This is a genomic window from Rhodococcus sp. YL-1 (assembly GCF_001942025.1).
Classification (GTDB): domain Bacteria; phylum Actinomycetota; class Actinomycetes; order Mycobacteriales; family Mycobacteriaceae; genus Rhodococcus_F; species Rhodococcus_F qingshengii.
Map to the genome: position 1 here is coordinate 57,672 of NZ_CP017304.1, position 114,500 is coordinate 172,171.

A 114,500-nucleotide genomic window follows, 5' to 3' on the forward strand; every position below is an offset into this window, starting at 1 on the left:
GTCTCGAGCTACCGACTCTCGGCACCGAGGCAACCGTCCGCCGATTAGGGCGAGCAGGGCAGGACGCGATCTTCGCGCTCGAATTCACTGATCCGAGCGATGCAGAGTCTGCGTCCGAGGATGCAGTGATGGGTCTGGATTGGCGACGACGCGACGATGCACCCTCGGCGTCGCCTGATCCGTTACCCGACCGCGACCACGGATCAACGGGCAATTTCACGGCGACGTCCACTCATGCCCGCGGATCGTCAACGCCGTCCCTGAGCCGCTACGAAGAAGCGGAGCGTGATGCAATCAACCGGGCATTGTCGGAAACGAATGGGAACAAGTCGTTGGCGGCGGGACTGTTAGGGATCGGCCGTACCACCCTGTACAGGAAGATGCGGGCGTTGAAGATTCGTAGCTGACCCCTCGGAACGTCATTGTTCGGTATCGACGATCCGCAGAATGCGCGATTTCCGCGCGACGATACCTCTATCAGCGAGGAACCTGGCGGCAAGAGCTCTGGAACAGTGGCCAGCTGACCGTGTCCGGAAGCGATGGCGCTCGCCGCGCTCCTGAGACTGAAAACTCGGCATCTAGTCTCAGTGCTGCCGGAGACCGATGACGTATTGCAGGACCACTCGCAGCGCTGGGTTAGTACTGTCTCTCCGCCACGCTGCCCGCATGTCCACGTCTGCCGTCGAATCACATAGCGGCACGAAAACCACATGAGGGTCGGTGACGTTGTCCGCCACCGACGACAACGTCAGGTGACAGCCGACCTCGGCCGCCACCAGAGCCAGAGCGGTCTGGGTGTCCGGTGCGATCTGAACGACATCGGCGACGAACCCGCGGGCGACGGCGAGTCGGCGCAGCCGATCAGGAAGGACAGATCCTTCGTGGAACGGCAGTGAGATGAACTGCTCGTTCGCGAGTCGGTCGATATCGACCCGAGTCGCACCGGCCAACGTGTGTGTGTCGGCCACTGCCACGACCAGATGGTCGACTAGTACCACCTCGGACTCCACGCTCGCAGGAATGACATCCCACCTACCCAACGCTATGTCGGTGTCCCCGCTGAGCAGCCTCTTCATGGCTGGCTGAGCGAAGTTCTGGCTGGAAAGTTCCAACTCGATACCTGGATGCTCAGAGCGCACGATGCGGGCAAGCCGCGCGACCATGCGATGCGTCGAGACGCCGGCGAACGCGATTCGCACCAAACCACTCTCGCCGCCGGCGGCCGACTTGACTGCGTCTTCCGCGCTACGCAAACCTTCGAGGACTGCGCGTGCAGGTTCGATCAATGCCTGACCGCTGGCCGTCAATTTCACGGAACGGGTATTTCGATCGAACAGTCTTGCACCCAGATGCTTTTCGAGTTGTTTGATGGTGCGACTGAGGGGCGGCTGCGCCACATGCAGTCGGGCCGCGGCGCGACCGAAGTGAAGCTCCTCGGCGACGGCGAGGAACGCGCGAAGTTGTTCGACATCCATCCAGGGACTCCTTTATTGCATCTACGGTAATACACAAGTATCAATTAAGTATTGGACTGACAGTAATGGTGGGGTTGATAGTTCTCGTATGGAAACGCTGAACCCCGAAGTACCCGACGATGTCTTCTCCGACGTGCTGAAGCAGATTTCACACTTCGTGCGGTCGTGGGTGGTTCCGCGGGAACTCGAGATCATGAACACCGACGCAATACCTGCCGATATACGGACACAGTCTGCAGAGATGGGCTTGTTCGGTTTTTCGATACCCCAGAAGTGGGGCGGCTTGGGCCTCAACCTCATTCAGGATGTCGAGCTTGCCATGGAACTCGGCTACACCTCGCTGGCACTCCGCTCGATGTTCGGAACCAACAACGGTATCGCCGGGCAGGTCCTCGTCGGGTTCGGAACCGAGGATCAGAAAGCGCAGTGGCTACCGGGCATGGCCGCCGGTGACATCGTCGCCTCGTTTGCGCTGACCGAGGACGGGGCAGGATCGAACCCCGCAGGGCTCAGGACGACCGCCAAGGCAGACGGCTCGGGCTGGATGATCAACGGCAACAAGCGATACATCACCAATGCGCCCATCGCCGACATGTTTGTCGTCTTCGCCAAGCTGGATCCGAAGCCGGAGAGCGGAAACGGTATCGCAGTCTTCCTTGTCCCGGCAGATACTGCCGGGATCGAGATCGGGGTCAAGGACGCCAAGATGGGCCAGCAAGGGTCGGGCACTGCGGACGTGACGTTCACCGACGTGAAGGTCGACGCCGAGTCACTGGTCGGCGGAAAGGGAGACATCGGATACAAGGCGGCGATGACCTCGCTGGCACGCGGACGTGTGCACATCGCGGCACTCGCTGTCGGCCAGGCGCAACGTGCGCTCGACGAGTCCGTCGCGCACGCAGCAGCATCGACTCAGGGTGGCGAACCAATCGGAAACTTCCAGCTAGTTCAGGCGATGATCGCCGACCAACGGATTGGGGTCATGGCGGGCCGGGCCATGGTCCGTGAGGCAGCGAGGGCCTGGGTCGAGGACACCGATCGGTGGATAGCTCCATCGGCCGTGAAACTGTTCTGCACCGAAATGGTCGGCAAGGTCGCTGATCTGGCTGTCCAAATCCATGGCGGGGCAGGGTATATGCGGGAGGTTCCGGTCGAGCGGATCTATCGTGACGTTCGGCTACTTCGCTTGTACGAGGGCACGAGCGAAATTCAGCGCCTGATCGTCGGAGGCGGATTGATTCGCGCGCAGCAGAAGCGCAGCAAGTGAACGCACCACTCGAGGGGTTCACCGTCGTGGCGATCGAACAGGCCGTCGCAGCACCCCTTGCAACCAGAAACCTCGCCGATCTTGGTGCCCGAGTGATCAAGATCGAACGGACCGACGGAGGTGATCTGGCACGTGGCTACGACCATGCAGTGCATGGAACGGGTGCGCACTTCGTGTGGCTCAACCGAGGCAAGGAATCCCTCGCCATTGATCTCAAATCAAACCGAGGTCGCAGTATCGTCCACCGGCTGATCGAGAACGCGGACGTTTTCGTACAAAATCTTGCCCCTGGTGCTTCAGAGCGACTCGGATTCGGCGCGAACGAATTACGCGCGACGAAGCCGAGTCTGGTCGTCGTCAACATGTCTGGATTCGGTAAGGGTGGGCCGATGCAGGATCGCAAGTCCTACGACATGCTGATCCAGGCCGAAGCGGGCTTGATTTCCATTACCGGAACACCGGACGAACCCGCCAAGACGGGAGTACCTACGGCCGACATCGCTACTGGCATGTATTGCGCTCAAGCAGTGCTTGCGGCATTGCTCAGGCGTGGGCGCACGGGTGCTGGTGCGACGATCGACATCTCGATGCTCGACTCGACGGTGGAGTGGTTGGGGCACGCGATGTACACACAGATGTACACCGGCGCGCAGCCTCCGCGGATGGGTGTCAGTCACAGCTCCATCGCCCCGTACGATGCATATCCGACCCAGGACGGACAGATACTGATCGGCGTCCAGAACGATCGCGGTTGGCAGACCCTCGTCACTGACGTACTAGGAATTCCGGAGATGGCCGAAGACCTGCGCTTCGCCACTAATGTTTTACGCGTCCAGAACCGCGCTGAATGCGATGCCGTCGTCGCCGCACGCACATCGTTGTTCACGACAACAGATCTCGACACGAAGTTGGCTGCCGCCGGCATCCCTGCGGCCCAGGTGAAACAGATGAGGCAAGTCATCGAGCATCCGCAGATCGTCGAACGCGACCGTTGGCGGACCGTCGGCACCGAACACTCGACCGCACGGGCTTTGCTGCCACCGGCGACGTTCGCTGACTTCGAGGCACGCATGGGCGACGTTCCCGCACTGGGGCAGCACACACGCTCGTTGTTGATCGAATCCGGGCAGGATCCGGACACGGTGGACACCATGCTGCGTGAAGGCGTCGCCGTGCAGGACCCTGCTTTCGACACCGACCTCGTTCGGTGATACGACTATCCCAATCACACTTCAGAACAGGACAATTCATGATTTCAGGGCGTACAGCGGTCATCACCGGCGGTGCCCAGGGCATCGGTCTCGCGATCGCGACACTGTTCGCCGAAAACGGGGCGAACATCGTGATCGGCGATCTCGACGAAACGAAAGCGAAAGAAGCCGCCGCCGCTCTACCTACGGACGCCGTCGGGGTGCGTTGCAACGTGACCTCCGCCGAAGACGTGCAAGCCTTGGTGGACAGTGCCGCTTCTTCGTTCGGGTCGATTGACATCATGGTCAACAATGCGGGGATCACCCGTGATGCAACCATGCGGAAGATGACCGAGGATCAGTTCGATCAGGTCATCGACGTGCACCTGAAAGGGTGTTGGAACGGCACGCGGATCGCGGCCGGCGTCATGCGCGAAAACGGCGGGGGATCGATCATCAATCTGTCCTCGATTTCAGCGAAGGTGGGCTTTATCGGCCAGAGCAACTACTCGGCCGCGAAAGCCGGAATCGTCGGCCTGTCCAAGGCAGCAGCGAAAGAAGTTGCGCACCTCGGTGTCCGAGTGAATGTGATTCAGCCGGGTTTGATCAAGACGGCGATGACCGAAGCGATGCCGCAGAAGGCATGGGATCAAAAGATGTCGGAAATCCCGATGCAGCGTGCCGGTGACCCCCGTGAGGTGGCGTCGGTCGCCCTGTTCTATGCCTCTGACCTGTCCTCGTACATGACCGGAACGGTCTCCGAGGTCACCGGCGGACGCTACATGTAGCGACCGCCGCCGGTCTCAATTGCTCGATCCACGCATCCAAGAAGGAAATTCATGCCAAACGCCGTCATCTGCGAACCGCTGCGCACACCAGTCGGACGCTTCGGGGGAGTATTCCGCGACGTCGCACCGCAGGAACTCGCTGCCATCGTGATCAAGGAACTGTGCGCCCGCACCGGACTGGACGGGACCGTGATCGACGACGTCATTCTCGGACAAGCGTCACCGAACGGAGAGTCACCGGCCATCGGACGCGTCGCAGCACTCGACACCGGCCTCGGGATCGAGGTACCCGGTCAGCAGGTCGACCGACGATGCGGCTCCGGCCTACAGGCTGTTCTGCAAGCGTGCATGCAAGTGCAGTCGGGTGGCAGCGATCTGGTCCTCGCCGGGGGAGTCGAAAGCATGAGTCAGGCCGAGTTCTATGCCACCGGCATGCGGTGGGGCGTTAAGGCCGAATCGGTAGTGTTGAGCGATCGATTGGCACGGGCCCGTGTCACCGCAGGCGGGACGAACTTCCCGGTGCTCGGCGGGATGATCGAAACCGCCGAGCACCTACGTGCAGAGTTCTCCATCAGCCGTGCAGATCAGGACGCACTCGCGGTGCAATCGCACCAGCGTGCGGTTACAGCACAGAAGAACGGCGTGTTCGCCGAAGAGATCGCGGTAGTGCCGATTCCGCAGCGGCGCGGCGAGCCACTTCTGGTCGACACCGACGAGCACCCGCGTGCCGACACCTCTGTCGAGGGTCTGGCCAAGCTCCGTCCGATAAGGTCGAAGATCGATCCGGACTCGACTGTCACCGCGGGCAACGCAAGTGGACAGAACGACGGAGCCGCCCTTGCCATCGTGACCACTCCGGGTCGGGCAGCCGAACTCGGTCTCCGGCCCCTGGCACGGTTGGTGAGTTGGGGACTGGCCGGTGTGCCTCCCCGGACCATGGGCATCGGACCCGTGCCGGCATCCGAGAAAGCGCTTAGTCGTGCGGGCTTGACGTTGGCCGACATGGATGTGATCGAGTTGAACGAAGCGTTCGCAGCGCAGACGCTGGCGGTGCTGCGTACCTGGGGAGTTGAACCCGACGATCAGCGACTGAACCCGCATGGTTCGGGTATTTCGCTGGGACACCCGGTGGGGGCAACGGGCGGCCGGATACTCGCGACGTTGCTTCGTGAGATGCGGCGGCGAGATGTGAGGTACGGCTTGGAGACTATGTGTATCGGCGGTGGACAGGGACTTGCTGCGGTGTTTGAAAACATCCACTGACACTGATAGAGGAACTCGATAAGCATGCGAACATTTAGGACACCCGAGGAACTACACGCCGCCGTCCGTGACGATCTGGGTACGAGCGACTGGAAGGCCATCACCCAGAACATGGTCGACCAATTCGCAGAAGCTACAGGCGACCACCAGTGGATTCACATCGATGTCGAACGCGCCACCGCGGAAAGTCCTTTCGGCGGTCCGATAGCGCACGGATACCTGAGTTTGGCCCTGTTGCCTACACTTGCAGCACAGATTTACACGATCGAAGGTGCCAAGCTGATCGTCAACTATGGATCGAACAAAGTAAGATTCGTCAACCCTGTACTAGTCGGTGCGCAGGTTCGTCTACGTTCAACATTGGCTTCTGTCGAGGAAGTACACGGCGGGGCACTTCAGATCCAGCTGGAGCATACCCTCGAAATCGAAGGTGCCAAGCGGCCAGCGCTGATCGCCGCAACGATTTCACGCATCGTGTTTCAATAGTGTTGACGACGGTTGAAAAGTGGTTCTGGCCCACTTTCCGTGATCGATTTTGAAAGTTTCAGCCGCTGAGGAGTATTCGTTTGCGAAGCAAGTCGAATCCAGCGCGCCCATACATTTGTCGTTTGAGCATCTTGATAGTTACGTGGAATCTGAATTGTCAAGGACATTCTCGTCTGCTCTGGTTGACGGAAACGATCGGAAGCAGGGTCGCGGTCGCCGGAACCTCGATTTCGCGTGGCGTCGTGCCGGTCGGCGTCGGGACGTCGAGCAGCCGGTCGAGGAGGTTGTCGAGGCCGCGCTGGCCGTCCTCGATGGCTGCGCGTTCGTCGTCGTTGAGTGGGATCGCGATGAGCATGCGTTGGAGGTTGTCCTTGGCTTCGAGCAGTTGCGCTTTGCTGGATGCCTTGGGGGCGTAGAAGTCACAGCGAGCGCACGCCATCCTGTGTGGGCATTGCTCGAAGAAGGTGTAGGTGCAATACCCGTGCCCGAGATCGTAGTACTGCCATGGTGTTTCATCTCCGACCGCGTTGGAGGTGACGGCGTCGCGGTCGATGAGGACCTCGATGGTGCGGACGTTGCGGGCGAAGTACCCGGCGTCGGTGTAGGCCCGAGTAAGCGTGCTGGGGCTGATTCTGGCGTAGTACTGGGTGGATTGGGGTGAGCGGTGGCCGAGCCAGGCTTGCAGCTCGAACAGAGTCATCGGTTCCTTGGCGTTGTAGAGCTGGCTAGCGATCGTGGACCGGGCTCGGTGGCTGGTGATGCTGCCTCGGACGTCGACGGCCGGGACACCTGCCTTGTGGCAGAGCATCGGGATGACCGTGTTATTGATGTAGGATAAGGAGACTCGGCGAGCGCGGAAGGCGAACAACAGGTCGACTCGCTCGCCTGTGCGGCGGTCGAGAAACTGCGGTTGGGTGGGGCGCATCGCCTGCCAGATGTCGAGGGCTTGGCCGAGAATCGGGTCGACCGGCTTGGTGAACGCGGTGCCGGTCTTGTGCGGCGGAACATCGAGCAGGCAGACCGCATCACGCACCAGGACTTGATCGGAGTCACCGGCGAGGGATTTGTCGTCGTGCTGCCAGCGAATGCAGCCGATCCGCAGGCGGGCGATCTCGTCACTGCGCTGTCCAGAGAACAACCAGGACAACGTGATTGCGCGGACCAGTTCGAGTGGATAGAAGTGGCCGGACCGCGTCTCAGGGAGATCGACCTGCGACAGATTCAGCCCTGCCCAAAGCAGTTTGGCCCAGATCTCGTCGGCGATCACGCGAGGGTTCGGGCCGAGCAGCGCGGTGATGCTGCGCGGAGTGGCCAGCGCCCGCCCAGGGTCGAAACGCCTTGGCAGCCATTCCCATTCCTGACAGTCGGCGAAGAACCTTCGGATCGCCGATAGGTGACCATCTTTGGTCGAGGCCTGCAGAGGCTTACCCACGCGCCCTTCGAGTCCGGTGGTGCGGTGCACGTAGTCCCCGACGTTCATCCGGTCGACCGCGGCGACCCAGGCCGCACACGTCTGCCGCGTCCAGGCAGCCGGATCGGCGGCATCGGGATGCTCGGCGGCGATCCAGCGGCCCACCTTGAGCAGACGTAACCGAACATTTCCGCGTGCTCGTGGCGTCAATGTCGAAGTCGCGTACCAGCGTTCGACCCACTGCTGCCAGGCCTGCGCACCACCAATCGCCCGAGCAGTGCCACGACCGGTGGTCGCGGGCGGCGGGTCACAGAACCCCAGAGCATTCACCGCCCGTTGCACGGCATGCACAGTGTTCAGCCGGGCCCCGCCGAGCAATTCGTCATGGCGGACACGATCGAACAGTTCGGTGCCGAGATCTTCCACGTGTGGGCTGCGGTTGAGCAGGAACAGCTGGCAGGTCACCATCGGCAGAAGTGTGTCGTCGCCGTGCCCGAGCCGATAGCCCCACTCGGCGAGCACTTTACGAACCCTGTCGATCTCACCGCTGACCCGGTCGCGACCAAAGATTCGCCACGACAGAGTGAGTCGTTGGAAGCTGCCGAGCTGGTGGAACTCGGTGAAGGAACCGAGCAGGTAGGCGTGCGCGGCGAGGTAGGGGCGGACCTCGTCGCCGGCCCAACTGGGCGCGTTCCGGCGGAACTCTGCCTGATCGCGGCCGAGTAGATGTATCCATTCTTCGGTGCTCCAACCCCAAAAGGTCTGCCCCACTTCGGCGCAACGCGTCAGCAGCACTGCGATTGCATCGGCCATAGCACGCCGCCGATGCGCAGTGGGCGGCGAATCCAGCCCTGCGTTGACCGCCTCCACCGGTCGCAGCAGTCGTCCGATCACACGCCAGCCCGGCGCGGTCGGATCGTGATACTGCAACCGTCGCAGATTGCGGATTCCGAGTTCACCGATGGCCCGCGACTCTTCCGCGCGGACCGCAATAGTGGTGTCGAACTTATGTCCGATAATCGATGAGCACCAACGAGATTCAGGATCCGTATCCACGTCGACCTTCAATATCGCGGTCACCGTTGTGTTCCTGCCGCCGCGAGCATCGCGATGCGTTGGGCGTGGATATGGTCCATGCTGCGGCCGTACTTGTCGGCAAGATCCCGGCCGGACAGGTGGATATATCGCAACGTCGAGTCAGTATGGCGATGCCCGGCGAATGTCGCGATCGTATGCAGCTCCCAACCCATCCGGGCCAGATCCGTCAGACACAGATGCCGAGTTGTGTGGGTGGAAAACCGCGGAACATCGGCGGCCAACGCAATCCTGCGCACCACCTTCGACCACGTCCACAAGCTCAATGGTTGCGCGTGATTACGGCGGGACTCAGACAGGAACAGCGGTCCACGTGCCCTGCTCAGACTCGCCCGGTGCACGAGATAGCCCGACAGCAGCACACCGGTCGCAGCCGAGTACGGCACAATCCGCTCGAGCCGGTTCTTCGTCGTCTCCGCCCGGATCCTCAGGGTGCGGTGGGCGGGGTCGAGATCGTCGGTGCGCAGCGAGCACAGCTCCTCACGGCGCAGCGCTGCGTCGTAGGCCAGGGCGAGCATCACCCTGTTTCGGACCGGTTCCGCGGCGGCGACTTCGAGGATGTCCGCCCACTGCTGTTCGGTGGGAATCCACGGCAGTTTCGTCAAGCGGGGCACGAGCCCACGCTGGTGGCCACTGCTGCGTCGGCCGGGCGTATATCGGCCCCGACCAACAGGATTGGACTCGCGCAGCCCTTCCTCCATGAGGTAGTCGTAGAACAGTCGGACCGACACCAGTCGTTGCTGGATCGTGGCATTCGCCAGCCCGGATCCGGAGTCGATGGACACGACGTTCGGGCCTCGGAGGCTGGGACGTTCGGTCAGCTCCCGCACATAAATACCGATATGGGCGCGGGTGGCGGTGAGCGGATCGACACCCTCCCGCTCGCACACCTGCAGATACTCGGCAAGCCCCCGCGCGTAGGCGTCGATCGTTCGGGGTGCCCGCCCGAGATCGGTCCATAGCCGAAGCCAGTCGGTCGCCTGCGCATGCCGGCCCAGTACCGGCCACTTGTTCTCCAGTGTCACCGTGCCGCTCATATCGTCTCCTCAGTTCCGTGGTCAACCCCGAGGAGAACATGATCGTCCGCGTGGTCAGATTCCACAGAATGATTCGGTTCACGTGGCCTTCGACGGCGCCGGAACTATGCGGCAGGGTCAGCCCGTTTCGGACGGCTGCATGGTCGGTGTCGAGACCTCGGACGAAGCGATGCAAGTGCGGCAGATCATCTGCCGAGACGGCAGACGTCCACGAGTTCAATTGTTTGCCAAGGCGTTCGATGAGCATCTCCGCAAACGACTTGACATGGCCTGCAGTTGCTTCGAGATGTGGACAGCTGGCGAGAACCTGCTTGAGCCTGATCTGCTCGTCGTCGGTGAGGTTGTCGGGGTGACGCAGCATCCACGACGTGATCCGCCGCACCTTCGGCACTTTCGGTGTGGACGGTGGTGCTGCCCCTATTCTGCGAAACGGACGAAGGTAATCCCGGACGGAGCTGTAGCTGCCGCGATATCCCAATGCTCGAAGTTCTTCGTAAAGTACAGCAGCGGAGGCATGGCCGTCATTGAAACGCTCGTGAAGGTATTCGGCGAACTCGTCCAACATAGTTGGCCGGCCGGCCCGCGGCGCCCCCAACAATTCATCGACACTGCTTGCGTAGTAGAAACGGCGGACGGTCTCCCGTGCCAGTCCGAGTTGCCGTGCGATCGCATCGATTCCTATGCCTTCGTTCTTGAGAGTTGTGACCGCCTCGAATCGCTGTTTCGTGCGGGCGGCGAGTATCGAACTCTCCTGACGAGTCGGGTGTACCTGTTCGGCGGCCATACTCCGTTGCTCCGATGCGGTGCGTTCGATCGAAGGTTTAGCCTCAATACCGTTCAGTTAGTGACTCATGAGGTATGGTGAGGTGTGCCTCGTAGTGGATGGGTGAAACCGGCCTCGGACCGCCGGCTGTCGGATGTGGTGTCGGTCGGCTTGTTGACCAGGGTGTTTCCTGCCGACCTGGTCGACGAGGTAATCGCCGACTGCGGTCGCACCGAGCAGCGCAGTCGAACATTGACGGCGCGGGTGACGGCATACTTTTCGATTGGGATGGCATTGAATGCGGAAGGCTCCTACGAGGAGGTCTTCGCGCAGCTCACCGACGGATTGTCGTGGTCGTCGGGATGGTCGAAGACCTGGACTCCGCCGACGAAATCGGCTATCTTCCAAGCCCGTTCACGCCTGGGTCACGAACCGGTCCGGGAGTTGTTCCGCCGGGTCGCCCGACCGCTCGCTGGGGCGGACACCCCAGGATCATGGTTCGCGGGACGCAGATTGGTGGCTATCGACGGCACCTGCCTCGACCTGCCGGACACGCCGGCGAACGACGAGCATTTCGGGCGGCCGCCGTCGAGCCGGGGTGAGCAGTCCGCGTTCCCGCAAGCGAAGCTGGTCGCCGTCGCCGAATGCGGCACCCATGCCGTCGTCGACGCCGAAATCGGGTCGTACCGCACCTCGGAACGGGAGTTGGCCAGCGATCTGATCGACCGGCTCGAGCCGGGGATGCTGCTGCTCGCCGATCGAGGTTTCTACGGGTTCGACATGTGGACCCGCGCCGCCGCCAGCGGCGCGGACCTGTTGTGGAGAGTGAAATCTACCCTCTCACCCCGACATCTGGAGACTCTCGACGACGGGTCCTGGCTGGCACGGATCATCCCGACGTCGGGGAAGGATCGGCAACACCGAACTCCGCTACTGGTCCGGGTGATCGACTACACCCTCGATGACGGGCGGGAGAACCCCGAACAGTACCGGCTGCTGACCACGATCCTCGACCCCGAGGAAGCCGCCGCCGAAGACCTTGCTCTCGCCTACGCGCAGCGATGGGAAATCGAGAACACCTTCGACGAACTGAAAACTCATCAACGCGGCCCACGGAAGGTTCTGCGGTCGAAGTCCCCGCCGCTGGTGTTGCAGGAAATCTGGGGGGCACCTGTGCTGTCACTACGCGATTCGCACCCTGATGCTCGATGCCGCCACCGCCGGCGGGCACGACCCTGACCGGGTCTCGTTCGTTGCCGCACTTCGGGTCGCCCGAAGGTCACTGTCGCACAGCTCTTTTTCCCCCTCATGACCATTCTGGGTTCACCCGATTGTGGAATCACGCCGTCGACAAACTGGCGCGCCGGATCAACCCCGCACGCCGACTACGTGCGAACGCTCGCGTCGTCAAACGCAAGATCTTCAAGTGGGCTGCCAAACGCGCACGCCATCAACATCATCCACAACCAACATCATCACCAGAATGCACCATCGTCCGTCACTAACTGAACGGTATTGGGTTTAGCCTGAATCCACCGATGAGCTTGTGAAAGTTGATCCGAATCGACGACACGAGCAAGAACTGTTTCCAGGCAGGGCGTGACCGCTGGTCTACCCAGCTTTTCCACGATTGACGAGTGTCGGGCCGCTGTCGGCGATTCGGTCAGATTTCAAGTGATGGGTGGCGGGCTGTACCCGATAGTGTTGGCCCACAGTCGAAGCCACACAGCGGTCCACGGCCAGTGAGTGGGCAGTCGCAGGATCGGTTTTCGTTGCGGTCGAGTCAATCGAGCGGGGATGTTGACGATCTTGCGTCGGAGCGTGGCCCCGCGGGAATGTGAATGCCGGTCGCCGGCAAGAACGCCGGTTGCCCGAAGCAGATTGTGGGCGATCGCCGCGCACAACACCCAGGCGGAGTTTGCCCCGAACTTCCCCGATGGCATGTGTGCAAGTGGCCCGTCGATGAGATCAGCGAACACGGTTTCGATAATCGCGTGCCGGCGGTGTGTGACATCTGCGTCGGCGGTGAGCCGGGTGGTGTTGGTGAAAAAGGGGTGATACCGCCAGACGGGAAACAACGTATCCGGGAATCGTGCGTCTTTGACGCGGCGCACAATCAGCCGGGCGGCGACCGGGGTCTTGGTGGAAGTGAAAGCGGTGTAAGTGGTTTCGGCGACTTCGGCATCGGAAATCCAGTCACCGGTCTCGGGGTCTCGTACCGCGCCGGGATACTTCACGGGTGTCCAGGCGTCTTCGGCAATCGAATCGATTGCCCGCGCGACGGCGGTGTTCTTGGCCATCACGACCGAGAATTCGACCTTTGAGCGCAAGCAAGCGGTCACGACGGAGCGGGTGCCGTAGGCAGAATCGCCACGAACGAGGATCGTGCCGACCGCACCCGCTTTTCGGGCGGTGACGATGGCTTGGGTGACCATCCGGCCTGCGCCTTTACCCGATGCGGCTTTGCCTGCTCGTAGCCGCATCCCGGTGATGACCGGTGCGGAATCGGCGGTGCTGAGTATCGTTGCGAGCGGTGAGAGTCCTTTGCGGAGGACCTGCTTTCCGGCGATTTTTGCATGTCCGTAGGAGGCGCCTTCTTTGGCGTGGCCGTAAACGGGGCGCAGCAGCGAATCGATGTCAATGAACGCGTGATCGACGAGTCCGGGGAGAATATCGGTGCGGGAGGCGAGTGAGATGAGGTGTTCACGCAGCACTGATTCGAGTTGGCGATTGTGCCCGAAAGTGAACTCACGCAGCAGTGTTCCGATAGTGGAGGGTGCGTAGACGTTGCCGAACAGCTCCTTCATGCCGCCGGAGCGAAGGACGTCGATGTCGTCGATGCTGTCCGCGCCCGCGCACATCCCGGCGATCAGTGTCACCAATTTTGGTGCCGGATTCGCTGCCCCGGATGCGATTTTCGTGGCGGTGATCGAGATCTTCTCGGCGAGGAGGTCCGTGAGCCTGGTCTGCTCGGCCAACGTCATCACCGGGACCAGTCCCGCGCACGAGACGATGTGGTTCTCGTTGAACACTGCGGAATCTTCGACGAACTTGTGGGACACTTTCACTGGAAGTGCCTTTCCTGAGCTGGTGGATTTGTTGCGTGAGAACTCAAATCATCCCAGTTCAGGGGGCACTTTCTTCAGTTAGACACTCCGGTCAATGGAAGTTCTATCGGTGGATTCAGGTTTAGGCAGGTCCACCAACTCGGCCGCGCTGTTCACCGTGCGAGGTTTCGACCAGCCCTGCGACTTCATCACCTCCACTGCTGCGGCGGCTGCTTGTTTGCGGAAGGGCCAACCTTCGAGCGTCGCCCTGATTGCGTCGATCAGCTCCACCTCGGCTAGTTCATCGCTCTCGGGTATGGCCTGTGATTGGATCTCACTCACTTCAACTCCCCTTTGTGCGCTGGTTCATCGAGGCCCCGTTCGTACAGAAATTGCTTGCATGACTTGAGGTGCCCGATCAGTGGGTCGAGTTGGCCGAAGGGGATGGTGAGGTCGTCACCGGAGCGGTTGTCGATGGTGATGGCAGGCTGGTGGATTTCACCGATGCACTCGACAATCGGGTCGTGCCCGTTGTCGACGTCGCCCCAGTTCCACATCTTGGTGCTCATCGCTGTTTCCTCTCAGAAGGCTTGCGGTTCAGTCGGTATGCGAATGCGACGAGGACCTGGTGCGGAATGGGCTCCGGTTCGGGATTCGATCGGGCGCGCTTGATGATCCGCACTGCATTGCCGTCGATTTCCCACAGTCCGCACCCGTCCGGGATCTCCTCCGGCCTTAACAACCCGACTGGTGTGGCGTAGACGAAACGGTGGGTGATCTTCCGCCACGGCCGTCGCTTTTCCTCGCTCTCGCGGAGGAAGTCGGCGCGGCTGATCTTCACTTCGATCGCGGTTCTTGTTGCCCCGCCGTCGAACATAAGTCCGTCGATCCTGCGATAGACCGGCGTCCCGTCGTATTCGGGCATGGGATTGCCCGGCTTCCTAGCACTCCATGCATCCCGGACTGGGTTCAATGCATCGCGGTCGGTCACAGTGATTTCGCGAACCAGCGCACAACCGGAGTGCTTGCGGGCGATTGCATCGAGTACTGCAGTTGCGTTCATGAATTCCCTTCCAAAGTTGCGCCGATGGTTCGTGATGCTTTCCGGGGTGAAGGGCTTTGAGCAAGTGGACTTTTCCCTCCACGTGGCACCTCAATCAGGCGGATCGCTCGTTCGTGCGCCGCACGTCCGCGGCAGCTGTCACCTTGTGGGTATGTGGACGCGGTGACGCCGAGGAGTTCGACGCGGCCTCGTTTGGGGTGGTGTGAAGGATCGCGAGCGCGGCACGGATATCGCGGGCTGCGGCGGCGAGGTGGGTGGTGATGTCCTGGTTGTCGGCTTCGGCAGCGAGGAACAGTTCCAGCTCTTCGGGGTACGTTCTCGGTCCGGTGTAGATCCCTCGTAGTTCTTCGCGTGCGTCAGCTATCGCGGCCAGTGCATCGTCGAGGGCCGCGAGCATTGCTCGGAGCCGCCGTTCGGCCGAGTCGGGGAAAACTTGTGCGGGACGGTATGTCTGAGTCATGAGCGGGAAACTCCTGTCGTGTCATGTCGCGTTTCGAGGACCGTTCGTACGTGTCAGCCGGCGGAATCGGCCCCCGGGGTATGCCGATCGGTGGGCGGGAGGACCGCGACGATGCGGGTCTCTACGCATTTCGACGGTCGGCGGCTCACTTGGATGTCTCCGGCGATCAGCTCGCGCATCCGATCTGCGATGTCGCTGTCGTCTTCGTAACCGCTGCAGAAGATTCTGTCGTCCGGGCCGCGAACGCCTCGCTCGGTGTCGAGGATCGTGTAGTACGGGACCCTGCGGAGGTTGAACGGGCTGGTAAGGATCGCGAACCTGCCATCGCCGGATGTTGCTCGCACTCTCCACCATCGCCGGGACTCCGCGAATTGGACGCGGTGCCCCATCTCGAGCGCGGTTGCATCGACCGCGGTCCGGGCTGATCCTGTCATGACTTCTCTCATCAGCCGCGCTCCTCGAATTCGGAGAGCTCTCCGCGTAGTTCTGCCAGCGCGGACTCTCGTGCGCGCCGGAGGTCTGTGAGGTCGATCGCCAACTGATCTATCGCCGAGGCCGCCACATCATCGCCGGCCGCGTTGGCCAGAAGGTTCTCGATGGCCCGGTCTCCATCGTGAATCCTGTCGAGAGATTCGCCGGCAGTGATCGATTCCTGCAGTTCGAGCAGATGGCGACGATAGCTCCACAGCGCAGCTACACGTGTGAGCAGCGAACGCTCGACCCGCCCCAGCCACCGGCCGCTCACCAGGTGAGCTTCCCTCGCTGCGAGGGCTTGCGGGCCGCTACCCGCCGCCGGGGTTCCCAAAGTTGCTCGCACTGTGGCGAGTTCACCGGCATGCGCAAGAATTCCGGCCAGTTGCTCGTCGAGATTCAGGCGTATGTGACCTACGTCGAGATCCTCACTTTCCCACGCAGGGACCGTGCGGATCTCGTCGACAAGTGCCGATGCCGCCAACGCCAACCGCAGCTCGACATGCGCCCCGCCAGCCGAGATCAACGACTGCAGAGCAGTAACGGCGTCACCGATCTCGGTTTTGTCCTCCTCACTCAGGCGGAGCGGATCGCGGCGGGTCCACCACCACAACCCCACCGCCTCTATCCCCGCAGCCAGGCAAAAGCAGACCAGTAGTGCGACGAATGGGTTCGCCGGCGCAGTCACGCCCGCAAAAACCGGGATGAGCCCGACCAGAACCGGCGCGAGAAGAGCGAGCGGAATCTTCACCTCCTCACCGCCTGCTACTCGACCGGTATGTACTGTCGTGCGCCACACATCGCGCCGGGGGTAGTGGTCGAGCGACGAGTTTCCTTCCCACCCAGGCTCGTCAGTACTCCACGACTGCTCACGCCTAAGCTCGACGATCTCCGCCACTCGCTCGCTCAACATCTGCTCCCACAACCGGTCGATCGCGCACAAGAATTCTTCGCTCTCCGGGTCCACGTCGATGTCGAAGATCATGGACCGCACTGCGGTTGCTGCACTGTCTACGCTCATGTCACGCTCCGACCAGATCCGTTGTAGGTGAATGCTCCCGTTCACAGCAGCTGGTCGCGATTTTGCCGAACGCCGAACTCGTTGCCGCACATGATCGATACCGGGATCTGCCCCAGCGCTCTCGCTGCCGTAGACGCGTCGTAGAGACGCAGGTCCCGCAAGGGATGCCGCCACCGTTGCAATCGGTGGCGCGTGGACCACCTCGTACGACATTGAACGGGCTGGTAAGGATCGCGAACCTGCCATCGCCGGATGTTGCTCGCATCCTCCACCATCGCCGGGACTCCGCGAACTGCACGCGGTGCCCAATTTCGAGCGCAGTTGCAGCGACCGCGCGGGTGATGAGGAGGGCCCGATTGGATCGCCAACACTCGATTCGTTGCTCATGCCTGCGCCTCAGAAGGATTGCTGGGCAGGACTTCAGGAGGAAGGGCGGCGAGGGTGGCGTGGATCTGCGCGGCGCGTTGGAGGGTGCCGCGTACGCCTTCGGGGTACGCAAATCCGCGGATGTCATACGGGTCGGGTTGCAACGCAAGGATGGACACGCGCTCGGCGAGCGCGGCGTGATCGCGGCGCGTAAGGGATGTGTAGTTGCCCGGTGTGGGGACATCGCGCAGGGCGGATTCTAGGTAGTTCCAGGTGGTTGATTCCCCTGCGGGGGAGTCGGTTTCGTTGTCAGTCATGAGACGCGGTTCCTTTCGGTTGATTCTCAGGGTTGTTCATCGAGGTGAGAGGAATGCCGTCAGTCGACGACGACTCCCTTTTTGAAGGCTTGGTGTAGAGAGAATTCGCGGCCCAATGGGTGCGCGAACGACCGGTGTCCTGGGAAGTGCTCCTTGTGACGCAATGTTTCGCATTCGGGGTAGTTCCAGAATGTTGGTGTGTTCGGGCTGCCGACGTCGAATCCCGCTTCCCGCCAGAACTGGACCAGTTCCGGGCGGTCAGGGGTTGATCCGTACAGGTGTCCTTGCTTCGCGGTGGCGGCGGAAAGGTCGTCAACCAGCGTTCGGACGAGTTGTGCTCCGACAGCGGCCGATCCGGTAGTTTCCGGTTTGACCACCAGGTTTTCGAGTATCCAGACGGTTCTCGATATCCACACGCATCCGGTTTCTGACCAGCCAGCTCTGCGGGCGGCGCGTGCCAGACCGTGTGGTGGTGATGCCAGCACGTATCCGATAGGGCGATGGTTCGACGTGGCGATGATTCCGATCGAATCCACCGCGTTCAGTCCTGCGGGGGCTGCCTCACCGGAGGTCCATCTTCGGTGCAGTGACGTCATTTTCTTGCTCTCACGGGGATGAAATCGCTCAAGCTCGATGCCGTCCATGTGGTCAGTCCCTTCCCGGTTTGAGGACAGGCGATTGTGCGTCCCCTCTTACAAGAGAGGAGGTTCGACGTCGGGGTTCCTGTGACATGAATTGCGAAAAAAGTTTTGGCGGGGCGCTGTGCGGGGTTCTCGTGGTGGCGCCGAGGCGCTGCCGAAGAGTCTCGTCGGTGGGGGCATATCGCCAGTGTGACTGAGGGTCATTACATCGTGAGCAGCCCGAGTTTGAGGCTGGAGGAGCGTGGATCGGAATGTGCGTGATGTTCGTAGTGTCATGTGCCGCGGTTAGCGTCCGGATTGTCACCACGACGTTTGCGTTGGGAGTCCTACCAACGCACAAGGACCAAGGAGTTTGTCATGGCGTTCGATCCGATTTCGATTCTTGTCGCAGGTGTTGCTGCTGCGGGTGCAGCCGTTCAGGGTTCCCCTCTGCCCCCGCCCGTTGCGGATGTTGCTGCGAATGTGGTTGCAGCAGTAGAGCAGTCGGCCCCTGAGTGGGATGCTCAGCTAGCCCCGTACCTTGAGTATCTTCCTGCGGACATGCCCGCGTACGCAGAACAATTGCTTCCCCAGCAGGACACATCGACGGAGCCAGCAGTGCCTGATGCACCGGTGGAGAGTCTCGAACCGACCATCACTGTGCCGGCGCCAGTTGCTCCCGTGGTTGCTCCCGTCGTACTGGCCGGCCCGGGGTCCTCTGCCCCCTCTGCTGTCCCACCGTTGACTTCGCTGATTCCTGGGTTGTCGAGCGTTCCCGAACTTGTCTTCGATCCGAACATTCCGCGCGACGTGGAGATCGCCCGCAAAGTTATCGAAGCGGCCTTGACGGCGCTCGGGCTGCCGTACCAGTGGGGCGGCGGAGCCCTCGACGGTCCGACGATGGGCGATGGAACAGGTGGCGCGACAGCAGGTTACGACTGCTCCGGGTTGGTGCGCTTCGCGGTATTCCAGGCAACGGGAAAGGAATTGCCTCGTACTTCGCAAGTCCAGTTCACTGTCGGCACTCAAATCGCCTGGGACAGCGCACAGCCTGGAGACCTGCTCTTCGGGAATTGGCAGGCTGACGGCGCGAATCATGTTGCGATCTACCTCGGTGGAGGCCGCATGATCGAAGCACCGCAAACAGGGCAGCTCGTGCAGATCAGCGCCGTCCGCTCGGACATGGTGCCGGTCAGGCTCTTCTGAGCCGACAGCCATGTCCAGCGAGGACGAGGCACACGAGATGGTCGATGCGACGGGTACACGTCGACGACTGCAGGCCTTGCTCGCCAACGGGCACCGCGCGAAGGATCTCGTTGCAGCTCTGGGCGTGCACACCAGTTGTCAACGAATCATTCGCAGCGAGAAGGTATCTGCGGTCATCCGAGACAGTGTCACACAGTTGTACGGAGAGCTCGAAAATCGAGTCGGCCCGTCGGATCTGGCCCGCGAACGATACCGCGGTCTCGGTTACTTGTCGCCGATGTGGTGGGACCCTGACATCATCGACGATCCGGATGCCGAGCCGGCCGGCATTCGGGTGTACATGAAGATTCGAGTCGAAGACCCGCAGGGGGGCAGCCGTTACCGACGAGTGTTGGTGGATGTCGTCACCGAAACACGAGTGGAACGTGTCGCCCGTATGCACCGGCTGGGCCTCTCGGTTGATCAGATCGCTGTTCGTATCGGGACTCGGGTCCGTTACGTGAGGCGCGATTTGGCTGAACTCGGCGTTTCACATCGGTGATGGTGCTTCTTGGGAGAGCAGATCTCGATGTCGGTGGTGGAGGGGCGGGGATCGAACTTCGTTGGATTCCCGATCAGCGGGTCGAAGTTGGGCTGATGAAACGTACATCTACGTGCCTTTTTGTCGTGTGCGTGACTCGCTTTCCGAACTTGGACGTGTTCAAGATGTGCTGTACCGGATGTAGCGTCCCGTTTCGAGAGGTTGCTCGGGAACAAGCCCACAGTGGCCCGTTAACGATCGAGGAGATTCGATGACGATGAACTCACCGGAACCGTCAGCCGCGCAGGCATCGTTGCCTGGATCTGCGGTCCATGGTGGACGGGGGTCGGACGAGATCGTGTCGACCTTCCTGCGTGCCGCGGTTCTTTCCGGGCATGTAAATGGAGATGGGTTCTCTACCAACGGGAATGGCGACATTGATGCTGTAGACGAAAGGAAAGTTTCATGAACAACGTGGGGGAAAGTCGCATCGGATCCCGACTGAGCGCAATGCTCTCGGAGTTCGATACAGGCGAACAACAGGAGGGATCCGTGCGAATGGACTTCGCGCTGGGTGCACGTGCAGACGGCGGGGATCGATGAGAACTCGTGAGCTCGTTGTCGTACAGGTCAATGCGACAGGCGATGACCCGGCGAGGCACGTCGCACTGGAAGTGGCGGCCGTGAGCCTTGGCAGTGGGAAGCGCTGGGATTTGACGGTGCCGCTCACTCAGGAACAGCTTGCGGATGCGGATCCCTCCGTTCTGCGCCGAAATGGCTATTATCGGCGAGGTTTGGCGGACAGCGCCGACCTCACTCGCTCTGTTCTCTCTGCTCGAATCGCTGACCTGGCGGGGGCTTTGGCTGGCAACACCCTCGGTGGGACGTCCCCGGAAGACTCTGCCGATTTTCTCGCCCGACTATTCCGTAGCTTCGATATCGAGCCACGATGGCACCCACGCCTGGCTGACATCGGAGCATTGACGGCTGGCGCATTCGGACTGGCTGCGACGTCGATTCCGACGTTCACGGCGTGCTGTCGAATGTGGGGAATCGACTTCGACGCGGACGAGCCGTCAGCGATGACGACCGCCACAGCTGCCGCAGGGTGCTTTCGCACTCTCGATCAGTACAACGCGGTCGAAGTGCTGCAGGGGAGCGATCCGCATCCGGTCAGGCTGTCAGCGGTCCCCGACCCGATAGTCCGCTCGCAGTCATGATCGGGAAGGGGACTGTTGAGCGCTTCCTTTTTCGGGTCGCAGGTCGGCACCTCGCCGGCGCATATTTTGTCGTTGTCGTCATCGTCAACGTGGCCCAGTCGTGGCGACGAGATGGCACCCTGCCGTCGTGGACGGTCTGGCTTCTCGACGTTCCGTTGGTCGTCGTCGTTTTCGGAATGACCGGATTGTGGATTGTGCAGCGCGTCCAGCGGTCCAGGGGAGCGGACGGCCACCCAAGCAATGAAACGTCACTGTGACGAACCATAGGAAGGTCCGTACATGACCGACACCACCGCAATATGCGCGAAGATCATCCGTCGATACGCAACACTGCGCGAGGAATATCTCCACGGCAAGTCCGACGCGGATTTCAACAGCTCCTCGACAAGTGATCAAGAGCGGTGGCTGATGTGTGAAATCAGTGGCCTACGCAAAGCCGCCGATCTGCTGTCCGCAGATGCATCAGAGGTACCGATGGGGCTGCCCTCGAGGTACTGGGACGCGTGGCCAGACATGGTGGAGGAGATCCGCAGTAGTCCGGTCGAGAACGAAGCCCGCTCGCAGAGCGTGACCTCAACAGCCGTTGCGCCGGGCGTGGACATGAACCAGCGGGAAATGTTCTCACAGTGCGTACCGAGCTGCGATGCGTGTGGCACTGACGCCCCGCATCGCGAGGTTCCTTCAGATGGATGGACACAGTCGCACGGTGAAAAGTACTGCCCTTCGTGCTCCTTCGTCCGACAACAGAGCTGGGGAACCAGCACCCACCACCAAGTGAACGAGGCAGAATCATGACGCGCCGCCGCAGTGAATCTGAACGTCCACCGCACCTCGGCTCGCGGCTATCCCCGGCGCCGTTGCAGTCGACGAGTAAGTCCGAAGATCCCCGTACGGTCATGTTCGAGAGAATCGACGCGCGAATTCGCGCACGTTCGCGTTCCGTTTCAGCTACCAAGAATGCGACGCTTGCTCTCGGTGCTTGGACGGAACGCGCAGTGACGCATGGCGGACTCACAGTGTCGGAAATCGCGAGGCAGCTCGGAATGGTACGCACGACGCTCACGGAGTTCAGACGCCAAGCCAATGCTGCCCGCTACACCATCACAGACGAGCAGGATGAATGGATCCTGCAGTTGCCAGCGCACGAATTCGTCGACTGCGCTCTCTCCGCGGGTCCGCTCGCGGAGATCATTACGAGCACAGACCCCAGCGACCTCGTCTACTTGTCGGGGCAGCCGCTCCACCGATTCGACCTCTCGTCCCGCGGCTCGGTGCCTCACCTCATGGTCCGATGCGGAGACAACCCAGACAACTGGTTCATGCTGAGCCGATCCGGTTTCGACGGTGCAAGCGCGGCCGACAATATCCGTGTGGTGCTCATTGCGCTCGGGGTTGAAATGCGCATCATCGACCACATCACTCGGCACACAGTCACCCACCTCGTGCTCGACGACGACCATCTCCGAACGACGAAAGCCCGGCACCTGGGATTGCCCCTCCCGGAAGAAATCGAGGGCGGACGCCGACATCTCATCACGCTGACAGGGAAGTTCGAACCCTCGTCGCCGTCGGGGTACTTCGATGTCGACGATCTCGTTCTTCCGGGTGTCGCGGGACGTCTGTTCGGACTACTCGATCGTCACCCACGGTTCAGCGGTGTACCGCGCGGCGGCACGATCTTCTCTACTCGTAGCGTCGCCGGTGCGGCGGGGTTCGTCGACGACTACGGCACCGTCTACCCGCTGGTGATCGAGCAAGGTTCGCTGCAGATCTGGGCCACAGATTTCGAACCGACCGATTTCACCGAATGGTTGCCGCAAGAATTTCACAGTGTGCTCCACTCTGCGGGGCTGCTCCCCGCAGACTTGGCCGACGAGGATCCTGCCCAGGCCCTGCGGACACTTACCTCCACAGGACGCGGCCGCGCACCTGAGACTCATCTCAACGGCGGGATCACGTGGCTGCCGTAGTCTCCGTTCTTCATCGCTGTGGAGTGAGCGCAGACGCATTGAGGGCCACAGAACGAATTCTGTGACCCTCAATGCTCGCAAGCACTAGTTGATGCAACTAGGCGGTGACAGCTGCCCCGCCGTTGTTGATCTGAGTGCGAAGAGTGTTCGTCAGTTCCTCCGCTCCAGTTCGTCCGGAATCGTTGATCGGAGTACTGGCGTAGGAGTTGTGATCGTCGTTGGCGATGAATGTTGCGTAGTTCAGTACCTCGTCGAGAACCTTGCCTGGGGTGAGTTCGTCAGCCATCTTGTTGAGCATGGGGAAGGCATCGAGAGGAAGTGCCTTCAGCGTCTTGCGGACCGCATTGTTGAGCTGGCCGACGAGCTTTCCGAGATCGGGTGGCAGTGCAATGTAGTTCTGCATCGCCGCGTTCGCCGAGATACGTGAGACGGTAGCGCCGATCGCTGCGTACTCGTTGATCGGCAGCTTGGATACGACCTGCCCGATGACGGTGGAGAGCTGTGTAGCGAAATTGATCACCTGAGGAGCCAGCTGCGCGAGCAGTCCTGGGACCGCGAGGAAGTCGCCTCGGGCGACCGTGTCGGTGAGCTGAGTGACAGAGGCGGTGATAGGTGCGATGTCCGCGCCGGGGACCGTTTTGGCGGCGACATCTGCGCTCAGATTGCCGACCTGTGAAGCGAGATCGAGAGCGAGTTGCGGTACCGCCAGGAAGTTGCCGGTCGCGACATTTTGGTTGAGTGCATCGAGAGTTTTGGTCAGCGGAGCGCCATTGAGTCCGAGGAGTGTCGTGACGACGCCGGCGACGGACTTCACCGGATCGCGCGCATCGATCTGCGAACCGAGAGCACCGATGAATTGTGTCCCGACAGCATCGTCGGGGGTGTTGCAGTAGAGGTCTCCGGCAGCGCAGACGCTGACGACGATGTCACTCAGGTCGCCGAACCCTGCAGGACGAACGCCGGCGAATCCGACGCCTGTGATGGGAGCGCCGATGCTCTTTCCCGCGTTCTTGGATTGTCCAGGGTCGGCGAGGAGGGCGACGCCGAACATGCGATTGCGATCGACTGGTCCCGATCCGCTGCCGATATCTGCCGCCAGGTCGCCGGCTGCATCAGCGCCTTGGGAGAATCCGGTGAGACCGAACTTGGTGTTGGTGCATTCGGCTGCCTTGTCGGCGATCATCTTCGAAGCGGTGTCGATTGCCTGCTTCTTGCTTGTGCCGTAGGTGTTCGCTTTGTCGTCGACGATGAGAGCCATGTACGGCACGTACTCGACTTGAAGTTGCGCGGTAGAGAACTCGCTCACCAAAGGATCGGTGACGTTTTTGAGCATGCCCCGCGACTGGTTTGGATCGGCATCTGCAGTTGTTTCGGTCGTGCCACCGATAGCGAGAAGAAGGTTGTCTGGGCACGCAGGCTTGGGAGCGCTTTGATTGGCTGTCGCGGCGGGTACCGCAACGACAGCTGCCATAACTCCGATGGCAACAGCGGCCACCGTGACTCGTCGTGCGGTGATGAATGTACTCATCGGAGTGTCCTTGTCTTGAGGGCGTGAGTGGAGTGAAACTCAGCTTGCGAGGGGAAGGTCGTTCTTCGCTGATCGGTACATGGAGATTCGCTTGATTTTGGGTTCTGGGACGTTGAGGTGATCGCACACGGCGTCACGAACCCGGGCGATCGAGCGACTCAACCGCTTCCGTGCGGCGGCGTGGGTGATTCCCATTTCTTGCGCTAAAGCGGCGATATCGGCACCGTCTTGTTTCATGTACGAGCGGGTGATCAGTGTGCGATCGGAGTCCGAAATGGTGCCCTGATCTACTGCCCAATTCAGCACATCCATGACATCTATCTCGGTGGGATCGTCGTCCCGAAGAAACTCCTCCGCTGCCCGTTCGGCATCTGCAATCTGGAAGTGGGCGTCGTCGACAGCGACGTCGAGAACCGCAGTCGTGGCGGTGATCTTGTGGAGGGTGTTGAGCGCGAGTTGCCCTGCGATTCCGCGGTGAGTTCCGCGATACGTCGAGATGGTTTCCCAGAATGCGTGAAGCGTCGCAGCCGTCCGGTCTGCGTACGCGGCCCGGACGGAAACGCCGTTGGCGACTCGTGCGTACTTCTGCATCCCGCTCAGTTTCGGACGCATGAATTCAATGAGCGTGCTGCCCGCCAGTGACGACCCCGCTTGGTGTGCGTGAAGTAGGACCGACAGAACGGCGTCGGGTTCACAGAAGGTGAGTGCCTTCAGTTCCGCGAACGACTCGGCCTGCACAAGTTCGGGCCGGGTGTTGACCCACTGCGAGAGTTCGATACGAGCAGAAGGCGTCGCGGACTCTCGTATCCACTGCTGATGCAGGACCGCGAGGAAGTCGGTCGAGTTGACGGGAATGGCGGCGCTGGTGTGCGCGTGGATGGACGTGTCCACGGCGATCTCCTATGCAGAAGGAATTGGTCTGCATAGGAGTAGATCAACGGGTTATTGCCGTGACCTGCATGTATGTCATTGCCATTGGGGCTTCTGTTATTGCCACGGCCACCCCGATCGACTCAAATCCACCGTGAACGCGGTCACAGTGAGTTGCGCAGGTGGTCGCCCGAGCAGGCAGTTCTTCGACTGGCAATGACACCGAAAACTGCTTCCGAAAACTTTTTGAAGAAAGTTCGCCGAGACCTGTCACAGCAATCCGAAAATCGAACCTCCTCTCTTGTAGAGGCCCTCGAAATTGCCGAGAGCCAGACGAGAGGAAGGACCTGACATGGCCGAGCCGGACCCGCAGGTGAGCACCGATCCATGGAGAGGCCCGTTCACTCGTTTCAGTGGTGAATCAGACGATCTCGGTGGCCAGCTACGCGATGCAGGTCTGGTGTTCGCCGTACAGGAACAACTGCGGACCGCACTGTCGGAGCTTGCAGATCACCCCCTCAGTCCAGAGGCCGGCGCGCGGGTCCACTACCTGTTGGGCGAGCCTGCGGCTGGCGCACGTGCAGCGCTCGGTCGGATGAACACGAGCCGAAAGGCTGCGACACAGCCGCCGACTCTGTCGATCGTCGCGCCGCTCATCGAGAGCGAAGGCAGCGCCTCATGAGTCGCTTCAAGGGGATGAATCGGAAGCCCCGCACGGACAAGGTCGCCGTCGAAGACAACGAACCGCAGAGCGAACAAGCGACGTGGGCGCGCACCCAGGATCGGAAGACGCAACTGGTCCGGTTCGGACTTTTCGGAGCCATCGGAGCTGGAGTGCTGGCACTCGTTCTCGTGTTGTCCGGGTTCACCGTGTCCACGCCAACGGTGGTGAAACCGAAGTCCACGACATCCGTGAACACCGCTTCACAGACACAGGCGGAAGACCTCGCGCAACAGTTCGTTGTGACGTGGCTTCAAGCGAAACGTGGTGCCGAAAAGTCGCTCGCACCATACGTTCGCTCGGAAGGAATCAAGCTCCCTGCGGAAGCGCTCTTCGTTGCCAGCGATGCGCGAATTGCAAGTGTCGAACTGCAACCAGCACCCGCGAAGTCTGCCGCAGCATCCGGAACTGGTGCGCCAACTACCGACAAGTCCGAGGTCTACTCCGTCATCGTCTCGGCCTCCGTGCGACAGGTGTCCGAACCCTCCGAAGCCGCGCAGAGACGCTTCTATTCAGTACCCGTTGTCGTGAACGACGGCCGGGCCCGTGCGGCATCAATCCCGTCACCCGTTCCGGCGCCTGCAACCGGGCCCGACGTGAATCTTGGCTACAAGTACCGCATTGTCGCCGGGCATCCGTCGAACACCGCAGTCCAACAGTTCCTCGCAGCTTTGACCGCAGGAACGGGAGAAATTTCGCGATACATCGCGCCAGGGACCTCCCTTCGGGCGATCAGCCCAGCCCCGTACAAGAGCGTCAAGGTCGTCGATCTCGTTTCCGATCGCGACTTCTCCGGTGAGGCAGCTGACAAAGCGCCGGCCGACGGAATCAAGATCCGAGTGCTCGCCACTGCCGAACTTTCGGTGACAGCTACCGAGTCGGTAACCGGCCAGTTTCCACTCACTCTCACCTCACGCGGCGGCCGATGGGAGGTTTCCGCCATGGACCCCAGCCCGCTGCTTCCTGCCCCCGAACAGAACGCAGCAGCCAGCGGTGCGCCCTCTGCTTCCGTTTCGACGACGCCCGCGAGCGCAACTGCTCCCACTTCAGCCACCCCCGTCAACTGACATCCACGAAAGGCATCCCGATGAGTACAGCTGCACTTCTCCTCGACCCGAACACTCACCTCTTGGCGGAAGGAATCCTCGAATGGACCAACACCAAAGCCACCGAAACGCAAGACACGATCCGAATCCTCACTGCCACCGGCGCCTGTGGAGGTGTCGCCTTCACCGCAGTCAAGAGTCGCTTCTCGATGGCTCCCATCCTGCTGTCCGGACTCGTTGCGGGACTCCTCGTGTGGATCGTCTGGAACGTCACCGAAGTCAAGGACAAGGTGGGCTCCGAACTGGATTCCATGGGTCACTCGATCGTCGTCGATGCACCCGAGCCGCGTGCTGACCTTCTCGAATTTCGGAGCCTGCCAGACCCGCACGACATCTAACTCACCTCAGCCCTGAACGCAGCCAAACAGCGAGTCACCACGAAGGAGGTGCGAACGCCGTGAGCGAATCGGACCCGCAGTCAACGTCCCGAGAGGTCGTCAAGAACTACACCCGCGCACGAAAGTTCCCGCAGCTGCTCGGCATGACGCCGGATGGAAAGAAGCTCCCCGGCGGTCCGTACAGCTACACACAGTTCGTCGGTGCCGGACTGGTAGCACTCGTGCTCTGGAAGACACCAGGAATTTGGGCGACAGGCTCGCTGATTCGCAACGTATTCGTCTTCCTCGCACTCGTCGGGGTCACTGCGTGGGGACTCGGCAAGCTCCCCATCGGCGGCAGGAATCCACTCTCCATGGTCGCCGGCGTGAGCAAAGCGCTCGGCTCGCCGGCACAAGCACCGAAAGTTTCCGGACCTTCACCGCGCAGGCCCCGAGTACACGCACTCGCAGGCATGGTGACCCTCGTGCCGGTGCCCTCGCTCGCAGCGCACCCCCTCGTCGAACACATCACCGAAGCTTGCCCGGTCCGCATGGAGCCCGAACCCGCGTCCATACCTGGTCAAGACCACACCCCCGAGCGCCGCCGAGTTTCACCACCGTCGATTCCTCGGCCTCCACTGGCCACCCAACCCGCTGCATCCACCAGCGTCCAGCGTCTTGTCGCCATGGCCGCCGCATCGCACAACACTCGAGAGAAGGCCTGATGCTTCAACCAATCACCGCTGTCGGAGGAAACCTTCGGTGGACGCGCTCAGGCACTGTCTGGGCGGACTTCATCCTGACCGGAATCGAATACGGCTACAGGCCCGCTGAGGACAAGAGCACTGCGCGGTCTATGCACAAGATGCTGCTGCGTGCTCTCGACGGAGAAGCGCTTCTGCTCGGAATCTGCGCCAGCCTCAATCCCGAGGCGGTAGTGGCGCGGATGGAAGAAGGAATCGATCTCGACGCACACCCACAGTGGGCCGCAGAGTGCGACGCCACCATTGAAACACTGGAAATGTTTCAACCTGGCAAGCGCATTTACTGGCTGTCCATTCCCCTCGCCAACAAGGGATGGAAGAACCAGGCGGCCGCGGCCTGGTCCGCTGCACGCACAACCTTGACTGACTATCTCGGACTCCCGCGAACATCACTGGACCCGGAAGAAGTCGCCAGGCGGACAACGCAGGCAAACATGATCGCCGCCGACATTCCTGCCTACTTCCGTCCCACACCGGCGACGCCCGCACAGATGATCTGGTTGCATCAACACAGCCTTCAGCGTGGGCTCGGCTTGGATTCGGACGTTCCACTTTCCTATTCCTCGATCGGTACGAAGCCGATGGCCGCATTTACTGCCGCACGGTTCGACGAAGGCGCCCAGACCGATCGCCCCAGTACTGGTTGGAAATCGAAGGCGCCGACATTGACGAAGGCCCTCAAAATCGATCAGCCGTGGACTCTCGAGGAGCGGCCCGCGAACTACCAATGCCTATTGGCGTTGGCCGACACACCCTCCGGCAACACAGTCTTCCCCGGCTCCGAGTTTCTCGCCCTGGCCGATGCCATTGCCGGCGTCGACGTCGATTGGGGCATCAGACTTCACATACGCAGCTCGGCAGAGGTGTCGAAGAAGAACAAGCGTGCCCTGATCAACCTGAACGAACAGTTCAGCCAGCGCGAGGGCGAAGTGTCCCATGGGCACGGGGTTCTCCACGCCGCTGCGGAGGACCTCGCCGAGTACGCGGCAAAAATGGATGCCGACAACATGGAAGTCGAAGTCCAGTCGACGACTATCTTCGCGATCGGGGCGCACACCGAAGAGGTCGCTCTCCGGGATGCGCGTCAACTCGCGAAGCTGTTCGAGCTATCCAGTTACAAGCTGGTCAGCCCTCTCGGATTCCAAGAGGAGCTGTGGGGCGCACTCAACCCGGGAGTATCGACACCCTCCATCGTCAAAGAATTCGCTCAGATCACCACCTCCACCGATTTCTCCGCCTACGTGCCCTGCGTTCACAACGACTTGGGTGATTCGTCGGGTCCACTGCTCGCGTTGAACATCAGCTCGGCTCGGATCGGCGTGGTTCACCACGACGTCGCCAAGAAATCGGCGGCCGACATCTCGGGTTCCTTCGCAGCGGTCGGGTCGCTGGGATCGGGTAAGTCGGTTCTTCTCAAAGGGATCGGCGGAGCCTTCCACGATCGCGGAGGCAAGATCGTCGTTATCGACCACACCGAGGTGGGGGAGTACGCCCGATGGGCCGCCACCATCGCCGAGGCTGTCATCGCGGATCTGTCTCATCCTAAGTGGAGCCTGGACCCACTGCGTATCTTTGGGCCCGACAAGGGCGCCGAGGTCGCGACATCCGTTCTGCTGCCGCTCCTGCAGCTCCAGCCCGACGAGCCGCTGGGCGTCCTTCTCGGCACTGTCCTCGAACCTGCCTACCGCGGTGAGCACGGATTGCTCGGCGGCGGCCTCGGGGACATCCTCGATCACCTCCGCAGCGATGATTGCACCCTCGTTCAACGCATCGAGCTGGCCGACAAACTCGGCGTCTATGCCCGCAAGTCCTATGCAGCGGCCTTGTTCGAGAAGGGACTGCCGGCACTCGACATCACAGCGCAGGCAATCGTCTTCCGCACCCACACGGTCAAACTTCCCAGCCAGCAGGAAATCGTCCAGGAACACCTGTTCCGCCAGCTCGGGTTGGAGAAGCGCGTAGGCCGAGCCATGTATGCACTCATCGGTCTGATCGCCCGCGGGATCTGCTTCGCGAATCCGACTGAGCCCGCGATGTTCCTCGCCGACGAGTGCCACCGCATGACGCGCGCCGAGGAAGGCGTCGACATCGTCATCGACTTCCTCCGGGAGGGCCGCAAGGAGCAGGCATACATCGGGCTCGGATCGCAGGACCCGGACGAAGGTTTGGGCAATGAGACCTTGCGAGGCTTGATCCCTACGCGGTTCGCGATGCGCCAGACAGATGCCACGCTCGCTCGCCGGTCTCTTTCATTCGTCGGTCTGGATCCCAGCGATCCCGACATGTTCAAAGAACTCACCGAACAGACGTCCCCCGTTTCGGGCAAAGACCCGGCCACCGGCGCCGAATACGTCGAGCCTCATCGCCGCGGGGAGGGCTACATGCGCGACGCCTACGGCAACATCGGCCGAATCAAGGTGCTCATGCCGTCGGAGCCGAACCGTGCACACGCAACTCAGACGACGCCGGACAAGGCGCCCAAGGAGCTGATCGAGGCATGAACGCCACAGCAATGTCGCCTGCCGACACGTCCCGCACCGTCTTCTCTGTTCGCGCCGGCGTCAAGGCGGCATTGCTGTGGGTTCTCTGGTCATGGGTTCCTCAACCTGTGTGCTCAGCACTCGATCGCCGTACCAAGGGGCTGCGAGTGTGGTTGTGGGCAACGAAAATTCGGCGTGCAGTAGTCAGAACGGTCGTCGGTTGGCACTTGATCGGAACGGTCGCGGTCATTGCAGCTCTGCCCGCGCATGCTGAAGACGGATCTCGATCGCCGGAGAACCGCTACTTCAACTTCATGCCGGTGAAGGACTCACACGGCATTTCCGTATGGCGGTACTACCTCTCGATCGACGAAGGTTCCGCTCGGCACCCCACCTACATGGCGTACTCCATCATCATCCAGATCCAGTTCGAGATCTATCGAGCGATCTCAGGGGCGGCGATCTGGTTCATCACCTGGAGCATGTCGTTCGACTGGCTTCCGAAAATCGTTGCACCCGTACGAACGCTCGGCGATGCGGTCACGTCGATCACCGGACAGTTCAACCTCACCACCACGTTTCTGACAGTGACGGCGGGCGTCGTTGCGATCTGGATTATCCGCGGACGCTGGTCGACCGGCATCTACGAGCTCATGATCTCCTGCGCGATCGCAGCGTTGGCCGTGGGTGTCCTTTCGAACCCGATCGAGCGCATCGCCGGCGAAGACGGGCTGATCATGCAGGGCCGCGACGCCGGCCTGCAGATCGCCGCGGGACTTGCCAACGACGGTGACATGAACTCGAGTCCCGACGAAATGATCAATGACATCGGAGCGGGCTTGGCGGACAGCTTCATTCGGCAACCCACCCAACTGCTGAACTTCGGAACAGTCATCGACAGCGACCCCTCTGCAGGCGCCGACTGCATCGAGGCGTGGGACTCGGCGCATGAAGACAAGAAGGGCAACGACAAAGACACTCTCAAGGACAACATCGCCGACTGCGACGGATCCGGCGCGAAAGACATGAAGGACTACGCCGACAACCCTGGACCATCCCAGGTCATCGGCGGCCTGATCCTCGTACCCGGCAGCTCGATCATCATGCTCTTCGCCTTCCTGTTCGCGGGGGCGATGTTGATGGCAGCAGCGGCAGCACTCGGGTCAGCAGTCAAAGCGATCCCCGCCCTCGTGTTCGGCATCTTGCCCGGAGCAGGCCGAGGATCGCTGCTGAAAACCGCCTCCACTGTCATCATGTCCATCTTGATCATGGTGTTCGCGGTTGTCTTCGTTGCGGCATATCTGCTGGTGGTGCGTTCGTTCTTCAATACGGAGAGCGGCGGGTTGATGGAGAAATTCGTCTTCGTCGACATCGTCCTGCTCGTCGGGCTGGTCATGTTCCGCCGAGGGATCAAACGTCTACGCAAGCTCTCCGACACCCTCGCACAGAAGATGGCCACCCGGCCCGGCGCAGCGCCCACCGCGATCAGCAAGTCGACTCCGGTCGCCAGCCCGATGCAGAACGCCGCAGCTGCAGCACAAGTCGGCCGGCAGGTCTACCAGGGTGGAAAAACGCTCGCCAAGCACGGCGCCAAGGCGGCCCGCCATGGCGCAACTGCAGCGAAGGCCACAGGCAGCGCAGCGCAAGCCGCCGGTGCGGCAACGGGTACAGCCGCAACCGGCGGGGTTGCTGCGGCTTACTTCGTCGGTAAAGCAGCAGTCGCAGGTGTGAAAGCGGTCAAGAACAAGCGTGCCGCCGGCAAGGACGTCGAGCCGGCCGAGAAAGCCGAGACGAAGGGAAAGGACTCCACTGCGACTGCCGCAGCGCTCGCGGCAGGGCAGAAGGGCAAGGACGCCGCGAAATCGGCAGTGTCTTCAGCGACCGCAGCGGCGGCATCGAAGGTCGCCGGTGTCCCGGTATCCACTGGTGCACCGCGTCCGCGCCGGGACCAGGTGGCCAAGCCTGGAATCAAGAAGCCGGTCAGCAACGCACCCGTCTCCACTGCCTCTCGGCCCGCTCGCGGCGACCGAGGTGGAGCAACACCGAAGACCACCAACGTCGGGCGAGACACCTTCCGCGAGTACCGCACGAGCAATGGTTCGCCGATCTTGTTGCCGGAACCCAAGAAGAGCTCTACCCGCCGAACCTCGGAGTCACCGGCGACCAACGAGTCCTCGGCGGTGCCTCGGGTTTCGCCGTCCACAGCTCGCCCGCAACCGTCCGAGTTGGTACGGCCCTCCCGACGCTCCGCCGGGTAGGCGGCAATGAACTACAAGCACTGGATCGCGATGGCTCTCGTTCCAGTAATGGGCGCTGTCATGATCGTCGCCATCCCGATCATGATGCTGCTCCGTAGCGGGTCGGATGCCTCGACAAGTTGCGGCGGGCCTGCAGTCACGGCGCCTGCCGGCGCCGAAGTGGCACCGACCGACCCCTCCGTTCTCGCCGGAAAACAAACGGAGATCGTCCGCACGATCATTGCCGTCGGCGAACAGATGGGCTTCTCCGATCAAGGCATCATCGTCGCGCTCTCCACCGCCTCTCAAGAATCCGGATTCAAGAACTACGCGAACGACGGAACCGGCATCTTGGCAGCCGATCAAATGGATGTCGCCAAGTCGTTGAACTACCCGCACGACGCGGTCGGCAACGATCACGGCAGCGTCAATCCATTGCAACAACAGTATCCGTGGTGGGGAACGATGGACGAGCTGATGAACCCGCAGATCGCCGCGGTCAAGTTCTACGAAGCTCTCAAAAAGGTTCCCGGCTGGGAATCGTTGCCGGTCACCGTTGCCGCGCAGAAGGTGCAAGTTTCGCTGTACCCCGATGCCTACGCCGACGACGAGATCATCGCTCGCCGTCTGTACGCGGAGAACAAAGGCGCAAGCAAAGACGCACCCGCGCTGCCCCCGCAATACGACAAGCCGGTCTCCGGCGGACCGCAGGACGTGGGCGACAGCCCGGTCAACGTAGGCGACAGTTTCGAGCTCGACGTTGCCGACGTCCTGTGCGGCGGCGGCGCGGCAATGGACTGCGCACCGACCAACAACCCTGCGGAAAAGGGACTCACACCCGACGCCCTCCGAGTGATGCGGTGCATCACCGAAACCTTCGGAGAACGGCCCTGGGCGAACATCGGAGATCGCCCGTCGGGCGTCGACCGGGATCATCAAGAAGGTCGCGCCGTCGACGCGATGATGACCGAGGGCGACGACGACTACCGCACCCCCGCCGGCCGGGCCAAGGGCGACGCGATCGCGGACTTCGTCGTCAAGAACGCCGACGCCTTGGGCGTCAAGTACGTCATCTGGTACGAGAAAATCTGGACACGAAGCCAGGACGCAGTAGGGCAACCAGGAAGTTGGGGACCCTACGACTACCCGCTCGGAGGAAACAGCACCGACACCGTCGCCCACCGCGACCATGTCCACGTCAGCGTCTACGGCAATTCCGCGATCGCCGCGCCCGGTGCCGGCGCGATCGGTGATGGAAACGCGCGGCTACCCGTCGACCCAGGCAAATACACGATCACCTCCGGCTACGGCTACCGCTCCAACCCAACAGGAACGGGCGGGCAGATGCATGCCGGTCTCGACTTCGGAGCAGCCTCCGGGACCCCGATTTTCGCTGTGACAGGAGGAACCGTCACACAAGCGAGCAACGTCGGCGATGGCTACGGGAACTGTGTTGTCATCACCACCGGCAACACTGAGACCCGGTACGCACACCAAGTCGACGGCGCAATCAAAGTCAAGGTCGGAGATCAGGTGAGCGCGGGAACGGAAATCGGTGGAGTCGGCACAACCGGAGACTCCACCGGCGACCACTTGCACTTCGAGGTTCGGGTGGACGGCAAGAGCACTGATCCGATGCCGTATCTGCAAGCCATGGGCCTGACCCCCTGAAAGAGAGAAGCACGTGATGTCATTGCCACCGCTGGGGAACCCTGATGACCAGGAATTTTCCGAGGAGAATGAACCCACCGAGCAGAAGCAACCACCACGCTCACAGGTGGTCATTGCCGGACTACGCCGACATCGATTCGCGGTCGTTGCCATAGCTCTGATCAGCGGATTTCTGCTCTACACGCTGGTCATCGATCGACCAGATGACTCCTCGACGCCTTCGGAGACACCCACCACGACATACGTGGCGGAGGCTCCTCCTACCGAAGCGGAAGAAGACCACGGTGACGGCACGGACGCCGACCACAACACCCCGATGGGAGTGGCCGGCCAGTACCGGGTGGTCGCCCGCGGCTTCGCGCAAGACTTCACCACACCCGGCGCTGACTGGTTCGACCGTGTGAGCAGGTGGGTGACACCTCATCTGGCGCAGGGCTACGCGAGCACAGATGTCCGTCGGGTGCAGCCGGCGCAGCTGGTCGACCTCACCGAATACTCCACCGGAGCTTCTGTTTCGGACTTCATCGCCACCTACGACACCGGACTCGAACTGGCGATTCGAGTGGAGTACAGCTCCACAGGTTGGCAGGTCAGTACCTGCCAGCCGATGAAAACTGCGTACTGACTATTCGCTGAACATTCCAACAAGAAGGCCGAGACCGCATCCGATGGATGTGGCCTCGGCCCTTTCTCGTGTGTGCACAGACTTGCCGTTGACGGTCGATTGGAAGGCGTCTGTAAGGGGGTCATGCGGATCTGACCGTGAGAGAGATTGTGTGCTGACGCAGTTGTGGCAATAGCGCAATATAGCCCTGGGCTGGGGGGATGCGCTCCGTCCTTAGACTCGCAAGCTCGTCACGTCGGAGCGTACCTCCCCTGTCAAGGGGGTGTCCACCGGAAATGTCCTGGCTCATTGCATCTGATGCGAACTCAGTGAATCTGATCTTTTAGTACGCCAATGTGATGCGGACTCAGTGCATCTGATGCCAATGTGTCATGAGCGCTGCCCACATCAGGTTGGTTGCGGACGGACGGGAGCGCGGAATTGTCGGTCGGACTGCACGCTGTTGAGGACGCATTCGAAATCGGCTTCGTCGGCTCGGACGGGGCACAGGTTCGGTGTTCGCTGGCGGACGCGGTGGCGGTGCGGTTCGAACGGGTTCCGCCGATCCGATCGATTCCGTCATATCAGGGACAGCGGCACAATCCTGGCTTGTACTGGTCGGCGACGGTGTCGGCGCATGTGGAGTATGAGTCGTGGTTGGAGCGCGACGAGGCACTGGCGCTGGACTTCGATCCCGACGTCGTGGGGATCGCGGCGCAACCGTTCTGGCTGTTCTGGCGCGATGGGCAAAGGAGTCGATCACATGCACCGGATTTCTTCGCCCGCCGCGCCGACGGCACCGGGGTAGTGACCGATTGTCGACCTGCGGCACGGATCAAGCTACGGGATGAGGTCGCGTTCGCTGCGACCGCGCGGGCATGCGCGTCGATGGGCTGGGTTTATCGGCGAGTGAGCGAGCACGATCGGGTCTGGTTGGCGAACGTGCAGTGGCTGGCCGGGTATCGACATCCTCGTCACCGCGTGGAATCGACAGCGGCGACATTGGTGGCGGCGTTCGCAAAACCTCAGCCGCTGATCGGCGGCGCGCGTTCGGCAGGCGATCCGGTGGCCGTATTGCCGGTTCTGCATCACCTGTTGTGGTCGAAGGAGCTGATGGTGGATCTGTCACAGCGGTTGGAGTCGATGTCGATTGTATCGGTGGCGGCGGCGAGATGACGAAGCTGCTGAAGGTCGGAGACCGCATATTTTTCGACGACGACGAGCATCTGGTGGTGGCACTGTCCGGTGTACGGGTGAGGTTGGAAGCGGCAGATGGGACCGCGTCGGTGGTTCTGGTGTCGCATCTGGTGGACTCGCCGGGGTTCGCAATCCTCGGCCAGTCCGACGCCGGGTTCGGGTCGGGTGGACTGGCTGGGCAGAGCCTCGCCGACGTTCCTGCTAATGCCACCGAGCGAGCTCGTGACTGGGAACGACACGTCGTCGAGGTCCAAACCGGGTTGCCGCCCGGAGCGGATCCAGGAGCCACTCCTCGACCCGAGTACGACCCGGCGCGGACCACCATTCGCCAGCGCGAGGCAGCCAAGGCCGCCGAATTGACTGCAGCGGGGTTCCCGACCAGCGCGATCACGGTTCAGCGGATGCGCAGCCGCTATCGTTCCGGCGGCGTGCGCGGGCTGGTCGACGGCAGGGTGACACGGCCGTCGTCGACCTATCGGCGCACTGACGAGCGCGTGGTGGCAGCGGTCCTGGATGCGTTGGACGGGGAAACGAAACGGTCCACCGGAACCCGGGATCGACTGCGCCGGCAGGTAGAAATGCTTCTGGTGCAACGGCACGGTGACGGGGCGGTCGCGATGCCGTCGAAGGCGACATTCAACCGGTTGGTGACAGCGCTGTCGACGGGACAGCACACGTTCGGTTCGGCGAAGACGCGGCGATCCGCGGCGAATCGGCCGACCGGCCCCTTCACCGCGACATGGGCGTCGCGGCCGGGACAACACGTTCAGATCGACACGACACCCTTGGACGTGTTGGCAGTCTTCGACGACGGGAGCGCCCGACGAGTCGAGTTGACCGCAGCGGTCGATGTCGCAACGCGCACGATCGCGGCGGGAGTGCTCCGCCCGGTCGGTACCAAGGCTGTGGATGCATCCATGCTGCTGGCGCGGATGCTGGTACCTGAGCCGATGCGCCCGGGTTGGGCAGAGACGTTGCGGATGTCGGTGTCGCGGTTGCCGTATCGCAGTCTGGCCGACATCGACATCCGTATGGAGCAGGCTGCGGCGAAACCGGTAATCGTCCCGGAGACGATCGGCTGCGACCGCGGAAAGGTCTACCTGTCCGAAACGTTCCTGCGGTCATGTCAGACGCTGGGCATGTCGGTTCAGCCGTCCCATCCGCGCACGCCGACCGACAACAGCGTGATCGAGCGGACATTTTCCTCGATCAACACCCTGTTCTGCCAGTATGTCGCCGGTTACGTCGGCCGCGATGTCGGCCGCCGCGGCGCGCATGTCGAGGACGAAGCTGCGTGGTCGTTGGCGCAACTGCAGGATCTGTTCGACGAGTGGGTGATTCACTGGCAGCGCCGTCCACACGACGGGCTGCGCAGTCCCGACAGCGGTCAGGCGGTGTCACCGAACGAGATGTACGCGGTGCTGGTCAGCGCCGCAGGCTATCTGCCGTTGATGCTCAGCGGTGAGGACTACATCGAACTGCTGCCTTCGCAATGGCGCGCCATCAACGATTACGGGGTGCGCCTCGACCGGCGCACGTACGACGATCGCGGGTTCAATCCCTATCGCCGCCAGCATTCCGGTGTCACCGCGCACAACGGGGCTTGGGAAGTCCGCTACGACCCGTACGACCTGTCGCAGGTGTTCGTTCGTAACCACTACGAAGGTGGTTGGATCCGAGCGACCTGGACGCATCTGCCGATGGTGTCGGCTCCGTTCGCGGACTTTACCTGGCGTCACGCCCGCCAGATCGTCGCCGACGCCGGGCCGACAGCTGAACCGGTGGAGACCGCGACCGCGCGGGCGCTGGCGGATCTGCTGGATCGCGCGTCCGCGGGCCCGGATACGCAGTCGGCGGCCAGGACCAAGGCTGATCGCAAGGTGGCGGCACGTACCCGGGCTGCGGCACCTGAGCGAGCCACTGTCGTGCCGGTCGATCTGCGTGTGCTCGACGGTGGTGACGACTTCGACGAGGACAGCGGCGGTGATGAAGGCGAGCTGGGCACTGTGATCCCGTTCGGTGTCTTCGATGCCGCCGCGGAGGCCGAGAGGTGGCTGTGACCAGCATGAGTGAATTCGACCCGCCACCGGACGCCCCACTGACCACCAAGGAGGGCTGGAATCGCTGGGTTGGCCGTGACCGCTCTGCGCCTGAGCTGCGCGGAGATTGGTGCGAGCTGGCACCGTCCGAACGCGCCGACTACGACGACACCCGGCTGGACTACCACTCCGAACTGATCGTGGTGAACACCCCTGCCATCCAGGACATCACGAAAACCGTTCGGCGGCTGTTGATTCTCAATCGCCGCCAGATATCGGCTCGGCGCGGGCTGATCGTCACCGGCGGCGCGGGTACGGGCAAGACCACCGCGTTGACCCAGTTGGGGCTGGCCCATGAGCTTCGAACGCGTTTGCGCAATCCGGTTCGGGGGACACGGATTCCGGTCGTCTACATCACCTTGCCCCCGGCTGCGACTGCGCGCATGGTCGCGGTCGAATTCGCGCGGTTCCTCGGTCTCCCGGTCACGGGCCGCGCCAATCTCACCGACATCACTAATTCCGTCTGCGCGGTCCTCTGCGACGTCGGCTGCGATCTGGTCCTCGTCGATGAGATCCACAACATTTCGCTGACCACCCGAGCGGGTGCAGAGGTCTCCGATCAACTGAAATACTTCTCCGAGCGCATCCCGGCGACATTCGTCTACGCCGGAATCGACGTCGAACATGCAGGCTTGTTTTCCGGCATCCGCGGCCGCCAGATCGCCGGCCGCTTCGCCACTATTTCCACCCACCCGTTCGCCTACGGCAGCACCGCGCAGCGCGAACACTGGCGCGCTCTCATCGTCACACTCGAGCAAGCGCTCCGCCTGCATCGGCACAAACCCGGCACCCTCGCCCGTCAGGGCCAATATCTCTACCAGCGCACCAACGGCATGCTCGGGAGCCTGTCCCACCTCATCCGGGGAGCTGCCATCGACGCAATCCTCGATGGCAGCGAGAAGGTCACCAAAGCTCATCTCGACGCCCAGCGACTCGACCGCGCCGCCAACATTCAGCCGGAGTTGGCTCCCGGCAAGGGTTCGGCCAAGCGAAGTGGCGTTGCATGACCTCTCGGCGGCGCCTGAGCGGGCAAGCGCGCCCGCTGCCCATTCCCATCCCGCCCTCGATGAACGAGACGATCGAGTCCTACCTACGCAGACTCGCCGTCGTCAACCACATCAGCAACGACGCACTGAAGCGTCACCTCGGGCTCGACCCCACGCGGCTGGGATTACGCATCCGGCTCGGTAACCTCGCCAGGCTCGTCGCCATCACCGGTTATTCACGCGAGCAGCTCACACGCACGCTTCCTCAGTTGTCGAACTGGCACACCGACTCTGCCCGCTTCGCGGACTGGCCGCGACCGGCCTGCCCTGCCTGCACGAACCGTCACCGAGGTGGCCCAGTGACCCGCTACTACCCGTCGTACGTCCATGCCTGCCCGATGCACCAGATCTGGTTCAGCGGTGGGCAATTCGATCGCGGCCGCGTGCTCGATGTCAGCGACACACCAGCAGTCCTGGCCGCTCATTCCAGACATCGGCGCTTGGCGCAACGACGCGGACCGCAACCGACCCAATACGCCTTCGACGTCGCTCGCGGAGTGTGGAACAACCTCGTCTCATTTCCCGCGTGCAGCGGCGTCAAGGAAAGACTCGGCATCCTCCAGCCGAATGCGAGGCGGTTCATCGCCCTCGACGACTGCGAATATTTGGCGGCGAGCTACCCCAACGTCGTCAACACCGCCGCATTGCTGGTCTCACCGCACTGGCGGCGGGTCGCTTCCAGACAGCACACATGCAATCTGTTCCTCACCGAACTCGGATGGCGGACAAGCGGCGAACGGCATCCCTACTGGCCACAGGGCAAAAGCGACCCCATCGTGAAATGGATCGAGGGTCTCACCCGGGCCAGCATCGACTGGAACATGCTCTGACCACTGTCGACTTGACTTGTTGCACTAGAGAGCAGCTTGCCGGCGTGTCTGATGCCGCCATCGCCTGAAAATGAGACAGAAATCGGACATTGTGGGGTTGCGAAAGTCGAATGCAAACAAATTGATATCAATTCTGGCACCATTCATTGATGCTGCGGGCGGGCCTGGGCGCGATCCGAAGTATTCACGGCTTACGCGAGGTTCGCAGACAGACCTATGCGCAGACTGAACCCGGCCTCTTCTCCGGATGCGACATCGACTTGTGGCGCAACCGCTTCGAGGCGATGGCAGATCCGAATAGACTACGAATACTGTGCTGCTTGAGCACTGGGCCCCTGTGCGTCACGGACATGGCCGTGGACAGGAATGACAGCATCGGCGGTCTCGCATGCTGTTCGTATGCTTCATGATCGCAAGATTGTTTCGGACACGAGACGGTCGACAGATGTACTACCGATTGGCGGATGAGTTTATGTGCGTTCTTCTCCGCGGGCAGCGTGTCGTCACGGAGAAATCTCTACTCTGAGCGGTCTCGCATCAGCGCAGTACTCTGTCGTCACCAGGTGAACAGCAGTCCGTCGTTATCGCATCGCGGAACGGCGGGGCGCGCGAAATGCCGACACAGTCACGTGGATTTGTCCGGCCACGCTGCAGCGGAGACGGTAGCCGGAATCAGGAGCAGTGCATACCGGTTCTGACGGGCCAGTCGGCTCGAGACCGAGGTGTGGAACAGAGTGCCGCCGGCCGATACCGCTCCCAGGCGCGGAGCGCCGATCACGATGACGAAGGCCCCGTATGTGTCGGCGATTGTCATCAAATATTGTGCAGGTTCGGCGCGCTGGCAGTCGTAGGTCCAGTTACCGGGGTGTCGACGGCCATCGTAAGCTCCCCACTGGCGGCCATTTATGGCGCATTTTGTGGCCATGGTTTCTCCCCGCGTACGGCCAGATAGTTCCCCACCTGCTGTGAGTCAGATTCGGTCCCGGCAACGCTGGGTGGATGAAATCGAGCAGGGAGATCATGGAAATTTTGGAGGCGTACGACCTCACGGGTAGTTATCGGGCGGCGGCGGAGCTGGCTGGGTGTGATCACCACACGGTGGCCCGGTATGTGCAGATGCGCGCTGCGGGGCAGCCGCCGGACCGCCGGCGGCATCGAGCGCGGGCGATCGACGACTTTCTGCCGAAGATCGAGGAGTTGGTGGTCCGCTCGCAGGGCAAGGTCCGCGCGGATGTCATCCACGAACGGATCGTCGCGCTGGGGTTCACCGGCGGTGAGCGGACCACGCGCCGGACGGTCGCGGAGGCGAAGGCCCAGTTTCGGGCTGGTCGGCGGCGAGTGTATCGGCCGTGGGTAACCGAACCTGGGCTGTGGTTACAGTACGACTTCGGTGACGGGCCAACGATTTCCGGCCGGAAGACGACGTTGTTCTGCGCATGGTTGGCGTGGTCGCGATTTCGGGTGGTGATCCCGATCTGGGACAAGACATTGCCGACGGTGGCGGCGTGTTTGGATGCGACATTCCGCCGCTTGGGCGGGGTTCCGGTCTATGTCCTCACCGACAACGAGAAGACCGCGACGATCGATCACGTGGCCGGGATCGCGGTCCGCAATCCGGAGATCGTGGAGGTGGCACGGCATTACGGCACGACGCTGCGGACGTGTTTACCTGCTGATCCGGAGTCGAAGGGAGGAAGTGAGGCGACGGTGCGGATCGCCAAAGCCGACCTGTTGCCGAAGGAGGTGAACCTGCGCGAGCAGTATCACTCTTTCGGTGAGCTCGAGTCGGCTTGCCGGCAGTTCTGCACCGACGTCAACACCCGCGTCCACAGCTCTACTCGGCGGCGGCCGGTCGAGCGGCTGGCCGAAGAGTTGCAGCGGCTGCATCCGCTGCCGAAATCTCCGTTCACCGCGGTGTTCGGCACCACCCGGCGGTGAACTGGGAGTCGACCGATCTCGGTGGAAGGGGTGCGGTATTCGGTGCCGCACACGTTGATCGACACTCGGGTCTGGGCCCGCTTCCATGGTGAGGAGCTGATCGTGACGCCGTCGACAATGATGGCGGTGCAGTCGAAGTCGCGCGGCACCGCCGCGGCCAACCCGGTTCACCGGTCCTCGACAACGACCACTACCCACCCCGCCCAGACGCGACGCCGCCGACCGGTGCCCAAGCCTCGTACCGCCGCCGAGCTCGCCTTCCTACAGTTGGGCCAGGGTGCCAACAGCTGGCTGGTCGAGGCTGCCGCCGCGGGAGCGCGCCGCATCAGGGCGAAGATGGCCGAGGCCGTGGACCTTTCGAAGCTGCACTCCCCGGACGCAGTCGACAGAGCGTTGGGGACGGCGGCGATGACCGGCCGGTTCGCCGATCGGGACCTGATCTCGATCCTCGACTACCAAGTCACCCACGAACACGCTGATCCGGTCCGTCGCAGCGAGAACCACACTCTGCAACCGGGCACCGCCGCCTGGTCCACCTTCGGCCAGACACCAGCGCCGGCCAGCCCAGCCACTACTGACGATGAAAGCGATGACGCCTGATGAGCACCCCTTTGCGCACTGTTACCAGCGCTAACGGCGACCCGTTGGCCGAGGCGATCGACCTGACTAAACGCCTGAAACTGCCCCATATCCGCAGGTCCTTGAGCGATATCATCCCGACCGCGAAAGCCCAACGCTGGGACCCCGCCGAAGTCGTGCGGGTTCTCCTCGCTGAGGAAGCCGCCGGCCGGGACCGGGCGAACCTGCACACTCGCCGCAAACGCGCGGGTTTCCCTACCGGCAAGACCTTCGGCGACTGGGACGAAACGAAATCGTCGATTCCCCGCGCCACCCAGGACGCGCTCCGCACCCTGGAGTGGGTCGGGCGGCGTGAATGTTTCTGCGTCTGTGGGCCTTCGGGAACTGGCAAGTCTCACTTCACCGAGGCACTCGGGCAGGCCGCAGTCGAAGCTGGGCTGGCGGTGTCTTGGTTCACCATCGAAGACCTCGGTGCCCTGGTCCGCCGGCACCGTGCCGACGACTCCATCGCCCGAGCCCTGACGAGGATCATCCGCTCCGACCTGATCATCGTCGACGACATCGGTCTGCTCCCGGTCTCTGAAGACGCCGCCGAAGGATTCTATCGCCTCGTCGACGCTGCCTACGAACGCCGAGCGATTGCCGTCTCGAGCAACCTGCACCCCTCCGGCTTCGACGAGATCATGCCCAAAACATTGGCCACCGCCACCGTTGACCGGCTCCTGCACCATGCGCACGTCGTCGTCACCGACGGCGACTCCTTCCGCCTCACCGAAGCCACCACCGGCAAGGGGGTGAAGCCCTTCAGCTAACCCAAATCAGAAAGCGGGTGGGGAAAAACAACTGGCCGCCACCGGGGAGAACCCGTGGCCACCAGCGGGGAGAACTACTGGCCGCCTACGGGGAGAACTTCGTGGCCATTGACACCGGGGAAGGCGTGCAGTATCGCGAGTGCGCGATCGCGTTGGGCGGTGACAGCCTGGTGGAAGCGATCTTCGTAATAGGGGGAATCGGTTTCGACGGGCATGTCTTCGACGTCGATGCAGTGCACGATATGCAATGCTGCGCCCTGCTTCGCTGCGAAATCCGTGGCGAATGTCAGTGCGTTACTGCTAGGGGCGCCGGAACCGAGGCCGGCAACGATGTGACCTGCGACGGGTAGATGTGAGCGGGTTTCGTGCAGATGACAGGTCAGTGGTGAGTGCGCCGCGTGCGAAATCTTCTGCTGGCTGTTCATGGGGTCTCCTGGAACGGTGGACGACCATCGCATCTGGTGCCGGAAGTCGCAGGCTCGCCCGGAATTCGCAGGCTCGCAAGGGCAGTCGCACTGCCGGGCACCGGGACGGGATGGGTGACGCTTTTCATCCGAGGTGATGGTCAGAGGGGTTGCTGATCGATGAGATCGATTCTCCACCTCCCCTCGAGGTAGATGAGCACCTGGTAGGACCCTGTGGGGACGGTGATCGTCGTTGCGTCCGGGTCGATGTGCAGCATCAGTGGCCGGATGACGGCGTCGTGGGTGACGACGATCAACGGTGTCGAATCGGCGCCCGGTACCGCGAATTCGTCGAGTGCGGGCAGGACACGGGTAAGAACCGTCTCGGACGTCTCCACCCCGGGCGCTGCATCGACGGTGCCCCATTCTGCTAGTACCTCACTCTTACGGTGCCCGGTCCAGAACCCGTAGTCGCGGTCGTTCAAGCGTGCATCGATGCGCTGCTCTATGCCCAGCGCCTCGGCGATGATCTGCGCGGTGCGGACGGCGCGGCGGAGTGGACTGGACAGAACAAGGCTCGCTCCGATATCGCTCAGGGCCCTCGCTACGGCGGCGGCTTGTCGCTCGCCGATCTCGTCGAGCGGTGGATCGGCCAGGCCGCGTAGGCGGCCTTCGGCGTTGAGGGCGGTTTGTCCGTGGCGGACGAGGTAGAGCTGCGAGGTCATGACGAGTCCTCTCTCATCGGTTCTTCGATGTCAACGACATTCGGCGCGTCGATGCCATTACGTAGCCATCGGCCGGTCACCAAGCGGAACCCGGCAGGGATGTGAGAGCCGACATGAACCGCGAGAATGGCGGTGGCGGCGGCGAGGAAGCTGGCAATCACGTCGCTGGGGTAGTGCACCCCCAGATACAGGCGTGATGCGGCGACGGTGAGGGCGAACAGGACTGCGAGAAGACGGGCGCCCCTGCGCAGTGCCGAGCGTGAGTGTGCGGTCAGCAGAACAATGATGCCGACACCCGCCGCTGCCACGGCGGTATGTCCAGAGGGGAACGACCAGTGTGTGTCCGGCGTCATCGCCCACAACGACACCGGAGGCCGGGGCTCCCGGATTGCATACTTGGCGACGGTCGAGACGATCAGTGTTCCCGCCATGATCGCCAGAACGAGGATCGCGTCCGAGCGGCGCCGACGCATCCCGAGCCAGGCTGCGAGAACGAAGACGACGCCGACTCCGACCGCAGGTTGCGCACAATCGGTCACCACCTCAGCCAACACGACGCCCCACGATGTGCGGTGGCGTTCGATCCCTTCGTCGAGATCCAGTCCGTGCTCGATGACCCACGTCTTCGAGAAGACACCGACGACGAGCAACACGGCAAAACAGGTGATCGCCGCGATCAGCGGCCGGATCCACGGTTGGCCAGGGGTATCGGGGTGGTGGGACACGAAAGGAACCGTCCGATCGGAGGATGAATTCAGGAAGGGGAACGACTGGTGTGAGATCGAATGTGTGTGGTGCCGATCAGGCACACGACAGCGAGAATTTGAATGGTGACGACGGTGCCGATCAAGATCGGGATCGAGACTTCGTAGAGGAGTCCGGTCAAGGCCCCGCCCACGGCGGTGGCGACTCCGATGATCGCGGCGTAAAGACCGTAGGCGGTGGCACGGCGAGGTGGTGGGACGAGGTCGGCGACGACCGCGCGCAGCGTCGACTCCTGCACGCCGACGGCCGCTCCCCATACCAGCGCGCCGGCGATCACCGCGACCACGGAGTCGGTGAATGCCAGCACAGGCACGAGAGCGGCAAGGACGGGAAGACTACCGAGTACTTTCGCGCCGACCTTGTCGTATGCCCATCCTGTTACCAGTGCAGCGACAGCGTCGGCGCCCATCGCCGCGGCATACACGAGCGGGACGGCAGCCGCGGGCAGGATATTGCGAGCGACCAGATGGAAGGAGAGCACCCCGAAGGTGGCGAATCCGATCATCGTCGCGGCAGAGAACCCGGAATAGACCCAGAACGATTCGGGCAGAGACTGCCACCAGTGGGTTCGAGGGGCGTGGGCGAGATGATCGGGGTTGGTCTCCTCACCTGGCTCGGTGCGGTGGGGAATTTCGTAGAGCACCGGGTCGGGGACGCGGGCTCGCAACCACACCAGCATCGCGATTACTCCCACGCCCGGTAGCGCCAGAATCCCCAATGCAGGCCCGTAGTCTCCGCCGGTGATTGCCAGGACGAGAGCGACCACCAGCGGACCGATCAGCGCGCCGACTTGATCGAGTGCTTCGTGGACGGCGAAACCGCGACCGCGGCCGGTCGCAGCGGTGGCGTGGGAGAGGAGAGTGTCCTTTGCGGGGCTTCGGACGGCTTTGCCGACGCGTTCGGCGATGACCAATGCACATGCCACCCAGAGTGTTCCCGCGATGCCGAGCAACGGAACTGTCACCACGGTCAGGGCATAGCCGGAGATGGTCCATGTCCAGAATTTGCGGGTTCGGTCCGCTAGCGGACCTGAAACCAGTCGGAGCATCAGGGCTGCGGCTTCACCGATACCGGTGACGATGCCGACGACCAGGGCGGTGGCACCGAGTGAGGCGAGTAGCGGCCCGGTGATCGAACGGGCGCCCTCGTACACGAAGTCTGCGAGCAAGCTGACCGTGCCGAACGCGACGATGAATCGCCACGGTGTCAACGGTATGCGGGTAGCAGTGCTGGTTATTTCCTGCCCATCGGTCCGATCAGGCACTAGGTGTGTGTCCTTCCGTCATTCTCTGTCCTCGATGGCGGAGCAGCCATCACGGTGTGGCCGTCCATCCGGAGAACCGGGCCTGCGCCGGAATCATCAACAGCGGCCGGTGGCCTTTGTGGATCAGGTGCGCGGACACCGACTCACCGGACACCCGTTCCATCATCGAGACGAAGCCGCGCCGCGGAGTGCCGATGATGATCATCAGCGCGTCGTGACGCTCGGCGATCGAGATCAGTAGCCGCATCGGATCCTCGTGGGTGCAGTCGTACGACCAGTTCCCGGGCAGCGGTGCGAGCATCGCGCACGCCTCGCTACGTTCGGATTCGAGTCCGTCGGCGAGTTCCCTCTCGTAGTTGGGGGAATCTGGATCGATGGGGAGATCGTTCGGGTCGACACTGTGCGCCACGTGCACACCGGCATTGATGCGCAGCGCGAAGTCGACCGCGAACCGCAATGCCGAATGGGAGCCGGCATTGCGGTCGAAGCCGACCACCAGATGACACGCCGGCGCAGGCACTGCCGGTGGCCCGTCGATATGCAGCGGTTCGAGTGACCTCAAGTTCTCGGTGAACCGGTGACGTGCGTCTTTGCTCATCGTGTTCTCCTCACAGTCCCGCCAACGCGAGACCTGCGGCGCCGGCCGTCACGGTCAGGGCCAGAGTCCCGACCGCATTACCGAAAGCGGGCCAATAGCGTTGGCGTTGAATCAGCCGCACCGTTTCGAAACTTGCCGTGCTGAAGGTGGTGTACCCGCCGCAGAACCCGACTCCGACGATCAACTGCAGCTCGCGCGAGGCGCCGTGGAAGAGGACGGCTCCGGTGACCAGTCCCAGGATCAAGGAGCCGGTGATGTTGATGATCACTGTGGCCCAGGGGAATTCGGCACTACGCCGGGTTCGGATCGCCCCGTCGAGAACGAACCGGCTCACCGCGCCGGCGCTACCGGCGAGTGCAATCCACAGTGTGATCACCGCCCGTCCTCCTTGAGTTGGGTCTGGATCCGTGCCCCGGCCGCGATTCCGGCGGCGGTTGTGAGGAGACCGACCGCCACACTGGCCACCGCGTAGAGAACCGCGGACCACAGGTGGTGATCACGGAGAAGCAGATCGGTGTCCACGGCGAGGGTGCTGTAGGTGGTGAACGAGCCGAGCACACCGGTGCCGACACACAACCGCACCCGCCGGAGCCACCCGGCGTCTTCACCGAGGCGGGTGAGGGCTTCGAGCAACAATCCCAACAGCAGGGCGCCGGCGATGTTGATCGCGAACGTCGTCCACGGGAATTGTCCGGCCGAGGTGGGGAACGCGACGCCCAGTCCGTAGCGCAGCGGCGCGCCGAGCAGCCCACCTGCGGCGACGGCGGCGATGGCCGAGGGGCGCACATGCAGCGGCCCCGGCTCGCGGGGAACGGAATCGGGGTCGACCGGCAGCGTCGGTGCGGGATCGGTGGGGCGGGTCACAGGCACAGTCCTTCCACGGTGGGAAGGAGCCATCAGCCCCGGGAGTGGGGCGGTTCAGACAACCCTCCGGAGGGTGTGTCTAGGCGGAGATCCATCGCCTGTCATTGATGAATATATCCTGACTGGGCCGCGGCTGTCGCCTCCGGGACACTCGAGCCTCACGACCCCACTCCTCTCGTGAACGAATTCGTCGCCGGCGGGTGCCGGCTTCGGCTCGCTCCATTCCCCCATCGCGGCGTAACGTGAAATCCACGATCATGGCGGTGGGGCTCGCCATAACCGCATTTCGCACCCGACGGAGCGGAACGCCAACGGTCCCTGGTCCAGCACACAACGCTGGCCGGGACTCCTACCCACGAGGTGTCGGTAGCCGGTCAGCGGCAACCACATCCCGAGGGGGACCCGATGTCTGTCACATTCTCGACCATTCGCGCGGTGGAAATCCTGGATTCACGCGGAAATCCGACCCTATCGGTGACCGCGGAACTCTCCGATCGGACCGTCGTCTGCGCCGGTGTCCCCTCCGGAGCCTCGACCGGAACCCGGGAAGCGGTGGAACTGCGCGATCACGATCGCGCCCGCTTCCACGGCCGCGGAGTCTCGCGGGCGCTCGCCCACGTCAACGGCCCCATCGCAGATGCGCTGACCGGCAGAGTCTTCGAAACACTCGCCGACGTCGATCGTGTGATGATCCGACTCGACGGAACCGCCGACAAATCACATCTCGGTGCCAATGCCATCGTCGGTGTCTCCATCGCCGCGGCCCGCGCCTTCGCCGCCAGTGCGAAGCAACCGTTGTGGCGCGCGCTGACCCCGGACGGTGTGCAGCCGCGGCTACCGGTACCGCATTTCAACGTCGTCAACGGTGGCCGCCACGCCCCGAACGCCCTGCAGTTCCAAGAATTCATGATCGCCCCCCTCGGTGCCCCATCGATGGCCGATGCCGTGCGGGCCGGATCGGAAATTTATGCCGACCTCCGAAGCTCGCTCGAACACCGCAACCTCGCAACAGGTCTCGGCGACGAAGGCGGCTTCGCGCCCGAGGTGGCATGGCCGGAAGAAGTGCTCACCCTGCTCGTCGATGCGATCAAGAAGGCCGGCTACATCCCCGGGCTCGGCGACGTGGCGATCGCGTTGGATCCGGCGGCGAGCGAATTCCACACCCACGACTTCTACGAGGTTTCCGGGCAACACGTCACCAGCGCCGAGATGATCAGCCGGTACGAACGTCTGGTCGACGAATACCCCATCTGGAGCATCGAAGACGGATTGAGCGAAGGCGACCTCGACGGGTGGAAACACCTCACCACCACCCTCGGCGATCGGATCCAGATCGTCGGTGACGACAACTTCGTCACCAACCCGGCCATCATCACCGACGCCATCGCCGCCGGTGTGGGCAACGCGGCCCTGATCAAGGTCAACCAGATCGGCACCGTCACCGAAACCCTCGAGGCGCTGAAAATATGTCGAGACGCCGGATACGGGGCGATGATCTCGCACCGCTCCGGCGAAACCGACGACACCTTCATCGCCGACCTCGCCGTCGCATCCGGATGCGGCCAGATCAAATCCGGTGCGCCCGCCCGCGGGGAACGGGTCGCGAAGTACAACCGCCTCCTGCAGATCGCCGACGCCAACCCCCGCCTGCGCTACGGGCTACCGTCGTGACGGAGGCGTCTCGACCTGCCGACCCACCGAACTCCGAACCGACCGACAGTCGCTGGTTGACCCCGGGAGTGCTCGGGGTGGGTGGGGCGTCCCTGTTCAGCGACGCCAGCCACGAACTGGTCACCAGCCTGCTCCCGACGTTCCTCACCTCCACCCTGCATGCCGGCCCGGGGGCGCTCGGAGCGATCGACGGCACCGCGGACGCGTTGACCGGGCTCGCCAAGCTCGCTGGCGGCCCGTTGTCGAACGACCCTGCCCGCAGGTCCAGGCTGGCCGCCTCCGGCTATGTCGGCACTGCGATCGCCACCGCCGCGATCGGGCTGACCACCGCGGTGTGGCAGGTGGCGTTCCTGCGCTCGTTCGCGTGGATCTCACGAGGGGTGCGTTCACCCGCCCGCGACATGCTGCTGACCTCGCTCTCGCGTGACGACTCGTACGGGCGGGCATTCGGTGTCGAGCGTGCGGGCGATAATGCCGGGGCGATCATCGGGCCGTTGGCGGCATCGATCCTGGTCGCCGTCGTCGGTGTCCGGCATGCGATGGTCCTCTCGATCGTTCCGGGCATCCTCGCGGCGGTGGCGATCCTGATCGCCGCCCGCGAAGCCAAACGCTCCCTCGGTGAACCAGCCGGCCGGCGGACCCTCACACTGAACCTGCGGGAGCTGCGGGAAGTGGGGTTCGCCCGCACATTGACGCCGGTGGCAATGTTCGAACTCGGCAATCTCGCCACCACCCTGCTGATCCTGCGGGCGACGGATCTCCTGCAGAGCGGAGGTCGGGATCTCACTGCGGCCACCAGCCTGGCGATCCTGCTCTACGTCGCACACAACGCCGCCGCTACGGTGTGTTCGCTTGTCGCCGGGCAACTCTCGGACCGCATCGGCCCGCGGCTGGTGTTCGCGAGTAGCGCGCTCGTCTACGTGGCGGGGTATCTGGTGTTCGCTGTCGGTCCGCACGCGTGGCCACTGCTTCTGTTGGGGTTCGTTCTCGCAGGTCTCGGGATCGGCGCGGCCGAGACGGCCGAATCGACAGCGGTCGCGAAGACGTTGCCGGAGGGTCTGCGCGGCAACGGTTTCGGGGTTCTCGGCTTGGTGCAGGCGTTCGGTGACATGGGTTCGACGGTCATCGCCGGGATCTTGTGGTCGCTGATCTCGCCGATGGTGGCGTTCGGGTACGTGGCGGCGTGGATGTTCGCGTCGGTGCTCGCATCGCCGCTGCTGCAACCCCGTGACCGCCGCAACTGGACAACGGCATGACCGGGCGACGCTGCGCAGGTACTCGAATCATGCGCTGAGACAAGGACCGAGGGCCGCGTACACCAGCTATCGACGATCTGCCGCACCCCTGCGCGACAAGCGACTCCGAAAAGAGCGAACCACCGGCGGGCAGCGGTTCTCAGCAAATACACAGCGCCATCGGTGAAGACTGCGCACGGAGAGGCCGGTGACGGGCGGCTGGTGCACACAGTGGTGACGGCATCGCGTACCGGGATGGGCAATCGTGGACGATCCGCCACGGGAGTGGGCAGTCGAGTTCTCCGGCGGCCGATTCGCCGGACCGGGTGCTGCGACAAACCGGCGCAACCGACTGACGACGACAGACGAACGAGGACATGAACACACACAATCTTGCGCTCGACGGATCCGGAATCGACGGATCGTCGTATATCGACGTGACCGATTTCGCCCGAGACACACCGTGGCTCAACGAGCCGATGTATCTGTACACCAGCATCGGCATCGCCTTCTTCGGTGTGCTGATCATCGCTGCGTGGTGGAAAGCCCGGCGCGAAGACTCGGCGACCATGGCCGCCGTCGTGGCCGCACCCATCGCCGCGGTCGCCGCGTACCTGGTCAACGACGCGGTCAAAGGGGTGGTCGAGGAGCCGCGGCCCTGCAACTCCTATCCAACTGCGTTCATTCTCGAAAAGTGTCCACCTCTGGCGGACTATTCGTTTCCCAGTAACCACACCGTCGTCGCCGCCGCGGTCGCCGCCGCCCTGTTTTTCGTCAGCTGGCGATGGGGCACGGTGGCAGCGGTGGCCGCCGCCTTGATGGCCTTCTCTCGCGTCTACGTCGGTGCCCACTACCCCCACGACGTCATCGCCGGTCTTGTCGTGGGATTCGTCGTTGGTCTGGTCACCGCACTAGTACTGCGCAAGTATGTGACCGCACTCGTCGAAAAACTCTCGACCGGGCCGCTTCGTCCTCTACTTTCAGGGGCCACTGCGCCCGAACAACCGGAGCACAACGCAATCACCATCACGATGCAAGGTCGGCGTCGAGCAGTGGGCCCGACTAAACAGTGAACAACTCTTCGCCGACCCGGCTAAACCCAGGTAAGAGCACGCCACTCCCGTCGAGAATCGCATCTTTCGTGTCAGGTGGCAGTCAGATCAGAGACGAATGCTCGAGGCGCACTCCGAAGATTCGCTGGTAGAGGTCCTCGCCGAAACTGGTGGGCAACGGTGCGCCCGGGATGATCCGGAAGGTGCGCTCCCCGTCCGGTCTCCGTTCGGCGCGGAGGAAGAGAGTGGTGTCGCTGGCCTCGGTGTGGAGGCTGTCGGCGAGGTCGAACATGTGGGTCACGAAGAAGACGGTGGTTCCGGTGTCCACCAGCCCGTGAAGGATCGAACTCGCTATCTGCGAGCCTTCACGTTCGTTGGTGGAGGCGAAGGATTCGTTGCACAGCAACATCGCGTTCGTCGGCATCAGGTCGATAGTCCGGCTCATCCGGTGAAGTTCCTCGTCGAGTTTGCCGCGCTGCATGGCGGCGTCTTCTTCCCTCTTGAAATGGGTGTAGACGCCGGGGCGCGCAGTGGCCCGCATCGATTGTGCGGGCGCGAACAGTCCGGCTTGCATCATCAGTTGGGTAAGCCCGACGCTGCGCAGGAATCTCGACTTCCCACCCTGGTTGGCGCCCGTGATCATCACCAGTGTGTTCCCGTCGGCGGCGATGTCGTTGCCCACCACACGATCTTCGGCGGTCAGGCTCAGTGCCACGTCGTACATTCCGGTGCAGGTGAACACGGTTTCTCCGGGGCGCGTGGGTTCGGGGAAACAGATGGGTTCGTCGAGTGCGGCGAGGTGCCGGGCGAGATTCAGGGCGCCGATGTAGAAGCCGAGTTCTGTGCGCAGCATCCGAAAGAAGCTCAGGATGTGGTCGGCGGATTGGGCGAGGGCGTTAGCGACGAGGATTACCCCTTGTCCCTTCAGATCGCCCAGTGCCTGTGCGCCGGCGATATCGCGGTCGGCGATCTCGAAGCTGTAGGAGACCGGCTCCTGCATCGCGAAAATCCGTTCCCACCACCGCCGATGAGGCGGTTCGTGGAGAACGTATCTCTCACCTTTGTTGCCCTCGCCCAGGGTGGCACTGAGCAGCGCACCTTGAGGAAAGTGCAACTGCTCGAGTTGGTCCCGCGCGCTACGGAAGAAGGTGTCGTCGAGTTCACGGGCGAGCGTGGTGAACAGTGTCGTGAACCCCTCCGATGTGAACTCCGCGGAATGTTCGGCTCCGATGTTCTTGAGTCGGGCAAGCATGTCGAGGAACATCTCGAGTACCTCAATGGATCGGTGCAGGACCGGATCGGGGGAATGGATCAGCAGTGGATAGTACTGCTTGTGTTCGCGTTCGATCGCCTCGACGGCAAGCTGGTACATCTGCGTGACCACGGCGGGCTGCGCGAAGCAGTCGCGCAGTATCTGTTGCCGGTAGATGATGGCATCCGGGTCGGTCACTGTCGTCAGCAGCGCGGCGTCGGCCACACCGCGCAGGAAAGAATCACCTTCGGCCATTGCATCGAGCATGGTGTCGAGTTCGAGGTCTTTCCTCAGATCGGTGGCGTGAGAGGGTAGTTCGGTTCCGGCGGCGAAGTCGCGGCTGCGGTACATCAGGTGTGCTTTCATGATCGACGTTCCTTCACCTGCTGGTAGGTCAGGCGGTACTTTTCTGCGAGCGTGAGGGCATACGCCAGGCCGTCCGCGCGCTGGCGGACGAGGGTGAAGGTGCGATGCGCCGGATCGTCGGGGTCGACGGCGGCGACCATGCTGACGGTGGCCTCGTTCAGCCTCGACAACTCGTCGACGAACGTGACGTACACACCGAGCATGCCGCGGTCGATGATCCGGTTGAGCACGGCGCCGCCGAGAAGACGGGCGTCCTTGACGGTGGTGGAGGTGAAGGTTTCGTTCATGATGACGATGCTCTCGCTGGTGGCCTGGTCGAGAATGTCGTGAATCCGCTCGAGTTCGTCCTGGAGTTTGCCGCTGAGGTTGGTGATGACCTCCTCGCGTTCGAAATGTGTGAACAGGTGATCGTAGAGATGCAATCGGGCCCGGTGGCCAGGGACAAGGCAGCCCAGGCGGCCCAGGTAGTGCATTTGTCCGAAGGTGCGCGCGAAGGTGGTCTTGCCGCCCTGATTGGGTCCACTGACCACGATGACGCGTTCTCGGCCCGTCAGTGCGAAGTCGTTGCACACCACCGCTCGTTCGGGAACAAGGCGTTCGGCGAGCGCGATATCGAATGTGTCGAACGCGCTGACCTCATGGGACCGATCGGTGACGTGGGGGTAGCAGAACTGCAGGCCGGCGTGTTCGAACCGGTCGAGGTAGTCGAGATAGACGAGGTAGAACTGGATCTCGCGGTCGAAGTCGTCGATGACCCGGTCGAGGAATCCACGGTTGTGCTGACAGAACTGGTTCAGTTCTGCGAACTCGCGGGGATGTAGTCGGGCGAGAAGATCCAGTACGTGCGCTTCGACGTGGTTCAACCCCCACCCGGCGGTGTTGCGGAGATGGTGCTCACGCACCTCGCCTTGCTTGAACTTCTCGAATGTTCTCTCCACCTCAGTGCTGTAGTCCGATTCGCCGTCATATCTTCGGACCGTGATGCGGTCACCCTTGATGATCAGGCAGTACCGGATGCCCGACAGTGCCCGCTCGACATTGTCCAGATCACCTCGCAGCGTGGAGAACTCCGGGCCCTGGAGATAATCGGCGAGGTAGTCGCGGAATCTACGCAGACCCGACGATCGTAGGGACAGAACAGTGAGGTTGTCGGACAAGCGGGTAGTGGCCACGGCGAAAACGCGGACAGCCATGAGAAACCAGGCCTGCTGTTCGCGGGGGTAGTACCGCTTACGGGCACGGGCGAGGTGTGTGCGCATCTCGTGCATCCCGGCCGCGAACTCGTCGACCGCCGACCGCACCTCCTCCATCTGCACGTCGCGGAAGACCTCGTGTCGGTAGGTGATCGCCGCGGTATCGGTCAGGGCCGTGTGGAAGAACTGCTCGAGGTCGTACTCCTCGTGGCCGGCGACGATCGATGTCACGACCTGCTCGAGGTTCAGATCGCCGAAGAACTCGGGCGGATTCGTCTCGAGAGGTGGTGCGGTTGCGGGGTTTTCGAAGAGGATGCTGCGAAAACTCTCGGCTGTCATAGCTGCCGCGTCGTCGTCGGGTGCGTACGTGCGATGAATGGCGTCGACATTGTGCATTGGAAGGGGCGGTCGGACGTTCATCCGGATCTCCTCTCGGTCAGTCGACCGAGCTGTTAGATCCTCGTGATCAGTGCGGCCCCGGTCAGCATCGAATATCTGACCAGGAACCGTTGGCTCCACCCGTACGGATGCCGGATGAGCGCACATTGTGGCGAGTCCCACCGCCATGCAAGCTAACTATCAGAATACTCCGTGTCGATCCTGCCTGACCAGCATGCGGTCACCGAACCCGCGTCGAAGAACTCGAAATCCCGTGCCGTGCAGAAGAACAGCACATGTGAGCGCAGGATGCGCGGACGAGCCGACCCTGTCTGATTCCGAGGCACACGAGCAGGCGGACATCGGAAGTGAGGACTGCTATGGCGGCGGTTCGATCGCCGCGGCACCCCTCACGCGGTATACGACGGAAGGACACCGTCGGGAAGGTCCTCCGGCGTTGAAAACCCGGGAGCCGACGCCGCGGATTGCCCTCGACAACTCCACCGGTGACGACCGAGATCGGCGAGGTTCACCACGACCATGTTGTTGTCGATCGGATCATGGTTGCGGCCCAGACCGTCGATGAGCGTTCGATAACCTGTGCCGTGCAGCAGTGCCTGGTGACGGTGGTGGAAATGGCCGTGCCACAGGCGTGCCGGTTGCACGTGATCGACGATCTCCCGTAATCGTTGCCGATTGGCTTCCGACGCGGCCAATTCCCGTGGTGGGAAGCCGTACCGATCGCGCTGCATTCCGGGAACCGGAATTCCGGCCGGGCAGTCATGACAGAACATGACATCCGCGAGGCCACCGGTGATCGCCGCGTCCATCTCGCCGGTGTCGATCGTTTCCTGCGGCCACCACGACGTGCCCTCGATCCGTAAGAACCGATCGATGGAGTACGCGCCACCCATCGCCAGGCATGTCGTCGATCCCCACGACCACCGCAATCCACGGGGCAGATGCACGATCCGTTCTCGCAGGTACCGAAGACCGTCCGGTGCGACGGGACGCGCCAACAGCGCGTCGAACGCTTCATGATTGCCGTCCACGAAACCCAGGACCAGATCGAACTCGGTGAGAGCAGCGTCGAGTGCATCGAGGTAGGCGTCGGTGAAGCGATACCCGAAGTCGCCGAGATGGACTACCACGTTCGCATTGCGTTTGGCTGCATGTTCGATCGCCTCGACCGCATATCGAGTGTCGGCATGCCAGTCCCCTGCAATCGCAATACGGTTGGGAGAGTTGAGGAATCGTCCCGTCGTGGGCTGGTGAGCTGTGTACATAGCGGAACCTTCGGCCGTGATCTCTGCTGTTCGAAGAATGGTGAAGTTCCGAGCGGTCCTGCGCGTCGACGACGCCCCGAAAGGTGTCGACGATGCCGAGAATCGGCAGCCACACCGTCGCGGTATTTTCCGGTGCCTTCACCGATGCGATGCGGCAGAGCGGCCTACCTTTCCGAGCGATACGTCGCTCGATTCGAGGTAGGGACCGTTGGCGGCGCGAACACCGCATTTGGTGGTGGGCCCCACCACCACTGTTCCGGTCAACTTTACTCCCGCCGGCGTACGTTCCCATACTGCAGTGTGGACGAAACCGCCGAACTCGAAGGTGATGTAGACACGCCACCGTCGAATCGTCACCAAGCCAGGTGTGGTGTGCGGCACCATCTAACCGAGCGTGAAATTACCGATGTCTCCCCGACCTCGTCTCGGTTGTACCCGACGTTCTCGACGAGACCTCACTTACCCAACCCCACGAGTACAGGCAACGCATGTTGAACCGCCGCCCGGCAAGTTCGAAAACCTTGATGTGGCCCGGTGTCGAGATGTGGCGAGGATCGACGGAACTCGCTGCACCTTAAGGACGGCCTTGGCGCTTCTACGCGCCTCAGGTACTTTGAGCCGCACCGAATCCCGCCGGCTCAACCAAAATGATTCCTCCCAGGTCGATGCCGCGGAGAAACATCAGATTCAATGAGTCTGAACAAGATTTGCCTCGGGTGCCGAACGGAAGGGCACACGTGACCCACAAAGCGCCCACCATCGACCCACCACTCTGCGGCCTAGTCGGTGCCTGACCTGTCACAGAACGCGTTCATCCGAACCTCCTCTCTTGTGAGAGTCGAAATTCCGGCTCGTCCACAGACGGAGGTTGAAAACGGTGAATCCCCCTACGAAAACGGTGAGCAGCGACGGATCTGGTGCCGGTGGCGCTTCGGTGGCTCAGGAAGGGATCGAATACGGAAAAGAAGGGAAGGTGTGGCTGCCGGAGGAATATCCCCACCACTTCAGCGCCCGTCGCTCAGAGGCAGACGAAGTGACGGCGCTGGCAACTGCTGTGTGCGCAAAGGGTTGGTCGCTGTCTGTCATTGAGCCGCGCGCCGGTGTGCTTGGAAGCAACCGCGGTCTCGATCTTCAGGCGCACGCCACATTCGATGACTCGGCGGGAGTGCAGGGCGTTCTCCGCGAGGCGCTGCTGCTCATGCAAACCCGTTATGGGCAGTTGTTGTCAGGGTCCGTCGACCAGTTCACGGTCTTCCCGCCCCACATCGTGTTGGTTGACGGGCTGGATGAGTTCTTCGAGGAGCTGAACACACGAAAGAATCCCGCGTACTCCTGTGCCGAAGCCAGGCAGGTACGACGCGACTGGGACTACATCGCCCGGAAGGGAGGTGCATTGAGAGGAAGCGTGCACATCCTTGCCACTGGTTGCTCGAAAAATCTCTTGTCGTCGACCGTCTACTCGGATTTCGATCGAGAGGAGTGGTTCTGGATGAGTATCGATGGGCTCTGAACTAGGCACGGAGTCACGAGAGGCAACGCGTTCCCGCTCTCGAGGTTCTTTTAGGTTTGATCTGCCGCGTTGCACAAGCTCGCGAAGTTACGAAGAAGGACTCGTCTCTCGTTCCTGGCATGTGGGACAAGACGATCATGTCCGTCACCTCCCACCGGTGGCGAGCTCGCCACCGAAAAAGAAATTTTCGCTTTCCCTGTCACAGAACGCGTACATCCGAACCTCCTCTCTTATGAGAGCCGAAATTCCGGCCCGTCGAGACGGAGGTACGAATGATGACGACCACAACGGGTCCGACAAGCATCGCCAATGCGAAGCAGAAACCGATGATCACTTCGGTCCTCGTGTTCGGAGTCACGGGTAACTCGGCACGAGTTGTGGCAAGTCGCTCGTACCCGAGCAGCGAAGCGACGAAGGATGTGCCGGCGGCGACGCTCGTGCACCTCGGTTCTTGCGTGCACTGCCTTCCCGCTGTGGAGGTGAGGGCATGACCGCCTCGATGGAAAAGGGCGTTTCGCGTGCGATGGAACTTGCCTCCGCACGCCAGATCGCCGCGCAGTCCCCGCCACTGGAAGCGCGCCCGCACCCCTGGTTGCGCAACGCCGCCATCACCGCCGCCGGAGGCGCAGTGTTCGCCAGTCTCGCCTCGATCATCGATCAGAGTGCATGGGCGGTGCCGATCGCCGCGGCTGGCGGCGCGACCGCAGTCGGCGTGGGGGCACTGGGTTATCGCGCGAAAATGCGTGACGTCGAGGTCGACCGTGCGATCGAACAGCTCAGCCCTCAGCTAGGACTTGCCGCGCCGAGTCGGGAAACAATCAAAGCCAGCCGGTGGGATGCGCGGGGGTGGCCTGGGCGTCCTGGGCGCCTCGTGATCCGATACGCGTCGGCGAAATTGTCGCTCGACGAGCACTTCATTGCGCGCATCAACGAGGTGCTTTCCGGTCAGGCGTGGGGCGAGTACCGATTGCAAAAGCACGACACTCGGCGCCGGCGAATCATCTTCGTTCCGACTCGCGCCAGCGAAGAAAAGACTGTTGAGGAAGCCGCCAGCATCGCGCGTGCGAAACGCACCGTTCTGACCTTGCTCGGACCCACCGGCAAGATCACGAAGACGGAGTTCGATCCGGTGACGGGCGAGTTGCGCGCATTGGAAGCAAGCCACGAAGTCGGAACGAAAATAGCGCCGTCGGGGTATCGCAACCGAATCGAGCGCACAGTTTCCGGGTTGCTGTCAGGGCGGTGGCGCGCGAAATGGGAACTGGAAAAGGACACAGTTCGATTCGAGGTCCGCCCGAACTTCGAAAAGAACGTGTGGCACCCCGCTCCAGTTCTTTCCGATGACAACCCCTTGATCAACTACGACAGCGTCAAGATTCCCTACGGCATCGACGAAGACGGTCACGTCATGTACTGGCGGCCAGCCGTTGACCCACACATGATGCTGGTCGGTTCCTCCGGAACAGGAAAGACAGTCACCGCTCACACTGTCTTGACCGAGGTCACGGCCAACGGCTGGATCGTATGGGTCGTAGACGGCAAGGGAGTCGAATTCCTCGGTTTCCAAGACTGGCCGAATGTACAGATCGTTGCGGCACAGATCGCTCATCAAGTCGCTGTCATCCATCGTGCATGGCAAGTCATGGAAGAGCGATACGCAGCGATCATCGCCGGAGAAGCTCAAGAAACCGACTTCGAACCTTTGGTGCTGTTCATCGACGAGTTCGCAGATTTCCGCGGCAACCTTCTCAACTGGTACTCGATGATCAAAGGCAAGGGAGATCCCACCAAGCCTCGTACATTGCAGGAAGTCGGATCGATCGCCCGTAAAGGTCGAACATCCCGGGTGCATATGGTTCTCGGCACCCAGCGCCCGGACGCCGAATATTTCGGTGGCGACATGCGCGACAACTTCCGGATGCGCGTCTCCATGGGCAGGCTCTCACCACAAGGTGCGCAGATGATGTGGGAGTCGATGAGTATCGGCACTTCAATTCCACGGGGATGCCGCGGTCGCGCCACCACAGTTAACGACGCGAATGACGCAGTGGAGATCCAGACGTATCGCACACCGGATCCACGCAAGGTGGGCCCGGGGGATGAAGGTTACGAGCTTTTCGAGGTTCTTCGTCCCGCGGTGGCTCGCCATCCGCGCCTGCTGATTCTCGATCCCGAACCTGACGAGGTCGACATCGACAAAGGCGACTCCGAAGAAGTGGAACTGAGATTTCACAACTACGCGATGGCGCCGTGGGGCCGTGCAGAGGACCATCCCTACAGCGATCCAGTTGCGCTGCGCGCCAAAGGAAGGTCGCGTGATACCGCCCGAGGCGCCACCCCGCTCGAAATTCTCGGAATCTACTCCAAGCGGCTACCCCGCACCAAAGATCTCCTTGACGCTGCAGAGTCTGCCCACGCTCGGCCCGAACTCACTGTCGTTCCGGAGTTGCTTGCCGATGACGTTGTCGAGGATGACTGGGAAGGCTTCAGCGAACCGGCCGTGAGCTCGCCAGGGGACATCCAGGTAGGCGACTTGATCTGCGTCGACGAGGACACCGACCACTGGGCCGTGGTCGACAGCGACCCTGGCCCGGACGAATTCGACGAGGACCACTACGCCATCACCTGGCGCGGAGACGGCGACTCCGAAGGCGTCCTATCGGTCCCCGAGGACGGCGAGGTCTCGCTCCGTCGAGCTCTCGAATTTGCCTGAACCGCAACCACTTCACTAGTCAAGGACAAGTACATGTCAAACTCGAATTCTCGAAACACCTTGTCGGACTCGGACATTCTCATCTTGATGTGCCTGGCACCGTTTGCTGTCCCGCTCGTTATCGCACTGGTACCTGGATGGTGGGGCACTTCGCTGACGTGGCTCGTCGAGCACAAAATTCTTGTCGCCGCGTCGGAGTCGCCACTCTTCACATTTCCTGGCCAGATCGGCGGCGTTGACCTTCCTCGACTCGTCATCGTTATTGCAGTCCTGCTTGCTGCAGTGGCGTGTGGGTTCAGTGCACTCCGAGCTCTGCACGATCGCCGGATCGATCGCCGGCTCGCATCGGGGGACAGATTGTGATCGGCCGCTTCCCATCGGCTGCCCTGGACGACGAGGTCCGGACTGCGGTATCGTCCGAATCGCTAGTTGAGATACGGACTGACCATCCGTGCACACACAATTTGAAAAGAGAATCCAATGTCCTTGGATAACGCTGTTTCACGCATGCCTTCTGTGCCGTGCACCCCAACTTCGCCGACCTACGAAGACGATGGGCTGTTTCCGCTGCCGACTTCCACCGCTAGAGTGGAGAGCAGGCCGGCTTACCGGTCCACGGAGCCGGAGTCTGTGAGAACGGGTTGGTCCCCTGACTCCAGAACCCGGTTGGACGACGTTTCACGTCGCTCCTCCTCCGGCGGCGGGACGTTTAGGACAACCTCCCGCCGCCTGAGGTCCACCACGGTTTTCAATTCCGACACGGTTTTCAATTCCGACGGATCGCGCCGGCATCTGGAAGTTCTTGAAGAAGCCGGACTGACTCGACGCATGATCGCGCGCTCGGCGAAGGTCAGTCTCAAGGCGCTTTCTACGATCAGTTCGCAGACACAAAAGCCGATCGATGCGTCCGTCGCGCAACGAGTGCTTGCCGTGACGTTTCACCCTTCTGACGATCGGACGAGGACTCCGGGCGTGGGCGCGCTACGACGCATCCGTGCGCTGGTCGCGATGGGGTTCCCGTTCAGTGATCTGGCACAGCGCCTGGGTGTTTCGCAGGAAGTACTGGAATCCTTGCCGGAGAAGGGCTTGATTCGTGTTGCGTTGTGGGAGTCGATCGATCGTCTCTACGACGAGCTTTCGATGACATCGGAAGCTCCGAATCCCGCAGTTCGAGATTGGGCGCGCGATGTTCAGGGCTGGGCGCCTCCGTTGGCGTGGGATGACGATGAGATCGACGACTATCGAGCCCGCCCGCACCGGCCCCGAGGTCTCAAATCGCTCGATCCTGTTGCCGTCGAACGTCGTCTGAATGGGGAGCGCTCCATCAATCTCACCCTCGCAGATCAGGAGGCGATCGTGAAGGTGGCGCTGTCGCAAAAGTGGCCCGTCGCGCGACTGGCCGACGTCCTCAGCTGCGACGAGCGAGCAGCCAACTCACGACTGGTCCGTTATCGTGCTCGAATGAGAACGAAGAGTGCCGCTCATGGCGAGAGTGTTTCGGATGTTGCGTAGCGCCGCGCGAGCACAGTCGTCCACCATCCGAGTCCTTGTCTCTCTTCTCGTTGTCCTCTGTGCATCGGGAGGCGTGACACTTTTGGATAGCACTGCTGAGGCACTCCACGCCCAAAATCGTGTTGTTTCTGGCGCACTTGTCGTCGGAATTACCCTGATCTGCTCCGTGATGGCGTCGCGCGGTTTGCGAACCGCTGTCACTGTGTGGTGCAGCGACGCGGACATCCCCTTCGAAGTCACCAGCGCAGCTACCCACATTGCCTCTATCTTCACGGCCGTTTTCTGGCTTTTGACAACAGAATTCGCGAACATGGGAGCAGCGTTGCCTGCCGTCTTGGCACTGTCGACTATTGCTGTGTGGTGTGCGGTCATTGATCAAGCAACGATGCGAATTCCGACTTCCGCCGCCTACACCGCAGCAGCAGTGACGCTTTTGCTGATTGTCGTTGCAGGGCTGTTTGATTCAGACGCGTCAGCGATCCTTCGTGCGGTCGTGGGCGGTTTCGCGACAGCGCTGATGTACCTGCTTGTCGCGTGGGCCACGAGGGGAGGGGTGGGATTGGGTGACGTCAGGTTAAGCCTGAGTCTAGGATTTGTGCTCGGATATCAGGGTTGGCCGAGCGTAGTTGCCGGGCTGATTTGGCCGGTAATCGTCTTGTTCCCAGTGACGATCGGCGCGATCATTCATAGGCGCATAACTCGATCAACCGAGACAGCGCGAGAAATTGCCGCCGGCCCGGGTCTTGTCGCGGGTTGTGCGCTAGCCCTCGCCTTGAACGGTTGAATGGAAACCGGAACTCGTCTGGTAACCGAAAGATCCATACTCACATCATCCTCTGAACCGCCAGTGTTCAGAGGATCTTTTTTTCCTGTCTTCGCAGGTTAACAGCTATATCTCAAAAATGGCGTGTCCAAAGTGTAATGGGTCGTCGTTATGGTCCGAACCAACAAACTGATCGGGGAGGGCACTGTGAAAATCTCAGGTAGATCCAAGGCAATGGCATGGGTTGCAGGAGCGGCTGTCGCGGCAGGTGTTGCACTGGCCACCTATCCGGACGCGGCTCCTGCTGTACCTCCCCAAGTCCCGAGCGCAGAGGTTCTACAGAGCGCGGTGAAGGTCGCGGGCCTAATCGAGAGCTCGTCGGTCGTAGACGACGTTCCGAACGTTTCGGGCTACCAGAGGGGTTGTGGGAAGGGAGAGTTTTGCTTCTCTGAACAAGAATTCAAGCTTGGTAATCATGTGGAAGTCCTTCCCGAGATCGATCCGAATCCAGGCATTCCGAGGTCAGTTGTTGCCGATCCTCGTTTCATCGTGGCATCGACCTGTGCGATCTTGTCCCTGACTCCGGTGTAGCTGACCTGCAGTCCTTCGACTTCACCCAGCCAGCCTTCCTGTTTGGCTTCGATGATGCGGGCTTCGAGGTTGTCTCGGATTTCTTCGAGCCTGCCTCGCTGCGTTGGATCCGGCCGCAGGAGTGAGCATCTGACGCAAGCATGCTCATGGATGCAGGGTGTGCCGAACGACCGTGCGCAGGTCCCGACCGATACTTTCCGCTTCTCGAAATGAGACAAGAACGCATCCCATTCCTCGTCGGTCGGTGTCCGGTATTCCTCACTGGGTCTCATCGAACGACGACGCGCGATGAACGCTCGATGCGCTTCGATCGTTTCCGAGGGGTAGACGGCCTTGTAGCCCATCGTCGTGTCAATTGTCTTGTGCCCGCAAATAACCTGTGCGATATGGGGTGGCAGGCCGTTCATGATCGCGTCGGTGACGAATATTCGCCGGAAGTCGTGGGGCTGAAACATCAACGGATCGCCACTGGCATCGGTGAGAGCTGCCACGGTGAGCGCATTGATGAGGAGCTTGCGGACGAAACTCGGTGGGATCGCTCGGCGTTCGTTTCCGATTCCCCGCTGAAAGAGCAGCGGCATCGGCGGATTCCACAGCTTCTCCTGCGTATCGTAGGCAGCCACGAGCGGTATCGATCCGTTGGGTTGCCGCGAACGCTGAACTACCGCACTGAGGACTTCCGCAAGCTCGGGACTGACCAAGATCAGCCGCTCGGTATCGGTCTTCGATGGAGCTATCTGCAGCAGCGGAACCAGTTCACCGGTACTAGGTAGTCGATATTCGGTGATGCTGTGGTGACTGAGCTCGAGGAGCTCTTCATGACGGATACCGCTGAGCCGCAACACTTCGATAGTGGCGAATGCCCAGAATGCTTCCTCGTCCTCGTAGGTGAGATCGCGGCGAACACCGGTAACAGTATTGTCGGCCCATACGACGCGGCCAGTTCCCCGACGGATCAAGGATCGTCGCAGTTCTCCGTCGGTTCCCGCGATCACCTCACCTGGTTCGGTGTTCTGCGCCGCAACAAGTAGAGCCGCTGCGGCCGCGCGGCGGTCAGCTGCGGACCGAACCAACTGCGACAGGACAGGCAATCGCTCGCGAGTGCGCTGATCCATCCGCGCTTTACGGTGTTTGAGTTCCTTGCCTCTTTTGACCTCGGCGTCGCTGATCGGGCAGGGCGCCACCCACTGCGCCCAGCGTGCCGGATCTTCGACGGCCCAGTGCGCGAGGTCGAGATAGAACGCACGCACTTGCAACAGATTGTCTTTGTAATTCTTTCGGGGCGAAGTTGTTTCGTGCTTTCGTCCCGCCGCGTCGACGGCGGTGCGTGTGATCGATCTCAGGTCGTCCTTCCATGCTCGGGCAACGTCAGGCGGCAGCGCCAGGGTGTCGATACCGGGGGCGAGTGTCTCGACGCGGCTCCAGAACAGCCCGGCGAGTCCTCGGGCACGAGAGTTGAGACTGGTGTAGTCCAGCGCGGGTTGACGCTCGCGCAGATAGTCGATGAGCAGAGCTCGGATCGGTTGGTTCTCGATCGGGTAGCGGTCGACGAGTTGTTCGATCGTCAACTGTCCGACCGGAGCGCCGAACGCACGGATGCTGTGTGGTGCATCCTCGGGAAAGATGCCCATCGCACGTAGTCGCAGGTAGAAATCGATCTTCTTCTGACCGCGGCGGGAGTGCACCTGCGCCATCGTTTCGATCAGCTCCACGCAATCGCCGACAGTGATCTCCGCGACCGTCCCGCCTTTGGATACCAGCAGGGTCGCGATTCTGGTCGCTGCGATTCGTGCATCGTCTCGCGAGGTATCCGGCTGAGTGGCAGCAAGCTCGTCCAACCGCGCGAATCCGTCCGGATCTCGCAGCTTTGCCATCATCGGCGCGAGAAACGGGTGCGCCCGGGAGAGCATCCACGGCAACTGCGGCCGGATCACGTCCAGGCACAGCAACATCAGCAGTCCTGCAGCCAGGTCGTTGCGATCATGTCTGACAGGGCGCCCGTGTCCGGCAATCCATTCCACCGGGAGATCGGCCCAGGAGGTTGTCGCGCCGTAACGAGACCCGCGGATGTTCTCGGCGCCGCTGGCGAGCCACCGGGCTTGCCAGGTATCGCCTGGCACCGAAGCCAACCAGGTCAGTATCTTGATCACGCCCCGGTGCCGTCCGGCTCGGGTGGTGACCGCAGCCTCAGCAAGCACCGAGCAGTTCAGTCGGGCCTCGACCTCCTCAGCAGAGGCAGCGGTGTGCGGCCACCAGAGTTCACCTTCGCGTGGTGGAAACTGTTTGTGCAGTTGGCGAATCCTCGAATGCGGCACCGGTGTGACCTCGAAGCGTTCCGGGCGGGTCATGTGCTTGACGGCAGTGCTCACAACGGCCTCCCGAACAGCACGCTCAACGCTGCCGGATCGTATCCAGGAGCAGGAGGCGGCGACGGAGCCCGCGGATGTTCCCGCTGATCAGCAGTACGAGCGTGGTGGGCCAGGACGCTGGCGATCACCTCGTCCTTATCGGGTGTCAGATAAATTTCGGTCGTCGACAAATGGGCGTGCCCCAACACCTCTTTGACCTCCACCAAGGACAAGTGCGGGTCGTTGGCCATCCGCCTCGCTGCACTGTGACGTAAGTCGTGCAGAGTCCAATCCGAACCGAGGGTAGCATTCGCACGCTCGAACATCCGATGCGCCGCATGGTAATTCAACGGGCGGCGAGGCCTTCGCAGTGTCCACCACAACGGTTGCATCCGTCCGAGTGGCACCTCGCCCCGCAACTGCTCCTGATACAACCGCAACCAGACGAACGCGTCCGCCGACGCGGGTACCTGCTCCACCGCACGTGTTCCCTTGCGCACCACAGTAATCAACTGCTGCCCCGGGTCGACATCGCACTCGCGGACTCCCAACAGCTCCGACGCTCGCACCCCCGATGAAATCCAGAACGCCACCAACGCCCGGTCCCGATCCGACGACAACGCCGCGAACAACTTATCGAACAGATCCTCGGGAATCGCTCGGGGAATCCGCTGCGAGACCCGAGGCCGGTAGCGCCCCACACGCTCAGGTGCCCAATGATCCATCGGATTGTGGTGCGCATGAGCCCGTCTCGACCGGCGAGAGAGATCGAGAGGGAACGGATTCAGAAGCGGGCCAGTCCCCGCGTCCCGATGAAAATCGTAGAAACTTCGCAGCACCGTCTCACTGTGCGCCACTGTCGCCGGCGAGTACCCGGCCCCCAGAGCCGGTTTGCCGGTGACAGGATTCGGCGATGCCGCAGCAGTAGCAGCCGCCTCGGCGCTGGCCGGCACCACTGATCCTTGTCGTGCCTTCGCCGTCAACTGGATCCAACAACTGAAATCGCGGGCATCGACCCGATCGGCACGATCCCACGCCACGTCCACAGCGTGAAGGAACCGCCACCATCTGAGCAGATCCATACCGTACGAACGCACCGTCGCCACCGACCTCCCGGAAGCGATCAGCTCCCGGAAGAACACCTCGACGGACTCCACTCGTTCACCGTCGCTGCCCTGCAAGACGTAAGGCTCCGCCGCCTGACCTGTCGCTATCAACCGACCCACTCGGGCCACCACAAGCCCCGACAGATCTCTCGAACTTTCCCCTTCGCTCATGTCCGCAAGCTACCGACCCACATCGACCCCACCCCTTCAGACCTGCACCATTCGGCATTTAGTTCAGTCAACGGGGCAGCTTTGGACCTGCGTGGACCGATGACTACGACGGACCAGGCGGCCACGACGGCTGCGATACACGCATTATCTGCACGCAGTTTTGACATATCTCAAAACCTTGCTGGTAGGCCCCCATTGTTCGATGTCGACGGTGTGAGTTATGTGAGTGACGATGGTCAGTTCGTGTGACGGTCGACCGGTTCGACCGCACGGATAGGGACGATGGCATGTTCAATCACGCACGTGGCCGGTTGATTGGGTTCGGTGGATGTGTAGCACACCTGGTCTGATGTCGGGATTTCCCGACAATCATCCTCATGAGTTTTGTTGATAAGAGTGCAGATCCTCTGCACTGCATATGATTTAGGAGTTTCACGTTGCATAGTCGCTTGGTGCGTTCCCGTTCCCTCCTGGTTGCCGTCACTGCCTTGGTCGGGTTGTCGATTTCCGGTTGCAGTACGACGTTGGCGGATGTGATCCCAGCAGGATCGTTGTCTGTGGATAGCCCTGGTCAGCACGATGTTGATGTGGCTTCTTCCGTTGCGCTGTTGGAGACGCTTCCGGTGAAGGGGCGTGCTCCGAAAACTGGTTACAGCAGAGATCAGTTCGGTCAGGCATGGTCTGATGATGTCGATGTGGAGTTCGGGCATGACGGGTGCGATACGCGCAATAATCTGTTGGCTTCGCGGCTGACTGACGTGGTCTTCAAAGAAGGAAAGAAGCAATGTGTTGTTCTCTCTGGCACGTTGGCTGATCCTTACACTGGAAAGACGATCAATTTTGTTCGGGGACAGGATACTTCGACTGCAGTTCAGATTGACCATGTGGTCGCGTTGAGCGATTCGTGGCAGAAGGGTGCGCAACAATTGAGTCTTCAGGAGCGCACGAATCTGGCGAACGATCCCCGAAATCTGATCCCGGTGGATGGACCGACGAACGCGAAGAAGTCTGATTCCGATGCCGCATCCTGGCTTCCCCCGAACAAGGCGTACCGATGCACCTACGTCTCGAAGCAGATCACGGTGAAGTCGGTCTACCGCCTGTGGGTGACTCAAGCAGAGAAGGATGCGATGTCTGCCGTATTGTCCGCGTGTTGATTCACAGTTCCGCGTAGATTCCGATGCTTGCTGGGGTGTGTTCTTATGTGCCGATTGCTTCGATTCGTCGTGCTGGAGAAACGCTTTGAACCATCCTTTTGAGTGAGGCGCGGGCGGCGGTGAGCTCGTCCTGGAGTTCTTCGGTTCGTGTTGTCATGGTGTCGGCGCGTCTGCGTTCGGAGTCGAGGTCCGAGCGCAGCTCGGCTGCTATCTGTTCGAGCTCGTGGATACGGGCGAGCAGTGTGTCGTGCGGCAGGTGTTCGAGTTGGTTGCCGAGTAGTAGTTGCACTTTGGTCTCGAGCTTGGTTCGGTCCGTTCGTAGCGCCCGAACTTCCTCACGCGCCATCAACAGTTCGGCGTGAAGACTGTCCGCCGTAGCGGACGTGCGTCCGGCGCTGCTTCTGGTGGCGGTGTGGGAGTGCTCTTCTGTGGCGCGTTCGACGGCGGTTCGAATTGCTGCGGTGTTGTAGATGAACCATGGAGAAACGCCTGCGCGACGCGCTATTTCGCTGATGTTGATGCGTTCGCCAGCGGATGAGAGGTCGGCGATGACTGTCAGCGTTCTGCGTTGTTTGTCAGCGCTGTCACGTCGACGGGAGGCGATGAGCCGTTGGGTTCGTATGTCACGGTCATCGGCAGTCATCGTTGTTCGTCCTCGTTCGTGTGGGTGGTTACGGACTCGAGCGGTATGAAGGCAGCTGCGGTCCTCGCTTTCCTCAGTTCGCGGGAGGCGTTGTCGATGACCGCGCGTTGGTCTGCGGGCAGGTCGGCAAGCATTGCGTCCATCGACGAGATGACGTCCGTGAACGCGTGAATTTGGGCGTCGAAGTTGGTGATCACCCACGACGCGGAGTCGGTGGCGATTGCAGTTTCTTTGTCTGTGCGCAGCTCTGCGAGATGCTGCTCGATTGCGGGCCGGTAGGACGGGTCCGGTCGGTAGAAGGAGCATCCTGCGCACTGGAATCGGATCGGGCAGTGTTGGCCGCCGGCTTTGATGTTCGAGGGTTCGGTGCAGTTTCCGAAGGGCACGGCCACCGACTGTCGCTCGTACTCCGTTACCGACGTGAATCCCGCCGGTCGTCCGTGCCTGTCGATCGCGAACTTCGAAATCTCCTCGGTGGCTTGGCGTTTACGTTTGAGTGTGACGGAGAAATATCCCATGGTCGTGTCGACGCTGCGGTGATCCATCAATTCGCGTAGGACGTCCACCGGTGTGCCGTTGTCAGCGTGCCGCTGAGCGTAGGAGTGCCGCAATCCGTAAGGAGTGATCATTGATCTGTCGTAGAGAGCTGGGTTTCCGTCATCGTCGAGTCTTTCGTCGACAAGTTCCGGGATTGCATCGATCCAGATGGCGAAGGCCCGGGACCCGAACTGCGCACCGCTCAAGTGCCCGCGGCGAATGTTGTTGCGGGTTCCCGGCGTGGGAAAGAGCCAGTCGCACAGTGTGTCCGGAACAGACAGCGATTGAAGGTGGTCGAGCCATTGGTCGATCACGGTTGCCGTTGCAGTGCTGATCGGCAATCTACGCCCCATTCTGCGACGTTTACGGTTGTCGTAGACGAGTGTGGGCTTGCCGTCGACCCAGTCCAGGCATGAGCGTTTGAGCCCGACGATCTCACTCGGGCGTCGACCGGTGTCCCGGATGATCTGGTAGACCGTCTGATACATCATGGCGTAGTCGTCAGGGTTCCAGCCCGGCGCGGAGTACGTGGAGTGCCTACCCAGCAGCTCGAGGTGTTGATCGAGTTGTGCGATGACATGTTCGGGGATCGTGCGTCCGAAGTCGTCCTCGCTGGTCTCGACCTGGGCAATTGTGTGCGAACGCAGATCGAGTGCGAAGGAGCCGGGGATGTCATCCATTGCGCCCGTGCGGCGTGAGAACTCGAGAAGTCGGCGCCACCACCCGAGCAATGATCGTCGATGGGTGAAGGAATGGGGCTTGCCCTCTCGATCGGCGCTGGTGCGGAAACCCTCGACGACAGCGCTCATGTCACCGTGGTCGAGTAGTTCGGGGTGATCGCCGTTCGTGCGCAGCGAGAGTTGCCGTGAAGCGATTTCGGCGGCATGAACGGTGTGCCGCAGTGTCGTCACGGGTGGGCGTACCTCGCGGCCGAATTGTTTGGTGATCTCTCGAAGCCATCGCTGTCTGATCTCTCGGAAGTCCACAACGCCACCGGCCGCACTGTATCGCCGGTCCGGAGCAGCTTGCAGGCCCACGACGGCAGGTTTCCACACGTCGGCCATGGTGGGATCAGTACCGGAGTACACGACGTGCGCCCGCTGCAGATGTGTGACCAACGACCGGAACACACCACCGGCTGCAGCTCCGAGTGCCTTCTCGAACTGGCGATTTCCGGCGACATCGAGCAGTGAGCGACAATCCGGTGGGAGGTGGGAAACTATGCTGCGGATCCGCATCGGAACCAAGATGATCTGATCACGGTCACGCTGCTGCACTCCGTAAATAATCTCCGCCGCAACAGTGCCGTTCACCTCACTGAGTTCGAAATCGACTTTCGAAAAGGCTTTTTCGTCTCTTCGTGGAACCGAATCGGGGTCGAATGTCCGGTCGAAGAATGAAGGTGAGGTCCCGTTGAGCTTGCGGTGGCGTTCGCACCGCCTGCAACGGCGGTCGAAGATTTCCACGACCGTCATGCATCGGTCGACTCGGCACAGATAGACCGCTGTCATTTCGTTGTCGACGTCTCCGGTGAATACCTGTCGGCGTGAATCCCATTCCGCGACTCGCCATTGCGGGTCGATTCGTTCGATCAACCACGCTTTCCAGGTCTGTTCGTTTCCAGTCGAGAGGGCTCTTGACTCGACGGGTAGAGCGGTGATGCTCATATGCCCACTCTTTCCACTGCCGCCCTCAGGTCCTCCGCGTCGGGGTGTTGATAGATCGCGGTCGATGCTCGGCTCACATGACCGAGCAACGACTGAACCACGTCGATACCGGTGCCGTTGCGCGTCCAGATTGTGGCTGCCGTATGCCGGAACATGTGGGGCCGCAATCGGAAACCGGCACGGTTGCCGATCCTTTCCACAATCTGTTTTGCGTTCGAATACGACATCGGCGAACCGGCGTGATGCCCGAGAAGGTTGACGAACACGAAGTCCGAGGTCATTGCGGTGGGCACGCTGTCTCGTTCGAGAAGGTACTCGCGATACTGAGTGACCACCTCGTCGCTGACCGGTACGACTCGGGATTGTCCTTTAGCGCGGGCACCGTTCGAATTGCCTTCACGCCGAACAACATGAACATGAGGTCCACGTTCCTGGCATCCCAGATGAACCGAGGTCGGAAGGAAATGCAGGTCGCTACGGCGCGAACCCAATGCCTCTCCGATTCGGAGTCCGGAACGAACCAGCAACAGCACCAGAAAACGGTCTCGTTCGGTGTTCGCGGAGTTCAGAGCATGCGAAAACTGTTCTTCAGTAATAATTTCCGGAGGCTTTACGACTTCCGGCGCTTTGAGGGTTCTGGCACGAATCAGCCGATGCTGACCGGATTCACCTTCGTGGAAATCGCGGGGTGCGTAGGCCAGGTACTTGGGCTGGGACAGCCCAGAAACAACATCTGCGGAGACCAATCCACGCATTCCGCAGAACCTGAGGAATTCGACGACAGCGGTCATCACTGCGTTGACCGATCTGCCGGAGCGCAGCCGGTAGTGGACGGTTGGGGTGTGTTCGACGGCGAATTTGAAACGAGTGAGTTCACCTACACGAATCTCGTGCCAATCCAGTCCGCGACCGGCAGTCCAGTTCAAGAACCAACAGACCCGAGGAACGTATGCGCGGATTGTTTGAGGTGACCTTCCGGCGCCTTGCATGAACAGCACCCACTCGGAAGCCTCCGCGACCGGGCGCATGGATTCTTCGTCCACGATCACCCAACCCGACTGCCCCGTCGTCGGTGAAATGACCTTCTCTACAGCACACGACATCGCCACTCCTATGGCTGTCCCACCTGTGGCATAGACGCTATTAGATAACCATGAGGGACAGGGCGACCGACACGCCGTGCCTACCGTGCCTTCATCCTGATGCGGCGCTAGAGATAACGCGTAACAATGTTCTGGCGCAACAACTCACCACCATTGAAACGAAGCCGGGGACGAAGAACTGTGTCGTCGTGGCAGGAACACTTCAGGATTCCTATACCGGCACGACCATCGAATTCGAGAAGGCCAACGCCTCGGCGGTTCAGATCGACCATGTCTTATCAGCAGCTTTGTCAAGGAGTCTTCCTCTTTCTGCTGGTCATTATGTCGATGTCATGCCGCTGATGGCTGTGGTGGCAGTGCGATGGGCCAGAGCGTGAGCGGCGTCGCGGCGGTGGCTGCGGCGTTCGTTGTCGCTGTTTCTGGTTGCTCGGCCCTTCCTGCTGATGGCGGGACGGTATTCGCCGCTCCGGTGTCGGAGACCGCTGCGCCTGGTGCGCAGGTTGAAGAGGCACTGTCCGCGTTGGAGCAGCTTGCGGTGAAGGGTCGTGCGCCGAAGACGGGGTATGCGCGCAGCGAGTTCGGTGCCGCGTGGACTGATACGAACACCGCTATGTGGGGCGGGAACTCGCTGAGCACTCGCGAGGACATACTCTCCCGTGACCTTATGGACGTCACGTGCAAGGGCCGCTCAGGTGTGGCCGCGCCGCCGTGCGTGGTGCAGTCGGGAGTCCTTCACGATCCGTATACCGGGACCACGGTGAATTTCGTTCGCGGGGAGACGACTTCGCCACTCGTCCCGATCGAGCATGTAGTCGCCCTTGGTGATTCGTGGCAGAAGGGCGCGCAGCAGTTGTCTGCCGCCGAACGTGTCGACCTGGCGAATGATCCGCTCAATCTCATCGCCACTACGCAGGCTCCGAACTCGGCGAAGAGTGACTCCGATGCCGCCTCGTGGCTTCCTCCGAACAAGGCGTTCCGATGTGCTTATGTGGCTCGTCAGGTCGCGGTCAAACTCCGGTATCGGTTGTGGGTGACCAAGGCGGAGAAAGACGCGATTGCCGCTGTCCTGTCGACGTGTCCCGGCCTGGCGCTTCCCTCCAATGCCGAGGCGGCGGGTCGTGTTTCGTGGACGAGCAGCGAAACCGATTACCCTCAGGGCGCTAGCGGGAGTCGGCGAGTCGTCGCCGCAGCGCGAGGTTCTCGCCGTGGGCGACCGCGAGCGCCTTGCGCAGCTCGCCGAGCTCTTCGGCGTGCCGGCGTTTGAGTTCCTTGAGCTGCGAGGACAGTGCTCTGACCGCGGACGATGCGGACTGCCGTTCGCGTTCGGACATCTGTTCCGGAGTTGTTCGGTGGTGCGGGCGCCTGGTGCGGAGGTCGTTGATCTTTGTGCGCAGGTCGGGCTGGTTGTAGAGGAAGTCGGTGGAGACCGTGGCGCGGCGAGCGACGGCCGCGAAGGTGACCGGCTCGCCTGCATTGCTGAGTGCCAGCAGAGCCGCTTCCGCGCGCGCTCTGGTCTCGGTGTGGCGTTGTCGCGCTGCGGCGGTGAGGTGTTCGGGCACGGGCTTGTTCTCCTTGCTCTAGGTGGTGGTTCCGGGGCCGCGAACGGCCTTGTCGGCGGCGGAAACATCGTTGATCGAGAGCAGGATCCGGTTGAGCGAGTCGACCTCGATCCGGCGGCCTTGCAGCCAGATGTTCGTCTCGTCCATCGGGGCGCCGTACTTCGCGGTGAACACTGCTTGCCGGTGTTCGATCAGGGTTTCCGTGTCGGTGAGCTGGGTCCGCAACTGCGGGGCGTGAGTGGAGTCGGTGACGAACTTCGAGCAGGACAGGCAGGCGTTTCCCTTATCGCACAATTGTTTCGGTGGGAGCGTGCACCAACCGTTGGGCAGAATGCGGTCAGCTCGCTTGTCGAGCTGGATCAGATCGTAGAGGTCGGAGCTGTCGATCGAGGCGGTGCGGCCGTCGCGGGTGACTTTCTTGTATCGGAGGAATTCCTCCTCCATAGTCTGCGCAGAGGTCACGGCGTAGTGCAAGGTCATGTCCGGGGAGACATGACCGAAGTAGCGCATCACGACGTGAAGCGGCACTCCAGCGTTGATCAGGTTGGTCGCGGCGGTGTGCCGGAAGCGGTGTGTCTTGGAGACCGCGACCTGACGGCCGACGGAGTCTCTGATGTTGAGCAGTCTGGTGAGCCTGCTGAACCGCAGATGCATTGTCGGAAGCGGGTAAGGCTTGTCGCCCAGTCGGTTTCGGCTCGCGCAGAGGAACAGGTATTTCGGCGTTACGTCAGAGTTTCCGAAGTGCGCCATCATGTCTCGGGCGTGCTTTTGCTGGGCTCGGATGATCGTGACGATCTCCTCGTCCACGGGGATCGTGGGTGCGACGTTCGATTCGATCTTCGTCTGTTGATACCGCATCCGGGCGACGAAGCCCGCGCTGTCAGGATCACCGTATGTGCGATTGTGCAGGATCGGTTCGAGCGGGTCGAAGTCCATCATCAGCACCTCGTTGGCGCGACGTCCGGTGCGCAGCAGAAGCATCAGGATGTGGAAGGCTTGCAGGTCGCCGAGCCCGCCCTCCTTCACAGGCTGTGCGAGCAGGCCGCTGCCCTCGGCGATCTGCTGCATGACATCCTCTTCGAGGACCATGTCGTGTGCCTTGACGTTGGCCAAGCGGGGCTTGTCCTCGGGGCGGAACAGCACGCAGTGCTCGGGTCGCAGAGTGGCCCAGGCGCTGATGCCGAGTTCGGTGGCGGCTTCATCCCGGTGGTCATACATGAACTGGTAGAACTGCTCGATCGCGGTCATGATCTGGCGGCGTGGGTTCGTCGCCAGCGCCTTGCCCGCGCGTACCCCGGACTCGATGCGGTGTGCGAGGAGCATGTCGCAGAAGCCGCGGATGAAGTCCCGCAGGCGGTGTGGGTCCGTTGTCAGGCACGGGCCCTGATCGGCGGTGGTGTCGATGTAGCGTTGCAGCCATTTCAGGGCGTCCAGGCGCGATTTGACCGTGCTCCACGAGTACCGCTCCGTGGTCAGGCCCGCCGAAAGCCAGTACTTCGCTCCTTCACGCAACCACAGGCTGGTCAGGTTGGTGAAGTGCATTGTCGTGCGACCTTGCGGTTCGTGGTCGCGTTGGGGCACCCTCGGGTCGAGGCTGGGATTCCAGACGTTCAGCTCCCACCACGGGCCGCGGTGATAGGCGTACCCGAGCACGGCGGCCATGTGCCCGAGGCGGTAGGTGCCGCCTTTGAACGCAGATTCGCCGATCTTCGCACCGCGCATCTGTGCTTTCCGTGCGGATCGCACCCACTCGTCAGGCGAACGGTGCAGCAGCGATTGCGCCGACCGGCACTCGTCGTCGTGATTCATCGCGGCGCGCAGCAGGATGAAGGCGGCATTCGTCTCGATGACGCGGACGAAGTGACCCAGCTCGATGCGCCGGTGGATGATCCAGGCGATCTCCCAGGTCATCGGCTCCGGCAAACCGCGGAAGTTCAGGTAGCAGGAGGTCCAGCTCCCGCCGACGTTGACTTCGCGGATCGCCGGTCGGTAGTGCGCCGGCATCGTCTTCTTGTCGAAGTGATCGCTGCGGCATTCTTCGGGCAGAGAGTCCCAGAGCCTGCGGGCGATGGTGAGGTCGAACATGTCCGCTAGTGCCAACCCCGGGTCGATCTGGTGCAGTCTCTTGGGGCTGCGCGACCATGACGTGATGGCGGGATCGGTTGCTGGGCTAGACATTCGGGTACTCCCATCCGGCGACGTATTCGCGCCAATTCGCTACCGAGGCCAGCTCGGCGTCCTCGGTGACGTGGCCGTAGATGTTCATCGTGGTCTGCACGCTCGCGTGTCCGAGGCGGCGGCTGACGGTGTGGACGGGACTCCCCGCCAGCAACAGCGCGGTGGCGTGGGTGTGCCGAAACCAGTGCGGTGTCATCAGGTTCGGGAGGGCGGTGTCGTGATGCTTCATCGAGCGCAGGTGCGCATAGACCGACTCGGTACGCAGGGGCGCGAACAGCGGGTTCCGCATCACGTTGCAGAAGATGTAGCTGCTGTCCCAATCATCGAGGGCGACATCGGCGCCTCGGTCGCACAGCCACCACACGTAGTCGGCGTAGAGCCGGTCGAGCCGCGACCCGATGTGGACCTCGCGTTCCCCGGACTTGGCGGACAGGCCGTACGGGTGTGGCCTGCTCACGATCGCGACCCGGGCGCTCTTGCCGCCGATCCCGGTGTTCCAGTCGCGGTGCTCCAACGAGAGGGCTTCGCCGATCCGCATGCCCGATTCCGCCAGGACTGCCCACAGGAACCGATATCGCAGGTCACCTCTCCACTCCTCGAGTGTTGGGTCGTAGGTGGCCTCGGCGCCTTGGAGGGCGTCGATCGTGGTCGGCGCCAGAACCGGGATGGCCTTGCGGGCGGCGCGGATTCGGATGGCGGCGCGCTTCTGTGGCGCTCGCCTGGCCACGTGCTCGAGGAACGAGAGGTAGCGGCCGGATCGGACGTGGGCTTGCTTCCACAGGAACGGCGCAGCGTCTGTTCCGCTGTCGGCTTGGTAGCGGTAGAAACTCATCACTGCGCGCATGCGGAGATTCACCGTGCTGTCGCTGAGCGTCGGTCGGGGGCGGAGTTCGCGGATCGGCGAGTCCTGCTCGCCGTAGCGCAGGGCCGAGATGAAGTCGCCGAAGTCGTGCAGCTTCACCGCATCCCACGACGTGCCGGTCACTTCCAGGAACGACCACCACTGGGCCAGGCTCTGTGCGTAGGCGCGGGTGGTGTTCGGCCGGAAGTCGATTTGCCGCCCGTACTCGAGGTAGGCCTCGACCGGCTCAACGAGACCGAACGATCTGTCGATCACCGTCCAGGTCGTTGTACCGTCGTTGAGAGTGACACGTTGCGCTGTAGCCATCAGCCCGCTCCCGTTCGTCTGAAGTCGAAGCTACGCCCGGCGCTGCCTAATTCGAGGCACCCGAACGGCGCGTGTCTGCGGTGTCATCGGCGTACTTCGCTACCTGCAGATAACACCGTCGCCCACATGTCCCGAATCTGTGGAAGGAAGCTCAGGATGATGTCAACGGCACTAACTACTAGCTACGGATTACACGTGTATCCCCTTGCGAGGGCATGGAAAATGGGTGCTTCGAAGTGGACTGTCGACAAACGAATCCAGTTTGCCAACGACATCGATCGCAACCTGATGGCCGTGGACGGATCCACGAACGGGAAGAAATCCGACAAAGGGCTCGATGAATGGATGCCCCCCAATGCTGCGTACGGATGCGAGTATGCGGCACGCTATTTGACAGTCGCCCGCGACTACGCGCTGAGCGTCACCACCGGTGACCTCCACAGCGCTTCACTTGCGTGCGGACTGGATCCGGCGATAACCAAGGAGAAATGACAGATGAGCCCCACACCGACCAACAAGAAGGCCGTGGACACAGCACGCAAGAGTGCTGAGGCCCTGGCCCACAAGGCGCTTCAGGCGCGGGTATCGCTTGTCGGCGCAATTGGTGAGGCACAGGCCTCTGCGCAGGAAATACTTGATCAGCGCGAGGTTCTTCTTGCCAAGCATGCCCAGGAACTCGACGCGCTCGACGCAGAACACGCAGAGGCGGAAGACAAGATCAAAACCGCATACGACACAGCCGTTTCGGGTGGCTGGACCGCACGTGAACTTACAGAGATGGGCTATTCGGCGCCGAAGAAGAAGAAACCGCGCCGGCAGAAGCCGGCCGCTGCCGAAACCCCGCAGCCGGCCACCCCGCCGACCCCGCCGAGTCAAACCGGTGAACAGCCCAGCCGTACCGATCACAACGACTAAATCGCCTGCCAGCTTTGCAGAACAGAGGAGTTCACGATGGACCACAACTCGCCGCTCGATATCGATTCGGTTGTACGTGTCCTCCCTGCCTGCACCAGCTGCGAGCTCGAAAAGCAAGCTGGCGTCGAGGTGACTCACGTCCGGCCGGCGCAGTGGGCTCTCACATTGAGAGACTGCTGCGCCGGATGGACCCCGAGTCCGCACCTGGTGTGCCACATCCATTTCGTGGAATTGCTCACTCAACATCTCCCCGCCCAATGTGTGGTGTGCGGAAGAATCAGCCGGAACATCTCCGATGTCCTCGACACCGCGATGACGTTGGGAACTCAAGTCCCCACTCCGCACCGCAAAACTGCGTGATCGGACCCCATTCGAGGAAGTAGACCCTTATGTCTCGCAGCTACACCAGATCGAGCCCAGACGGCGTATCCGGTGTCGTGGACGTCGACGGCGGAAACTCGAACGTGGCGACGAAAAAGCAAGCTCTTGTCATTCCCGAAGAGCGATATGCAGAGCGAGAGAAGGAAAGAGCATCCGCTCGGAACCTCGACTCGGCCACCGAAGGTATGAGTCTGACCCGAGCTTCCAAGGATCTCAACCGTGCTTTTCCTCGCCCGGGCACCGCCCCGATCACCGATGCACGATTGCGCCGAAACTTGCCTGGCGAGATCGAACTCCGCAAGAACTTGAGTTCGAGACAACGCAAAGCGCGCTCGGTGGCCAAACGTGCTGTTCTCGACGCGATGCCGGGGACACAACACCGCGCGTTACACGGGTTGGTGTCGGACCCGAAGACATGGGAGGAGACGAACGCCGCCCTGTCGAGAGTTAACGGCGACGCGGTCATGCTCGACGACAAACAACGAAAAGAGGTCCAGCGCATCGACCGTGCGATCCAATCTGCGGAATCGAAAACAGGGCGAGGCCATCTGGTCTACACCGAAGTCACCATGCCTCATCCAGTGGCCGGACAGCATGATTGGCCATCGAATTTGCAACCAGGGGCAGTGATTTCCTTTGACCGCTTCACAGCCGGCGCACACACGCTTCACGAACTGGACGCTCATCGAGGCCCCAACGACGTTGCCTTCGAGATCGAAACGAGCCGTGGCATGTACCTCGGCCAGTCTGACAGCGGGAACAACACCGCGCACGTGCTTCCTCGCGGAATGCATGTCGAAGTAGTCGCTGTGCACAACGCGCCGTACGAACGACCCGGTCTGCCGCCCGGCGAACGAATCGTCGTGCAACTACGCGAGATCACAACGCCCGACACGACTTAGAAAGAAGCCGATCATGGGTTACACCGACGCACAAGGCCGCCCCGAAATATTCATGCACCCCGACATTTTGGCTGGCAAGTCGACGTTCAACATCGTTGAATCGGCTTCGGAGGATCTGTCGACCGCGGACGCCGACAACAATGACGTTGTTGGCGAAAAGAAAAATCGGAGGTCACCTAAAAGGTGATGCCTCCGACTCTCACTGTGCAATCTCAGTGCCCAGATCTTAACCGCAGAGACAGTCAGAGTGCAACTGAAAAGTCCACGTGTACAAAGTAATCAAGCGCAACGGAGAAGGTACTGATGAAGCGACATTCCACCAGACGCTGCACCATCGCGATAGCAGCAATGATTGTGGCTGCAGTCGCAGGGTGCACTGATTCGGGATCCGAGAGCGAGTCGTCAGCGGCAAGAACCGCCAGCGAAGCATCCCGCTCGTCAACCTCTACCGCAGCGCCGGGCAAGGCTGGTGCGACGTCTGCCCGAGGACAAGCGGGGATCACAGACGGAACCCTCGATCCTTCCCCGACACAGCCCGGTATCGCGTTACCAGTTCAGCCCGAAATTTCGTCGCCTGTAGCCGCATCGGCCGGCGACACATGCGGGACAGTCATCCCCCACGCGACAGGCGCTGTTCAGCCGGTGATCGTCCTAACCGGGTCCATCGAGTGCGCGACCGCATTGGCAGTCAGTGAGCGATACCTCAACGATGCGTCGGTGGCGAGTGAAGGTCAGGGGCGGTTCGCAACAATCGACGGGTGGCACTGCAACTGGCCGTATGTGGATGGCCGATCCCATGCGGAGTCCTATCTCCAATGCACTGATGTGGCCCAAAACTCGTTCCAAATCGGCGAATAGATCACATGCGCAGGCAATTAGACGTACTCGCGGATGCGAGGAAGGACATCCGCGATTTCCTCGAACAACGTCGGCCATCCGCGCCGTAACCACGTAGCCCGACCTTGTTCGAGGAAATGACCGTCCACGAGATGACTGACCCGCAAATTTGCTTCTGAAACGCCGAGGCCACGCATTTTGTCGTAGATCGGGTTGGCAGGAAGTTCGCGTCGAGCGATATACCCCCAGACATCGTCGCGGGTCCAATCCCACACCGGCCCGTACGCGCGTGTTTTGTCCGCGCGCGCAATCGATCCTCCATGAGCCCGGCGTTGTTCGGCTTTGGTGGCACAACATGATCGGCAACTTCGTTCAATTTCGAGCGCGAGATTGCTGTAATAGAGAGACCATCTACCAGTGCCTTTAGCCGATTCGTCCGCGCGCACACCCCACATCTCGCCTGGACCGTGGTCGGTGTGCGCGCGCCGAGAAGGCTCCGCAATCAACGCGTCCTGCAAAGAAGCGGACGGCGAGTGGTCACCTGCACGGCTGCCGTGCTGCCAACCGCCGTCGCTGGCGAGGACTTCCAGGAGCGACGGCTCTGCCGCATAAACCTGAAAGTTCAACTTCCATTCCTGCGCGATCTGTTGCACGAATTCGTACGTCTCGGGAAACTCCGCTCCCGAGTCGAAGAAGACGACGGGAACATTCGGCTCCACCGAAAGTGCGAGGTGGAGCACAACGAGAGAATCCTTGCCGCCGGAGAATGCGACATAGCCGTCATTGTCTTCCAGGTGCGCAGCGATTCTTGTCCGTATTGACGCCAGATCGTGCCGCGCCGGACGAAAGCTGTTGAGAACAGCCATATTCAGGCCATCCGGCGTTGCGGTCATCATGGGTCCTTTCGTGAGACTTTCAACTGTATCGACGCTATGCATCTCAGAGCGAACGTGTATTTGTGAACGAATCTCAGAGCCCGCGGCAGGTATTGACCTGTTCGTCGTGTATCTACTCGGTGATACGTTCGCGGAAATCGTCCAAAACGAATTTCGACGAAAGTGGGGGACCATGCCTAGTGAACAGGGTAATCGCAATCCGGAATTGCCACCGTGGCTCGATGCCAGCGCAGATAACGGTGAGAAGGCGCCGGACACCGACAGTCATCATCAAGTACGCCCTGACGACCGCGCAACCAGTCACGCATCACCTCAGCACGAGCGACCTCAGGTCCGCGTCGCACCTCAAGTGCAGCCGTCCGCGCCCTCAGGTCCTTCGCACGCCATCGAATCAGGATCCCAGGCGGCGAACGATAGCTGGCAGCCGATCGCCCCTCCGGAGACAAACCAGGGGGAGACGCGACCGCCCGCGGTCGATCCAATTCGTCACGGCGGGGGTGTCCAGGAAACGCAGGAGACAGCCCCGATGAGCCCTCCGCGCAATCGCTATGTCGACTCCACGTTGAACCAGGAAGCGACTGTTGCACACTCGCAGCCGGTCCAGCCGAGTTCGGCGCGGGGCACAAATGTTCGGGGTGCGGTGCCATCCAACCCGCCGGCGAGTGCGCAGCCAGCAGCGCCGTCTGCCACACCGACTGCGCCCAAGCCCCCTGCCGTGTCGACTCCGGCATGGGATCTGCCTACGACAACTTTTCCCGCGCAAGGCGCCGGCGCAGACAGTCGAGGGTCGTACGGTTCCCCGGGAGACAGCACTTCTGTCCCACAGCCCCTCAACCCGCTTTCCTACCCCCAGCATCAGCAAGCCGAAAACGCACAGATCGACCCCCGTCCGTCCGTTCCATCGGCAGGGCAAGTGAGTTCCGTACCAGTAGAAAATCCGCAGGGGCAGCAACAACCCCACAACGGTGCACCGCCTCAATGGCAAAACAGCCGACCGCGCCAGGTCAACGCCGGAATTGCATCGGATTTCCGTTCCTCTACGCCGCCCAAGCGCACTATCGACGACCTCGACATCATTCGTCGTGCGAAGCGCCCGCCGGCGAAAGGTTTCCGCCGCTTCCTGTTCAAATTGACAGGGGGCAAGGTCAACCCGGGTCAGTCGCAGGCAGAGCTCGAGTACCTCGAATTGGTCAAGCGGATCAATCAGCCGTCGCGAGGTGTCTACAAAATCGCTTTCGTTTCTCTCAAAGGAGGGGTGGGAAAAACCACTGCAGCGAAAACCGTGGGGTCGACGTTCGCCTCGCTGCGAGGCGATCGCGTCATCGCGATCGACGCCAACCCGGACGCCGGAACCCTTGCCGATCGGGAACATCGCGAGCACCGGTACACCGTCCGAGACCTGCTGGCGGATCACCAGATCCGCACCTACAGCGATGTGAGGCACTACACCTCTCAGGGTGACAGCCGCCTGGAGATCCTCGCCAACGAAACAGATCCGGCGACCTCCGAAGCCTTCAACGAGCAGGACTATCTCGACGCACTCAAGACGTTGGAGGTGCACTACAACATCATCATCACCGATTGCGGAACCGGCATGATGCATTCGGCGATGAAGGGAATCCTCGACGAGGCCGATGCAGTAGTTGTTGTCAGCCCCACCGCCCAGGACGGCGCACGGTCGGCTGTCTCCACCTTGGCGTGGCTCAACGAGCAAGGACATCAACGTCTGGTGGAAAAGGCAGTGGTGGTGGTCAATTCGACACGGCCGGGATCGTCTTCTCTCGACCTGAGTCAGCTCGAAGACGTTTTCCGTCAGCAAGGCGTACGGGCAGTCCGCATCATCCCGTTCGACGAACACCTCGGGGAAGGCGGCCCGATCGACCTGCCGCTGCTGAGCAAGAAGACCGAACGTGCGTACCTCGAACTCGCGGCGGATCTCGCCGACGATTTCGTGAACAAGGGACCCGCATAACGAAACCGACGCTGGCGGCCTCGACAGCTGCTGTTCATCCACTGCCGTAATGTGTGCGGTGTTCGTAATGTCATGTGCCGCAGATAGCTTGCTCTGCATGACCGACGCGAACGCTGTGAGTATCGTAGACGTGTGCACCGCCGCACACAGGGCAGTTGATCCCCCACCTGTCGAAGGTCGCCGCTGCGGTGGCCCCTGCGCCCGGTGCGGGCGTGAGAGCCCCGGCAATATCTCTGTCAGATCCGTCGTTTCACGCACCTTTACTGCCTTCGACGGGTGGTCCTCGCCCGCCGCGCAAGGGATGTGCCAGGTCTGCGCGTGGGTCTACCGCACCCCAGCACTGCGTCTGAACATCCAGTTGGTGGGAGCGTGCCCACCCACGCTGAAAACTTTGACTTCGAGACAACTCGGAGCGCGCCTGCAGAAACCGTTAACCTCGGCGCACGCGCTCGTCGTGCCAGTGGGTATGCGTCGCAAACACCTTCTCCCTCATGCGCGGTGGGGCGAAATTAGTGTCGACGACATCTCGTTGTCCTGGACCAAACACGATGTACGCACTCTCGCTGCGATGCGCCGCCTGCGCGCGGACGGCTTCGGAGAGCGGATGCTGGCAGCGAGCGCACCGCAATTCGCGATGATGCGCCGACTTCCTGCCGCACGGTGGACGGGACTCCTCGAAGACTGGGCAGAACTTGATCGATGGCGCGCGGCACCCCCATGGTGGGAACTCGGCCTACGCGCCTCCTCCTCGAACAGGAAGGAATCGTAATGGCAACCTCCACTGACAAATGGCTTGCGTCCGTTCCCGAACTACCCGCACTGACCGGGCCTCACTCGACCGCTGAACGACTACTTCTGTTGCTGCACTACGGAATCGACTGGGAAGACGGATGGGTAGCATCCCGCCGAGCCGTGTACTGGGAACACCACCTTCCCGATCGTGTCCGGCTCGCCACCTACCGGTGCGGCGCCGATCTCGACCGATGGTGGGGCATCGTGTCGGAGAAGCTCGAATCCAGGCCCAACGCATCGCAGCGACTCGAACTCTCGCAACTACTGAGAGAACCACCGAAGCCAGTGCTGGCAATCATGCGCGAATCGACCCGGGCGCTGGTGCTTCGAACGCAGATCGTTGCGACGGCATACCGAGAGTCCCACACCCACACCCGGCGGCAGCGCGACAACGCAGGAGAAACATCACCATGACCAGCACTGTGCATTGGGATCTGGACATCTATGCACTGTCGTCGATCTCGCACAAAGACGACAGCACCTCGACAACCACGGCCCTCTTTCGCCGTGAAGAAGTAGTTCAGCCCGACGGGACGGGGGAGCTCGTTCCGATCATCTCCGGCAACTCCTTCCGCGGAACACTGCGACGCATCGGTGAGGAACTCCTCCGCGATGTGCTCGACTACGAGGGCACACTGTCGCTGCCGGCGGCCCACACCCTCCGCAGCGGAGGAGCCCTACGAAAAACCAAGGGCGAACCCCTCTCCGGAAGCAGACTCGAGCATGCACGAAATCTCATCCCCCTGATCGGCGTCTTCGGAGGTAACAGCAGCTCCACGATGATCAAAGGTCGCGCCCAGATCGGGAAGGTCGTACCGAGGGTCAAAGAGACCGAACACATCATGTCCAGACCGTCGAAGCTTCCGTTACTGAGCCAGTTCGAGCTGCTGGGCATCGAGCGGTACAGCCGATTCGACGACTCGGACACCGCAGACTTCCCATCAACCGCCGCGGCAGAGGCCGACTCGGAGAACTCGGCGACCGGCTCACACCTGATGCGCTACGAAGTCGAGACCTTACCTGCGGGAACCACCTTCGAATCCTGGATCCGCCTCACCCGAGCCACCGATCTGCAGATCGCCTTCTTCACAGACGTCCTCGCCGAATTCACAGCAGCAGGACGACTCGGTGGGCGATTGTCGATCGGCCACGGGATGGTTCGCGTCGAATCCACACGATCGACGACTGCCGGCACCACAGCATCTGCGGTGGACTGGCGCGAACATCTGCGCAGTGTCCGAGACGACGCGCTGGAAGTTCTGGCGAACTGGTGATGAGGCCGCTACTGGTGAAAGCGAGACTCGCCCACGGAATCGCGCACGCCGCACCCTGGGGAGTGAGCCTCGACGGACTGCTCGCCGCCGAAATATGGGCGGACCAGAAGGCGGGCAAGCGCGATCGAGGAGAAGACGTAGCTGCGCTGGCAGCCGACGTCGACCCTGAAGACCTCGATTTGCCCTTGGCTCGATGCGAACTGTCGGGCGGAGACCTGTGGCACTGGGCAGCTACTTGTGCGTATCCCGAGAAACCTGTTGATCATCCAGTGGTGCGCTACTGGACGGGGCGCCCCGATCATGCGGCGCTCGGGGATCTCGTGGCAGATCTCCCGGGCGTTGTCTCGGAAAGGCAAGGCCCGTACCGGTCGCGGAGCATGCCGTTGTTGGTCACGAGCACCGACGCCGTGACATGGCAATGTGTGGGAGACGATGACCGGATCATGGCGATCCTGCACGGTGTCGCCGCGATCGGAAAGAAACGTAGTCAGGGCGAAGGTCGAGTTCTGCGGTGGGAAGTGACGCCGCTCGACGAGTCCTCTGCTTGGTCGGCAGGCCATCTCCATGTTGATGGCAGCCTCGGTCGACCTACTCCGGATGGATGCCTGCACGGAACCGCGGTGGCAACCGGTGGCCGAGGACCCACCGGTCTGCGGCCGCCGTACATGCACGGTTTCCGCCGGCACACGCTCAACCTGCCGTTCTCGCTCACTGTGTGAGTAGCGAAGACGATCTTGGAGCTAAGTTCTGTCGTGGCGCTCGGCTATTACGCGGTACCTGAACTGGGGTTCTCGGGCCTGCTAGCGATAGTCATCAGCGCCCTGTACGCGCGATCTCGACGCCCTTCCGGGACGAGTTGCCACGAACGGTGTTGTGGGTTTTCGAGTGCCACAGCGAGTTTCTCGAGTCTGCGGGGGTCGTTTTCCGTCATTGTCACATCACGTTCGACGATCGGATTGCCAATCGCACTGGCGAGGATTGCAGCGTCATCGAGATGGCGTTGCGTGTCTTTGCGGTCACTGATGAAAGCTGCCCCCTTGAGGATCAGAGCCCCCAGAACGGTCGGCAGGCTCAAACGGGTTGGTACCCCGTCAATTTCGATCGTGCAGTTCACGGTTTTCCGCAATGCAGATGTGGCACCTGGGACCTGGAAGACCGGGTGCCCTTTCAGCTTCGGGACATGCTTCGGTGGTAGATGGTCGGCGACCATCACATCGACTATCTCGGGGGCCTTTTCTCCTCCACGTGTAAACCGGTGGATGGGTTCGTCGTCCTGGAGCGACCAGCGGAGTTCGTAGCCGAGATCCTCGAGTTGTTTCTTGACTTCGTTGAATACGGCTGCGCCGGTTTCTATGTGCAGCACGATGTCGACATCAAGGGTAGGTCGGTTGAGTGGCACTCCTGCTTTCGCTGCGTGCAGCTGCACCATCAGCCCCCCGATCAGTGTCCATTGGTCGGACGGGATCGCGTTGGCCAGCTCCGCGGCTTGCGGCCACGGTGTAGCCCACCCGCCGGCAGGCGCCTGAATAGTCCACTCGGGACGTTCAACGGAAGTCATCGAGTAGCTCCTGGAGTACGCGCGTGCCGGCGCTGCGCTGGCGGGCGTCGAGTGATTCCATCAGATCGACGGCGACGGCCGCGATCGGAAGCGTTGATGTACGGAAGAATGGGTTCAGGGCGGAAACCACCCGGAGGGTGACATCTCCGTTTTGGGACAGCATCCCGAATTGTTCTACGACGTCGTCGAAGTCGTCGTCGACGATGTACCCGTCGGCTTTGTCGTTTCTCGCGGAGGACAGTCCGAATCGCGCCGCTGTTTCCGGTACATGAACAACCGCGCTGATGCCTGTGGCCGCGAGGTAGCCGCCCCTGATCAAGACATCTCCATCGCCGTCCCACGTGTCCATGTGGTGTGTCGTGGCACGGTTTCTGGCGAGGTAGGCCACTTCTGCCGCGGACGACCGGCGTAAACGATGTTTGAGTCGGGTGATCTGTGTCGGAGAAGCGATCCAGTCGACTGTGCAGTGGGACAGCAAGGCCAGGGCTGCCCAGGAAACCTCAGGATTCCACGGGCGTCCGGGACGGCGAGAGCTCTGGGCCATCCGGTGGACGGATGCACTGTTGAGCAGGAGAGAATTGCCCACCTCGCGGGCGATGGTGATGGAACCGGCGCGAGCGAGTCTGGTGACCTGCCGTTCGGTCACCGAGAGTGCAGCTGCAGCATCGTGCACCGTCATCTCATCCATGCCTTATATGGTCGCATTCGAGACCATATAAGGCAATAACAGCACTAAATCGACCAATTATTGATGTGTGATCGAGACACATTTTCTATCAGCCCTGCGGATTCCCAGCGGCGACGAGGTTGGTCAAGTCAGTCGGCCAGGGGTACTTTCCCGGTGCGTCTGTGACGGATTCGACGATGGCCTTTCCCGAGGCTTCATCGATCTCGACGATGGAGAACACCGACTTACCGGTTGTGTGGATCCGGACATGATCGCCGACCTGCATGTGTGAATCTCTTTCTCGTATTCTGCGTTGTTTCGCAACTCCGCACTATCTCAGGTGTGTACGACACGATCTGGTCACACGGGGGGAGAGGGCCGGCCGGCTGGTCGGCCTTCCCTCGCCGCGCCCCCGGCACGGCGAGGGGCAGGGCCATTTCGAGCCACAGAAGCCGTCATTTCCGCAGTTCAGGCCGTATAATTCGAGGTGTCCTGTTGAGTGCGCGACTGACCATCGTGCCGATTTTTTTGGAGTGTTCTGATGGCTGATCTGGCTACTGCTGTGACTGTGTTGGATGCGAATGGGCGGGCGGGTGTGCCGTCGTTGTTGATTTCGGGTCCGGGGATGGGCAAGTCGAGTTTGGTGCGTGGGTTGGCTGCGGCGGATGGGGTGTTGTGCAAGACGGTGTTGGGGTCGTTGCGTGAGCCGTCGGATTTCGCTGGGTTGCCGGTGGTGCGGGAGCACGGTGTGACGTTGGAGGCTCCGGCGTGGGCGAAGGAATTGGTGGCCGGTGGTGGTGGGTATCTGTTTCTGGATGAGTTGACGACGAGTCCGCCTGCTGTGCAGGCGGCGATGTTGGCGGTGGCGTTGGATCTGACTGTCGGTGATGTGCAGTTGCCGAAGGGGACTCGGGTGATTGCGGGGGCGAATCCTCCGGATTGCGCTGCTGGTGGGTACGAGTTGGAAGCGCCGTTGGCGAATCGGTTCTGCCATGTGGAGTTCACGCCGTCTGTGGATGAGTGGTTGGACGGTATGTCGACGGGGTGGGGTGCGCCGCCTGCCTCGCGTGCGGTGGCCACCGATGAGCAGCGGGCCTGTGTTGGTGCGCAGTTCGATCACCGGCTTTGTGCAGCGCAATCCTGATGCGTTGGATGCTTTTCCGTCGTCGGCGGCGCAGACCGGTGGCGCGTGGCCGTCGCGTCGTACGTGGTCGATGTTGGCGGCGGTGTTGCCGCATTTGCGGGAGGACGACAACGCGGCGATCAACACGGCGGTGTTCGGGTTGATCGGTGAGGGCGCGGGCGTGGAGTTCTTTTCAGTGGCGATGTAGCGCGGATCTTCCCGATCCGGTTGCGGTGGTGGAGAATCCCGATTCGGCGTTCGATTGGCAGTCGCGTCCTGATCTGGTGTGGGCGGTGCTGTCCGGTGTCACGGCGTGGGCGGCGGGGCGCGGCACGGTGGAGGCCTGGCGCAGTGCGTGGGGTCCGCTGATCGCGGCTGCGGAGGCGGGCGCACCGGACGTGGCGGGCGCGGCGGCGCGCACGCTGGCGAAGGCGCGACCGGCGAAGGCGACTGTCCCGGCGTCTGCACGTCGGTTCGCGCCGATGTTGACCGCTGCGGGTCTGATGGAGGCGGCGGCATGAGCGGGGTTCGGGCGCTCGCGCCGGATGAGTTGCGGGCGTTTCGCCTGGCACGGCTGGTTTCTGCCGAACAGATGCCGTATTTCATGCGGGCGTTGTTCGCGGCGCAGCCTGTTGCTGCACCGGGGTTGGGCACGTTCGCGGTGGATGCGCAGTGGCGGCTGTATCTCGATCCGGCGTTGTTGGTGGGGGCTGGTGCGTGGCCGGTGCCGGTGGCGGGTGCGGTGTTGTTGCACGAGGTCGGGCACTTGCTGCGGGCGCACGGTGCGCGGGGTCAGTCCTTGCCGAAGCCGGTGCAACACGTGGCGTGGAATTACGCGGCGGATGCGGAAATCAACGACGACGTGCTGGCGGCGGGCGTCGGGTTACCGGACGGGGTGATCACTCCACAATCGTTCGGGTGTGAGGACGGCGGAATCGCAGAGGACTACTACACGCACCTGATCGATCCGGCTACGGGGCAACAGTTTCCAGACGAGAATGATGTGGGATGCGGGTCCGGTGCGGGGTGCGCGCCGGTGCCGGGGGAGTTGGGTGCGGCAGCGGGGGAGGTCGCGGACGGGTTGGACGGCGCGGAAGCGGATCTGGTGCGCCGTCATGTGGCGCGGGCGGTGCAGGCGGCGCAAGGGAAGGGGCGCGGGAGCGCACCGGCAGGATTGGCGCGGTGGGCTGGTGAGGTTCTCACGCCGCCGACCGCGGCGTGGGATCGGGTGTTGCGTGCGGTGATCCGGCGCGCGCTGGCGGATCAGTCGGGGCGGACGAACTACAGCTATGCGCGTCCGTCGCGGCGCAGCCTGCCGGGGATCGTGGCCCCGGCGATGCGGGGTCCGTCGATCACGGTGTCGATTGTGATCGACACGTCGGGGTCCATGTCGGCGGGTGATCTGTCGGCGGCGATGGGTGAGGTGGCGGGTGTGCTGCGTGCGGGCGGTGTGGCGCGGGAGCGGGTACGGATTCTCTCGTGCGATGCGGCATCGACGTCTGCGCAGGCGGTGCGGTCGGTGGCTGATGTGGTGTTGGTGGGCGGCGGCGGTACGGATATGCGCGTCGGGATCGATGCGGCGAACGCGGCCCGTCCTGCCCCGCACGTGGTGATCGTGTTGACGGACGGGGATACGCCGTGGCCGGATCGGCCGTCGCGGGCGCATCTGGTGTGCGCGGTGATCGGCAACGACACTGCACTGGCACGGACCCCGGAATGGGCGTCGAGTGTGCAGATCCCGGTCGGTGCGTTGTGAACGCGGTGAGCGGTGATCTGTTGCGGTACGCGCAGCAGGTGTTGACCGGTACCGGTCACGCGCCGGATCAGGTGGCGAGCGTGGTCGCCGGTACCGGCGAGGATGCGGCGGCGCGGGCCTTGCGTGCGGGGTGGGAGTGCGCTGCGAATCCGGTGGTCGGGGCGTGCGAACAGACGGAGGACGTGTCGTGAGCGTGGAATGGTTCGATCTGGCTCAGCGTCTCTATGCCGCCGAAACAGGGCGCCCCGTTGCTCGGCTCGCACACACTACGTTCACCCCGTCAGCGTCGGCGCTGGCGGTGCGGGCGACGGTACGCGGCGGCAGTGTGAGCGTGTCCGCTGCGTCGTTCGGTGGAGGTGAGGAAACCGCGTGCGACGAGGCAGGGTTGGCGTTGCTCGCACGGTTGGGCGGCACACTGGCGGCGGATACCCCGGCGATGTTGCTCACCGACGACACCGGCACGATCCCGGCCCTGGTGGGGTTGGCGCGGGCGCACGCTCACCACAGTGACCCGAACATCTCCGGTAGCGCCGCGATGGTGGGGTGGTGGGCAGATCGCGCGGATCATCCCGGCACATCGGCGGTGGTGAATCTTCCGGCCGCCTCCAGTGCCCGCTACGTGCTCGGAGTGGTGCCGGAAGCGCAGCGGTCGGCGCGGGTATGGCGAAAGTGGTTGCAGATCACCGACGAGAGTGTCGCCGGGATGCACGAATGGGCGCGTGCGATCGGCAGTGGCCCGTTGTTACCGCTGCTCGCTGCGATCGGTGAAGACGACGCCTATTCGTTTTCTCGGGCACAGTCCGCACTGGTGGACGGTCACGACTGGTCGCGTCCCGACAACACGGCCAGCGCCGCGATGGGTCTGCGAAGTCGTTGTGACGCAGCAGATGTGATGTCATCAGCCTTGCTCGATGATCCGATGTGGCGCGAGCGCGCATTGCACACCGGCCACGTCGCGGTGGGTGTGGCATCGATGACGCCGCCACCGAAAGGTTCACGTCGGCGCAACGGGTCGTTGTCGGTGACGTGTGAGCGTCTGGATTCGCGCCTGCGGGTCGGATCTGCTGTCACCGGGTGGGTCGGTACACCGCGACGGCGTCCGTTCGAGCAGTTCACTGTCGAGGTCACATCGACCGAGGTTGTCGGCGGGAAGTTGGTGCTCGGACTCGGTTCGGTGGGGATGTATGCGCCGCCGAGTGGCGCGTCGGTGGTGTTGATGCCGCAAGCGGCGTCGCCGCACACGATGCGCGCTGGTCGTGGCCGGTACTGGCGGCTCTACCGAGGGCGGCGGTCCTGGCTTTCGACGGGGCAGACACCCGTCCCTTCCCGGCGTGAAGTGCCGTTGGACGTGCTCATAGCGGGCGCAGAGGAATAGCACCGGCAGCATACCTGCCTTAGGTAAATAGCCAGTTCAGAGACTTTTTTCACGAAAGGTTTGATTCGTCATGCGCATTACTGCCTCGTCGTCCGATATTGCTGCCCCCTCCGGCCCGGTGCCGTCGTCGTCCCGTCCGCCCGTCCCGTCGCTGACGGGGTGGCCGGGGTCGGAGATCATGGCCGACCCGATCACAGCGCGTGTGCTGTTTTCGGTGTGGTCGGGTGATCCGGCGGTGGTGGTGCCGTCCCCTCCCGGTGCGGGCAAGACCCGCTTGGTTGCATTACTGGCTGCGGCATTGGCGCACCGCGCGGATCTGCGCGTGGGGATCGCGGCGCAGACCCGCGAACAGGCGGTGGAGATTGCACGCCGGTTGGGAACACTCACCGACCGCGCCGCCTTGATGTGGAAAGCGAAAGCACCGGCACCGGACAGCGGCGACACACCGGTGGTCTCGGGACAGAAAGTGCGCTGGCAGGGCGACGTCGGTGCAATTCTGATCGGCACGACGGCGCGATGGTTGTTCTCGGACCCAGACCGAGTCGGTGCGGACGTGTTGATCGTGGACGAGTCGTGGCAATGCACCTACGCCGATCTGGGAGCGCTGGGAGCCATGGCGAAACAGGTGGTGTGCGTCGGTGATCCCGGCCAGATCGACCCGGTGGTGACCGGCGATGTATCTCGTTGGGAGGGAAGCGAAACCGCACCCGATCTACCCGCCCCGATTGCACTGTTGGCTGCGCACGGCGACGCGGTGGGGATGGTGCGGTTGGCGCACACCTGGCGACTCGGACCCGACACCACAGCACTGATCGCGCCACTGTTCTACCCCGACCTGCCGTTCACCTCCAAGCGTCCCCCGGAACACCTCACCGATTCGAGCGGAGCCGTGTGGCCCGAATTGGCGCACCGCCCGATCACAGCCTGCGGAGGCCCGTCCGATCCGGCCCTGGTGACCGCATGCGCCGCGCGGGCGGCGGAACTACTGGCAGCGGATCTGGTCACCACCGCAGGCCAGCGGCCAATGACGGCCGCCGACGTGGCCGTGGTGGTCCCGCACGTGACCCAGGCTGCGGCAATCCGTGCCCTACTCAGCGAGCACCCCGACGTACTGGTCGGCACCGCCAACTCGCTGCAAGGCCTCGAGCGCCCTGCCGTCGTGGTGCTGCACCCGTTGGCGGGATACCGGACCGCCGAACCTTTCAACCTCGACGCGGGCCGCACCTGCGTGATGCTCTCGCGTCACCGCGCCCACATGTCCGTCGTCATCGATGACACGACCGCGAGCGTCCTTGCACACGGTGCGCCGTCGCCCGCGCTCGAGGTCCAGACCGCCCTGTTGGCCGCGCTGCACAGCACCCCCGCTGTGTAGCTCACCCGCAAGGGAAAGGGACACAACACATGTCCGAAACAACGAAGCCCGAATACCGTGCACGCGCCTGGGAAGGAATAGACACATTCGACGCAGTCGCGGCATCGACAGCAGGCGGCAGCAAGCACGATGACTTCCGCTACGAGCAAGACCCCGAATCGCAGATCCACGACAACGGCGTCCGCGCTGTGCGGGCAGCAGACGGAATGATCGCGTATGCCCGCCGCTGCGGAACCGGCACCGAAGAATTGCCCACCGTGTTCGCGGATTTCCTCTCCGATGCGCACCACCTGGCCGACGCGTTGGGCGTCGATTGGGAAGAAGCCACATGCAATGGGGAGGGGCATTACACCGCCGAGTTGTACGGCGCCGAGTAATCGGGGCACTGACGGTCGGACAATCCACGGACGTTCGGCCGGCAGTCCCCGGCACCGGGAGTGTCAGGGGCGGTGGTTGCAAGGAGATGAATGGATGTGGGACTGGTACCGGTTTACATCCCAATTCGGTATCATGATGGTTATGAGTACGCAGATCGCGGTACGGCTACCCGAGGACATCGTGGCGTTTCTCGACAGTGAGGTCAGCGGTGGGCGTGCGAAAAGCCGTGCTCAAGTCGTGCTTCGAGCGTTGGAGCGTGAGCAGCGTCGACAGTTGGCGGTCCGCGACGTGGAGATCCTGTCTGACGGCGCGGGTAGCGATGTGAATATCGCTGCCGCGCACGGGAAGAAGAACTGAGTGCGCCCGATCCACGAGGCGCAACTCGGAGATCTTTGTCCGGTGTTGGTCCTGACGAGGGAATTGGTTCGGCCCCACCTGGGGACGGTCACTGTTGCCCCCATTCGTTCGAAGGGGCGGGGGTTGTCGACCGAACTGAGTTTAGGTGAAGGCAACGGCGTCGAGGACGGATCTGTTGCCGACTGCGACGGGGTGACGACCATCCCCGTGTCGGCACTCGGTGCGAACCGAGGATTTCTCCTGCCGGCTCAGGAAGTGTTGTTGAGCAGGGCGCTGCGATCAGCATTCGATCTCGAATCATGAGGAAATCAGCAGCGAGGATGGGGGAGAGATGGTGGTGAAGAAGTGGGAGCAGATTCCCCTGTTCGACCTCGATCCTCCTCCGGTGCCCGAAGTTCATGGCGAAGGTTCTGAGCTCGATTCTGAACCAGCTCTCTTCGGGATCGAAGACGCCACGGCGCCGGATCCCGATGCTGACGTGATGGATGCCCGTGCGCCGATTGCGGAGGATCGTGTCGCCGCGGAACCAGAGGTCGAACCAGTGGCAGGCGAAAGCGCCCCCATAGCGCGGCAAGGTACGGACTCGTCACGGTCTTCGGATTACAACACGGAAACAGTTGTGCCCCAAAGCGAGCTCACTGCTGAGGTGGATTCGGAACCCACCGAGGCATCTGAACTCGACGCAACCGAATCGGGCACCCTTCCTCCCGCCAGCGAGGCAGCAGACGGCCACGCCGTCATTGTCACAGCAGCCGGCACCTACACACCGTCTGGCCACACACTCACCGGCCCAGTCGATTCCATCGAAAAACTCGACAAACTCATCAGATGGGCAACGCTCACCCCGCTGGGCGCACCGGCACAGATCTGGATAGTCGGAATCGAAGCTTGCGAAATGCTCGGATGGATCATCGACCCAGGCAGCGAAGACGATGTCGACGACATGGAAATCCTCCGCACCCGCGCTGCCGAAGAACTCACCGCGATCCTCCACGCCACGCTGACCCCCATGCTGACCGCAGGATGGGAACTGCGCGGAGAACCCGGCCACGTCGTTCACCTCTCCCGCACCACCGGGAACTTCACATCCATGGTCGACATTTTCATCGAACCCTATGTATGGACCTACTGGAACAAAGACTTCGGATGGGGCAATCGCGTGGGAGACATGGGAATTCTCGGATCACCCACCGCCGGAACCTACCTCCCCGACGACGACCTCCCCGCTGCGCAGGAACTGGGACGCCGACTCGCCTGGTGCGCACAACACCTCGGCGTGCTACCCGGCCCCACCCCCGCACGCACCGGCGCCGCCATCGTCGACAAGATCAAACGCGACCGCACCCGCAGCGGTAAAGGAATCGTCGTCACTGTCGGTGGACCGGTCCCACCGCTGGACGGCGAACCCCGCGGAGATCTCGAACCTGCAGTCGGATGGACCCGCATCCCGGACCTCGAAGAACTTTCCGACGCAACACAACTGGTATCGATAGACCAACGAGCTGCGTACCTCGCTTCCGCTGGCATGCTCGAATTCGGCTACGGAAAACCTCGACATCTTCGCGGCGAGAACGCGCTCGACGCTGCGCGGCAATCGAAAACCCCGTTCGGACTCTGGCGTGTAACCCTCCCACCGGGTGACATGCTGGCGCTCCCACCCGCTCTACCGTTGCCTCACCCACACATGCTCGCCGACCAACCTGTGCAGACCTGGATCACCACCGTCAGCCTCGATGCACTTCAAACGTCCATCGCCGATGGCGGAATCGGCGCAGAACTCGACGACCTCGACATCGCAGAAGCATGGGTCTACCCCGAACAGGGACGGGCCCTCGACAAGTGGGCGAAATTCTTGCGAGAAGCCCGCAAAGTTGCCGTCGACACAGGCGACACAGCAATGAAACGGTTCATCGGCGCCTGCTACAAGGGTTACATCGGCCGAATGGTCAACCCCGACATGTGGACCGCCAAACAAATGCAACACCACCACCAACCGCTCTGGCGAGCAGCGATCATCGCACACTCCCGTTGGCGAGGTCGCCGTGTCGCGATGCGCATCGCACGCGAAACCGGGCGTTGGCCACTGCGCACCGTCACCGACTCCTGGGTCTACCCCCTGCCCCCGGGTATCGACATCGCAGACAACAGTGACGCACTTGGGAAAATGACTCTGGAAAAGAGCGCCCCGCTCACCGAAAACATAACCGTCATGCTGACCGACGCACGCGACACCCACGAGATCAACCTCGCACTCAAAGCTGCGTTCACCGACGAAGATGAAGGAAACATATAGTGGCCCTGCATCTTCCGAAACCGCGATCAACCAAACCCGCACAGAAGACCGTCGGCTTGGACGGACTCAACGTATCCGTCTCGACAGCAGCGACCAGTGGTGTCGAAAAATCTAAATCGGTCAAAAGTGGGGGATTGGCCGGACTCACCAGCAAAGTCTCCGTACGCCAGCTCCGTACCGAAATCGGCAAAGAAGGCCTACGGCAAGCAGCTGTCGACGCTGGAAGAAAGCCACCCTCTGACCGGACACTGCGCCGCTGGGCGCAGCAAGGACGAATTCCACACCCCGACGTCACCGAACGTGCACAACGGCGAGCCGCCATCGAACGCCTCGGCGGAATCGACGCTGTCGCAAAGAAAATCGGCCGTTCACGATCAGCGGTCTCGCGCTACCGTTCCGGCGAAACGAACGAGCTGCGCGCTGATGCGAAAAAGAAACTCAAAAACGTCAAAGCTCGCGACGTCATGGACCGCGCCGGCGTCCTACGACCCGACGGGCAACCAAAGAAGGCCACCATCCGAGTCCGCGGGGGAGTGTCGGTCCGCAACGGTTCCGAAGAAGGTTACGACTATCGAGTGCGTACCCTCGATTTCGCGAACTCCGACAGCCCCTTCAGTCTCGACGAAACACGAGAACTCGCCATGGCTTTGGCCAACGACGATCATGCCCGGGTGGTTGCCATCCTCGAACGTCACGCCACGATGGATTACCCTGAAAACAAGGGATTCGACCAGTACGGCGACACTTTCGGATTTCACTTCGATTCCATCGAATCCGTCCACATCGACTGGACATAGAACTGCCTGCCCTGCCCCTCGACGCACCGGGCAGGACCAGGCATCGCATTCGCAGACCCTCGTGCGAAACACCGGTAGCGATCTCGGCACCAGAGGATATGTCGGCCAGGTTCGGAATCGAATGGCGCCTCTCAGCCGGAGTTGTCAGGTTTGACGGGCAGTTGGGAGTCGAGTTCGGAGACAGTGGCTTCCACAGCTGCCGCGATCTCGTCGTCGGTAGGGACGAGATCGCGAACCTGGGAGGGGAGAGTCTCATAGGTGTAGTCGGCTACGGCGAGGGGTGCAGTTGTCCCGGCAAGTGAATACCGGACGACGTTGTCGTTGCGGCCGGCGCAGAGCAAGATTCCCACAGTCGGGGCGTGGATGTCCTTGTTGCGGAGGTTGTCGTCGATCCACGAAACATAGAAGCCGAGCTTCCCGACATACTCCGGCTCAAACCTGCCTACCTTCAACTCGACGACGACGAACCTCGCTTGCACCCAGTTGAAGAACAGCAAGTCGATATAGAAATCCTGATCACCGACCTCGAAATGGTACTGGCGTCCAACAAAGGCGAACCCGTGTCCCAGTTCGAGGAGGAACTGCTCCAGCCGACGCATCAGCGCGGACTCCAGCTCCCGCTCCGCGACACGTTCGGTGATGTCGAGAAAATCGAAGACGTACGGGTCACGCACCAATTGCTGAGCGAGATCGGAATCCTCGGCCGGAAGGTGGTCCTGAAAATTCGACGGTGCCGCACCGATCCTGCGCCGTAAACCGCTGTTGATCTGATTTTGCAGCACATTGCGCGACCACCCGTGTTCAGCAGCCGTTGATGCATACCAGTCGCGGTCGGACTGGTTATCCAGCTTGTCGAGCAATACCGTCACATGACCCCACGGCAATTGGCCAACAGGTTGTTGGCCAATTGCATCGCGCCCCCAGATGCTCGCCATCTGCCGCATGTACTTCAGATTGGTCCGCGACAACCCACGCATGTCGGGAAAGGCCGATCGAAGATCGACGGCGAGCCTGTCGATCACCTTTGAACCCCAGCCCTCGGCCTCTTGACGCTGCACGATCGCGTGCCCTATGTCCCAATACAGGCTGAGCAGTTCGGTGTTGACGATTCGGGTGGCGCGAACTCGCGCTTGCCGAACTTGCGACTTGAGATGGTCGAGAAGCTGGGCGTAGTCGGCGGGCAGTTCGGCTGGAGCATTCACCCATCCATCTTTACCCAGCGCTGCTGGGAACGCCCACCGGACATGCCTCCACTGGACACCTCAGCTCGCAGGAACGGCGACTCGGGCGTGGATGCGCGCTAGACACGCAGGATCACCCGGCCCTCGCACAGTTCAGATCTTCACAGGGCGCATTGATCGGTGTGAATACGTCCAGCACCATAGCGGCCCTCACCTGAAATCGGGCGCGTCAGGCCTGTTCGCGCGCGGACAGGTACATCGTGTTCCCTGGTAGAGAAAGGTTCTCATGCCGTTCCTAGGTTCGACCATCCACCGTCCGGTATGCATGCTGATGACGGCAACAGTCGTCGCAGCCTCCATCGCTTTGATGTCGCCGGGCATCGCGTCCGCCCAATCAAACGGATGCTCGAAGACTTTCAACCTGTTCATCCCCGGAACCTGGGAAACCGCAGAAGACGCCGATCCCTCGATCCCGGTCGGTATGCTCAAACCGATCGCCGACAGCATCGCGGACACGAACGGTAGCGCGGCACAGGTCCACACTCTGCCGTACATGGCCCGAGCCTTCGACAACGGAAAAACATACGCAGACAGCAAATCTGATGGTTTGGCGAGGGCGAAGGACGTGATCTCCGAGATCGCAACGAAATGCTCCGACACCAAATTCACCATCACCGGCTATTCCCAGGGCGCGGACATCGCAGGTGATCTTGCCTCTGAAATCGGCAACGGCTCCGGCCCCCTCAAGGCAGAGCAAGTCCTCGCGGTCGGGCTTCTCGCCGATCCCGGTTCCGGAACGAACGGCGAAGCAGTCATCGGCCCGAAGCCGTCAGGAAAGGGGATCGCCGATCCGCGGCCGCAGGGCATGGGGAAGCTCTCGGGCCGGGTCGCGTCGATCTGCGATCCGAAAGACCTCTACTGCTCGATCCAAAAAGGTTCGAGCCCGCTGCTCGGATCGCTGGGTTCGGTGCTCACCAAAGCTCCGAGTGCTGGAGTTGACGGCCAGGTAGGCGACAATTCACACCTGGCCACCGCGCTGGCGTCGGATTTCTCCCAAGCCGACCTTCCCAGCCTCGCCACAGCCACTGGCAATCTGACCAGTGAACTCTCGAAGACGGACGGCACAGTCGACCTCGAGAAGGTCGCCTCCAGCGCGACAACTCTGGCGAACACCATCAGTCCGCTCGCGGAACTACTCGGCTCCGGTGCCGCCAATCCTGCGGCGAACGGGCAGCTCGCTGCAGCTCCCGCCGGAACAGCCGAAAATAATGCCGGCCACGTTCTAGACAAGGCCGGAGAATCTGATCTCAGCAGTGCGCTCTCGACAGTGACCGCGATCGCCGACACCGCGAGCACGCTCGCCAGCAAGGGCTCCACGACGCTGCCGGCTTCATCTCCGGACCTGACCTCCCTGTCGACCGCTGCTGGCACCCTCGACAGTCAGATCGCCCCGCTCGCCACGACACCGAGTGACGTCCTCGGATCTGCCTCCGGAGTCCTCTCCTTACTCAAACCCACAGTGGTCGTCAACCAAGTCCTGGGCGTCGCCACCGCCTTCACCTCCCTGGATATGCCTGCGATCCTGGCGAACCTGAACCTTCTTCCGCAGAAGGTCGCCGCGCTCGACGCCCACGGTGCCCACAAGGTCGCAGGGGATCTGAACAACCAGTTCTCCCCATTGGTGAAGATGGCCGCGGGTATCGATCTGAAATGGGTCTCACAGATTCTGTCGGCAATCCCGGATCCGTCCGGCTACTCAAAGGTCGCGGCGCTCGTCGCGTCGATCCTGGGAGGAGTCGACATCATCAACCTGGCAAACCTCGTCGGCCGGGTGCAGGAAATCGCTTGGGCCGCAGTCGAGAAGCTGCTCCCACCGCCAGGACAGCTCCCCGACCCGCTCGGGGCCGGAGCCGCCATGACCGGACTCGTCCCAGTCGGACTCGAACTCGCTACGGTCGCGGTCAACATGCTCGCCGGCAAAGCTACGAAGACTGATCCGACATTGCTCGGCAAACAGTCCTCGACGGCCGCGACCACCGATTCCGCTCCGACACAGAATCTGGAACTCTCAGCACTGGCTAATTCGTTGACCGCCATGGCCAGTGCACAAGGCGCCAACGACCTTGCATCCTTAATAGCGGAGGGGCTCGACGCAGCATCCTTCTTCGCCTCCGGGGCACACCAGAACTACAACTCTCTCGTCGTCGACAACGCTGGCCGCAACGCGATCCAGTGGATCTCGGACTGGCTCAATCTGCAGATCGGACGCGCAGCATGAGCCGGTAACCCGCCCGCACTCCGACATTTCGAAGAAAAGAATCTAACGATCGGCCCCTCCTGGAGGGGCGGGCCCGCGTGGTCAGCCCCCACCGCCGATCGAACCCACCTCCCCAATCTGACGAAGTAGCACATGTCCCAGATGGGGGAGACCGCGATACTGCCGAAGCGGGTGAGGTCGCTGTAGCGGCGGTGTGTACGAGTGCGATCTAGTCGCGATCTTGCAAACGCCGCCTCGTCAGATCGTGACGCTACCCGTTTGAGTAATCCGGAGCTGGGTAGGTGCTCGTCATGGAGTCTTCGCGAATCGATGCTGAGATCACGTTGATGGTAGACGGCAGCAGCCACACCCTGACGGTCGACACTCGAACCACGCTGCTCGACGCGCTGCGGGATCGCCTCGGCGTGACGTCCCCGAAGAAGGGTTGTGACCACGGGCAGTGCGGATCGTGCACGATCCTCCTCGACGGGCGGCGCGCTGTTACGTGTTTGACGTTCGCAGTGGCACAGGACGGCGCACAGATCACCACGGCAAACGGTTTGGCGGGCCACGACGGTCTGCATGCCGTACAACAAGCCTTTCTCGACCAGGATGCGCTCCAGTGCGGGTACTGCACCCCGGGACAGGTGTGCTCGGCAGTGGGGATGCTCGACGAGGTGAAGGCCGGGCACCCCAGTCATGTCACGGAGGACCTCGATGCTGACCCGGATCTGGACGACGCCGAGATTCGAGAACGCATGAGCGGGAATCTCTGTCGCTGTGCTGCGTACGGCAACATCGTCGCAGCGATTCGACAGGTAGTGCAGTCGTGATGCCGTTCGAGTACCGACGCGCCGAGGATGTCGACGGCGCGTTGGCCCTGGTGACTGAAAACCCCGGCGCCGCCTTTCTCGGAGGCGGTACGAATCTGGTCGACCGTATGAAACTCGGCGTGACCAACCCGCGCATGGTGATCGATGTAAGTCGGCTGCCCCTCGCCGGAGTGGAGATGCTTCCGGATGGAGGAGTCCGCATCGGAGCGACAGTTCGAAACAGCGATCTCGCAGCCCACCCCGTCATCCGCCGACGATACGCGGTGCTTGCTCGCGCTCTCCTGGCCGGAGCTTCAGGGCAGCTTCGTAATGCCGCGACAACAGCCGGCAATCTGATGCAAGCTACCCGCTGCGTCTACTTCCAGGACGTGACAACTCCGTGCAACAAGCGGAAACCCGGATCTGGTTGCTCCGCCGTCGGCGGCTACGTGCGCTACCACGCAATCCTGTGGGGGCTTCCGACAAATGCATCGCCGTGCACCCGTCCGACATGGCGGTCGCGCTGGCTGCGTTGGACGCCGTGGTCGTCGTAAGGGACCGCCGTGGCGAGCACAACATTCCTGTCAACGAATTCTACCGTCTCCCTGGAGATTCACCGGAACATGACACAGTTCTGAAACCCGACCAGTTGATCGTTGCAGTGGAGCTGCCCGTGCCTGCACCGGCGGCGCTGTCGACGTACGTCAAGACACGCGATCGCGCCTCCTTCGCTTTCGCTCTGGTTTCGGTCGCCGCTGAGATCGAACTCGAAAACGGTATTGTCGCGGGCGCCCGAATCGCCATCGGAGGCGTGGCGCACCGCCCCTGGCGCGCGTACAAGGCGGAAGAGGTCTTGCTGGGATCCCCGCCTACCGAGGAAGTGTTCGTGCAAGCCGCAGATGCCGAGTTGGCGAACGCGAACCCACAGTCGGGCAATGCTTTCAAGATTCCCCTGACACGCGGCGTCATGGTTTCGGTGCTGAGGTCACTCACCACCGGAGGGCCGACGTGATGAGGATGATCGAACCGGGCTACCTGGGAAATCCGATGGAGCGTCTCGACGGGTCCGCGAAGGTCACGGGGACGGCGCTCTACGCGTTCGAACATCCCGTGGAGAATCCCACCTACCTGCACGCCGTCCAGGCGACGGTTGCGCGTGGCCGCGTCGTCAGCATGAAAACGGTACTGGCAGAGGCACTTCAGGGTGTCGTCGCCGTGATCACCGTTTTCGATGCCCCACGCTTGGCGGATACCGAAGACCGAGAGCTGTCCGTACTCCAGGACCCAGCCGTCCACTTTCGCGGACAATTCATCGGTGCTGTGATTGCCGAAACACCCGAGACAGCCCGTCATGCAGCCGGGTTGGTACAAGTCGAGTACGACGAACTCCCTCATGATTGTGAGCTACGAGCCGATCGCGACGACCTCTACGCCCCGGAGGACGTCAACGGATTCGCGACCGACACGACCGACGGCGATGTCGAGTCGGCATTCGTGGCTGCGGATGTGACGATAGATCAGACCTACACCACTCCACTCGAACACAACAATCCGATGGAACCGCACGCCTGCATTGCAATCTGGGAGGACGACGCCGAGGGTGGGCGGGCGTGCGTCACCCTGTACGACTCTACTCAGGGCGTTCATGTCGTTCGCGAGACCCTGGCGCCCATGTTCGGGCTCGAACTCGAGCAGATGCGAGTCGTGGCGCCACATGTCGGCGGAGGGTTCGGTTCGAAGGGATCACCTCACGCGCACAACGTATTAGCGATTCTTGCTGCCCGCAGGACGGCGGGGCGACCTGTCAAGTTCGCGCTCACGCGGCAGCAGATGTTCGCGATCGTCGGATACCGCACATCCACCATTCAGCACCTGCGCCTCGGTGCGAACTCCCACGGTCTTCTGACGGCGATGTCCCACGACGTAATCGAGCAAACGTCGAAGATCAAGGAATACGCGGAACAGACTGCTGTTGCCACCCGGATCATGTACGCCACACCTAATCGCTCTACCTCGCACCGGGTTGCAGCCCTCGATGTTGCAGTCCCGTTCTGGATGCGTGCCCCGGGCGAGACTCCGGGTATGTATGCGGTCGAGGTAGCGATGGACGAGCTTGCCGTAGCTTGTGGCCTCGACCCGATCGAACTTCGTGTTCGGAACGAACCCGAAGTGGATCCGGAGAGCGGAAAACCTTGGTCAGGGCGGAATTTGATCGACTGCATGTACGCAGGCGCGGAGAGATTCGGGTGGAAAGATCGGAGTCGGCGTGATGGACGACGTCCGGTGCGTGGTGGTCTCAGTCCGGACGGCAACTGGATGGTGGGTACCGGCATGGCAGCGGCAACCTATCCGGCAATGACGAACCCCGGTTCGAAAGCGCGCATCGTCTTCGGAGCCGATCGAATTTACACTGTTCAGATCGGGGCGGCCGACATTGGCACGGGAACCTGGACCGCTCTGACTCAGATCGCCGCCGATGCTCTCGAATGCCACATAGAGGAAGTTCGGCTCCAAATCGGCGACACCACATTCCCTTTCGCCACAGTTGCCGGTGGCTCCGCCGGTATCTCGTCGTGGGGCTCTACTATCGTCGCGGCTGCCCGTCAGTTCCGCGCGGAACACAGCGCCACTCCCCTTGCCGGCGTGGAGACGACAACTGAGACGCCGGAGAATCCGGAAGAGGACGTTTACTCCATGCATTCATTCGGTGCTCATTTCGCGGAAGCGCGCGTACATCGCGAGACCGGCGAGATCAGGATCCCCCGGATGCTCGGTGCATTCTCGATCGGACGCGCAATCAATGCAAAAACGCTTCGCTCACAGCTCATCGGAGGAATGACGATGGGATTGTCGATGGCGTTGCACGAGGAAAGCTTCCGGGACAACAGGTTCGGCCACGTGATGACTCACGACTTGGCGAGCTACCACATCAGCACAAACGCGGATGTGCAAGACATCGAAGCCTTCTGGCTCGACGAGACTGACGCACACGTCAACCCGATGGGATCGCGGGGCGCCGGCGAGATCGGGATCGTCGGGGCAGCAGCCGCTGTTGTCAATGCTATCTACGATGCTACCGGTGTGCGGGTACGCGACTTGCCGGTAACAGCGGACAAGGTCCTGTTCAGATGAGTCTTCGGACGACCGTAGAAGGTTAAGGAGCAAGCAATTCTCGAGCATCCCCTCATTCAGCGATGTGAAAGCATAGGCTTGATCACAGCTCTGAAAGGCGCAGTCGCCGTAGTCATCGCGTGGGTGATCGCGAACAGCGTCTTTCACAGCCCTGAAGCATTTCTCGCTCCGTACGCTGCACTCTTCATCATCGGGAACACCGTGCGGAACTCGATGCGGGTGGCCGCCCGCCAGGTCAGTGTGGTCGTCCTCGGAGTTGTTGTGGCCGCCGTCGCGGCGGTGACCCTTCCGACCGTCGCTGCATTGGCCATCGCAGCGGGTGCAGGAATACTCGTCGGCCGCATTCCGCGGTTGTCGCCTGACGGGATTTGGGTCGCCGTCACCGCCGTATTGGTCCTTCTGTACGGAACAGCAACCAACCCGTACTTGGTGATGCACCGCATTGGTGACGTAGTGCTCGGAGTATTCGTGGGCATCGCGGTCAATGCCGTGTTGGTGCCGCCGGACTATCTCTCCGACGCCAGAGACCTCTTGGTGGCACGTACGCATGAAGTCGCGGACATTCTCCGACAGATGGCCGCGGACGTGAAAGCCAGTGCTGGAACACAGGGTTCATGGCGTCAACGCGCTCTGTCGGTGAACAAATCCGTTGCCGCGGAGACCGCGGTGATGGACGGTGAAGCCAGCCTGGTCGGAAACTTTCGCAAACGTGGGTGGTTGCGTATAGGAGGATCCGAGTTGTTTCGCCCGGCCGCCGAAGCACTCGATCGAGCAGCGCTACATCTCATGGGCCTGATCCTTGCCGTCGAGGACGGCGATTTCAACGAGAACGGGAGTTTGCAAAGTGCCGTCTCGGAGTTGCTCGAAGCGATGGCCATAGCCTTTGCCGATGCGGGAAGAGGTCCGGTGCACGACCCTACCGACCATCGTTCCGTCACGACCTTGCCCCTTACGCGTGAAAGATTGACCGCACTCGAAAAGCTCGTGCAGCAGGGAACAGTCACAACGTCCGTCGCACCTTCGATAGTTCTCTCCAGCCGTGGGTTACTTGCGGCGCTCGCTGTCCTCGATCGAGAGGAGTACGGAAGCTAGGGGAGTCTCGACCGAGTTTCGACACCCGGCTCACTGGGTAGCAACTCGGGCATGGTGACACACACGGTTGATGCGGACGACGCGCGTAAGCCTTCCGATCCGACCGACCTGACGGCGCAGTCGTGGAAGTTCGTAGCACGACGTTCTGCCCGAGAGTTCACTCGCGATCAGTGCACCGATCTGGCGGCGGCTTTGACGTACTACACTGTGCTGTCACTGTTCCCGGCGCTTCTGGCGCTGGTGTCCCTGCTGGGAGTTGTCGGCCAGGGGCGTGCCAGTGTGGACACGGTGATGGAACTGGTAGCCGCTGTCGGACCGGACTCGGCCGTGGACACGATGCGTGGCACCGTCGAACAACTGGTGGCGGCCCCTACCGCCGGTTTCGCATTGATCATCGGTCTCGCGGGTGCGTTGTGGTCGGCCTCCGGCTATGTCGGCGCATTCGGGCGAGCGATGAATCGTATGTACGAGGTGGAGGAAGGCAGGCCGGTCTGGAAACTTCGTCCTCTGCAACTGGTCGTCACCCTCGCAGGACTTCTGTTGGTTGCCGCGGTGATCTTGATGCTGGTCGTCAGCGGACCTGTCGCCAAGGCGCTAGGTGATCAGCTCGGCATCGGAGACGGCGCGGTGACGACGTGGAATATTGCGAAGTGGCCCGTCATTCTGATCTGTGTCGCGTTGGCGGTGGCGGTGCTGTATTACGTGACTCCCAATGTGCAACAGCCGAAATTTCGTTGGATCAGCGTCGGAGCAGCACTCGCTATTGCAGTGTGGATCGTGGCTTCAGTCGGATTCGCTTTCTATGTAAGTCATTTCGGTAGTTACAACAAGACGTACGGTTCGTTGGCCGGGGCGGTCATCTTCCTCCTCTGGTTGTGGATCACCAATCTTGCGTTGTTGTTCGGAGCAGAAGTTGACGCGGAACTCGAACGCGGCCGGCAGTTACAGGCCGGAATCGAAGCCGAAGAATTCCTGCGGCTGCCTCCTCGGGACACCAGCGTTTCGGAAAAGAACGCTCGTCTGCACGCACACGATATCGCCGCCGGTCGCGAACTTCGCGAAACGCACGGCGGCGAAGACAACGAAGGGACGTCGACCATGACCGAGCGATCCGATAGCCGGGCAACCGTTCCGAGCACCGCGCCGCCGAAAACTGTCGACACAGAGGGCGTAGACCCGCACGCACTGTCGACCGTACAACTCGTCGAGCGCCTCACCGAGCAGGTGTCCGACCTCGTACGGGCCGAAATGTCGCACGCAGTAGCCGAAGTCAAGACGAAGAGCACCCGGTTCGGTGTAGGGGTCGGTATCTCCGGCGCCGGCGCACTGCTGCTGCTGTACGGCTTCGCGGTACTTCTGGCGGCAGCAGTACTCGGATTGGCCACAACCCTCGAACCTTGGCTTGCAGCTCTGATCATCGCGGCAATCGTGATCGCCATCGGAGCAATAACCGCACTCGTGGGAGCCAAACGAGCGAAGTCCGCGGCGCCACCACTTCCGGAAGAGACCGTCGAAAGCGTCAAAGCTGACATCGCTACTGCCAAGAAGGGCGTGAAATGAGCACTACCGCAGACGGACCCGACGAGAATGTTCGAGCCCAACGTGAGGCTCTAGCCGCAACCGTAGGCGCACTCGCCGAAAAGGCGAACGTACCGGCCCGCGTCAAGGGTGAGGTGTCGCGTGACGTGGAACGGGTAAGGCAGCGGCCTGCAGCCGTCGCGGCGGCGCTCGGTCTCTTAGTGGTGTTCGTACTTGTCCTCCGCCGCAGCAAGCAGCGTTCCCGCCTCACCAAGCACAACTAGCGAGCACTGTCGACGTTTGCGGCAACGATCGGCACGATGTCCGGATTCGAACAAGATTCCAACGATGAAGCTCCTTACAATTCTCCCGTCCGAAGCTTCGGCGAGCTATCTCCGTCTTCGATAGGTTCGCGACCTACGTCGGTGCACGGACCTCGCAGGGATGGTTCGTCGTAGTGTGCATGGTGATAGTGGTGCTATGGGCGCCGTCGTTCTTCCTCCTCGGCACCATCGACACCTGGCAACTGATTATCAACACTGTCACCACCATCGTGACGTTCCTCTTAGTGGCGTTGTTGCAGAACACAGAGAATCGATCCGACGACGCCGTGCAGCACAAGTTGAACGCCATCGCCGACAGCCCGGCCGATCTGATGAAACAATTCGCTCAGCAGCACTCCGAACTCGACCAAGATCTGCGCGAACTGCGACTTGCTGTCGGATTGGAAGAGCACGAGAGCGTTTCCTGAACGGCAGAGGCACCTAGCACTTGCAGAACGAGTCCTGCGATCTCGACTCTCGGTCTACTGGCCTGACACGCTGGTATCGGGTATCGGGTATGTGGTTCGGCGATACCGCTGAGTTTGCTGCCCGAGGTCCAACATCGAGAAGGGCTGGCCGTGTGTCCAAGAAGCCAATGGCCCTAACGCTTTTCAAGTGCTGTCAACGACCAACATCCGATCTCAGTTGGGCGATCCCCTACCGGAGCTGTGGCGCCCCGCGCGACTGCGTCAGCTACGAATTCGCCGCCCGTGGTGCTCTGGCGTGCGTGTCGAGGGGGAATCCAGGGTCCTTCGTAGACGAGGAGGTCGCATCCGCGGCATTGGGTTCGGAAGTAGCCTTCGCTCATCGATCGGGTTCCTTTCGTTATTTCTCGGCGACGAGTCTCGGCCGTGCGCGGAGGACACCGACGTTCACGATTGCGGTGGGAAACCGCAGCGTTGCCGCATCTGGGTAAGCGCTGCGATGTCTTGATCGCTGATCCGCGTCGCGTCCGCCCAGGCGAGGCTGTCTGCGTAGTCGCGTCGACGCTGTTGACGTTCCTCGGGTGTGAGAGCCGTATCGGCAGGATGCCGGTCCCCGGGGTCCGTATCGGTGTTCTCGAACTGTGCAAGGAACGTGGCGAGGACGGCGGCGTCACGCCGAAATTTGCTCAACACTGCTGCCTCGCCTCGACATGGCAGCAGTAGCGCAATCTCCACGACGTATCGGAGGCAAGTTTTATTACAGGCATGGGACGTGAGGCTCCATTCGGTCCCGACCTGATGAAGACAGTGCGATCTTTGCTCAATCCGGACTTTACCAGCGCATCGCAGGATCAATTATCTGCAGGATGAACGACGACGGAGAACGAAAACTACGAATGGGTGAACTCGATGCTGCAGACACGTTCATGACTACCGCTACATCGGGGGCGATGGAGGACCGGCGGGCTCCTCGGAAACCTTTTCGGGTCGTCCCTGACCCAGCTTGCCGCGTAAATGTGGAGCCTGCGGCTCGCGGTCTGTTCACGGCGCCAGTCGGTAGAGCATTCTCCGACGACGCAAACGGAAAGCGATTGTCTGCAGGCGGTGTGTTCGGAACGCTTCGACCCCTTCCTGGTCGTAGGGTCGACGGCGTCGCCGTGTTCTCGACCCAACGCCGACACGATGGCGCCAGGACTTGTCCGTCTCGCGGAGAGCGTCGAATGCCCTGTTCGGTGCGTTGCTTTTCGCCACGGTCCTCGGCGCGCCATGGCTCCGGCAAGCCTCACTCCCTGCTGGAAAGCCCCTTTGCGTTCAGGTCGTTTCTTGGACAATGATTCTGCAAGCGACGAGAGGGGCCGTCGTGGTGCGGACCAGCTTCGGTTAACGCAGCACTGGCTAGGGTTGTCAATGGATACTGGATCCCGAAATGTGAGAATTGGAACCATAGCTTGAACGCTGAAACACGTTACCGAACAACGCTTTCGCCTAAGTGTGACGGACGTTCACGCGATAGTTCAATATTCACAAACCGGACAGTCTGTGCTATTTTTTGATGACCTTTAATGCCTAATCCTTATCGAGAGGTTCAACTCGTATGTCCGCCACTGCCCGCCGCGCCGGAATCGTCGCCGCACTCGTCAGCTCCGCAGCCCTGATCGCCCCCGCCTTCGCCGGCGCCCTGCCCACTGGTTCGCTCGGCTCGGACGAGACGACGGCGCCCGGCGTCACGTGCGATGCGACCTCCACCGAAACCAGCACTAACGGTTGGGGAATCCCGTTCGACGACGAGAAGGATCAAACCGCTTCCTACTCGGCCGAGAATGTTCTCGACGAGGACGGCTCCCTCAAACTCGAGGTCGAGGGCGTCGAAGACCGATCCGTGTCGTACCACTCGGCAGGCGGTGTGAAGCTCGCCGACATCGTCGACACCGAAATCAGCTTCGCCGAACGCGCTGCCACCGCCAAAGCATCGTTCCAGCTGCGTCTGAGCGGCACCACCGGCGGCAAGTTCACCGACACCACCGGATTCACCACCCTCGTGTGGGTGCCTGACGCCACCGCGCCGGACACCACGGACGGCGCCGTCCATGCGCACCTTCAAGCCGGCAAGTGGTGGAGCACCCAGAACATCGATGGCGCGAAGGACTTCGCCCGCGTCGATCTTCTCGACATCGTGGAAGCGCAGCCGAACGCCGTCATCGATCACTACGGCGTCAGTATCGGTCGCGGCTCGGCCGCAACCTCCACCCTCGTCGACGCGGTGACGTTCAACGGCTGCACCACCAACTTCGCCAAGAAGGACGCCGAGCCTGAAACCGACACGGGCTCACTGGGTAACCTGGGCAACATCTTTGGCAGCTAAGGGAACGGCCGGGGCATGACATCCGGTGCGGTAGCTGTCACGCACGGCCACCGCAAAAACGAACTGGAAGCCCCAAGTCAAGGAAGGGGGAGCGGAACTCGGTGTATCCGGGGGTCCGCCCCTTCTCACTCCGCTGATTGTCACTACCATTCAATCGATACTTTCTGAGGAGTTTTCATGGGATCTTTCGACGCCGCATCGCTGAGCACCGACTCGCTCGAGGAACTGAATCTTGTCAATGGCCACGAAGTTCTCCCCGTAGGCGGCCAGTAGTTCTCCCCGCTGGTGGCCACGGGTTCTCCCCGGTGGCGGCCAGTTGTTTTTCCCCACCCGCTTTCTGATTTGGGTTAGCTGAAGGGCTTCACCCCCTTGCCGGTGGTGGCTTCGGTGAGGCGGAAGGAGTCGCCGTCGGTGACGACGACGTGCGCATGGTGCAGGAGCCGGTCAACGGTGGCGGTGGCCAATGTTTTGGGCATGATCTCGTCGAAGCCGGAGGGGTGCAGGTTGCTCGAGACGGCAATCGCTCGGCGTTCGTAGGCAGCGTCGACGAGGCGATAGAATCCTTCGGCGGCGTCTTCAGAGACCGGGAGCAGACCGATGTCGTCGACGATGATCAGGTCGGAGCGGATGATCCTCGTCAGGGCTCGGGCGATGGAGTCGTCGGCACGGTGCCGGCGGACCAGGGCACCGAGGTCTTCGATGGTGAACCAAGACACCGCCAGCCCAGCTTCGACTGCGGCCTGCCCGAGTGCCTCGGTGAAGTGAGACTTGCCAGTTCCCGAAGGCCCACAGACGCAGAAACATTCACGCCGCCCGACCCACTCCAGGGTGCGGAGCGCGTCCTGGGTGGCGCGGGGAATCGACGATTTCGTTTCGTCCCAGTCGCCGAAGGTCTTGCCGGTAGGGAAACCCGCGCGTTTGCGGCGAGTGTGCAGGTTCGCCCGGTCCCGGCCGGCGGCTTCCTCAGCGAGGAGAACCCGCACGACTTCGGCGGGGTCCCAGCGTTGGGCTTTCGCGGTCGGGATGATATCGCTCAAGGACCTGCGGATATGGGGCAGTTTCAGGCGTTTAGTCAGGTCGATCGCCTCGGCCAACGGGTCGCCGTTAGCGCTGGTAACAGTGCGCAAAGGGGTGCTCATCAGGCGTCATCGCTTTCATCGTCAGTAGTGGCTGGGCTGGCCGGCGCTGGTGTCTGGCCGAAGGTGGACCAGGCGGCGGTGCCCGGTTGCAGAGTGTGGTTCTCGCTGCGACGGACCGGATCAGCGTGTTCGTGGGTGACTTGGTAGTCGAGGATCGAGATCAGGTCCCGATCGGCGAACCGGCCGGTCATCGCCGCCGTCCCCAACGCTCTGTCGACTGCGTCCGGGGAGTGCAGCTTCGAAAGGTCCACGGCCTCGGCCATCTTCGCCCTGATGCGGCGCGCTCCCGCGGCGGCAGCCTCGACCAGCCAGCTGTTGGCACCCTGGCCCAACTGTAGGAAGGCGAGCTCGGCGGCGGTACGAGGCTTGGGCACCCGGTCGGCGGCGTCGCGGTCTGGGCGGGGTGGGTAGTGGTCGTTGTCGAGGACCGGTGAACCGGGTTGGCCGCGGCGGTGCCGCGCGACTTCGACTGCACCGCCATCATTGTCGACGGCGGTCACGATCAGCTCCTCACCATGGAAGCGGGCCCAGACCCGAGTGTCGATCAACGTGTGCGGCACCGAATACCGCACCCCTTCCACCGAGATCGTCGACTCCCAGTTCACCCGCCGGGTAGTGCCGAACACCGCGGTGAACGGAGATTTCGGCAGCGGATGCAGCCGCTGCAACTCTTCGGCCAGCCGCTCGACCGGCCGCCGCCGAGTAGAGCTGTGGACGCGGGTGTTGACGTCGGTGCAGAACTGCCGGCAAGCCGACTCGAGCTCACCGAAAGAGTGATACTGCTCGCGCAGGTTCACCTCCTTCGGCAACAGGTCGGCTTTGGCGATCCGCACCGTCGCCTCACTTCCTCCCTTCGACTCCGGATCAGCAGGTAAACACGTCCGCAGCGTCGTGCCGTAATGCCGTGCCACCTCCACGATCTCCGGATTGCGGACCGCGATCCCGGCCACGTGATCGATCGTCGCGGTCTTCTCGTTGTCGGTGAGGACATAGACCGGAACCCCGCCCAAGCGGCGGAATGTCGCATCCAAACACGCCGCCACCGTCGGCAATGTCTTGTCCCAGATCGGGATCACCACCCGAAATCGCGACCACGCCAACCATGCGCAGAACAACGTCGTCTTCCGGCCGGAAATCGTTGGCCCGTCACCGAAGTCGTACTGTAACCACAGCCCAGGTTCGGTTACCCACGGCCGATACACTCGCCGCCGACCAGCCCGAAACTGGGCCTTCGCCTCCGCGACCGTCCGGCGCGTGGTCCGCTCACCGCCGGTGAACCCCAGCGCGACGATCCGTTCGTGGATGACATCCGCGCGGACCTTGCCCTGCGAGCGGACCACCAACTCCTCGATCTTCGGCAGAAAGTCGTCGATCGCCCGCGCTCGATGCCGCCGGCGGTCCGGCGGCTGCCCCGCAGCGCGCATCTGCACATACCGGGCCACCGTGTGGTGATCACACCCAGCCAGCTCCGCCGCCGCCCGATAACTACCCGTGAGGTCGTACGCCTCCAAAATTTCCATGATCTCCCTGCTCGATTTCATCCACCCAGCGTTGCCGGGACCGAATCTGACTCACAGCAGGTGGGGAACTATCTGGCCGTACGCGGGGAGAAACCATGGCCACAAAATGCGCCATAAATGGCCGCCAGTGGGGAGCTTACGATGGCCGTCGACAGAATCTCGGCAAGATCAGCGAACTGCTGAAGCTCGGCATCACTGCCGTCTCTTTCATCACCGCCCTGAACTCGCTCAGCTGAGCGAACTTTCGGGCTGACACCGAACCGAAAACCTGCCGGAGTATGAGTTCGGCACGAGGTGCTCCCTGCGCGTTGGGGCCGAACTCCACGGCCCTACGTGCAGGGAGCAGTTCAGTTATTGAGTAGATAGATATCAGGGGAGCAGAAGCGGTCATTCCTGATCACGGTCCATAGGCGCCGGCAATAAGGAATACGTAATATCCACGGTGAGAAGAGATTTTAGCTTTCCGGTACCCACCACTGTCTAGGCTGAGACGTGTGATTGTGGGCGAACAAGTCTCGCTGCGAACACCTTCCTGTGGTCCTGTGGGGCTGAATCTCGGGTCAACAAATGGCCGTGCATCTTCTTGAGGATGCGGCGGCGCGTAGCCCCGATTCGGGTGCCGACCCTCAGCGGTGGCCCGATCCGTCGCCAACGTGTTAGGAGAATGCGGCCTGCACCGCAGTAATGGTCTTCCTGGCTCAGCCCCTCGTACTGCTTTAGTATCGTCGACCAGCGCCCCACCGCACGGCTCCAGGTCCTCAATTCAGGTGTCGATAGTGAGTCGCCAGACTTTGTATGCACGATAGTTTGTATGCACGATGGATGGATGCCGCGATCAAGCCCCTTTCCGTTTGGGCGTCTCTTCGCGAAGGCAACGAGCGGTTTGTCAACCACGCGTCCATGCCCTCGACAACGGAACTGTTCCGGACGGCTTCGTTCGCTGTGTGGTCGAGCGTGATTCTGATGGGCAGCAACGAAGGCTTGTCCACCGTCGACGAACTCGAAGGCCGTCACGTCGTGGAGACCGGCTCGCTGATCATGCAGAGGACGCGGATCATCGCCGACAAGGTGGACAAGAGTGCGTGCACGATCGGCGGCGTCACGTACACGTTGTCCGACGGTCACATGCGAGTTCAGGGCACAGTCGGCGACATCGGGAGCATCTGATCCGCGAACGAAAGTAACGTGCGTCGGTATCGTCCGGGTTGAGTTGCAGCATTTCGAACCTTGGCCCGATCTCCGCTGAACTGCCTTCCGTCGACCTCGGAAGCATCGCGGCAGACGGCCTCAACCTCGGCGGTGTGACCGGCGACCTCGGAGCAACGGTGCGGGTGTGGATGAGTAGCCGGGGTAAGTGAGTGTCATCGGCGCGTCTGCGCTCGAGCGTCGTCCGCGGCGGTGCTGAAAAGCTCGAATTTCAGGGTGCCGACGGATCCGTTTTTGGCCCTGGAGTGTGAAGC

110 protein-coding genes, 6 pseudogenes and 1 riboswitch (2 of these 117 cut by a window edge) are annotated in these 114,500 nt (G+C 62.0%); of the genes and pseudogenes, 72 read left to right on the forward strand and 44 right to left on the reverse strand.

What is annotated here, in order from left to right:
* On the forward strand, positions 1–407 hold the final stretch of the coding sequence (locus tag BH682_RS34315) for a helix-turn-helix domain-containing protein (protein ID WP_075836526.1). Its footprint begins 811 nt before the window's first position; only the last 407 of its 1,218 coding nucleotides appear in the window; its start codon lies beyond the left edge, outside the window; it ends in the stop codon at positions 405–407.
* Positions 408–584: 177 nt separating this feature from the next.
* Here the strand turns inward: BH682_RS34315 and BH682_RS34320 are convergent, their stop codons facing one another.
* Positions 585–1,475, reverse strand: coding sequence for a LysR family transcriptional regulator (locus tag BH682_RS34320; protein WP_075836528.1), 891 nt, complete (start codon positions 1,473–1,475; stop codon positions 585–587).
* Positions 1,476–1,563: 88 nt separating this feature from the next.
* Here BH682_RS34320 and BH682_RS34325 point away from each other — a divergent pair, with 88 nt between their 5' ends.
* From BH682_RS34325 to BH682_RS34345, 5 genes are read left to right on the forward strand one after another with little or no spacing between them, the layout of a single operon-like run.
* The gene (locus BH682_RS34325) at positions 1,564–2,742 is read left to right on the forward strand and encodes an acyl-CoA dehydrogenase family protein (protein ID WP_075836530.1); all 1,179 of its coding nucleotides are present in this window, start codon (positions 1,564–1,566) and stop codon (positions 2,740–2,742) included.
* Entirely contained in the window at positions 2,739–3,953 is a 1,215-nt protein-coding gene (locus tag BH682_RS34330) for a CaiB/BaiF CoA transferase family protein (RefSeq protein WP_075836532.1), read from the forward strand. The genes BH682_RS34325 and BH682_RS34330 overlap by 4 nt, the downstream gene beginning before the upstream one ends.
* Positions 3,954–3,991: 38 nt before the next feature.
* Entirely contained in the window at positions 3,992–4,720 is a 729-nt protein-coding gene (gene fabG / locus BH682_RS34335) for a 3-oxoacyl-ACP reductase FabG (RefSeq protein ID WP_075836534.1), read from the forward strand.
* A 51-nt stretch (positions 4,721–4,771) separates the two neighbouring features.
* Complete coding sequence (locus tag BH682_RS34340) at positions 4,772–5,983, forward strand: acetyl-CoA C-acetyltransferase (RefSeq protein WP_075836536.1); 1,212 nt, start codon at positions 4,772–4,774, stop codon at positions 5,981–5,983.
* A 24-nt stretch (positions 5,984–6,007) separates the two neighbouring features.
* Positions 6,008–6,469 carry a MaoC family dehydratase gene (locus BH682_RS34345; protein WP_075836538.1) on the forward strand — a complete coding sequence of 154 codons (462 nt, stop codon included), beginning with the start codon at positions 6,008–6,010 and terminating at the stop codon, positions 6,467–6,469.
* A gap of 157 nt (positions 6,470–6,626) precedes the next feature.
* Here BH682_RS34345 and BH682_RS34350 read toward each other — a convergent pair whose 3' ends face one another.
* From BH682_RS34350 to BH682_RS37160, 3 genes and pseudogenes are all read right to left on the reverse strand, one after another.
* Positions 6,627–8,960, reverse strand: a complete 2,334-nt coding sequence (locus tag BH682_RS34350) for a tyrosine-type recombinase/integrase (protein ID WP_223304707.1) — start codon at positions 8,958–8,960, stop codon at positions 6,627–6,629.
* Complete coding sequence (locus tag BH682_RS34355) at positions 8,957–10,012, reverse strand: tyrosine-type recombinase/integrase (protein ID WP_075836540.1); 1,056 nt, start codon at positions 10,010–10,012, stop codon at positions 8,957–8,959. The genes BH682_RS34350 and BH682_RS34355 overlap by 4 nt, the downstream gene beginning before the upstream one ends.
* 82 nt (positions 10,013–10,094) lie before the next feature.
* Positions 10,095–10,796 (reverse strand): annotated as a pseudogene (locus tag BH682_RS37160) (transposase); the annotation flags it as partial.
* Between the two features lie 84 nt (positions 10,797–10,880).
* Here BH682_RS37160 and BH682_RS34365 point away from each other — a divergent pair.
* A pseudogene (locus BH682_RS34365) lies at positions 10,881–12,087 on the forward strand (IS4 family transposase).
* A gap of 358 nt (positions 12,088–12,445) precedes the next feature.
* Here BH682_RS34365 and BH682_RS34370 read toward each other — a convergent pair.
* The 9 genes from BH682_RS34370 to BH682_RS34410 all read right to left on the reverse strand — a co-directional run bounded on the left by BH682_RS34370 (position 12,446) and on the right by BH682_RS34410 (position 18,116).
* The gene (locus tag BH682_RS34370) at positions 12,446–13,843 is read right to left on the reverse strand and encodes an IS1380 family transposase (RefSeq protein ID WP_075835702.1); all 1,398 of its coding nucleotides are present in this window, start codon (positions 13,841–13,843) and stop codon (positions 12,446–12,448) included.
* Positions 13,844–13,921: 78 nt separating this feature from the next.
* Positions 13,922–14,164, reverse strand: a complete 243-nt coding sequence (locus BH682_RS34375; RefSeq protein WP_075836542.1) for a hypothetical protein — start codon at positions 14,162–14,164, stop codon at positions 13,922–13,924.
* On the reverse strand, positions 14,161–14,391 hold the full coding sequence (locus BH682_RS34380) for a hypothetical protein (protein ID WP_075836544.1): 231 nt from the start codon (positions 14,389–14,391) through the stop codon (positions 14,161–14,163). The genes BH682_RS34375 and BH682_RS34380 overlap by 4 nt, the downstream gene beginning before the upstream one ends.
* Positions 14,388–14,885, reverse strand: coding sequence for a hypothetical protein (locus BH682_RS34385; RefSeq protein ID WP_075836546.1), 498 nt, complete (start codon positions 14,883–14,885; stop codon positions 14,388–14,390). The genes BH682_RS34380 and BH682_RS34385 overlap by 4 nt, the downstream gene beginning before the upstream one ends.
* Before the next feature lie 94 nt (positions 14,886–14,979).
* The gene (locus tag BH682_RS34390; protein ID WP_075836548.1) at positions 14,980–15,345 is read right to left on the reverse strand and encodes a hypothetical protein; all 366 of its coding nucleotides are present in this window, start codon (positions 15,343–15,345) and stop codon (positions 14,980–14,982) included.
* Positions 15,346–15,398: 53 nt separating this feature from the next.
* A complete protein-coding gene (locus BH682_RS34395) occupies positions 15,399–15,779 on the reverse strand; it encodes a hypothetical protein (protein WP_143542605.1) in 381 nt (126 codons plus the stop codon).
* 11 nt (positions 15,780–15,790) lie between these two features.
* Positions 15,791–16,837, reverse strand: a complete 1,047-nt coding sequence (locus tag BH682_RS34400; protein ID WP_075836679.1) for a hypothetical protein — start codon at positions 16,835–16,837, stop codon at positions 15,791–15,793.
* A gap of 383 nt (positions 16,838–17,220) precedes the next feature.
* Positions 17,221–17,520, reverse strand: a complete 300-nt coding sequence (locus BH682_RS34405; RefSeq protein ID WP_075836552.1) for a hypothetical protein — start codon at positions 17,518–17,520, stop codon at positions 17,221–17,223.
* Between the two features lie 59 nt (positions 17,521–17,579).
* Positions 17,580–18,116, reverse strand: coding sequence for a hypothetical protein (locus BH682_RS34410; protein WP_190287660.1), 537 nt, complete (start codon positions 18,114–18,116; stop codon positions 17,580–17,582).
* Positions 18,117–18,518: 402 nt separating this feature from the next.
* On the opposite strand from BH682_RS34410, the gene BH682_RS34415 reads away from it, so the two are divergent.
* The 7 genes from BH682_RS34415 to BH682_RS34440 all read left to right on the forward strand — a co-directional run bounded on the left by BH682_RS34415 (position 18,519) and on the right by BH682_RS34440 (position 23,056).
* Positions 18,519–19,346, forward strand: a complete 828-nt coding sequence (locus BH682_RS34415; protein ID WP_075836556.1) for a C40 family peptidase — start codon at positions 18,519–18,521, stop codon at positions 19,344–19,346.
* 10 nt (positions 19,347–19,356) lie between these two features.
* Positions 19,357–19,887 (forward strand): hypothetical protein, encoded by a 531-nt coding sequence (locus BH682_RS34420; RefSeq protein ID WP_075836558.1) that lies wholly within the window; start codon positions 19,357–19,359, stop codon positions 19,885–19,887.
* A gap of 444 nt (positions 19,888–20,331) precedes the next feature.
* Positions 20,332–20,469 carry a hypothetical protein gene (locus tag BH682_RS36170; RefSeq protein WP_157127688.1) on the forward strand — a complete coding sequence of 46 codons (138 nt, stop codon included), beginning with the start codon at positions 20,332–20,334 and terminating at the stop codon, positions 20,467–20,469.
* Positions 20,466–21,086, forward strand: a complete 621-nt coding sequence (locus BH682_RS34425) for a hypothetical protein (protein ID WP_075836560.1) — start codon at positions 20,466–20,468, stop codon at positions 21,084–21,086. Before BH682_RS36170 ends, BH682_RS34425 begins: the two co-directional genes overlap by 4 nt.
* Complete coding sequence (locus BH682_RS34430; protein WP_075836562.1) at positions 21,083–21,343, forward strand: hypothetical protein; 261 nt, start codon at positions 21,083–21,085, stop codon at positions 21,341–21,343. The genes BH682_RS34425 and BH682_RS34430 overlap by 4 nt, the downstream gene beginning before the upstream one ends.
* Positions 21,344–21,365: 22 nt before the next feature.
* Complete coding sequence (locus BH682_RS34435; protein WP_075836564.1) at positions 21,366–21,881, forward strand: hypothetical protein; 516 nt, start codon at positions 21,366–21,368, stop codon at positions 21,879–21,881.
* Positions 21,878–23,056, forward strand: coding sequence for a hypothetical protein (locus BH682_RS34440; RefSeq protein ID WP_143542604.1), 1,179 nt, complete (start codon positions 21,878–21,880; stop codon positions 23,054–23,056). Before BH682_RS34435 ends, BH682_RS34440 begins: the two co-directional genes overlap by 4 nt.
* A 97-nt stretch (positions 23,057–23,153) precedes the next feature.
* Here the strand turns inward: BH682_RS34440 and BH682_RS34445 are convergent, their stop codons facing one another.
* Positions 23,154–24,584: a cutinase family protein gene (locus BH682_RS34445; RefSeq protein WP_075836568.1), complete on the reverse strand. Its 1,431-nt coding sequence runs from the start codon at positions 24,582–24,584 to the stop codon at positions 23,154–23,156.
* 39 nt (positions 24,585–24,623) lie between these two features.
* On the reverse strand, positions 24,624–25,475 hold the full coding sequence (locus BH682_RS34450; RefSeq protein ID WP_075836570.1) for an RNA polymerase sigma factor: 852 nt from the start codon (positions 25,473–25,475) through the stop codon (positions 24,624–24,626).
* A 331-nt stretch (positions 25,476–25,806) separates the two neighbouring features.
* On the opposite strand from BH682_RS34450, the gene BH682_RS34455 reads away from it, so the two are divergent.
* The 12 genes from BH682_RS34455 (at position 25,807) to BH682_RS34510 (ending at position 40,526) form a co-directional block, all read left to right on the forward strand.
* Positions 25,807–26,136: a hypothetical protein gene (locus tag BH682_RS34455; RefSeq protein WP_075836572.1), complete on the forward strand. Its 330-nt coding sequence runs from the start codon at positions 25,807–25,809 to the stop codon at positions 26,134–26,136.
* Positions 26,133–27,242, forward strand: a complete 1,110-nt coding sequence (locus tag BH682_RS34460) for a conjugal transfer protein (RefSeq protein WP_075836574.1) — start codon at positions 26,133–26,135, stop codon at positions 27,240–27,242. The genes BH682_RS34455 and BH682_RS34460 overlap by 4 nt, the downstream gene beginning before the upstream one ends.
* A gap of 20 nt (positions 27,243–27,262) precedes the next feature.
* Entirely contained in the window at positions 27,263–27,619 is a 357-nt protein-coding gene (locus tag BH682_RS34465; protein ID WP_075836576.1) for a hypothetical protein, read from the forward strand.
* 59 nt (positions 27,620–27,678) lie between these two features.
* Complete coding sequence (locus BH682_RS34470) at positions 27,679–28,323, forward strand: hypothetical protein (RefSeq protein WP_075836578.1); 645 nt, start codon at positions 27,679–27,681, stop codon at positions 28,321–28,323.
* Positions 28,323–30,863: an ATP-binding protein gene (locus BH682_RS34475; protein ID WP_075836580.1), complete on the forward strand. Its 2,541-nt coding sequence runs from the start codon at positions 28,323–28,325 to the stop codon at positions 30,861–30,863. Before BH682_RS34470 ends, BH682_RS34475 begins: the two co-directional genes overlap by 1 nt.
* Positions 30,860–33,100: a hypothetical protein gene (locus tag BH682_RS34480; protein ID WP_052959880.1), complete on the forward strand. Its 2,241-nt coding sequence runs from the start codon at positions 30,860–30,862 to the stop codon at positions 33,098–33,100. Before BH682_RS34475 ends, BH682_RS34480 begins: the two co-directional genes overlap by 4 nt.
* Positions 33,101–33,106: 6 nt before the next feature.
* Positions 33,107–34,750, forward strand: a complete 1,644-nt coding sequence (locus BH682_RS36980; RefSeq protein WP_075836582.1) for a M23 family metallopeptidase — start codon at positions 33,107–33,109, stop codon at positions 34,748–34,750.
* Positions 34,751–34,766: 16 nt separating this feature from the next.
* Entirely contained in the window at positions 34,767–35,375 is a 609-nt protein-coding gene (locus BH682_RS34490; protein WP_047269939.1) for a hypothetical protein, read from the forward strand.
* 420 nt (positions 35,376–35,795) lie between these two features.
* The gene (locus BH682_RS34495) at positions 35,796–36,530 is read left to right on the forward strand and encodes a TnsA-like heteromeric transposase endonuclease subunit (RefSeq protein ID WP_182262169.1); all 735 of its coding nucleotides are present in this window, start codon (positions 35,796–35,798) and stop codon (positions 36,528–36,530) included.
* Positions 36,527–38,611 carry a Mu transposase C-terminal domain-containing protein gene (locus tag BH682_RS34500; RefSeq protein ID WP_064075566.1) on the forward strand — a complete coding sequence of 695 codons (2,085 nt, stop codon included), beginning with the start codon at positions 36,527–36,529 and terminating at the stop codon, positions 38,609–38,611. The genes BH682_RS34495 and BH682_RS34500 overlap by 4 nt, the downstream gene beginning before the upstream one ends.
* A 5-nt stretch (positions 38,612–38,616) precedes the next feature.
* Positions 38,617–39,657 carry a TniB family NTP-binding protein gene (locus tag BH682_RS34505; protein WP_064233800.1) on the forward strand — a complete coding sequence of 347 codons (1,041 nt, stop codon included), beginning with the start codon at positions 38,617–38,619 and terminating at the stop codon, positions 39,655–39,657.
* Positions 39,654–40,526: a TniQ family protein gene (locus BH682_RS34510; protein ID WP_064074700.1), complete on the forward strand. Its 873-nt coding sequence runs from the start codon at positions 39,654–39,656 to the stop codon at positions 40,524–40,526. The genes BH682_RS34505 and BH682_RS34510 overlap by 4 nt, the downstream gene beginning before the upstream one ends.
* A 625-nt stretch (positions 40,527–41,151) precedes the next feature.
* Here the strand turns inward: BH682_RS34510 and BH682_RS34520 are convergent.
* Positions 41,152–41,340, reverse strand: a complete 189-nt coding sequence (locus BH682_RS34520; protein WP_075836586.1) for a hypothetical protein — start codon at positions 41,338–41,340, stop codon at positions 41,152–41,154.
* Between the two features lie 185 nt (positions 41,341–41,525).
* Between BH682_RS34520 and istA (BH682_RS34525) the strand changes: the two are divergent.
* Together istA (BH682_RS34525) and istB (BH682_RS34530) are read left to right on the forward strand one after the other, a co-directional pair.
* Positions 41,526–43,064 (forward strand): annotated as a pseudogene (gene istA, locus BH682_RS34525) (IS21-like element IS1415 family transposase).
* Positions 43,064–43,855: an IS21-like element IS1415 family helper ATPase IstB gene (istB, locus tag BH682_RS34530; protein WP_003944771.1), complete on the forward strand. Its 792-nt coding sequence runs from the start codon at positions 43,064–43,066 to the stop codon at positions 43,853–43,855. The pseudogene istA (BH682_RS34525) and the gene istB (BH682_RS34530) overlap by 1 nt, the downstream one beginning before the upstream one ends.
* Positions 43,856–43,929: 74 nt before the next feature.
* Here istB (BH682_RS34530) and BH682_RS34535 read toward each other — a convergent pair whose 3' ends face one another.
* From BH682_RS34535 to BH682_RS34565, 7 genes are all read right to left on the reverse strand, one after another.
* Positions 43,930–44,280: a universal stress protein gene (locus tag BH682_RS34535; protein WP_075836588.1), complete on the reverse strand. Its 351-nt coding sequence runs from the start codon at positions 44,278–44,280 to the stop codon at positions 43,930–43,932.
* A 140-nt stretch (positions 44,281–44,420) separates the two neighbouring features.
* Positions 44,421–44,984 carry a histidine phosphatase family protein gene (locus BH682_RS34540; protein ID WP_064074698.1) on the reverse strand — a complete coding sequence of 188 codons (564 nt, stop codon included), beginning with the start codon at positions 44,982–44,984 and terminating at the stop codon, positions 44,421–44,423.
* Positions 44,981–45,709 carry a phosphatase PAP2 family protein gene (locus tag BH682_RS34545; RefSeq protein WP_064074697.1) on the reverse strand — a complete coding sequence of 243 codons (729 nt, stop codon included), beginning with the start codon at positions 45,707–45,709 and terminating at the stop codon, positions 44,981–44,983. Before BH682_RS34545 ends, BH682_RS34540 begins: the two co-directional genes overlap by 4 nt.
* A 29-nt stretch (positions 45,710–45,738) precedes the next feature.
* Positions 45,739–47,013 carry an MFS transporter gene (locus tag BH682_RS34550; protein ID WP_371736607.1) on the reverse strand — a complete coding sequence of 425 codons (1,275 nt, stop codon included), beginning with the start codon at positions 47,011–47,013 and terminating at the stop codon, positions 45,739–45,741.
* 49 nt (positions 47,014–47,062) lie between these two features.
* A complete protein-coding gene (locus BH682_RS34555; protein ID WP_064074696.1) occupies positions 47,063–47,611 on the reverse strand; it encodes a universal stress protein in 549 nt (182 codons plus the stop codon).
* Between the two features lie 10 nt (positions 47,612–47,621).
* Positions 47,622–47,987: a fluoride efflux transporter CrcB gene (gene crcB, locus BH682_RS34560; protein WP_064074695.1), complete on the reverse strand. Its 366-nt coding sequence runs from the start codon at positions 47,985–47,987 to the stop codon at positions 47,622–47,624.
* Positions 47,984–48,508, reverse strand: coding sequence for a FluC/FEX family fluoride channel (locus tag BH682_RS34565; protein ID WP_064074694.1), 525 nt, complete (start codon positions 48,506–48,508; stop codon positions 47,984–47,986). The genes crcB and BH682_RS34565 overlap by 4 nt, the downstream gene beginning before the upstream one ends.
* A riboswitch (Fluoride riboswitch) is annotated at positions 48,492–48,583 on the reverse strand. Its footprint overlaps the gene before it by 17 nt.
* Before the next feature lie 297 nt (positions 48,584–48,880).
* Between BH682_RS34565 and eno the strand changes: the two genes are divergently transcribed.
* The 3 genes from eno to BH682_RS34580 all read left to right on the forward strand — a co-directional run bounded on the left by eno (position 48,881) and on the right by BH682_RS34580 (position 52,454).
* Positions 48,881–50,146, forward strand: coding sequence for a phosphopyruvate hydratase (eno, locus tag BH682_RS34570; protein WP_064074693.1), 1,266 nt, complete (start codon positions 48,881–48,883; stop codon positions 50,144–50,146).
* The gene (locus BH682_RS34575; RefSeq protein WP_064074692.1) at positions 50,143–51,402 is read left to right on the forward strand and encodes an MFS transporter; all 1,260 of its coding nucleotides are present in this window, start codon (positions 50,143–50,145) and stop codon (positions 51,400–51,402) included. The genes eno and BH682_RS34575 overlap by 4 nt, the downstream gene beginning before the upstream one ends.
* A gap of 356 nt (positions 51,403–51,758) precedes the next feature.
* Positions 51,759–52,454, forward strand: a complete 696-nt coding sequence (locus BH682_RS34580) for a phosphatase PAP2 family protein (RefSeq protein ID WP_064074691.1) — start codon at positions 51,759–51,761, stop codon at positions 52,452–52,454.
* Positions 52,455–52,536: 82 nt separating this feature from the next.
* Here the strand turns inward: BH682_RS34580 and BH682_RS34585 are convergent, their stop codons facing one another.
* The 4 genes from BH682_RS34585 to BH682_RS34600 form a co-directional block, all read right to left on the reverse strand.
* Positions 52,537–54,051, reverse strand: coding sequence for a MutS-related protein (locus BH682_RS34585; RefSeq protein ID WP_064074690.1), 1,515 nt, complete (start codon positions 54,049–54,051; stop codon positions 52,537–52,539).
* On the reverse strand, positions 54,048–55,664 hold the full coding sequence (locus BH682_RS34590; protein ID WP_197486185.1) for a MutS-related protein: 1,617 nt from the start codon (positions 55,662–55,664) through the stop codon (positions 54,048–54,050). Before BH682_RS34590 ends, BH682_RS34585 begins: the two co-directional genes overlap by 4 nt.
* A 368-nt stretch (positions 55,665–56,032) precedes the next feature.
* Positions 56,033–56,908: a metallophosphoesterase family protein gene (locus BH682_RS34595; protein WP_064074689.1), complete on the reverse strand. Its 876-nt coding sequence runs from the start codon at positions 56,906–56,908 to the stop codon at positions 56,033–56,035.
* 138 nt (positions 56,909–57,046) lie between these two features.
* Positions 57,047–57,292, reverse strand: coding sequence for a hypothetical protein (locus BH682_RS34600; protein WP_064074688.1), 246 nt, complete (start codon positions 57,290–57,292; stop codon positions 57,047–57,049).
* Between the two features lie 493 nt (positions 57,293–57,785).
* Between BH682_RS34600 and BH682_RS34605 the strand changes: the two genes are divergently transcribed.
* The 6 genes from BH682_RS34605 (at position 57,786) to BH682_RS34630 (ending at position 63,427) form a co-directional block, all read left to right on the forward strand.
* Positions 57,786–58,418 carry a hypothetical protein gene (locus BH682_RS34605; RefSeq protein WP_143542646.1) on the forward strand — a complete coding sequence of 211 codons (633 nt, stop codon included), beginning with the start codon at positions 57,786–57,788 and terminating at the stop codon, positions 58,416–58,418.
* Positions 58,419–58,690: 272 nt separating this feature from the next.
* Positions 58,691–58,909, forward strand: coding sequence for a hypothetical protein (locus tag BH682_RS34610; protein WP_075836592.1), 219 nt, complete (start codon positions 58,691–58,693; stop codon positions 58,907–58,909).
* Positions 58,906–61,131 carry an FtsK/SpoIIIE domain-containing protein gene (locus BH682_RS34615; RefSeq protein ID WP_083954826.1) on the forward strand — a complete coding sequence of 742 codons (2,226 nt, stop codon included), beginning with the start codon at positions 58,906–58,908 and terminating at the stop codon, positions 61,129–61,131. The genes BH682_RS34610 and BH682_RS34615 overlap by 4 nt, the downstream gene beginning before the upstream one ends.
* Positions 61,132–61,164: 33 nt before the next feature.
* Complete coding sequence (locus tag BH682_RS34620) at positions 61,165–61,494, forward strand: hypothetical protein (protein WP_047269937.1); 330 nt, start codon at positions 61,165–61,167, stop codon at positions 61,492–61,494.
* Between the two features lie 465 nt (positions 61,495–61,959).
* Positions 61,960–62,643, forward strand: coding sequence for a hypothetical protein (locus BH682_RS34625; protein WP_075836594.1), 684 nt, complete (start codon positions 61,960–61,962; stop codon positions 62,641–62,643).
* Between the two features lie 73 nt (positions 62,644–62,716).
* Positions 62,717–63,427, forward strand: coding sequence for an A24 family peptidase (locus BH682_RS34630; protein ID WP_190287675.1), 711 nt, complete (start codon positions 62,717–62,719; stop codon positions 63,425–63,427).
* A gap of 452 nt (positions 63,428–63,879) precedes the next feature.
* Here BH682_RS34630 and BH682_RS34635 read toward each other — a convergent pair whose 3' ends face one another.
* Together BH682_RS34635 and BH682_RS34640 are read right to left on the reverse strand one after the other, a co-directional pair.
* Positions 63,880–66,366 (reverse strand): site-specific integrase, encoded by a 2,487-nt coding sequence (locus BH682_RS34635; protein WP_011133408.1) that lies wholly within the window; start codon positions 66,364–66,366, stop codon positions 63,880–63,882.
* Positions 66,363–67,622: a tyrosine-type recombinase/integrase gene (locus tag BH682_RS34640; protein WP_011133407.1), complete on the reverse strand. Its 1,260-nt coding sequence runs from the start codon at positions 67,620–67,622 to the stop codon at positions 66,363–66,365. Before BH682_RS34640 ends, BH682_RS34635 begins: the two co-directional genes overlap by 4 nt.
* Before the next feature lie 452 nt (positions 67,623–68,074).
* On the opposite strand from BH682_RS34640, the gene BH682_RS34645 reads away from it, so the two are divergent.
* Positions 68,075–68,779 carry an HNH endonuclease family protein gene (locus tag BH682_RS34645; protein ID WP_174519535.1) on the forward strand — a complete coding sequence of 235 codons (705 nt, stop codon included), beginning with the start codon at positions 68,075–68,077 and terminating at the stop codon, positions 68,777–68,779.
* Positions 68,780–68,822: 43 nt separating this feature from the next.
* Here the strand turns inward: BH682_RS34645 and BH682_RS34650 are convergent, their stop codons facing one another.
* The 3 genes from BH682_RS34650 to BH682_RS34660 are packed head-to-tail and all read right to left on the reverse strand — an operon-like array spanning position 68,823 to position 72,729.
* Complete coding sequence (locus tag BH682_RS34650) at positions 68,823–69,422, reverse strand: DUF6262 family protein (RefSeq protein WP_047269065.1); 600 nt, start codon at positions 69,420–69,422, stop codon at positions 68,823–68,825.
* The gene (locus tag BH682_RS34655) at positions 69,419–71,626 is read right to left on the reverse strand and encodes a tyrosine-type recombinase/integrase (RefSeq protein ID WP_058037609.1); all 2,208 of its coding nucleotides are present in this window, start codon (positions 71,624–71,626) and stop codon (positions 69,419–69,421) included. The genes BH682_RS34650 and BH682_RS34655 overlap by 4 nt, the downstream gene beginning before the upstream one ends.
* Positions 71,623–72,729 carry a tyrosine-type recombinase/integrase gene (locus BH682_RS34660; RefSeq protein WP_047269064.1) on the reverse strand — a complete coding sequence of 369 codons (1,107 nt, stop codon included), beginning with the start codon at positions 72,727–72,729 and terminating at the stop codon, positions 71,623–71,625. Before BH682_RS34660 ends, BH682_RS34655 begins: the two co-directional genes overlap by 4 nt.
* A 188-nt stretch (positions 72,730–72,917) precedes the next feature.
* On the opposite strand from BH682_RS34660, the gene BH682_RS36180 reads away from it, so the two are divergent.
* Entirely contained in the window at positions 72,918–73,106 is a 189-nt protein-coding gene (locus tag BH682_RS36180) for a hypothetical protein (protein ID WP_143542546.1), read from the forward strand.
* Positions 73,091–73,993, forward strand: coding sequence for an HNH endonuclease family protein (locus tag BH682_RS34665; protein ID WP_070160272.1), 903 nt, complete (start codon positions 73,091–73,093; stop codon positions 73,991–73,993). Before BH682_RS36180 ends, BH682_RS34665 begins: the two co-directional genes overlap by 16 nt.
* Here BH682_RS34665 and BH682_RS36185 read toward each other — a convergent pair.
* Genes BH682_RS36185 through BH682_RS34680 form a run of 3 tightly spaced genes read right to left on the reverse strand, consistent with a single transcriptional unit; the run spans position 73,890 to position 77,634 of the window.
* Positions 73,890–74,288, reverse strand: a complete 399-nt coding sequence (locus BH682_RS36185; protein ID WP_047270891.1) for a DUF6262 family protein — start codon at positions 74,286–74,288, stop codon at positions 73,890–73,892. The two genes, BH682_RS34665 and BH682_RS36185, sit on opposite strands and share 104 nt — an antisense overlap.
* Before the next feature lie 18 nt (positions 74,289–74,306).
* Complete coding sequence (locus tag BH682_RS34675) at positions 74,307–76,466, reverse strand: tyrosine-type recombinase/integrase (RefSeq protein WP_083291452.1); 2,160 nt, start codon at positions 76,464–76,466, stop codon at positions 74,307–74,309.
* Complete coding sequence (locus BH682_RS34680; RefSeq protein WP_058037612.1) at positions 76,459–77,634, reverse strand: tyrosine-type recombinase/integrase; 1,176 nt, start codon at positions 77,632–77,634, stop codon at positions 76,459–76,461. Before BH682_RS34680 ends, BH682_RS34675 begins: the two co-directional genes overlap by 8 nt.
* Positions 77,635–77,793: 159 nt before the next feature.
* Here BH682_RS34680 and BH682_RS34685 point away from each other — a divergent pair, with 159 nt between their 5' ends.
* The 5 genes from BH682_RS34685 to BH682_RS36190 are packed head-to-tail and all read left to right on the forward strand — an operon-like array spanning position 77,794 to position 80,019.
* Positions 77,794–78,126 (forward strand): HNH endonuclease family protein, encoded by a 333-nt coding sequence (locus BH682_RS34685; RefSeq protein ID WP_223304551.1) that lies wholly within the window; start codon positions 77,794–77,796, stop codon positions 78,124–78,126.
* A gap of 3 nt (positions 78,127–78,129) precedes the next feature.
* Entirely contained in the window at positions 78,130–78,549 is a 420-nt protein-coding gene (locus BH682_RS34690; protein ID WP_075836597.1) for a hypothetical protein, read from the forward strand.
* Positions 78,550–78,585: 36 nt separating this feature from the next.
* A complete protein-coding gene (locus BH682_RS34695) occupies positions 78,586–78,909 on the forward strand; it encodes a hypothetical protein (RefSeq protein WP_075836599.1) in 324 nt (107 codons plus the stop codon).
* A 29-nt stretch (positions 78,910–78,938) separates the two neighbouring features.
* Positions 78,939–79,832, forward strand: coding sequence for a hypothetical protein (locus tag BH682_RS34700; RefSeq protein WP_075836601.1), 894 nt, complete (start codon positions 78,939–78,941; stop codon positions 79,830–79,832).
* A 13-nt stretch (positions 79,833–79,845) separates the two neighbouring features.
* Complete coding sequence (locus BH682_RS36190) at positions 79,846–80,019, forward strand: hypothetical protein (protein WP_155419214.1); 174 nt, start codon at positions 79,846–79,848, stop codon at positions 80,017–80,019.
* A gap of 688 nt (positions 80,020–80,707) precedes the next feature.
* On the opposite strand, the gene BH682_RS34710 is transcribed toward BH682_RS36190, so the two are convergent.
* Positions 80,708–81,562, reverse strand: coding sequence for a phosphoadenosine phosphosulfate reductase domain-containing protein (locus BH682_RS34710; protein ID WP_075836683.1), 855 nt, complete (start codon positions 81,560–81,562; stop codon positions 80,708–80,710).
* A gap of 916 nt (positions 81,563–82,478) precedes the next feature.
* Here BH682_RS34710 and BH682_RS34715 point away from each other — a divergent pair.
* The 5 genes from BH682_RS34715 (at position 82,479) to BH682_RS34735 (ending at position 86,322) form a co-directional block, all read left to right on the forward strand.
* Entirely contained in the window at positions 82,479–83,537 is a 1,059-nt protein-coding gene (locus BH682_RS34715) for a MinD/ParA family ATP-binding protein (protein WP_223304552.1), read from the forward strand.
* Between the two features lie 568 nt (positions 83,538–84,105).
* Positions 84,106–84,306: a hypothetical protein gene (locus tag BH682_RS36195; RefSeq protein ID WP_143542560.1), complete on the forward strand. Its 201-nt coding sequence runs from the start codon at positions 84,106–84,108 to the stop codon at positions 84,304–84,306.
* On the forward strand, positions 84,306–84,743 hold the full coding sequence (locus BH682_RS34725) for a hypothetical protein (protein WP_075836607.1): 438 nt from the start codon (positions 84,306–84,308) through the stop codon (positions 84,741–84,743). Before BH682_RS36195 ends, BH682_RS34725 begins: the two co-directional genes overlap by 1 nt.
* Positions 84,740–85,603 (forward strand): RAMP superfamily CRISPR-associated protein, encoded by an 864-nt coding sequence (locus BH682_RS34730; protein WP_075836609.1) that lies wholly within the window; start codon positions 84,740–84,742, stop codon positions 85,601–85,603. Before BH682_RS34725 ends, BH682_RS34730 begins: the two co-directional genes overlap by 4 nt.
* Positions 85,603–86,322, forward strand: a complete 720-nt coding sequence (locus tag BH682_RS34735) for a hypothetical protein (protein ID WP_075836611.1) — start codon at positions 85,603–85,605, stop codon at positions 86,320–86,322. The genes BH682_RS34730 and BH682_RS34735 overlap by 1 nt, the downstream gene beginning before the upstream one ends.
* Before the next feature lie 47 nt (positions 86,323–86,369).
* Here the strand turns inward: BH682_RS34735 and BH682_RS34740 are convergent, their stop codons facing one another.
* The 3 genes from BH682_RS34740 to BH682_RS36555 form a co-directional block, all read right to left on the reverse strand.
* Complete coding sequence (locus BH682_RS34740) at positions 86,370–87,161, reverse strand: hypothetical protein (protein WP_075836613.1); 792 nt, start codon at positions 87,159–87,161, stop codon at positions 86,370–86,372.
* Positions 87,148–87,849 carry a hypothetical protein gene (locus tag BH682_RS34745; RefSeq protein ID WP_075836615.1) on the reverse strand — a complete coding sequence of 234 codons (702 nt, stop codon included), beginning with the start codon at positions 87,847–87,849 and terminating at the stop codon, positions 87,148–87,150. Before BH682_RS34745 ends, BH682_RS34740 begins: the two co-directional genes overlap by 14 nt.
* Before the next feature lie 88 nt (positions 87,850–87,937).
* Positions 87,938–88,114, reverse strand: coding sequence for a hypothetical protein (locus BH682_RS36555; RefSeq protein WP_190287621.1), 177 nt, complete (start codon positions 88,112–88,114; stop codon positions 87,938–87,940).
* Positions 88,115–88,369: 255 nt separating this feature from the next.
* Between BH682_RS36555 and BH682_RS34750 the strand changes: the two are divergent.
* The 10 genes and pseudogenes from BH682_RS34750 to BH682_RS34795 all read left to right on the forward strand — a co-directional run bounded on the left by BH682_RS34750 (position 88,370) and on the right by BH682_RS34795 (position 97,279).
* Positions 88,370–89,472, forward strand: a pseudogene (locus tag BH682_RS34750) (ATP-binding protein).
* Complete coding sequence (locus BH682_RS34755; RefSeq protein WP_075836617.1) at positions 89,469–90,707, forward strand: vWA domain-containing protein; 1,239 nt, start codon at positions 89,469–89,471, stop codon at positions 90,705–90,707. Before BH682_RS34750 ends, BH682_RS34755 begins: the two are co-directional and overlap by 4 nt.
* Positions 90,704–90,898, forward strand: a complete 195-nt coding sequence (locus tag BH682_RS34760) for a hypothetical protein (RefSeq protein ID WP_125053203.1) — start codon at positions 90,704–90,706, stop codon at positions 90,896–90,898. Before BH682_RS34755 ends, BH682_RS34760 begins: the two co-directional genes overlap by 4 nt.
* Positions 90,895–92,082, forward strand: a complete 1,188-nt coding sequence (locus BH682_RS34765; RefSeq protein WP_075836621.1) for a hypothetical protein — start codon at positions 90,895–90,897, stop codon at positions 92,080–92,082. Before BH682_RS34760 ends, BH682_RS34765 begins: the two co-directional genes overlap by 4 nt.
* A gap of 70 nt (positions 92,083–92,152) precedes the next feature.
* The gene (locus BH682_RS34770) at positions 92,153–93,454 is read left to right on the forward strand and encodes an AAA family ATPase (RefSeq protein ID WP_003941272.1); all 1,302 of its coding nucleotides are present in this window, start codon (positions 92,153–92,155) and stop codon (positions 93,452–93,454) included.
* Between the two features lie 29 nt (positions 93,455–93,483).
* The gene (locus tag BH682_RS36985; protein WP_003941264.1) at positions 93,484–93,831 is read left to right on the forward strand and encodes a hypothetical protein; all 348 of its coding nucleotides are present in this window, start codon (positions 93,484–93,486) and stop codon (positions 93,829–93,831) included.
* Between the two features lie 142 nt (positions 93,832–93,973).
* Entirely contained in the window at positions 93,974–94,189 is a 216-nt protein-coding gene (locus tag BH682_RS34780) for a hypothetical protein (RefSeq protein WP_003941254.1), read from the forward strand.
* On the forward strand, positions 94,190–94,492 hold the full coding sequence (locus tag BH682_RS34785) for a type II toxin-antitoxin system PemK/MazF family toxin (RefSeq protein WP_003941269.1): 303 nt from the start codon (positions 94,190–94,192) through the stop codon (positions 94,490–94,492). It abuts the gene before it with no gap.
* A 28-nt stretch (positions 94,493–94,520) separates the two neighbouring features.
* Complete coding sequence (locus BH682_RS34790) at positions 94,521–96,482, forward strand: hypothetical protein (RefSeq protein WP_223304553.1); 1,962 nt, start codon at positions 94,521–94,523, stop codon at positions 96,480–96,482.
* Positions 96,482–97,279, forward strand: coding sequence for a hypothetical protein (locus tag BH682_RS34795; protein ID WP_075836623.1), 798 nt, complete (start codon positions 96,482–96,484; stop codon positions 97,277–97,279). The genes BH682_RS34790 and BH682_RS34795 overlap by 1 nt, the downstream gene beginning before the upstream one ends.
* A 131-nt stretch (positions 97,280–97,410) precedes the next feature.
* Here the strand turns inward: BH682_RS34795 and BH682_RS34800 are convergent, their stop codons facing one another.
* Positions 97,411–98,481 (reverse strand): PDDEXK nuclease domain-containing protein, encoded by a 1,071-nt coding sequence (locus BH682_RS34800; protein ID WP_003941261.1) that lies wholly within the window; start codon positions 98,479–98,481, stop codon positions 97,411–97,413.
* 304 nt (positions 98,482–98,785) lie between these two features.
* On the opposite strand from BH682_RS34800, the gene BH682_RS34805 reads away from it, so the two are divergent.
* The 8 genes and pseudogenes from BH682_RS34805 (at position 98,786) to BH682_RS34840 (ending at position 108,022) form a co-directional block, all read left to right on the forward strand.
* Complete coding sequence (locus tag BH682_RS34805) at positions 98,786–100,738, forward strand: cutinase family protein (protein WP_232354285.1); 1,953 nt, start codon at positions 98,786–98,788, stop codon at positions 100,736–100,738.
* 305 nt (positions 100,739–101,043) lie between these two features.
* The gene (locus tag BH682_RS34810; RefSeq protein WP_029256721.1) at positions 101,044–101,550 is read left to right on the forward strand and encodes a 2Fe-2S iron-sulfur cluster-binding protein; all 507 of its coding nucleotides are present in this window, start codon (positions 101,044–101,046) and stop codon (positions 101,548–101,550) included.
* A pseudogene (locus BH682_RS34815) lies at positions 101,547–102,541 on the forward strand (FAD binding domain-containing protein). Before BH682_RS34810 ends, BH682_RS34815 begins: the two are co-directional and overlap by 4 nt.
* The gene (locus BH682_RS34820) at positions 102,541–104,661 is read left to right on the forward strand and encodes a xanthine dehydrogenase family protein molybdopterin-binding subunit (protein ID WP_075836627.1); all 2,121 of its coding nucleotides are present in this window, start codon (positions 102,541–102,543) and stop codon (positions 104,659–104,661) included. The pseudogene BH682_RS34815 and the gene BH682_RS34820 overlap by 1 nt, the downstream one beginning before the upstream one ends.
* Before the next feature lie 78 nt (positions 104,662–104,739).
* On the forward strand, positions 104,740–105,753 hold the full coding sequence (locus tag BH682_RS34825) for an FUSC family protein (RefSeq protein WP_075836629.1): 1,014 nt from the start codon (positions 104,740–104,742) through the stop codon (positions 105,751–105,753).
* 51 nt (positions 105,754–105,804) lie between these two features.
* Positions 105,805–107,313 (forward strand): YhjD/YihY/BrkB family envelope integrity protein, encoded by a 1,509-nt coding sequence (locus BH682_RS34830; protein WP_075836631.1) that lies wholly within the window; start codon positions 105,805–105,807, stop codon positions 107,311–107,313.
* Positions 107,310–107,555, forward strand: coding sequence for a hypothetical protein (locus BH682_RS34835; RefSeq protein WP_024488114.1), 246 nt, complete (start codon positions 107,310–107,312; stop codon positions 107,553–107,555). The genes BH682_RS34830 and BH682_RS34835 overlap by 4 nt, the downstream gene beginning before the upstream one ends.
* A 107-nt stretch (positions 107,556–107,662) precedes the next feature.
* On the forward strand, positions 107,663–108,022 hold the full coding sequence (locus tag BH682_RS34840; protein ID WP_047270675.1) for a low affinity iron permease family protein: 360 nt from the start codon (positions 107,663–107,665) through the stop codon (positions 108,020–108,022).
* A 444-nt stretch (positions 108,023–108,466) separates the two neighbouring features.
* On the opposite strand, the gene BH682_RS34845 is transcribed toward BH682_RS34840, so the two are convergent.
* Entirely contained in the window at positions 108,467–108,712 is a 246-nt protein-coding gene (locus tag BH682_RS34845) for a hypothetical protein (RefSeq protein WP_075836633.1), read from the reverse strand.
* 901 nt (positions 108,713–109,613) lie between these two features.
* On the opposite strand from BH682_RS34845, the gene BH682_RS34850 reads away from it, so the two are divergent.
* Positions 109,614–110,381: a hypothetical protein gene (locus tag BH682_RS34850; RefSeq protein WP_047268962.1), complete on the forward strand. Its 768-nt coding sequence runs from the start codon at positions 109,614–109,616 to the stop codon at positions 110,379–110,381.
* 347 nt (positions 110,382–110,728) lie between these two features.
* On the opposite strand, the gene istB (BH682_RS34855) is transcribed toward BH682_RS34850, so the two are convergent.
* Both istB (BH682_RS34855) and istA (BH682_RS34860) read right to left on the reverse strand, forming a co-directional pair.
* A complete protein-coding gene (gene istB, locus BH682_RS34855; protein ID WP_003944771.1) occupies positions 110,729–111,520 on the reverse strand; it encodes an IS21-like element IS1415 family helper ATPase IstB in 792 nt (263 codons plus the stop codon).
* Positions 111,520–113,061, reverse strand: a complete 1,542-nt coding sequence (gene istA / locus BH682_RS34860; RefSeq protein ID WP_030538069.1) for an IS21-like element IS1415 family transposase — start codon at positions 113,059–113,061, stop codon at positions 111,520–111,522. Before istA (BH682_RS34860) ends, istB (BH682_RS34855) begins: the two co-directional genes overlap by 1 nt.
* A gap of 74 nt (positions 113,062–113,135) precedes the next feature.
* On the opposite strand from istA (BH682_RS34860), the gene BH682_RS36565 reads away from it, so the two are divergent.
* The 3 genes and pseudogenes from BH682_RS36565 to BH682_RS36200 all read left to right on the forward strand — a co-directional run bounded on the left by BH682_RS36565 (position 113,136) and on the right by BH682_RS36200 (position 114,398).
* Complete coding sequence (locus BH682_RS36565) at positions 113,136–113,276, forward strand: hypothetical protein (RefSeq protein ID WP_198174651.1); 141 nt, start codon at positions 113,136–113,138, stop codon at positions 113,274–113,276.
* Between the two features lie 666 nt (positions 113,277–113,942).
* Positions 113,943–114,207 (forward strand): annotated as a pseudogene (locus BH682_RS34870) (carbonic anhydrase); the annotation flags it as partial.
* A 38-nt stretch (positions 114,208–114,245) separates the two neighbouring features.
* Positions 114,246–114,398 (forward strand): hypothetical protein, encoded by a 153-nt coding sequence (locus BH682_RS36200; RefSeq protein WP_155419132.1) that lies wholly within the window; start codon positions 114,246–114,248, stop codon positions 114,396–114,398.
* A gap of 59 nt (positions 114,399–114,457) precedes the next feature.
* Here the strand turns inward: BH682_RS36200 and BH682_RS34875 are convergent, their stop codons facing one another.
* Positions 114,458–114,500 carry the 3' end of a BldC family transcriptional regulator gene (locus BH682_RS34875; protein WP_080961020.1) on the reverse strand. The gene runs 251 nt beyond the window's last position, so 43 of the gene's 294 nt are visible here — the last part of the coding sequence; the start codon falls outside the window, past its right edge; the stop codon is at positions 114,458–114,460.

Excerpts from the sequence above, each read along its gene's own strand:
- BH682_RS34320 (WP_075836528.1), bottom strand. The coding sequence starts at position 1,475 with ATGGATGTCGAACAACTTCGCGCGTTCCTCGCCGTCGCCGAGGAGCTT.
- BH682_RS34325 (WP_075836530.1), top strand. The coding sequence starts at position 1,564 with ATGGAAACGCTGAACCCCGAAGTACCCGACGATGTCTTCTCCGACGTG.
- fabG (WP_075836534.1), top strand. The coding sequence starts at position 3,992 with ATGATTTCAGGGCGTACAGCGGTCATCACCGGCGGTGCCCAGGGCATC.
- BH682_RS34340 (WP_075836536.1), top strand. The coding sequence starts at position 4,772 with ATGCCAAACGCCGTCATCTGCGAACCGCTGCGCACACCAGTCGGACGC.
- BH682_RS34345 (WP_075836538.1), top strand. The coding sequence starts at position 6,008 with ATGCGAACATTTAGGACACCCGAGGAACTACACGCCGCCGTCCGTGAC.
- BH682_RS34355 (WP_075836540.1), bottom strand. The coding sequence starts at position 10,012 with ATGAGCGGCACGGTGACACTGGAGAACAAGTGGCCGGTACTGGGCCGG.
- BH682_RS34380 (WP_075836544.1), bottom strand. The coding sequence starts at position 14,391 with ATGAGCACCAAGATGTGGAACTGGGGCGACGTCGACAACGGGCACGAC.
- BH682_RS34385 (WP_075836546.1), bottom strand. The coding sequence starts at position 14,885 with ATGAACGCAACTGCAGTACTCGATGCAATCGCCCGCAAGCACTCCGGT.
- BH682_RS34390 (WP_075836548.1), bottom strand. The coding sequence starts at position 15,345 with ATGACTCAGACATACCGTCCCGCACAAGTTTTCCCCGACTCGGCCGAA.
- BH682_RS34395 (WP_143542605.1), bottom strand. The coding sequence starts at position 15,779 with ATGACAGGATCAGCCCGGACCGCGGTCGATGCAACCGCGCTCGAGATG.
- BH682_RS34400 (WP_075836679.1), bottom strand. The coding sequence starts at position 16,837 with ATGAGCGTAGACAGTGCAGCAACCGCAGTGCGGTCCATGATCTTCGAC.
- BH682_RS34405 (WP_075836552.1), bottom strand. The coding sequence starts at position 17,520 with ATGACTGACAACGAAACCGACTCCCCCGCAGGGGAATCAACCACCTGG.
- BH682_RS34410 (WP_190287660.1), bottom strand. The coding sequence starts at position 18,116 with ATGACGTCACTGCACCGAAGATGGACCTCCGGTGAGGCAGCCCCCGCA.
- BH682_RS34415 (WP_075836556.1), top strand. The coding sequence starts at position 18,519 with ATGGCGTTCGATCCGATTTCGATTCTTGTCGCAGGTGTTGCTGCTGCG.
- BH682_RS34420 (WP_075836558.1), top strand. The coding sequence starts at position 19,357 with ATGTCCAGCGAGGACGAGGCACACGAGATGGTCGATGCGACGGGTACA.
- BH682_RS36170 (WP_157127688.1), top strand. The coding sequence starts at position 20,332 with ATGAACAACGTGGGGGAAAGTCGCATCGGATCCCGACTGAGCGCAATG.
- BH682_RS34425 (WP_075836560.1), top strand. The coding sequence starts at position 20,466 with ATGAGAACTCGTGAGCTCGTTGTCGTACAGGTCAATGCGACAGGCGAT.
- BH682_RS34430 (WP_075836562.1), top strand. The coding sequence starts at position 21,083 with ATGATCGGGAAGGGGACTGTTGAGCGCTTCCTTTTTCGGGTCGCAGGT.
- BH682_RS34435 (WP_075836564.1), top strand. The coding sequence starts at position 21,366 with ATGACCGACACCACCGCAATATGCGCGAAGATCATCCGTCGATACGCA.
- BH682_RS34440 (WP_143542604.1), top strand. The coding sequence starts at position 21,878 with ATGACGCGCCGCCGCAGTGAATCTGAACGTCCACCGCACCTCGGCTCG.
- BH682_RS34445 (WP_075836568.1), bottom strand. The coding sequence starts at position 24,584 with ATGAGTACATTCATCACCGCACGACGAGTCACGGTGGCCGCTGTTGCC.
- BH682_RS34455 (WP_075836572.1), top strand. The coding sequence starts at position 25,807 with ATGGCCGAGCCGGACCCGCAGGTGAGCACCGATCCATGGAGAGGCCCG.
- BH682_RS34460 (WP_075836574.1), top strand. The coding sequence starts at position 26,133 with ATGAGTCGCTTCAAGGGGATGAATCGGAAGCCCCGCACGGACAAGGTC.
- BH682_RS34465 (WP_075836576.1), top strand. The coding sequence starts at position 27,263 with ATGAGTACAGCTGCACTTCTCCTCGACCCGAACACTCACCTCTTGGCG.
- BH682_RS34475 (WP_075836580.1), top strand. The coding sequence starts at position 28,323 with ATGCTTCAACCAATCACCGCTGTCGGAGGAAACCTTCGGTGGACGCGC.
- BH682_RS34480 (WP_052959880.1), top strand. The coding sequence starts at position 30,860 with ATGAACGCCACAGCAATGTCGCCTGCCGACACGTCCCGCACCGTCTTC.
- BH682_RS36980 (WP_075836582.1), top strand. The coding sequence starts at position 33,107 with ATGAACTACAAGCACTGGATCGCGATGGCTCTCGTTCCAGTAATGGGC.
- BH682_RS34490 (WP_047269939.1), top strand. The coding sequence starts at position 34,767 with ATGTCATTGCCACCGCTGGGGAACCCTGATGACCAGGAATTTTCCGAG.
- BH682_RS34500 (WP_064075566.1), top strand. The coding sequence starts at position 36,527 with ATGACGAAGCTGCTGAAGGTCGGAGACCGCATATTTTTCGACGACGAC.
- BH682_RS34505 (WP_064233800.1), top strand. The coding sequence starts at position 38,617 with ATGAGTGAATTCGACCCGCCACCGGACGCCCCACTGACCACCAAGGAG.
- BH682_RS34510 (WP_064074700.1), top strand. The coding sequence starts at position 39,654 with ATGACCTCTCGGCGGCGCCTGAGCGGGCAAGCGCGCCCGCTGCCCATT.
- BH682_RS34520 (WP_075836586.1), bottom strand. The coding sequence starts at position 41,340 with ATGACAATCGCCGACACATACGGGGCCTTCGTCATCGTGATCGGCGCT.
- istB (WP_003944771.1), top strand. The coding sequence starts at position 43,064 with ATGAGCACCCCTTTGCGCACTGTTACCAGCGCTAACGGCGACCCGTTG.
- BH682_RS34535 (WP_075836588.1), bottom strand. The coding sequence starts at position 44,280 with ATGAACAGCCAGCAGAAGATTTCGCACGCGGCGCACTCACCACTGACC.
- BH682_RS34540 (WP_064074698.1), bottom strand. The coding sequence starts at position 44,984 with ATGACCTCGCAGCTCTACCTCGTCCGCCACGGACAAACCGCCCTCAAC.
- BH682_RS34555 (WP_064074696.1), bottom strand. The coding sequence starts at position 47,611 with ATGAGCAAAGACGCACGTCACCGGTTCACCGAGAACTTGAGGTCACTC.
- BH682_RS34565 (WP_064074694.1), bottom strand. The coding sequence starts at position 48,508 with ATGGCTCCTTCCCACCGTGGAAGGACTGTGCCTGTGACCCGCCCCACC.
- eno (WP_064074693.1), top strand. The coding sequence starts at position 48,881 with ATGTCTGTCACATTCTCGACCATTCGCGCGGTGGAAATCCTGGATTCA.
- BH682_RS34580 (WP_064074691.1), top strand. The coding sequence starts at position 51,759 with ATGAACACACACAATCTTGCGCTCGACGGATCCGGAATCGACGGATCG.
- BH682_RS34585 (WP_064074690.1), bottom strand. The coding sequence starts at position 54,051 with ATGAAAGCACACCTGATGTACCGCAGCCGCGACTTCGCCGCCGGAACC.
- BH682_RS34590 (WP_197486185.1), bottom strand. The coding sequence starts at position 55,664 with ATGAACGTCCGACCGCCCCTTCCAATGCACAATGTCGACGCCATTCAT.
- BH682_RS34595 (WP_064074689.1), bottom strand. The coding sequence starts at position 56,908 with ATGTACACAGCTCACCAGCCCACGACGGGACGATTCCTCAACTCTCCC.
- BH682_RS34600 (WP_064074688.1), bottom strand. The coding sequence starts at position 57,292 with ATGGTGCCGCACACCACACCTGGCTTGGTGACGATTCGACGGTGGCGT.
- BH682_RS34610 (WP_075836592.1), top strand. The coding sequence starts at position 58,691 with ATGATGACGACCACAACGGGTCCGACAAGCATCGCCAATGCGAAGCAG.
- BH682_RS34615 (WP_083954826.1), top strand. The coding sequence starts at position 58,906 with ATGACCGCCTCGATGGAAAAGGGCGTTTCGCGTGCGATGGAACTTGCC.
- BH682_RS34620 (WP_047269937.1), top strand. The coding sequence starts at position 61,165 with ATGTCAAACTCGAATTCTCGAAACACCTTGTCGGACTCGGACATTCTC.
- BH682_RS34625 (WP_075836594.1), top strand. The coding sequence starts at position 61,960 with ATGATCGCGCGCTCGGCGAAGGTCAGTCTCAAGGCGCTTTCTACGATC.
- BH682_RS34640 (WP_011133407.1), bottom strand. The coding sequence starts at position 67,622 with ATGAGCGAAGGGGAAAGTTCGAGAGATCTGTCGGGGCTTGTGGTGGCC.
- BH682_RS34650 (WP_047269065.1), bottom strand. The coding sequence starts at position 69,422 with ATGACTGCCGATGACCGTGACATACGAACCCAACGGCTCATCGCCTCC.
- BH682_RS34655 (WP_058037609.1), bottom strand. The coding sequence starts at position 71,626 with ATGAGCATCACCGCTCTACCCGTCGAGTCAAGAGCCCTCTCGACTGGA.
- BH682_RS34660 (WP_047269064.1), bottom strand. The coding sequence starts at position 72,729 with ATGTCGTGTGCTGTAGAGAAGGTCATTTCACCGACGACGGGGCAGTCG.
- BH682_RS34665 (WP_070160272.1), top strand. The coding sequence starts at position 73,091 with ATGGGCCAGAGCGTGAGCGGCGTCGCGGCGGTGGCTGCGGCGTTCGTT.
- BH682_RS34675 (WP_083291452.1), bottom strand. The coding sequence starts at position 76,466 with ATGTCTAGCCCAGCAACCGATCCCGCCATCACGTCATGGTCGCGCAGC.
- BH682_RS34680 (WP_058037612.1), bottom strand. The coding sequence starts at position 77,634 with ATGGCTACAGCGCAACGTGTCACTCTCAACGACGGTACAACGACCTGG.
- BH682_RS34685 (WP_223304551.1), top strand. The coding sequence starts at position 77,794 with ATGTCAACGGCACTAACTACTAGCTACGGATTACACGTGTATCCCCTT.
- BH682_RS34690 (WP_075836597.1), top strand. The coding sequence starts at position 78,130 with ATGAGCCCCACACCGACCAACAAGAAGGCCGTGGACACAGCACGCAAG.
- BH682_RS34695 (WP_075836599.1), top strand. The coding sequence starts at position 78,586 with ATGGACCACAACTCGCCGCTCGATATCGATTCGGTTGTACGTGTCCTC.
- BH682_RS34700 (WP_075836601.1), top strand. The coding sequence starts at position 78,939 with ATGTCTCGCAGCTACACCAGATCGAGCCCAGACGGCGTATCCGGTGTC.
- BH682_RS36190 (WP_155419214.1), top strand. The coding sequence starts at position 79,846 with ATGGGTTACACCGACGCACAAGGCCGCCCCGAAATATTCATGCACCCC.
- BH682_RS34710 (WP_075836683.1), bottom strand. The coding sequence starts at position 81,562 with ATGACCGCAACGCCGGATGGCCTGAATATGGCTGTTCTCAACAGCTTT.
- BH682_RS36195 (WP_143542560.1), top strand. The coding sequence starts at position 84,106 with ATGCGCCGCCTGCGCGCGGACGGCTTCGGAGAGCGGATGCTGGCAGCG.
- BH682_RS34725 (WP_075836607.1), top strand. The coding sequence starts at position 84,306 with ATGGCAACCTCCACTGACAAATGGCTTGCGTCCGTTCCCGAACTACCC.
- BH682_RS34730 (WP_075836609.1), top strand. The coding sequence starts at position 84,740 with ATGACCAGCACTGTGCATTGGGATCTGGACATCTATGCACTGTCGTCG.
- BH682_RS34735 (WP_075836611.1), top strand. The coding sequence starts at position 85,603 with ATGAGGCCGCTACTGGTGAAAGCGAGACTCGCCCACGGAATCGCGCAC.
- BH682_RS34740 (WP_075836613.1), bottom strand. The coding sequence starts at position 87,161 with ATGACTTCCGTTGAACGTCCCGAGTGGACTATTCAGGCGCCTGCCGGC.
- BH682_RS34745 (WP_075836615.1), bottom strand. The coding sequence starts at position 87,849 with ATGGATGAGATGACGGTGCACGATGCTGCAGCTGCACTCTCGGTGACC.
- BH682_RS36555 (WP_190287621.1), bottom strand. The coding sequence starts at position 88,114 with ATGCAGGTCGGCGATCATGTCCGGATCCACACAACCGGTAAGTCGGTG.
- BH682_RS34755 (WP_075836617.1), top strand. The coding sequence starts at position 89,469 with ATGAGCGGGGTTCGGGCGCTCGCGCCGGATGAGTTGCGGGCGTTTCGC.
- BH682_RS34770 (WP_003941272.1), top strand. The coding sequence starts at position 92,153 with ATGCGCATTACTGCCTCGTCGTCCGATATTGCTGCCCCCTCCGGCCCG.
- BH682_RS36985 (WP_003941264.1), top strand. The coding sequence starts at position 93,484 with ATGTCCGAAACAACGAAGCCCGAATACCGTGCACGCGCCTGGGAAGGA.
- BH682_RS34780 (WP_003941254.1), top strand. The coding sequence starts at position 93,974 with ATGAGTACGCAGATCGCGGTACGGCTACCCGAGGACATCGTGGCGTTT.
- BH682_RS34790 (WP_223304553.1), top strand. The coding sequence starts at position 94,521 with ATGGTGGTGAAGAAGTGGGAGCAGATTCCCCTGTTCGACCTCGATCCT.
- BH682_RS34805 (WP_232354285.1), top strand. The coding sequence starts at position 98,786 with ATGCTGATGACGGCAACAGTCGTCGCAGCCTCCATCGCTTTGATGTCG.
- BH682_RS34820 (WP_075836627.1), top strand. The coding sequence starts at position 102,541 with ATGAGGATGATCGAACCGGGCTACCTGGGAAATCCGATGGAGCGTCTC.
- BH682_RS34830 (WP_075836631.1), top strand. The coding sequence starts at position 105,805 with ATGGTGACACACACGGTTGATGCGGACGACGCGCGTAAGCCTTCCGAT.
- BH682_RS34835 (WP_024488114.1), top strand. The coding sequence starts at position 107,310 with ATGAGCACTACCGCAGACGGACCCGACGAGAATGTTCGAGCCCAACGT.
- BH682_RS34850 (WP_047268962.1), top strand. The coding sequence starts at position 109,614 with ATGTCCGCCACTGCCCGCCGCGCCGGAATCGTCGCCGCACTCGTCAGC.
- istB (WP_003944771.1), bottom strand. The coding sequence starts at position 111,520 with ATGAGCACCCCTTTGCGCACTGTTACCAGCGCTAACGGCGACCCGTTG.
- istA (WP_030538069.1), bottom strand. The coding sequence starts at position 113,061 with ATGAAATCGAGCAGGGAGATCATGGAAATTTTGGAGGCGTACGACCTC.
- BH682_RS36565 (WP_198174651.1), top strand. The coding sequence starts at position 113,136 with ATGGCCACAAAATGCGCCATAAATGGCCGCCAGTGGGGAGCTTACGAT.